The sequence below is a fragment of the Brenneria roseae subsp. americana genome, from assembly GCF_003115815.1.
GTDB lineage: Bacteria > Pseudomonadota > Gammaproteobacteria > Enterobacterales > Enterobacteriaceae > Brenneria > Brenneria roseae.
In genome coordinates, this window is sequence record NZ_QDKJ01000002.1 from 57672 (window position 1) to 173014 (window position 115343).

Annotated in this window: 103 protein-coding genes, 2 tRNA genes and 1 pseudogene (2 of these 106 cut by a window edge); 62 read left to right on the forward strand and 44 right to left on the reverse strand. The window is 52.1% G+C overall.

All coding sequences use genetic code 11. The annotated features are described in order from the left end of the window. Positions 1 to 604, forward strand: partial view of an ornithine decarboxylase gene (locus B4923_RS02210; protein ID WP_109052738.1) — the final stretch only. 1553 nt of this gene lie to the left of the window's left edge; only the last 604 of its 2157 coding nucleotides appear in the window; its start codon lies beyond the left edge, outside the window; its stop codon occupies positions 602 to 604. Positions 605 to 733: 129 nt separating this feature from the next. Here B4923_RS02210 and B4923_RS02215 read toward each other — a convergent pair whose 3' ends face one another. Further along, on the reverse strand, positions 734 to 1366 hold the full coding sequence (locus B4923_RS02215; protein ID WP_109052739.1) for a TetR/AcrR family transcriptional regulator: 633 nt from the start codon (positions 1364 to 1366) through the stop codon (positions 734 to 736). Between the two features lie 277 nt (positions 1367 to 1643). Between B4923_RS02215 and B4923_RS02220 the strand changes: the two genes are divergently transcribed. Both B4923_RS02220 and B4923_RS02225 read left to right on the forward strand, forming a co-directional pair. Continuing rightward, positions 1644 to 2855 carry a Tm-1-like ATP-binding domain-containing protein gene (locus tag B4923_RS02220; RefSeq protein ID WP_109052740.1) on the forward strand — a complete coding sequence of 404 codons (1212 nt, stop codon included), beginning with the start codon at positions 1644 to 1646 and terminating at the stop codon, positions 2853 to 2855. A 9-nt stretch (positions 2856 to 2864) separates the two neighbouring features. After that, a complete protein-coding gene (locus B4923_RS02225) occupies positions 2865 to 3698 on the forward strand; it encodes a phosphoenolpyruvate hydrolase family protein (RefSeq protein WP_109052741.1) in 834 nt (277 codons plus the stop codon). An 81-nt stretch (positions 3699 to 3779) separates the two neighbouring features. On the opposite strand, the gene mltC is transcribed toward B4923_RS02225, so the two are convergent. The 3 genes from mltC to mutY are packed head-to-tail and all read right to left on the reverse strand — an operon-like array spanning position 3780 to position 6282. Further along, the gene (mltC, locus tag B4923_RS02230; RefSeq protein WP_109053048.1) at positions 3780 to 4853 is read right to left on the reverse strand and encodes a membrane-bound lytic murein transglycosylase MltC; all 1074 of its coding nucleotides are present in this window, start codon (positions 4851 to 4853) and stop codon (positions 3780 to 3782) included. A 53-nt stretch (positions 4854 to 4906) separates the two neighbouring features. Then, a complete protein-coding gene (locus B4923_RS02235) occupies positions 4907 to 5179 on the reverse strand; it encodes an oxidative damage protection protein (RefSeq protein WP_109052742.1) in 273 nt (90 codons plus the stop codon). After that, positions 5176 to 6282 carry an A/G-specific adenine glycosylase gene (gene mutY, locus B4923_RS02240; protein WP_109052743.1) on the reverse strand — a complete coding sequence of 369 codons (1107 nt, stop codon included), beginning with the start codon at positions 6280 to 6282 and terminating at the stop codon, positions 5176 to 5178. The genes B4923_RS02235 and mutY overlap by 4 nt, the downstream gene beginning before the upstream one ends. 164 nt (positions 6283 to 6446) lie before the next feature. Here mutY and trmB point away from each other — a divergent pair, with 164 nt between their 5' ends. The 3 genes from trmB (at position 6447) to B4923_RS02255 (ending at position 8427) form a co-directional block, all read left to right on the forward strand. Continuing rightward, entirely contained in the window at positions 6447 to 7166 is a 720-nt protein-coding gene (trmB, locus tag B4923_RS02245; protein WP_109052744.1) for a tRNA (guanosine(46)-N7)-methyltransferase TrmB, read from the forward strand. Position 7167: 1 nt separating this feature from the next. Beyond that, a complete protein-coding gene (locus B4923_RS02250; RefSeq protein WP_109052745.1) occupies positions 7168 to 7512 on the forward strand; it encodes a YggL family protein in 345 nt (114 codons plus the stop codon). A 201-nt stretch (positions 7513 to 7713) separates the two neighbouring features. After that, positions 7714 to 8427, forward strand: coding sequence for a YggN family protein (locus B4923_RS02255; protein ID WP_109052746.1), 714 nt, complete (start codon positions 7714 to 7716; stop codon positions 8425 to 8427). A gap of 51 nt (positions 8428 to 8478) precedes the next feature. Here B4923_RS02255 and B4923_RS02260 read toward each other — a convergent pair whose 3' ends face one another. Beyond that, entirely contained in the window at positions 8479 to 9720 is a 1242-nt protein-coding gene (locus B4923_RS02260) for a LysR family transcriptional regulator (protein ID WP_109052747.1), read from the reverse strand. 139 nt (positions 9721 to 9859) lie between these two features. Here B4923_RS02260 and galB point away from each other — a divergent pair, with 139 nt between their 5' ends. The 4 genes from galB (at position 9860) to B4923_RS02280 (ending at position 14002) form a co-directional block, all read left to right on the forward strand. Continuing rightward, positions 9860 to 10597 carry a 4-oxalmesaconate hydratase gene (gene galB, locus B4923_RS02265; protein WP_109052748.1) on the forward strand — a complete coding sequence of 246 codons (738 nt, stop codon included), beginning with the start codon at positions 9860 to 9862 and terminating at the stop codon, positions 10595 to 10597. Next, positions 10594 to 11307 carry a 4-carboxy-4-hydroxy-2-oxoadipate aldolase/oxaloacetate decarboxylase gene (locus B4923_RS02270; protein ID WP_109052749.1) on the forward strand — a complete coding sequence of 238 codons (714 nt, stop codon included), beginning with the start codon at positions 10594 to 10596 and terminating at the stop codon, positions 11305 to 11307. The genes galB and B4923_RS02270 overlap by 4 nt, the downstream gene beginning before the upstream one ends. A gap of 5 nt (positions 11308 to 11312) precedes the next feature. Further along, a complete protein-coding gene (locus tag B4923_RS02275) occupies positions 11313 to 12404 on the forward strand; it encodes a 4-oxalomesaconate tautomerase (RefSeq protein WP_109052750.1) in 1092 nt (363 codons plus the stop codon). A 170-nt stretch (positions 12405 to 12574) separates the two neighbouring features. Next, positions 12575 to 14002: an anion permease gene (locus tag B4923_RS02280; RefSeq protein ID WP_109052751.1), complete on the forward strand. Its 1428-nt coding sequence runs from the start codon at positions 12575 to 12577 to the stop codon at positions 14000 to 14002. Positions 14003 to 14148: 146 nt separating this feature from the next. Here the strand turns inward: B4923_RS02280 and B4923_RS02285 are convergent, their stop codons facing one another. After that, a complete protein-coding gene (locus B4923_RS02285; protein ID WP_109052752.1) occupies positions 14149 to 15189 on the reverse strand; it encodes an NADP(H)-dependent aldo-keto reductase in 1041 nt (346 codons plus the stop codon). Positions 15190 to 15286: 97 nt separating this feature from the next. Between B4923_RS02285 and B4923_RS20835 the strand changes: the two genes are divergently transcribed. After that, positions 15287 to 15454 (forward strand): hypothetical protein, encoded by a 168-nt coding sequence (locus B4923_RS20835; RefSeq protein WP_170115998.1) that lies wholly within the window; start codon positions 15287 to 15289, stop codon positions 15452 to 15454. Between the two features lie 3 nt (positions 15455 to 15457). On the opposite strand, the gene B4923_RS02290 is transcribed toward B4923_RS20835, so the two are convergent. The 3 genes from B4923_RS02290 to mutH form a co-directional block, all read right to left on the reverse strand. Continuing rightward, positions 15458 to 15676, reverse strand: a complete 219-nt coding sequence (locus B4923_RS02290; protein WP_109052753.1) for a YgdI/YgdR family lipoprotein — start codon at positions 15674 to 15676, stop codon at positions 15458 to 15460. A gap of 275 nt (positions 15677 to 15951) precedes the next feature. Further along, complete coding sequence (locus B4923_RS02295; RefSeq protein WP_109052754.1) at positions 15952 to 16668, reverse strand: TerC family protein; 717 nt, start codon at positions 16666 to 16668, stop codon at positions 15952 to 15954. 193 nt (positions 16669 to 16861) lie between these two features. Then, entirely contained in the window at positions 16862 to 17545 is a 684-nt protein-coding gene (gene mutH, locus B4923_RS02300; protein WP_109052755.1) for a DNA mismatch repair endonuclease MutH, read from the reverse strand. A 699-nt stretch (positions 17546 to 18244) separates the two neighbouring features. Between mutH and rppH the strand changes: the two genes are divergently transcribed. The 4 genes from rppH (at position 18245) to thyA (ending at position 22903) form a co-directional block, all read left to right on the forward strand. Then, positions 18245 to 18778 carry an RNA pyrophosphohydrolase gene (gene rppH, locus B4923_RS02305; protein ID WP_109052756.1) on the forward strand — a complete coding sequence of 178 codons (534 nt, stop codon included), beginning with the start codon at positions 18245 to 18247 and terminating at the stop codon, positions 18776 to 18778. Between the two features lie 12 nt (positions 18779 to 18790). Next, a complete protein-coding gene (ptsP, locus tag B4923_RS02310; protein WP_109052757.1) occupies positions 18791 to 21037 on the forward strand; it encodes a phosphoenolpyruvate--protein phosphotransferase in 2247 nt (748 codons plus the stop codon). 165 nt (positions 21038 to 21202) lie between these two features. Continuing rightward, positions 21203 to 22069 carry a prolipoprotein diacylglyceryl transferase gene (gene lgt / locus B4923_RS02315; protein ID WP_109052758.1) on the forward strand — a complete coding sequence of 289 codons (867 nt, stop codon included), beginning with the start codon at positions 21203 to 21205 and terminating at the stop codon, positions 22067 to 22069. Between the two features lie 39 nt (positions 22070 to 22108). Further along, the gene (gene thyA, locus B4923_RS02320) at positions 22109 to 22903 is read left to right on the forward strand and encodes a thymidylate synthase (protein WP_109052759.1); all 795 of its coding nucleotides are present in this window, start codon (positions 22109 to 22111) and stop codon (positions 22901 to 22903) included. A gap of 195 nt (positions 22904 to 23098) precedes the next feature. Here the strand turns inward: thyA and potE are convergent, their stop codons facing one another. From potE to B4923_RS21200, 4 genes are all read right to left on the reverse strand, one after another. After that, positions 23099 to 24415 carry a putrescine-ornithine antiporter gene (potE, locus tag B4923_RS02325; protein WP_109053049.1) on the reverse strand — a complete coding sequence of 439 codons (1317 nt, stop codon included), beginning with the start codon at positions 24413 to 24415 and terminating at the stop codon, positions 23099 to 23101. A 59-nt stretch (positions 24416 to 24474) separates the two neighbouring features. Next, positions 24475 to 26661: an ornithine decarboxylase SpeF gene (gene speF / locus B4923_RS02330; protein ID WP_109052760.1), complete on the reverse strand. Its 2187-nt coding sequence runs from the start codon at positions 26659 to 26661 to the stop codon at positions 24475 to 24477. A 301-nt stretch (positions 26662 to 26962) separates the two neighbouring features. Continuing rightward, complete coding sequence (gene speFL, locus B4923_RS02335) at positions 26963 to 27067, reverse strand: leader peptide SpeFL (protein ID WP_109052761.1); 105 nt, start codon at positions 27065 to 27067, stop codon at positions 26963 to 26965. A gap of 113 nt (positions 27068 to 27180) precedes the next feature. Then, positions 27181 to 27315, reverse strand: coding sequence for a hypothetical protein (locus B4923_RS21200; protein ID WP_281261829.1), 135 nt, complete (start codon positions 27313 to 27315; stop codon positions 27181 to 27183). A 544-nt stretch (positions 27316 to 27859) separates the two neighbouring features. On the opposite strand from B4923_RS21200, the gene B4923_RS02340 reads away from it, so the two are divergent. The 8 genes and pseudogenes from B4923_RS02340 (at position 27860) to recD (ending at position 41648) form a co-directional block, all read left to right on the forward strand. After that, positions 27860 to 28363: a prepilin peptidase-dependent protein gene (locus B4923_RS02340; RefSeq protein ID WP_109052762.1), complete on the forward strand. Its 504-nt coding sequence runs from the start codon at positions 27860 to 27862 to the stop codon at positions 28361 to 28363. Then, a complete protein-coding gene (locus tag B4923_RS02345) occupies positions 28357 to 28938 on the forward strand; it encodes a prepilin peptidase-dependent protein (protein WP_109052763.1) in 582 nt (193 codons plus the stop codon). The genes B4923_RS02340 and B4923_RS02345 overlap by 7 nt, the downstream gene beginning before the upstream one ends. Beyond that, on the forward strand, positions 28935 to 29390 hold the full coding sequence (locus B4923_RS02350) for a YgdB family protein (protein ID WP_245929479.1): 456 nt from the start codon (positions 28935 to 28937) through the stop codon (positions 29388 to 29390). Before B4923_RS02345 ends, B4923_RS02350 begins: the two co-directional genes overlap by 4 nt. 7 nt (positions 29391 to 29397) lie before the next feature. Continuing rightward, positions 29398 to 29820: a prepilin-type N-terminal cleavage/methylation domain-containing protein gene (locus tag B4923_RS02355; RefSeq protein WP_109052764.1), complete on the forward strand. Its 423-nt coding sequence runs from the start codon at positions 29398 to 29400 to the stop codon at positions 29818 to 29820. A 31-nt stretch (positions 29821 to 29851) separates the two neighbouring features. Then, a complete protein-coding gene (gene recC, locus B4923_RS02360) occupies positions 29852 to 33244 on the forward strand; it encodes an exodeoxyribonuclease V subunit gamma (protein ID WP_109052765.1) in 3393 nt (1130 codons plus the stop codon). Positions 33245 to 33280: 36 nt separating this feature from the next. After that, positions 33281 to 36229, forward strand: a pseudogene (gene ptrA, locus B4923_RS02365) (pitrilysin). Beyond that, the gene (recB, locus tag B4923_RS02370) at positions 36226 to 39774 is read left to right on the forward strand and encodes an exodeoxyribonuclease V subunit beta (protein ID WP_109052766.1); all 3549 of its coding nucleotides are present in this window, start codon (positions 36226 to 36228) and stop codon (positions 39772 to 39774) included. Before ptrA ends, recB begins: the two are co-directional and overlap by 4 nt. Before the next feature lie 5 nt (positions 39775 to 39779). Then, positions 39780 to 41648, forward strand: a complete 1869-nt coding sequence (gene recD / locus B4923_RS02375) for an exodeoxyribonuclease V subunit alpha (RefSeq protein ID WP_109053051.1) — start codon at positions 39780 to 39782, stop codon at positions 41646 to 41648. Positions 41649 to 41682: 34 nt separating this feature from the next. Here recD and B4923_RS02380 read toward each other — a convergent pair whose 3' ends face one another. Then, on the reverse strand, positions 41683 to 42708 hold the full coding sequence (locus B4923_RS02380) for a LacI family DNA-binding transcriptional regulator (protein WP_109052767.1): 1026 nt from the start codon (positions 42706 to 42708) through the stop codon (positions 41683 to 41685). A gap of 357 nt (positions 42709 to 43065) precedes the next feature. Here B4923_RS02380 and B4923_RS02385 point away from each other — a divergent pair, with 357 nt between their 5' ends. Continuing rightward, positions 43066 to 44262, forward strand: a complete 1197-nt coding sequence (locus B4923_RS02385; RefSeq protein ID WP_109052768.1) for an L-talarate/galactarate dehydratase — start codon at positions 43066 to 43068, stop codon at positions 44260 to 44262. A 99-nt stretch (positions 44263 to 44361) separates the two neighbouring features. Then, a complete protein-coding gene (locus tag B4923_RS02390) occupies positions 44362 to 45678 on the forward strand; it encodes an MFS transporter (protein ID WP_109052769.1) in 1317 nt (438 codons plus the stop codon). Positions 45679 to 45802: 124 nt separating this feature from the next. On the opposite strand, the gene argA is transcribed toward B4923_RS02390, so the two are convergent. After that, positions 45803 to 47131: an amino-acid N-acetyltransferase gene (gene argA / locus B4923_RS02395; protein ID WP_109052770.1), complete on the reverse strand. Its 1329-nt coding sequence runs from the start codon at positions 47129 to 47131 to the stop codon at positions 45803 to 45805. Between the two features lie 419 nt (positions 47132 to 47550). Here argA and amiC point away from each other — a divergent pair, with 419 nt between their 5' ends. Beyond that, positions 47551 to 48792, forward strand: a complete 1242-nt coding sequence (gene amiC / locus B4923_RS02400) for an N-acetylmuramoyl-L-alanine amidase AmiC (RefSeq protein WP_109052771.1) — start codon at positions 47551 to 47553, stop codon at positions 48790 to 48792. 147 nt (positions 48793 to 48939) lie between these two features. Here the strand turns inward: amiC and B4923_RS02405 are convergent. Both B4923_RS02405 and B4923_RS02410 read right to left on the reverse strand, forming a co-directional pair. Continuing rightward, positions 48940 to 49016: transfer RNA gene (locus tag B4923_RS02405), tRNA-Met, on the reverse strand. 47 nt (positions 49017 to 49063) lie between these two features. Beyond that, positions 49064 to 49140 (reverse strand) — tRNA-Met (locus tag B4923_RS02410). Between the two features lie 289 nt (positions 49141 to 49429). On the opposite strand from B4923_RS02410, the gene mltA reads away from it, so the two are divergent. Then, entirely contained in the window at positions 49430 to 50677 is a 1248-nt protein-coding gene (mltA, locus tag B4923_RS02415) for a murein transglycosylase A (RefSeq protein ID WP_109052772.1), read from the forward strand. Positions 50678 to 50790: 113 nt separating this feature from the next. Here the strand turns inward: mltA and B4923_RS02420 are convergent, their stop codons facing one another. From B4923_RS02420 to B4923_RS02455, 8 genes are all read right to left on the reverse strand, one after another. Then, positions 50791 to 51708, reverse strand: coding sequence for a 4-hydroxy-tetrahydrodipicolinate synthase family protein (locus B4923_RS02420; RefSeq protein ID WP_109052773.1), 918 nt, complete (start codon positions 51706 to 51708; stop codon positions 50791 to 50793). Between the two features lie 43 nt (positions 51709 to 51751). Continuing rightward, positions 51752 to 52438, reverse strand: a complete 687-nt coding sequence (locus B4923_RS02425) for a TetR/AcrR family transcriptional regulator (RefSeq protein WP_109052774.1) — start codon at positions 52436 to 52438, stop codon at positions 51752 to 51754. A gap of 71 nt (positions 52439 to 52509) precedes the next feature. After that, positions 52510 to 53730 (reverse strand): M20 aminoacylase family protein, encoded by a 1221-nt coding sequence (locus tag B4923_RS02430; protein ID WP_109052775.1) that lies wholly within the window; start codon positions 53728 to 53730, stop codon positions 52510 to 52512. 26 nt (positions 53731 to 53756) lie between these two features. Continuing rightward, positions 53757 to 54536 (reverse strand): SDR family oxidoreductase, encoded by a 780-nt coding sequence (locus B4923_RS02435; protein WP_109052776.1) that lies wholly within the window; start codon positions 54534 to 54536, stop codon positions 53757 to 53759. Positions 54537 to 54540: 4 nt separating this feature from the next. After that, a complete protein-coding gene (locus B4923_RS02440) occupies positions 54541 to 56277 on the reverse strand; it encodes an ABC transporter ATP-binding protein (RefSeq protein ID WP_109052777.1) in 1737 nt (578 codons plus the stop codon). Further along, positions 56274 to 57209 carry an ABC transporter permease gene (locus B4923_RS02445; RefSeq protein WP_109052778.1) on the reverse strand — a complete coding sequence of 312 codons (936 nt, stop codon included), beginning with the start codon at positions 57207 to 57209 and terminating at the stop codon, positions 56274 to 56276. The genes B4923_RS02440 and B4923_RS02445 overlap by 4 nt, the downstream gene beginning before the upstream one ends. A 1-nt stretch (position 57210) precedes the next feature. Beyond that, positions 57211 to 58197 carry an ABC transporter permease gene (locus B4923_RS02450; protein WP_109052779.1) on the reverse strand — a complete coding sequence of 329 codons (987 nt, stop codon included), beginning with the start codon at positions 58195 to 58197 and terminating at the stop codon, positions 57211 to 57213. Positions 58198 to 58246: 49 nt separating this feature from the next. Continuing rightward, entirely contained in the window at positions 58247 to 59833 is a 1587-nt protein-coding gene (locus B4923_RS02455) for an ABC transporter substrate-binding protein (RefSeq protein WP_109052780.1), read from the reverse strand. 454 nt (positions 59834 to 60287) lie between these two features. Here B4923_RS02455 and B4923_RS02465 point away from each other — a divergent pair, with 454 nt between their 5' ends. Beyond that, positions 60288 to 62546, forward strand: coding sequence for a molybdopterin-dependent oxidoreductase (locus B4923_RS02465; protein ID WP_109052782.1), 2259 nt, complete (start codon positions 60288 to 60290; stop codon positions 62544 to 62546). Between the two features lie 46 nt (positions 62547 to 62592). Then, entirely contained in the window at positions 62593 to 63411 is an 819-nt protein-coding gene (gene tcdA, locus B4923_RS02470) for a tRNA cyclic N6-threonylcarbamoyladenosine(37) synthase TcdA (RefSeq protein WP_109052783.1), read from the forward strand. 11 nt (positions 63412 to 63422) lie between these two features. Here tcdA and csdE read toward each other — a convergent pair whose 3' ends face one another. After that, positions 63423 to 63878: a cysteine desulfurase sulfur acceptor subunit CsdE gene (csdE, locus tag B4923_RS02475; protein WP_109053052.1), complete on the reverse strand. Its 456-nt coding sequence runs from the start codon at positions 63876 to 63878 to the stop codon at positions 63423 to 63425. A 13-nt stretch (positions 63879 to 63891) separates the two neighbouring features. Beyond that, the gene (gene csdA / locus B4923_RS02480) at positions 63892 to 65097 is read right to left on the reverse strand and encodes a cysteine desulfurase CsdA (protein ID WP_109053053.1); all 1206 of its coding nucleotides are present in this window, start codon (positions 65095 to 65097) and stop codon (positions 63892 to 63894) included. Positions 65098 to 65281: 184 nt separating this feature from the next. Here csdA and B4923_RS02485 point away from each other — a divergent pair, with 184 nt between their 5' ends. The 4 genes from B4923_RS02485 to rlmM all read left to right on the forward strand — a co-directional run bounded on the left by B4923_RS02485 (position 65282) and on the right by rlmM (position 68336). Further along, entirely contained in the window at positions 65282 to 65503 is a 222-nt protein-coding gene (locus B4923_RS02485; RefSeq protein WP_109052784.1) for a YgdI/YgdR family lipoprotein, read from the forward strand. A 368-nt stretch (positions 65504 to 65871) separates the two neighbouring features. Further along, positions 65872 to 66795, forward strand: a complete 924-nt coding sequence (locus B4923_RS02490) for a transcriptional regulator GcvA (RefSeq protein ID WP_109052785.1) — start codon at positions 65872 to 65874, stop codon at positions 66793 to 66795. Positions 66796 to 66847: 52 nt separating this feature from the next. After that, positions 66848 to 67243, forward strand: a complete 396-nt coding sequence (locus B4923_RS02495; protein WP_109052786.1) for a DUF423 domain-containing protein — start codon at positions 66848 to 66850, stop codon at positions 67241 to 67243. Then, a complete protein-coding gene (rlmM, locus tag B4923_RS02500) occupies positions 67236 to 68336 on the forward strand; it encodes a 23S rRNA (cytidine(2498)-2'-O)-methyltransferase RlmM (RefSeq protein ID WP_109052787.1) in 1101 nt (366 codons plus the stop codon). Before B4923_RS02495 ends, rlmM begins: the two co-directional genes overlap by 8 nt. Positions 68337 to 68451: 115 nt before the next feature. Here rlmM and xni read toward each other — a convergent pair whose 3' ends face one another. The 3 genes from xni to queF form a co-directional block, all read right to left on the reverse strand. Next, positions 68452 to 69216 carry a flap endonuclease Xni gene (gene xni, locus B4923_RS02505; RefSeq protein WP_109052788.1) on the reverse strand — a complete coding sequence of 255 codons (765 nt, stop codon included), beginning with the start codon at positions 69214 to 69216 and terminating at the stop codon, positions 68452 to 68454. 133 nt (positions 69217 to 69349) lie between these two features. After that, complete coding sequence (gene ppnN, locus B4923_RS02510) at positions 69350 to 70714, reverse strand: nucleotide 5'-monophosphate nucleosidase PpnN (protein ID WP_109053054.1); 1365 nt, start codon at positions 70712 to 70714, stop codon at positions 69350 to 69352. Positions 70715 to 70905: 191 nt separating this feature from the next. Next, positions 70906 to 71775 (reverse strand): NADPH-dependent 7-cyano-7-deazaguanine reductase QueF, encoded by an 870-nt coding sequence (queF, locus tag B4923_RS02515; RefSeq protein WP_109052789.1) that lies wholly within the window; start codon positions 71773 to 71775, stop codon positions 70906 to 70908. A 69-nt stretch (positions 71776 to 71844) separates the two neighbouring features. Between queF and syd the strand changes: the two genes are divergently transcribed. The 4 genes from syd to B4923_RS02535 all read left to right on the forward strand — a co-directional run bounded on the left by syd (position 71845) and on the right by B4923_RS02535 (position 74714). Beyond that, positions 71845 to 72393: a SecY-interacting protein gene (gene syd / locus B4923_RS02520; protein ID WP_109052790.1), complete on the forward strand. Its 549-nt coding sequence runs from the start codon at positions 71845 to 71847 to the stop codon at positions 72391 to 72393. Between the two features lie 681 nt (positions 72394 to 73074). Continuing rightward, positions 73075 to 73455 carry a YqcC family protein gene (locus tag B4923_RS02525; protein WP_109052791.1) on the forward strand — a complete coding sequence of 127 codons (381 nt, stop codon included), beginning with the start codon at positions 73075 to 73077 and terminating at the stop codon, positions 73453 to 73455. Then, the gene (gene truC, locus B4923_RS02530) at positions 73448 to 74245 is read left to right on the forward strand and encodes a tRNA pseudouridine(65) synthase TruC (RefSeq protein ID WP_109052792.1); all 798 of its coding nucleotides are present in this window, start codon (positions 73448 to 73450) and stop codon (positions 74243 to 74245) included. The genes B4923_RS02525 and truC overlap by 8 nt, the downstream gene beginning before the upstream one ends. 13 nt (positions 74246 to 74258) lie before the next feature. Further along, complete coding sequence (locus B4923_RS02535; protein WP_109052793.1) at positions 74259 to 74714, forward strand: flavodoxin; 456 nt, start codon at positions 74259 to 74261, stop codon at positions 74712 to 74714. 55 nt (positions 74715 to 74769) lie between these two features. On the opposite strand, the gene B4923_RS02540 is transcribed toward B4923_RS02535, so the two are convergent. The 4 genes from B4923_RS02540 to map form a co-directional block, all read right to left on the reverse strand. After that, the gene (locus B4923_RS02540; RefSeq protein WP_109052794.1) at positions 74770 to 75159 is read right to left on the reverse strand and encodes a DUF3461 family protein; all 390 of its coding nucleotides are present in this window, start codon (positions 75157 to 75159) and stop codon (positions 74770 to 74772) included. Between the two features lie 185 nt (positions 75160 to 75344). Next, positions 75345 to 76172: a 2,3,4,5-tetrahydropyridine-2,6-dicarboxylate N-succinyltransferase gene (dapD, locus tag B4923_RS02545; RefSeq protein ID WP_109052795.1), complete on the reverse strand. Its 828-nt coding sequence runs from the start codon at positions 76170 to 76172 to the stop codon at positions 75345 to 75347. A gap of 28 nt (positions 76173 to 76200) precedes the next feature. Then, the gene (gene glnD, locus B4923_RS02550; protein ID WP_109052796.1) at positions 76201 to 78885 is read right to left on the reverse strand and encodes a bifunctional uridylyltransferase/uridylyl-removing protein GlnD; all 2685 of its coding nucleotides are present in this window, start codon (positions 78883 to 78885) and stop codon (positions 76201 to 76203) included. Positions 78886 to 79241: 356 nt separating this feature from the next. Continuing rightward, a complete protein-coding gene (gene map / locus B4923_RS02555) occupies positions 79242 to 80036 on the reverse strand; it encodes a type I methionyl aminopeptidase (protein WP_109052797.1) in 795 nt (264 codons plus the stop codon). A gap of 350 nt (positions 80037 to 80386) precedes the next feature. Here map and rpsB point away from each other — a divergent pair, with 350 nt between their 5' ends. From rpsB to tilS, 19 genes are all read left to right on the forward strand, one after another. After that, positions 80387 to 81112 (forward strand): 30S ribosomal protein S2, encoded by a 726-nt coding sequence (gene rpsB / locus B4923_RS02560; RefSeq protein ID WP_109052798.1) that lies wholly within the window; start codon positions 80387 to 80389, stop codon positions 81110 to 81112. A gap of 114 nt (positions 81113 to 81226) precedes the next feature. Then, the gene (gene tsf, locus B4923_RS02565; RefSeq protein ID WP_109052799.1) at positions 81227 to 82084 is read left to right on the forward strand and encodes a translation elongation factor Ts; all 858 of its coding nucleotides are present in this window, start codon (positions 81227 to 81229) and stop codon (positions 82082 to 82084) included. Positions 82085 to 82228: 144 nt separating this feature from the next. Continuing rightward, complete coding sequence (gene pyrH / locus B4923_RS02570; RefSeq protein WP_109052800.1) at positions 82229 to 82960, forward strand: UMP kinase; 732 nt, start codon at positions 82229 to 82231, stop codon at positions 82958 to 82960. Positions 82961 to 83213: 253 nt separating this feature from the next. Next, positions 83214 to 83771, forward strand: a complete 558-nt coding sequence (frr, locus tag B4923_RS02575) for a ribosome recycling factor (protein ID WP_109052801.1) — start codon at positions 83214 to 83216, stop codon at positions 83769 to 83771. Between the two features lie 226 nt (positions 83772 to 83997). Next, complete coding sequence (ispC, locus tag B4923_RS02580) at positions 83998 to 85200, forward strand: 1-deoxy-D-xylulose-5-phosphate reductoisomerase (RefSeq protein WP_109052802.1); 1203 nt, start codon at positions 83998 to 84000, stop codon at positions 85198 to 85200. Between the two features lie 200 nt (positions 85201 to 85400). Beyond that, entirely contained in the window at positions 85401 to 86162 is a 762-nt protein-coding gene (gene ispU / locus B4923_RS02585) for a (2E,6E)-farnesyl-diphosphate-specific ditrans,polycis-undecaprenyl-diphosphate synthase (protein WP_109052803.1), read from the forward strand. 9 nt (positions 86163 to 86171) lie between these two features. Beyond that, a complete protein-coding gene (cdsA, locus tag B4923_RS02590; protein ID WP_109052804.1) occupies positions 86172 to 87029 on the forward strand; it encodes a phosphatidate cytidylyltransferase in 858 nt (285 codons plus the stop codon). Between the two features lie 16 nt (positions 87030 to 87045). After that, on the forward strand, positions 87046 to 88401 hold the full coding sequence (gene rseP, locus B4923_RS02595) for a sigma E protease regulator RseP (protein ID WP_109052805.1): 1356 nt from the start codon (positions 87046 to 87048) through the stop codon (positions 88399 to 88401). 35 nt (positions 88402 to 88436) lie between these two features. Continuing rightward, positions 88437 to 90866, forward strand: coding sequence for an outer membrane protein assembly factor BamA (gene bamA / locus B4923_RS02600; protein ID WP_109052806.1), 2430 nt, complete (start codon positions 88437 to 88439; stop codon positions 90864 to 90866). Positions 90867 to 90994: 128 nt separating this feature from the next. Beyond that, entirely contained in the window at positions 90995 to 91492 is a 498-nt protein-coding gene (gene skp, locus B4923_RS02605; protein ID WP_109052807.1) for a molecular chaperone Skp, read from the forward strand. 3 nt (positions 91493 to 91495) lie between these two features. Further along, the gene (gene lpxD / locus B4923_RS02610; protein ID WP_109052808.1) at positions 91496 to 92518 is read left to right on the forward strand and encodes a UDP-3-O-(3-hydroxymyristoyl)glucosamine N-acyltransferase; all 1023 of its coding nucleotides are present in this window, start codon (positions 91496 to 91498) and stop codon (positions 92516 to 92518) included. Positions 92519 to 92721: 203 nt separating this feature from the next. Further along, a complete protein-coding gene (fabZ, locus tag B4923_RS02615; protein WP_196238423.1) occupies positions 92722 to 93195 on the forward strand; it encodes a 3-hydroxyacyl-ACP dehydratase FabZ in 474 nt (157 codons plus the stop codon). A 4-nt stretch (positions 93196 to 93199) separates the two neighbouring features. Beyond that, positions 93200 to 93988 carry an acyl-ACP--UDP-N-acetylglucosamine O-acyltransferase gene (gene lpxA / locus B4923_RS02620; protein ID WP_109052810.1) on the forward strand — a complete coding sequence of 263 codons (789 nt, stop codon included), beginning with the start codon at positions 93200 to 93202 and terminating at the stop codon, positions 93986 to 93988. 3 nt (positions 93989 to 93991) lie between these two features. Then, the gene (gene lpxB, locus B4923_RS02625; protein WP_109052811.1) at positions 93992 to 95140 is read left to right on the forward strand and encodes a lipid-A-disaccharide synthase; all 1149 of its coding nucleotides are present in this window, start codon (positions 93992 to 93994) and stop codon (positions 95138 to 95140) included. Next, positions 95137 to 95733: a ribonuclease HII gene (gene rnhB, locus B4923_RS02630; RefSeq protein WP_109052812.1), complete on the forward strand. Its 597-nt coding sequence runs from the start codon at positions 95137 to 95139 to the stop codon at positions 95731 to 95733. The genes lpxB and rnhB overlap by 4 nt, the downstream gene beginning before the upstream one ends. A 79-nt stretch (positions 95734 to 95812) precedes the next feature. Beyond that, the gene (gene dnaE, locus B4923_RS02635) at positions 95813 to 99295 is read left to right on the forward strand and encodes a DNA polymerase III subunit alpha (RefSeq protein WP_109052813.1); all 3483 of its coding nucleotides are present in this window, start codon (positions 95813 to 95815) and stop codon (positions 99293 to 99295) included. 12 nt (positions 99296 to 99307) lie between these two features. Continuing rightward, positions 99308 to 100267: an acetyl-CoA carboxylase carboxyl transferase subunit alpha gene (gene accA, locus B4923_RS02640; RefSeq protein ID WP_109052814.1), complete on the forward strand. Its 960-nt coding sequence runs from the start codon at positions 99308 to 99310 to the stop codon at positions 100265 to 100267. A 160-nt stretch (positions 100268 to 100427) separates the two neighbouring features. Further along, positions 100428 to 100817 (forward strand): VOC family protein, encoded by a 390-nt coding sequence (locus tag B4923_RS02645; protein WP_109052815.1) that lies wholly within the window; start codon positions 100428 to 100430, stop codon positions 100815 to 100817. Between the two features lie 3 nt (positions 100818 to 100820). Beyond that, positions 100821 to 102134 (forward strand): tRNA lysidine(34) synthetase TilS, encoded by a 1314-nt coding sequence (gene tilS / locus B4923_RS02650; protein ID WP_109052816.1) that lies wholly within the window; start codon positions 100821 to 100823, stop codon positions 102132 to 102134. Between the two features lie 86 nt (positions 102135 to 102220). On the opposite strand, the gene rof is transcribed toward tilS, so the two are convergent. Continuing rightward, positions 102221 to 102481 (reverse strand): Rho-binding antiterminator, encoded by a 261-nt coding sequence (gene rof, locus B4923_RS02655; protein ID WP_109052817.1) that lies wholly within the window; start codon positions 102479 to 102481, stop codon positions 102221 to 102223. Continuing rightward, the gene (locus B4923_RS02660) at positions 102468 to 102668 is read right to left on the reverse strand and encodes a YaeP family protein (RefSeq protein ID WP_109052818.1); all 201 of its coding nucleotides are present in this window, start codon (positions 102666 to 102668) and stop codon (positions 102468 to 102470) included. The genes rof and B4923_RS02660 overlap by 14 nt, the downstream gene beginning before the upstream one ends. 239 nt (positions 102669 to 102907) lie before the next feature. Between B4923_RS02660 and B4923_RS02665 the strand changes: the two genes are divergently transcribed. Beyond that, complete coding sequence (locus B4923_RS02665; protein WP_109052819.1) at positions 102908 to 103456, forward strand: YaeQ family protein; 549 nt, start codon at positions 102908 to 102910, stop codon at positions 103454 to 103456. 146 nt (positions 103457 to 103602) lie between these two features. Continuing rightward, positions 103603 to 104295 (forward strand): envelope stress response activation lipoprotein NlpE, encoded by a 693-nt coding sequence (gene nlpE / locus B4923_RS02670; protein ID WP_109052820.1) that lies wholly within the window; start codon positions 103603 to 103605, stop codon positions 104293 to 104295. Between the two features lie 70 nt (positions 104296 to 104365). Here nlpE and mutS read toward each other — a convergent pair whose 3' ends face one another. Further along, positions 104366 to 106933: a DNA mismatch repair protein MutS gene (gene mutS, locus B4923_RS02675; protein ID WP_109052821.1), complete on the reverse strand. Its 2568-nt coding sequence runs from the start codon at positions 106931 to 106933 to the stop codon at positions 104366 to 104368. A 146-nt stretch (positions 106934 to 107079) separates the two neighbouring features. Here mutS and B4923_RS02680 point away from each other — a divergent pair, with 146 nt between their 5' ends. Further along, the gene (locus tag B4923_RS02680; RefSeq protein ID WP_146187246.1) at positions 107080 to 107490 is read left to right on the forward strand and encodes a hypothetical protein; all 411 of its coding nucleotides are present in this window, start codon (positions 107080 to 107082) and stop codon (positions 107488 to 107490) included. A 288-nt stretch (positions 107491 to 107778) separates the two neighbouring features. Further along, positions 107779 to 108573 carry a DUF4225 domain-containing protein gene (locus B4923_RS02685; RefSeq protein WP_109052823.1) on the forward strand — a complete coding sequence of 265 codons (795 nt, stop codon included), beginning with the start codon at positions 107779 to 107781 and terminating at the stop codon, positions 108571 to 108573. Positions 108574 to 108588: 15 nt separating this feature from the next. Here the strand turns inward: B4923_RS02685 and B4923_RS02690 are convergent, their stop codons facing one another. The 3 genes from B4923_RS02690 to grxB form a co-directional block, all read right to left on the reverse strand. Continuing rightward, the gene (locus B4923_RS02690) at positions 108589 to 108996 is read right to left on the reverse strand and encodes a hypothetical protein (RefSeq protein ID WP_245929480.1); all 408 of its coding nucleotides are present in this window, start codon (positions 108994 to 108996) and stop codon (positions 108589 to 108591) included. A 21-nt stretch (positions 108997 to 109017) separates the two neighbouring features. Further along, positions 109018 to 109497, reverse strand: coding sequence for an Hcp family type VI secretion system effector (locus tag B4923_RS02695; protein ID WP_109052824.1), 480 nt, complete (start codon positions 109495 to 109497; stop codon positions 109018 to 109020). A 632-nt stretch (positions 109498 to 110129) separates the two neighbouring features. Next, positions 110130 to 110765: a glutaredoxin 2 gene (grxB, locus tag B4923_RS02700; protein WP_109052825.1), complete on the reverse strand. Its 636-nt coding sequence runs from the start codon at positions 110763 to 110765 to the stop codon at positions 110130 to 110132. Positions 110766 to 111067: 302 nt separating this feature from the next. On the opposite strand from grxB, the gene B4923_RS02710 reads away from it, so the two are divergent. Beyond that, a complete protein-coding gene (locus tag B4923_RS02710) occupies positions 111068 to 111409 on the forward strand; it encodes a zinc ribbon domain-containing protein YjdM (protein ID WP_109052827.1) in 342 nt (113 codons plus the stop codon). Between the two features lie 124 nt (positions 111410 to 111533). Then, complete coding sequence (gene mltB, locus B4923_RS02715) at positions 111534 to 112616, forward strand: lytic murein transglycosylase B (RefSeq protein WP_109052828.1); 1083 nt, start codon at positions 111534 to 111536, stop codon at positions 112614 to 112616. On the opposite strand, the gene B4923_RS02720 is transcribed toward mltB, so the two are convergent. The 4 genes in view from B4923_RS02720 to B4923_RS02735 are tightly spaced (at most 17 nt apart) and all read right to left on the reverse strand, a layout consistent with a single transcriptional unit that may run on beyond the window. After that, positions 112610 to 113317, reverse strand: a complete 708-nt coding sequence (locus B4923_RS02720) for a GGDEF domain-containing protein (RefSeq protein ID WP_109052829.1) — start codon at positions 113315 to 113317, stop codon at positions 112610 to 112612. The genes mltB and B4923_RS02720 overlap by 7 nt on opposite strands. A 7-nt stretch (positions 113318 to 113324) precedes the next feature. Continuing rightward, on the reverse strand, positions 113325 to 113768 hold the full coding sequence (locus B4923_RS02725) for a DUF1987 domain-containing protein (RefSeq protein WP_211313914.1): 444 nt from the start codon (positions 113766 to 113768) through the stop codon (positions 113325 to 113327). A 1-nt stretch (position 113769) separates the two neighbouring features. Beyond that, positions 113770 to 114321, reverse strand: a complete 552-nt coding sequence (locus B4923_RS02730) for a SiaB family protein kinase (protein WP_245929481.1) — start codon at positions 114319 to 114321, stop codon at positions 113770 to 113772. A 17-nt stretch (positions 114322 to 114338) separates the two neighbouring features. Further along, positions 114339 to 115343 carry the 3' portion of a SpoIIE family protein phosphatase gene (locus tag B4923_RS02735; protein WP_109052830.1) on the reverse strand. Its footprint extends 237 nt past the window's final position, so only the last 1005 of its 1242 coding nucleotides appear in the window; its start codon lies beyond the right edge, outside the window; the stop codon is at positions 114339 to 114341.

Below are 115343 nucleotides of genomic sequence, written 5' to 3' on the forward strand. Positions count from 1 at the left end.
GGCAAATTATTTGCGTGAGTACGGCATTATCCCTGAGAAATGCGATCTTAACTCGATCCTGTTCCTGCTGACGCCTGCGGAAGACAGCCTGAAAATGCAGCGTCTGGTGGAGGCTCTGGTTTATTTTGAGGCAATGATTGCCCGTGACGCGCCGCTGAGCGAGGTGTTGCCGAGTCTGTATCAAAAGTATGAACAGCGTTATCGCGGCTATACGCTGCGTCAACTCTGTCAGGAAATGCATGACTTTTATGCCAGCCACCAGGTGAAAGATCTGCAAAAAGCGATGTTCCGTAAGGCATCACTGCCGCAGGTGGCCATGTTGCCGCAGGATGCAAATAGCGCTTTTGTTCGTGGTGAGATTGAACTGGTGCCAATTGCGCAGGTTGAAGGCCGCATCGCGGCAGAAGGCGCGCTGCCTTATCCGCCGGGCGTGCTGTGCGTAGTGCCGGGGGAAATCTGGGGCGGGGCGGTTCAGCGCTATTTCCTGGCGTTGGAAGCGGGGATTAACCTGCTGCCGGGATTTTCCCCCGAATTACAGGGCGTTTACAGCGTAGCCGAAGAAGATGGCACTAAACGTCTGTATGGCTATGTGATCGAGCAGTAAAAGCCCGGGCTTACAGGGAGGTACTTGCAGCGTTATCGCCGCTCATCGCGTTTGTCATCAACCTCGCCTCGGGTTAACGAGGCGTTTATCTTTTCGCACCGTTGGGCGCTCTTGTTTTCGAGAGGATTTTTATTTTTCCTGCGTTGACGGCTGCAATTCCGCATCCTCTTCTGCCTGTCGCAAAATCGCTTTGGCAACCCACTGCGTAACATCCTGAATGCCGTTTTCGTCCAGATCCCAAATATCTTTCAAAACCAGAAAAACCTCGGAACCATAAATGAGCGACAGTGCATGAATCACGCGCTGTTGTGCTTCGGCGGAGATTTTACCTGTTAACGGTTCCACCGCTATTTTGAGCAGGCGTTTACGGTTACCGCGTTCCAATTTTTCAGTGGTGACGCGATTGGAACGACGGTTGGCCCACTGCTGAAGTGAGAGTTGCAATGCGGCGCGCAACGCGCCTTCGTGTTGCAGCATCCGCGGATAGGCAAAGTGCAATAATTCTTCAACCCGTTGCCTGGCATCAGGCTGAGTGGGATGCCACGACAGCACCGGACCCAGACTTTCGCCAACGACGGCGGAAACCAGTGCGCTTTGCGTGGGGAAATACCGATATGCCGTGGCGCGTGAAAGTTGAGCCGCATTGGCAACGTCGGTGATCGAGGGAAAAATTCCCTGATCGAACATGTTAATCGCCGTATCGACGAGCAGTCGGCGGGTTCTTGCTCGTGTAGATGTTAGTTTGTTATCCCTTTCAGTCACATAGACCTCATTTTATTTGCGGGCCGGACGGGAGAGCGCCATTGTCCAAACTATAACAAGATGAGTGATTCTTGCACCACGTCAAGCTTTTTTCTAACAGAAACAATAAGGGAAGAAGATTAAATGAGACTTGGGTCTCATTTGGGGATTTAACGGTTGTTTTTTTGATACTGTAGTCTCAATATGATTTAAAAATAATCTATCTATTTTTGCTTTTAAATAATTAATAACAATATCAGTAGCTAATAATTCCCATTACTGGTGAGAGGAATACCCTATGGAAAAGGTAGTTGGTAGCGTTTACATTGCAACAACATCAGATACTAAAGGGAAAGAACAGAATTATGTCCGCGATCTGATCGCAGCGACAGGTCTGAAAACGGTCACGGTAGACTTATCGACAACATCACCGTCGGCTGCCTCTCCGGCGGATATTAGCGCCTCAACGGTTGCCGCTTACCATCCACAAGGCGCAGAAGCGGTATTTTGCGGCGATAGGGGGCGGGCGATTAACGCAATGGCCGTTGCCTTTGAGCGTTTCATTCTGTCACGTCGCGATATCGCCGGATTGATTGGGCTGGGCGGCTCGGGCGGTACGGCGCTGATTACGCCGGCGATGCAGGTTTTGCCCATTGGTTTACCAAAGCTGATGGTATCGACGATGGCATCTGGCGACATTTCCGGTTATATCGGCGCCAGTGATATCAGCATGATGTATTCCGTGACCGATGTTGCTGGCCTGAACCGCATTTCCCGCCAGGTGTTGGGTAATGCCGCGCACCAGATTGCCGGAGCCGTGAAATTTCATATTCAGGAAAGCCACGACGATAAGCCGGCCATCGGTCTGACCATGTTTGGCGTCACTACCCCCTGTATTCAGGCGACCAGTAAAGCGCTGGAAGAGGAATTTGACTGTCTGGTGTTCCATGCAACCGGTAGCGGCGGCAAGGCGATGGAGAAGCTGGTGGACAGCCATCTGCTGGCCGGAGTGCTCGATCTGACCACGACGGAAGTATGCGACCTGCTGTTTGACGGCGTACTGGCCTGTGGGCCGGAGCGCTTTGATGCCATTGCCAAAACGCAGGTGCCTTATGTGGCGTCCTGTGGCGCGCTGGATATGGTGAATTTCGGTGCGCCGGCCAGCGTACCGGAGAAATACGCCAACCGGCTGTTTTATAACCATAACGCTCAGGTCACGCTGATGCGCACCACGGTGGCAGAGAATATAGCTATGGCGCAATGGATCGGGGAGAAACTCAATCGCTGTGAAGGCGAAGTGCGATTCTTGATCCCGGAAGGCGGTTTTTCCGCCCTGGATGCGCCGGGTCAGGCTTTCTGGCATCCCGAAGCGCGCGATGCCTTTATCAAGACGCTGGAAGATACTGTTCAGCAAACAGAAAAACGGCGGATCGTGCGTCTGCCATTCCATATTAACGATCCTTTATTCGCCAACGCCGCCGTTGAGGCGTTCCGCGCAATACTTAACTAAAAGGGGAACATGATGTCTGCGATAAGTCGTCAGCAGTTGTTAGCAAAATTCAGAGAGATGATTGCTCGCCGGGAACCTATTATTGGCGGTGGCGCGGGAACCGGGCTTTCCGCAAAGTGCGAGGAGGCGGGTGGGATTGATTTGATCGTGATTTACAATTCCGGTCGTTACCGCATGGCGGGGCGCGGTTCACTGGCCGGTCTGCTGGCATACGGTAACGCCAATGAAATCGTGGTGGATATGGCGAAAGAGGTGCTGCCGGTGGTGCGTCATACGCCCGTTTTGGCGGGCGTGAATGGCACTGACCCGTTCTGCCAGTTCGATAAATTTCTGGATGATCTGAAGGCGTTGGGTTTTTCCGGCGTGCAGAACTTTCCGACCGTCGGCCTGATTGATGGTAACTTCCGCGCCAATCTGGAAGAGACGGGGATGGGATATGGGCTGGAAGTCGAAATGATCCGCCTGGCGCATGAGAAGGACATGCTGACCACGCCTTATGTGTTCAGCGCCGCCGATGCGGTTGCGATGACGGAAGCGGGAGCGGACATTATTGTGCCGCATATGGGGTTAACCACCGGCGGTAATATCGGTGCGGAAACCGCGCTTACGCTGTCGGACTGTGTCCCGCTGATTAACCAGTGGGCTGAAGCGGCCAAAGCCGTGCGTAAAGACGTGATTGTGCTGTGTCATGGCGGGCCGATTTCAACGCCTGAAGATGCGCAGTACATCATGGACAACTGCCCGCAGTGTGATGGGTTCTATGGCGCAAGCTCAATGGAACGGCTGCCGACAGAAGTGGCGTTAACGGCCACGACGCAACAATTCAAAAATATTAAACGTTAATTTTCCGACACCATTTGGCGTCAACACCAGGTATTGAGCTAAGCCTCTGGAGATATGACTCCAGAGGCTTTTTTAGCGGCTTTAGCGGCGGTAATTTTTCTGCGCGGTATTCACCTTGTACAGATAGCGTCGGGATTCGGCTGACGGATGTTTGGTCGTCAGCGTATCGTATACCTCGCCCGGCGACATTTTGTTGATAACACTGACCGCCCGATTTCTATCGCTGGAGAATACCCGCAGTACGCTGCCTGCGCCGCCGTTGTAGGCGGTGATCACGGCGTAACGCCGCGAGGTTGGATTCTCGATGCCAACCAGATAGCTGTTTTTCAGAATCGACAGATAGGCAGTACCTGCATCGATATTATTTTCCGGATCGAACAGATAGCTGCGGCTCGGCTGACCCCATTTCCCTTTCATTTTGAAGACATCGCGGCCTGCGCTGTGCTGGACCACCTGCATCAAACCGAGTGCGTCAGAGCGGCTTACCGCATAAGGGTTGAAGCTGGATTCTGTCTGCATGATGGCCAGAATCAACGACTCTTCAATGCCATAGCGATCGGCAGCTTTACGCACCAGCGGCAGATATTTGTGCGCACGTTTATCCAGATGGTTGGGAACCAGTTGAATCGTGACGGACCAGATAATATGCAGCCCGGAGTTCCGTTTCTGCAAACGGTTCTGGAGCAGATAATCCGCAAAACTGGCGGCTCGGCCTTCCCAGCGGATCGGCTGACCCGTGTTATCCAACACCTGACCGTACAGCATCGGCTCCCGGCTGATCTGAATATCATTGGCGTCCGAGTAAAGATCGGTATTGGTGGCGTCGTCACCCATCAGCAGGGTAGTAATAATCGCCTGACGCAGGCTGGCGACGGAATCGGTTGCCGAAATGGTTTCAATGGTGATGGTACCGGCATCGAAGTTAATGTGGCTACGAGTCTGGTATTGGTCGGTATATTTTACGTAATCTTTCGGCCCGGCGATCAGGACTTCGTTCATGCCCCAGATATTCTCAATGTTATGGGCGAATTGCCCCATCAGAATATCAAAGGCGTTGGTATCCTTGATAAATGCTTCATTGTCAGCGCTACCTTTGTTTCCTGAGCAGGAAACCAGTAACGGTGCGATAACCAGCAGAGCTAAAATTTTCTTCATATAAAAAGCCGTGTCGGAATAAAGACGTAACAGGGTCCGCAGACCCTGCGGTATCAATGACTCGGAGGCGTATAGCCTTCGATATTCACGTCCTTACCTTCAAACAGGAATTTGATCATTTCCTGTTCCAGCAGCTTACGATCGGCGACATTCATCATGCTGAGTTTCTTTTCGTTAATCAGCATGGTTTGCTTGGTTTGCCATTGCGCCCAGGCCTCTTTGGAGATCTCGTTATAGATGCGTTTCCCCAGATCGCCCGGATATAGCTGAAAATCCTGCCCTTCGGCATCGCGTTGTAAAAAAGTGCAAAAAATCGTTCTGCTCATGCTTCTTCCTCATCAATTGCGCAGGAATGTAATTGTGCTGACTGCGGTTGGGTCAACTCCCGTAGCAGGCGTTCAACCGGGGTAGCCAATCCGACCGAAGGCGGTTGCGCTAAGTTATACCAGAGACCTGCGCCTTCATCCATGCAGACCCCTTTGGGCGAGATATCCATTGTTGAGACGTCCAGCCAGAGTGGTACGACATCCAGATGGAAATGGCTGAATGTATGGCGGAATGCGACGAGCTGCCGCAACCCGTCAGCGTTCAGACCGCGTTGTTGCAGCCAGAGTTCCAATTCACTGCGTTCGCTGAACTGCGGGAAGCAAAATAGTCCGCCCCATAGCCCGACGGCAGGGCGTTGTTGCAGCCATACTTTTGATCCCTGTTGCAGCAGCAGAAACCAGCCGGTTTTCTCCGGCAGCGTTTGTTTGGGCTTTTTGCCGGGATACTGCGCCCAGCTATGGTTGGCGTAAGCGATACAGCCGGTATTGAGCGGGCACAGCTCGCATTTGGGGCGGCTGCGGGTGCACACCATGGCGCCCAAATCCATCATGGCCTGATTGAACTGGCTGACGCCTTCGGCGGGTGTGACGTCTTCGCTTAACGCCCACAGCCGCTTTTCGACATCTTTTTTACCCGGCCAGCCGTCAACGGCGTAGCAGCGCGCCAGTACGCGTTTTACATTGCCGTCCAGAATCGGGTAGTGCTGTCCCAGCGACAGCGACAGGATGGCGCCGGCGGTAGAACGGCCTACGCCGGGTAAATCGGCCACTTCATCAAACGTGGTGGGGAACTTGCCGCCGTGTCGGGAAGCGACGATCTGCGCCGCTTTATGCAGGTTACGAGCGCGAGCGTAATAGCCTAACCCGGTCCACAGGTGCAGTACTTCGTCCAGCGGCGCATTCGCCAGGGCGTTCACATCAGGGAAGCGGGCCATAAAACGCTGAAAATAGGGAATGACTGTGGTGACCTGCGTTTGTTGCAACATCACTTCTGACAGCCATACTTTGTAAGGTGTTTTCTCTAGCTGCCATGGCAGGGTTTTGCGGCCATAACGCTGATACCAGTTCAGCACCTGGTGCGCGAACTGTTGCGCTTGCATCATAAAATGGAATCACTATCCGGCAGGTAAAAGTCTGACAGCGATTCCAGCACAGAGTCATTGTGCTGTAAACCGGAACTTTCCGAGGCAGCAGACTTGCTAAACCACGGTATCCTTGCATAATGCGCGTTTCCTTAATGAAATCGGACAGACAGTAAGCACTCTTTATGATTAACAACGTCATCTCACCGGAATTTGATGAAAACGGACGCCTACTGCGTCGCATACGCAGTTTTGTTCGTCGTCAGGGACGTCTGACCAACGGGCAGCAGCTGGCGCTGGATAACTATTGGCCGGTGATGGGCGTAGAATATCAGACGGAGCCGCTGGTATTCGCCTCGCTGTTTGACCGTGCGGCGCCGGTGGTGCTGGAAATTGGTTTTGGCATGGGCGCGTCGTTGGTGACCATGGCGGCGCAACATCCGGAACAGGATTTTCTGGGCATTGAAGTGCATCTGCCGGGCGTGGGCGCCTGCCTCTCTTCCGCGCATGATGCCGATGTCGGTAACCTGCGCGTCATGTGTCATGACGCGGTGGAAGTGTTGGAAAACATGATCCCCGATGGTTCGCTGTCGATGGTACAGCTTTTCTTCCCCGATCCGTGGCATAAAGCCCGGCACAACAAACGCCGTATTGTGCAGGTGCCCTTTGTGGAATTGGTACAGCGCAAGCTGAGGATCGGCGGCGTCTTTCATATGGCGACAGACTGGGAACCTTATGCGCAACATATGCTCGAAGTGGTGAGCGCTGTCGCAGGCTATCGCAACCTTTCTGATAATAATGACTACGTTGAGCGGCCGGCATCACGTCCGCTGACGAAATTTGAAGCTCGCGGCCAGCGTTTAGGGCATGGTGTTTGGGATCTGATGTTTGAGAGGATGATATAAAATGGCACAAGCTCGTAGCCGTCGTTTACGTAAAAAACTACACATTGATGAGTTTCAGGAATTAGGTTTTTCAGTCAGTTGGCGTTTCCCGGCAGGGACCAGCGTCGAAGATATCGATCGGATAGTGGACAAGTTTGTCGATGACGTCATTGAACCGAACGGTCTGGCGTTTGAAGGCAGCGGCTATCTGCAATGGGAAGGATTGATCTGCTTGCAGAAAATTGGTCATTGCACCGATGAACACCGTCAGTTGGTCAGCCGCTGGCTGGAAGAGCAGAAACTGACGGATGTTAAAGTCAGCGATGTGTTCGACATCTGGTGGGATCTGCCAGAAAACCTGCTGTAGCCGCAGTTAAGTAAACAGGCTGAACCTGATTTCAGGGACGCGGATAAAGGGATGGGATTAGCAAGCTGGCTGTTCCATCCCGTTATTCCGTGCTTTCACTGAGGGGAATTGGCGTATTGGCCTCGTCTTCAGCCGCCTTCTTATTTAACAGAGGGCGTGCGTCATATCCCGCAGTTGCCGTTGTTTTCTTCAGGAGAAAATATGTTGCGTAAAATGACTCTCGGTTTGCTGCTGTTACTGTCCTGGCAAGCTCAGGCGGAGTACCAGTGTAGCGTTAACCCGCAGGACGATATCATCATCAGCCCTCAGCATGTGCAGGTTGTTGGCGCCAGTGGGAATTTACAGATTTCACCGCAGGGAGACATTATACGTAACGGCACGCCGTTGACGCTGGACGCCACGCAGCGCCAGCAGTCGAAAGCCTATCAGGCCGATCTGCGCCAGCAAATTCCCTGGATCGATCAGGGTGCTCAGCAGCATCTGGAAAAAGCGCGTGTCGCGCTGGATAAAATCATTGTGCAGGAACTGGGCAGCGACAGTAATGTGCGTAACCGACTGACTACGCTGGATAAGCAGCTCAAGCAGCAGATGAATCGCATTATTGAACACCGTAGCGATGGATTGACCTTCCACCATCAGGCGATCAAACAGGTTGAGCAGGATGGCAAGCAACTTGTACAGCAGAGCATGGGTGGTGTTTTGCAGGACAGTCTGAACGAGATGGGGGTGAAACAGATGTCCAGCGGCGGTAACCCGTTGCAGGCGATGATGGGGAATCTCGGCGGCTTGCAGAAAGCGATTCAGACCGAGTGGAATAATCAGGAAATGGAATTTCAACGTTTCGGCCGTGACGTGTGCGATCGGGTAACCTCGCTGGAAAATCAGCGTAAAGGCCTGCTGCAAACGCTGAACTAATTTTGATGAGTTTCATTTCCGCATTCCGATGACGGCGTATCCGCCGTCTATTCACTTCATCGTCTTCCTGTTCCCGTGTATCTCTTCACGTATGCAGCGGAGCAGCGCATCGGCGGCGGGGGAGTGCAGAACGCCCTGGCGAAACGTCAGGCCGATTTTCCGGCGGGTATCCGCGAGACTAATAAGCAGCGGCGTGAGTATCCCCTCTGAAACTTCGTAATCCAACTGGTGTGAGGAAACCGCCGCCACCATGTCTGAGCCCAGTAGCAGCGCGCGTACCACCGCTGGATCGCCGCTTTCCACCACTGGCTGCGGAGGCGCGATGCCCATACAATGAAACGCGTGTTCCAGAAGGTAGCGCGACGGCGCGTGGCCGCGCGGCAGAACCCACTGGATGCCGCGCAGATCCGATTTTTTCAGCGCTCGACCGGCCAGTGGATGATGGGGACGCGCCAGCAGAATCAACTCCTCTTCAAACAATACCTCATTATGGATTTCTGGCACGGTTTCTTCCTTGCGTAATGCGCCAATGATGAAATCGATATCGCCAGCGCGCAGTTCGGCGATCAGCGAGTCGAACATACTCTCGTAGGTGACCACTTTGATACCTGGATGGCGGGAAACCAGTCTGATTATCGCCTGGGGCAGCAGGCGTGCTCGGCTCAGCGGCAGGGCGCCGACATGGACAGCGCCAATCAGCGCGCCCTGACGGGCGGCGATATCCTCCGGAATATGTCGGAGTTCATTTAGCGCACGGCTGATCCCAGGCGCTATCTCACGACCCGCGGGGGTCGGCATCATTCCTTTCGGCGTACGCTGGAACAGCGCGATCCCAGCGCCTTTCTCCAGTACTTTTAACGCCGCGCTCACGGCCGGTTGGGTGATATCAAGTTCTTTAGCCACGCTCTGGGTGTGATGAAGACGGTAAAGAGCAAGAAAAATTTGCAACCGGCGTACGTTGAATAGCCAGATAGGTTCGGCTTCTTCGCGTCGTTCGCTGTCGCGTTGTTTCAGTTTGCTGAGTAGTCTCGGGATCCCTTTTAGTTCGGCAATGGCGCGTTGAGCGCGTGGGAGTATGCTTTTTCCTATATCTGTCAATAACATGCCACCGGTATGACGTTCGAACAACGGTGTGGCTAAAGTGTGCTCAAGATCACGGATTGAACGAGTAATGGCGGATTGCGTCCGAAATAAATTGTGCGACGCTCTGGACGCCGAGCCCTGTTCAACAATCATGCAAAAAGATCTTATTTGCATGATTTTTATCATATTATTTTTATTTTTCTTTTTCATTTCTCACCCAATTCTCATTGGTTATTTTTTGACAACATAAATAAAATTCATAGCTGATGCAATGAAACGCACTACTTCCCGCCGATTACGCCATGCCAGAATGCCAGGCAGTCAACAACAGCAAAAACAGGATACAAACATGGCAAATATCCGGCAAAAAAGCGCCCTGGTGGTTAGCGCCCACTCGGCAGATTTCGTCTGGCGCGCTGGTGGCGCTATCGCACTGCATGTCGAACAGGGTTATCAGGTGCATGTTGTCTGCCTCTCCTACGGTGAACGCGGTGAGTCCGCCAAATTGTGGCGCAAAGGCAATATGACTGAAACCATCGTCAAAGAAAAACGCCGTGAAGAAGCGGAAGCCGCGGCGAGTCTTCTCGGTGCCAGCATTGAATTTTTTGATATGGGCGATTACCCGTTGCGCGCGGACCAAGAGACGTTATTCCGTCTGGCGGATGTATTTCGTCAGGTACAGCCTCACTTCGTGCTCACGCATTCGCTGGCCGATCCCTACAACTACGACCACCCGCTGGCCGCCAGCCTGACGCAAGAGGCGCGCATCATCGCCCAGGCGGAAGGGTATCGTCCCGGTGAAAGCATTATTGGCGCGCCGCCGGTCTACTGCTTTGAGCCGCATCAGCCGGAGCAGTGCGGCTGGAAGCCTGACGTGCTGCTGGATATCACGCCGGTGTGGGAGAAAAAATATGCCGCCATCCAATGCATGGCGGGGCAGGAGCACCTGTGGGAATACTACACGCGTGTCGCGCTACAGCGAGGGGTACAGGCGAAACGTAATGTCGGCATCGCCAGTTCCCGCGTGATCACCCATGGCGAGGGCTATCAAAGTATCTTCCCTCGTGTAACGGAGAACCTGTCATGAGCATCGTCGGTATGAAAGGGGTTGTGGTGCGGCACATCGAACGCGTGGAACCTGCTCTGCTGCCGCGCTTTGCCGAATACGGCGTGGCGACAGTGCATGAGGCGCAGCAACGTCAGGGACTTCTGGACGAGCGTATCCGGCCGATTCAGCAAGGTCGCAGTATTGCCGGTAATGCGGTGACGGTGCTGGTGACGCCCGGTGACAACTGGATGTTTCATGTGGCAGTTGAGCAATGTCAGACAGGGGATGTGCTGCTGGTGGCGCCGACCTCTGAATGTCACGACGGTTTTTTCGGTGATCTATTGGCCACCTCGTTGCAGGCGCGCGGCGTAGTGGCGCTGGTGGGAGACATCGGCATCCGCGACAGCCAGACGCTGCGTGAGATGGGGTTCCCGGTCTGGTCGCGTACGGTCTGGTCGCAGGGTACCGTGAAAGAGACGATCGGTTCAGTCAATGTTCCGCTGATCTGCGCCGGCCAGTTGGTGACGCCGGGCGATATCGTGGTCGCGGACGACGACGGCGTGGCGATCGTGCCGCGGAGGCGGGCCGCCGCGGTCGCTGATGCGGCACAGAAGCGTGTGGACCTTGAAATAGGTAAGCGTCAGCGTCTGGCGGAGGGCGAGCTGGGGCTGGATATCTACCAAATGCGGGCGCAACTGGCGGCAAAAGGGTTGCGCTATGTCGATTCTATTGACGATCTGAAGTCATAACCATCATGAAACAGACATATATTCCTTGCGTACTGATGCGCGGCGGAACCTCAAAAGCCGCTTGCTTTCTGGCTGCCGATCTACCCGCTGAACCGGCATTGCGGGATCTCGTCCTGCTGGCGGTCATGGGATCGCCCGATCCCCGACAAATCGACGGACTTGGCGGCGCGGAACCGCTAACCAGTAAAGTCGCGATCATCAAGCCTTCCGGGCGTGACGACGCGGATGTTGACTACCTCTTTGCCCAGGTCGGCGTAGATAAGGCGTTGGTGGATTACGGCCAGAACTGCGGCAATATTCTGGCCGCTGTCGGCCCGTTCGCCATTGAAAAGGGACTGGTGGCGGTTTCGGGCGCGCAGACCCTCGTCCGTATCTATATGGAAAATACCGGCCAGATCGCCGAAGCGGTCGTGCAGACGCCGGAAGGCGGCGTGGAATATGAAGGCAACGTGCGTATTGATGGCGTACCCGGCTGCGGCGCTGAACTGGTGCTCAATTTTCGCGATATCGCGGGTTCCAGCTGCGGCGCGTTACTGCCCACCGGCCGGGTGCTGGACCGTATTAACGGTATTGATGTGACCTGTATCGACAACGGTATGCCGGTGGTGGTATTGCGCGCCGCCGACCTCCAGCGTACTGGCTACGAAAGCCGTGAACAGTTGGATCAGGACTCAACGTTGAAGGAGCAACTGGAAGCTATTCGTTTGCGGGCCGGTGAAATGATGTGCCTGGGCGACGTCAGCCAGCGGACAGTGCCCAAAATGACGCTGATTGCCCCTCCCAGAGAAGGAGGAGCCATTGCCACCCGTACTTTCATTCCCCACCGCTGCCATGCCTCGATTGGCGTGCTTGGCGCGGTAAGCGTGGCGACAGCCTGCCTGCTCCCCGGTAGCGTTGCGGAAGGCGTAGCCGTCGTGGGTGACGCGCGGCGGCAGCATATTTCCGTAGAACATCCCAGCGGAGAATTCAGCGTTTTGCTGAGCCGTAATCCGGCAGATGAAGTCGATAGCAGCGGATTGATACGTACCGCGCGTCTGCTGTTCGACGGCCATGTCGCTGTTCCAGGTTCGATTTGGGCAGGAAAAACGCTGCGCTGAGAATGTCCAGAAATTGATGAATGCGGATCGTTACCTTAGGCAGCGCACGTAACCATCCGTAATGGGAAAACGTTCGGTTTAAACCAACGGGGGACAACAATACTGAACTGACATTTACCGATTACTGGCAGGTTCTGATATCCCTATATATTAAAAAGAGAATCTACAACATGAAAAATAGAATCTGGAAGTTGTGTATCCTGGCGGGTATACCGCTTGCGATATGGTTTATCCCGCCGCCAACCGGACTGACTGTGGACTCATGGCGTCTGTTTGGGTTCTATCTGGCGGCTATTTTCGGCCTTATTTTAAAACCGTTGCCGGAAGCCGTGGTTTTGCTGGGCGCCGTAGGCTTTGCGGGTCTTTTCCTTAATAACACCAGTCAAATTCTCGTCGGGTATGCGACATCAACCGTATGGCTGGTGTTTGCCGCGTTCGGTATAAGCGTCGCTTTTGTCAGAACAGGGTTGGGGCGGCGCATTGCTTTTATTATGATCAGGGTTTTTGGCGGCACGACGCTTCGGCTTGGATATATTACGGCATTTTTAGAATTCATCATTTCTCCTGTCACGCCGTCCAACACGGCGCGGAGCGGAGGGATAGTGTTCCCGATTATTCTTTCGGTGGTGAAAGCCCTGGGCTCGGAACCCGGTGAAACATCCAAGAAAGCGGGTTCCTATTTGATGTCTAACATTTACTTTGTCATGAAGGTCAGCAGCTTCATCTTCATTACGGCGATGGCTCCGAATCTTCTTACCGCGGATTTCGCCGATAAAATTTTGGGCGTACATCTCGACTGGGGCATTTGGGCATTGGGCATGATCGTCCCTGGTCTATTGCTGCTGCTAATTGTCCCCGCCGTCGGTTATTACATGGACAAGCCCGAACTGACGATAATTGATAACAAAAAGATTGCGGAAGAGGGGCTGGCGGAACTCGGTCCTATGACGAGGAATGAAAAAGGCTTAGTGGTGATATTTATCTTCGCTTTGCTTGGCTGGGCGCTGCCTTCCCTCCTGGGACAGGTATTCGGCATAACGCTCAGAATCGATGCCACCGCTGTTGCCATGGTCGCTACGGTCATGTGTTTACTGTGCGGTATCATCAAATGGGATGACCTTCTCAACAACAAGGGCGCCTGGAATACATTGCTTTGGTTCGGCGGAATCATCGGCCTGGCGACTGCTCTGAATAAGGCAAAACTGTTCGACTGGTTGGCTGAAACCATACAAAACAATGTCGACTTCGGCAATAACCCCTATATCACGTTATCTATCATTGGGTTTATCAGTATCATCGTGCGTTATTTTTTTGCTTCGGCCAGTTCGTATGCGGTCGCGATGCTTCCGGTGTTGCTTACCGTGGGTAAAGTGGCTGGTGCCGACCCGATGGCGCTCGCGCTCGTATTGGCAGCCACCAACTCTTACGGCGGTGCCTTGACGCACTATGGCGGCGGCGCGGCTCCCATTATCTTTGGTGCCGGCTATAGCGATGTAAAAACGTGGTGGAGTTCTGGCGCCGTGGTCGCGTTTGTCTGCTTTGTCGTGACGATGACGGTCGGTTACGGGTGGTGGCAGCTATTAGGCCTGGTGAAATAATGGCAATGCCAGGGGCGTAAGAAATCGGGCCAGGGAGCCGGTCGCATTTGACCTGCTCCCGTTGATTGGTCTGTTATGCGCGGTTTCCGGATACAGTCACGATGGCCCAAGGCTTCCCGTTCAATGTAGCCGGGATCCTCGGCTATCTATGGCGCCGGGAAGGTAAAACGGCGGTGAATCGCTTCCAACTCGCTGAGAATCTCGCTATCCAACGTCAGTTCCTGACTCGCCAGATTGATCCTGAGCTGCTCTACCGAGGTTGCTCCCAACAAGGTCGTTGCCACAAACGGTTGCTGGCGGACGAAAGCCAGCGCCATTTGCGCCGGATCCAGGCCGTGCTTCTGCGCCAGCGCGACGTACTCGGCGGTAGCCTGCTGAGCATGGGGCGACGTGTAGCGGGTAAAGCGGCTGAACAGCGTATTACGGGCACCTGCTGGTTTGGCGCCATTAAGGTATTTCCCCGTCAGCGTACCAAAAGCCAACGATGAATATGCCAACAACTCTACGCCTTCATGCTGACTGATTTCCGCCAGCCCGACTTCAAAGCTGCGGTTGAGCAGGCTGTACGGATTTTGAATCGACGCAATGCGCGGCAGGTCATGTTTCTCGGCCAGATGCAGATAGCGCATCACGCCCCAGGGCGTTTCGTTGGACACGCCGATATAACGAATCTTACCGGCCCTGACTTGCTCATTCAGGGCTTCCAGCGTTTCCAGCAGGGTAACTGCCGGTTTATCCTCAGTATACTGATACCCCAGTTTGCCAAAACAGTTGGTTTGGCGTTGCGGCCAGTGCAACTGATACAAATCAACATAATCAGTGTTCAGGCGCTTAAGGCTGGCGTCCAATGCGTCACGAATGTTTTTACGATCCAGCGCCTGCTGTGGGCGAATGGCGCTATCATTGCCGCGCACGGGACCGGCGACCTTGCTTGCCAGAATGAGTTTCTCACGCCCGCCGCGGGATTTCAGCCACGAACCGATATAGCTTTCGGTCAGCCCCTGGGTTTCTGGCCGTGGCGGAACCGGGTACATCTCTGCTGTGTCAATCAGGTTAACACCTGCGGCAATGGCGTGATCCAACTGTGCATGCGCTTCAGCTTCACTGTTCTGTTCGCCAAAGGTCATCGTGCCAAGGCCCAGCACACTTACTTCTAAAGAACTATGGGGAATACGGTGATATTGCATTGCCAGCTTCCTTGTATGTCTGAAAATAGCAGATGTATCGCTATACCCGTCATCTTTTCAATTGCGGAGACGATGGCTTTCTCTCCGGCTGGTGACTATGCCATTTCGGCGTTGGGAGGGGAGAGGGGTTGCCGTTTTCCTGCAACGTGAAATCTTTTGGGATGACACACCTGAATTTGACTATAACGAAGCCGCGCGATGTGGGGAAGCCTCTTTACTCTCTGACGGTGTGGTAATGGTGTCGGGCGGGGAGAGAAATATCTGACAATCAGCGTTCGATAATCTGAGAAATGTTATCGCTGTTAATCTGTTTTTCGTTTCCATGTTCATCAATGTAACTGAGCATTCCCGTCTCTTTATCCAGAACCGGCTTATTTTGTGTCAGCAGCATCTGGCCCTCTTTTGTTGCCATGACATACCGGCTGGAGCAGCCGCAAAGAGTGAATAATACCGCCAGAGCCACTGCCATTTTTACCCGTACTTTCATCGTTATCTTTACCTGTTTCACCTGTCTTCCGACAGCAAAAAAATTGAAGGTTATTGAACAAGTCTAACAAATAGTCCGTGGGGATTAAGTAGGAATAATGGAAAAAACTAATGAGAAAACGGTTAATTTTGGTTAAAACGAACGACGGAATATGTCAGAACGAAGATGGAAAGAACAAGACGCGGTGCGAGGCGTTGTAAAATGTGCCTCATCACCGCATTTTCTTCATTATGCCCTGTCGCAGCCGGCTTGAGGGGAAAACACGCTGCGGGCGATTAGTCGGCCTCTTTGGCTTTTTTGCCGCGCAACAGGTTCAGGGCTTCGACAGACATTGAGAAGAACATCGCAAAGTAAATGTAGCCTTTCGGTACATGAATATCGAAGCTTTCCAGAATCAGCGTGAAGCCTACCAGGATCAGGAATGACAGCGCCAGCATTTTGACGGACGGATGACGTTCGACAAACTCTCCGATGGTGCGGGCGGAAAACATCATCACGCCAACCGCGATAACCACGGCGGCCATCATAATAAACAGGTGATCGGAAAGCCCTACCGCCGTGATCACGGAATCCAGGCTGAAAATAATATCCAGCAGCATGATTTGCACGATCGCGCCAAAGAAAGAGTGTACCTGTGATGCGTGTTCCTCTGAGCTCCCTTCCACGGTTTCATGGATTTCTTTGCTCGATTTCCAGATCAGGAACAGGCCGCCGAAAAACAGGATCAGATCACGGGTAGAAATATCATTACCCAGCACGGTAAATAAAGGATTGGTCAGGCGGATCACCCAGGCAATCGAAGCCAGCAGTCCCAGACGCATGAGCATGGCGCCCATGAGGCCGATCCGGCGGGCTTTATTTTGCTGAGCTTTAGGAAGTTTGGAGACAACCAACGACAGGAAAATAATGTTGTCGATGCCAAGAACGATTTCCAGAATAGTTAGCGTTCCCAGCGCCAACCAGGCATTCGGATCAACAATCCAATCAAACATTGTATCAATACACCTTAAACGAAACGTAAACGATATTATACGCCGCTACATGAGTGAACGGGCAAGTGAAAGTGTGGTTGGCGGTACTCTTCATCTTTTTTCAGACATACAGAGGTGCGGGTTTCCCGGTTTATTTCCCCATAAACGCAGGATCGTTTTCCGATGTCACGCAGTGACGGGCAGGGATAGCCCGTCATAAAAAATGGCGCGCCAGCAGCGGCGTGGTAAACGTTTTCTTCAGATAGAACCCACGGGGTAGCGTCATGATGGGTTGCCCGAATTCACCGATTGCTTCCGTCAGGACGCGACTGTTGGCGGCCTTGGGACGCAACTGTAGCACTTCCCCATGACGCGCCGTGATGCTTTCAACTTTTCCGAGCACAATCAAGTCCATTAATTCTTCCCAGTCGCGGCGCAGTTGCTCTTCCTCTTCTTCGCTTGGGCTCCAGATGAGCGGCGTACCAATTCGTCGTTCACCTAACGGAATCGGCCGTGAACCTTCAACCGGAATCCACAGCACACGCGCCAGCTTGTGCCGAACGTGGCTGCTTTCCCAGGTGACGCCGCTATTGCCGGTCAGCGGCGCGACGCAGACAAATGTGGTTTCCAGCGGCCGCCCCTGTTCATCAACAGGAATGGTTTTCAGCTCAATACCGATATCGGGGAAATCCTGCTCGGGTTTACTGCCCGCGGTGGCTCCCAGAAAACGTTCCAGCAGAATGCCAATCCAGCCTTTATCACGCTTCAGGTTTGCCGGCAGCGGCAGTTGCGCAATGCCGGCCAGCTCAGCCAGATTGTAGCCCGCAAGCGATTGGGCTCGCTGTAGTAATTCCTGTTCATTATGTGGTGGCGCAGTAAGAACCGACGGTGAATTCATGGCATGTCTAACCTGATATTTTCCGCTCAAAAAAAACGCAGCGGGTGAAAAACATTAACGCACAGTCTGCGAGACGGCTGAAGAATTCAATAATAGCATGATTCATAGTGCTTTTTTTTAGTGTGAAAACGAGAGGAGGATCCGGTTTTTTCAAACTGTGCACTTGTAGAAACCAACAATGAACAGGATCTTACACTAGGTTATCCACAGATTTCTTGGATAACCTGCATAAAGATGGATTACTGGTTTGATTTACAGCCTTGACGTCGGCGCTTTTTGCTGTTTTTGCTTATTTATTGTCTGATGCCGCCATTGCCTCTGTGGATAAAATCGACATAGAACGATCTTTCGCCAGCACGGCGTTGATCATCATTCGATCAGGATCCTTTGCGGTGATTTTGCTGTGAAAAATAGGCTTAATTTTATGAAAAAAAAGCAGTATTTTTTAAGTCTGTCAGCAATTTTTTATCTGCAAAAAATAAGTTTTACTCACTTTTTCATGGGTTCTGCACAAAGATGTCCACAGAAATAGTGAATAAACCGGCATTCCTTGACCTCATCTGTTTATAACTTTGATTCGATCTGTGGGTTATCTTCATTTTATTAGAGTGATAACTGCGCTAAGCAGTGGTTTACCGTCTGCCGGGAGTGTGAAACAATCAGGTTATCTTTGCATTTAAAGTTTATCGAGGTAGTCCGGTGATCGATGATGATGGCTACCGCCCGAATGTTGGTATCGTAATTTGTAATCGGCAGGGACAGGTTTTGTGGGCCCGTCGCTACGGTCAACACTCCTGGCAGTTTCCTCAAGGGGGAATAAACCCCGGAGAAAGCGCGGAGCAGGCGATGTACCGTGAGCTGTTTGAGGAAGTGGGTCTGAAGAAAAAAGATGTCCGCGTCCTGGCATCTACCCGCAACTGGTTACGTTATAAGTTACCGAAACGTTTGGTGCGTTGGGATACTAAACCGGTCTGTATCGGCCAAAAACAAAAATGGTTTCTGCTACAGTTGATGTGTAATGAGTCTGATATCAATATGCAAAGCAGTGGCACGCCTGAGTTTGATGGCTGGCGTTGGGTCAGTTACTGGTATCCGGTTCGTCAGGTTGTGTCTTTCAAACGCGATGTTTACCGTCGCGTAATGAAAGAATTTATCAGCCCGGTGATACAACTCCAGGAGAATACGGCGGCACGGACGGCACCACCGTCTGGCTCCCGACGAAAAAGAGGGTAATTCACGCACATTATGCTCACGCGTTTGCGAGAAATTGTCGAAAAAGTAGCCTCAATGGCTCGCCTTAATGATGCGCTGGAAATCCTGGTCAATGAAACCTGTCAGGCAATGGACACGGAGGTCTGTTCGATTTATCTGGCTGACCACGATCGCCAATGCTATTACCTGATGGCAACGCGCGGGTTAAAGAAACCGCGCGGCCACGCGGTCACGTTAGAGTTTGGGCAAGGCGTGGTTGGTCTGGTCGGTCAGCGTGCCGAACCGATTAATCTGGCTGATGCCCGTACTCATCCCAGTTTCAAATTTATTCCCGCCGTAAAAGAGCAACATTTCCGCTCTTTTCTGGGCGTCCCCATTATCCATCGTCGTCAACTGCTGGGCGTGTTGGTCGTCCAGCAGCGTGAACATCGCCAGTTTGACAAGAATGAAGAGTCATTCATGGTCACGCTGGCAACGCAGATGGCGGCCATCCTCTCTTTATCTCAGATTAAGACGCTGTTTGGTCAATACCGTCAGACGCGAATTAACGCGCTGGTAGCCGCGCCCGGTGTGGCGATCGCGCCGGGCTGGCAGGACTGTAGTCAGCCTTCTCTGGATCAGGTTTTCCCCGCGTCAAGCCTGGACCGCGAACGTGAACGTTCCCGACTGACGCAGGCGTTGGAAGACGCTACGGCGGAGTTTCGGCGTTTCAGCAAACGTTTCAGCGCCAGCGCCCAAAAAGAAAGCGCTGCGATTTTCGATTTGTACTCCCACCTGCTGAATGATGCGCGCCTGAAGCGCGAACTGTTTCAGGAAGTGGACGCCGGTAACGCGGCGGAATGGGCGGTCAAACTGGTGATTGAACGTTTTGCGGCCCAGTTTTCCAATTTGCAGGATACCTATCTGCGTGAGCGGGCCGGGGATTTGCGAGCGCTGGGCCAACGATTGTTGTTCCATCTTGATGACAATGCGCAAAGCATCGGGCAGTGGCCCGAGCGTTTCATTCTTGCCGCGGATGAACTGACGGCCACCTTACTGGCGGAGCTCCCTCCGGAACGTCTGGCTGGCGTTGTGGTATACGACGGCGCCGCCAATTCCCATGCCGCGATTCTGGTGCGGGCAATGGGGATCCCTACGTTGGTTGGCGCGGATATTCAGCCTGAACTGCTCCATCAGCGTCTGCTGATTATTGACGGCTATCGTGGCGAGCTGCTGGTGGATCCTGAACCTGTGTTGGTGCAGGAATATCAGCGTCTGCTGATTGAAGAGAATGAACTGACCCGTCTGGCGGAAGGCGATATGGAACGTCCCGCCGTTCTGAAAAGCGGCGAGCGCATTCAGGTCATGTTGAACGCGGGGTTGAGTGCGGAGCATGAGAAACGGTTTATCAATCAGGTCGACGGCGTCGGTCTGTACCGCACCGAAATCCCCTTTATGCTCCAGAGCGGTTTTCCGTCTGAAGATGAACAGATGGCGCAATATCAAAGCATGCTGCAACTCTATCCGTCACGCCAGGTCATGTTGCGTACGCTGGATATTGGCGCGGATAAACCGTTGCCTTATTTGCCCATCAGCGAAGAGAACCCTTGTCTGGGCTGGCGCGGTATTCGTATTACGCTCGATCAGCCGGAAATCTTTCTGATTCAGGTTCGTGCCATGCTGCGGGCGAACGCGCATCTTGGCAACCTGAATATCCTGCTGCCGATGATCAGTAGCCTGGATGAGGTTGATGAGGCCCGGCGCCTTATCGATCAAGCGGCGGGTGAAGTGGAGGAAATGCTGGGGTTTCCACAGCCTAAGCCACGCATCGGTATCATGGTGGAAGTCCCCTCCATGATTTTCCTGTTGCAGCATCTGGCTTCCCGTATCGATTTTGTGTCGGTGGGCACCAACGATCTCACTCAGTACCTGCTGGCCGTCGATCGCAACAACGCCCATGTCGCTTCCCTGTACAACAGCTTGCATCCGGCTATGCTTCGGGCGCTGAACCTCATCGCGATTGAATGTCAGCGTCACAACATTGCGCTTTCCGTATGTGGCGAGATGGCGGGGGAAGCATTGGGCGCATTGCTGCTGACCGGGCTCGGGTATCGCACGTTGAGTATGAATGGTCGTAGCGTTGCCCGCATTAAGTACCTGCTGCGCCAGATCGCGCTGCCCGATGCGCAGTCTCTGGTACAGCAACTGCTGAATGCGCGCACCGCCAGCGAAGTCAGACAATGGGCATCGATCTTCATCGAAGAACGCGGACTGGGCGGATTGGTCCGTGGCGGACGCTGATTCAAGGGAAGGTTTTACAGATCTTTTCCCAGCCGGATAACCACCGGATCCGCTGCGCTATGCTATGATTCGCAGCCGCGGTTTGCAGGAAAGGATGATATTCCTGTCTTGGCTATAAATGCTCCCCGTCTGCGGGGGATAATACAACAAAATATGTGGTGAACGATGACGACGAGCTATCTGGCGTTTCCTCAGTTTGATCCAGTGATTTTTTCAATTGGCCCGGTGGCGCTGCACTGGTATGGACTGATGTATTTGGTTGGTTTTGTGTTCGCCATGTGGCTGGCTGGTCGTCGGGCTAACCAACCGGGCAGCGGCTGGAAGAAGGATGAAGTCGAAAACCTGCTGTATATGGGCTTCCTCGGTGTCTTTGTCGGCGGACGTCTGGGCTATGTCCTGTTCTATGCCTTTCCATCGTTTCTGGAAAACCCGCTCTATTTGTTCAAAGTCTGGGATGGCGGCATGTCGTTCCACGGTGGTCTGGTGGGCGTGATTTGCGTTATGCTGTGGTTTGCCCGTAAAACCAAACGGCATTTTTTTCAGGTATCTGATTTTATTGCACCTTTGATTCCATTCGGTTTGGGCGCGGGGCGTCTTGGAAACTTTATCAACGGTGAACTGTGGGGGCGTGTCACAACCAATACGCCATGGGCCATGTTGTTTCCCGGCTCACGCAGTGAAGATCTGGAACTGGCGGTCAGCAATCCCCAATGGCAGGCTATTTTCAATCAATACGGTATGCTGCCGAGACATCCATCCCAGCTGTACCAAATGCTGCTTGAAGGGGTACTGCTGTTTATCATATTGAATTTGTTTATTCGTAAATCCCGCCCGATGGGCAGCGTTTCGGGGCTTTTCCTGATTGGCTACGGTCTGTTTCGGATTATTGCCGAATTTTTCCGCCAGCCGGATGCGCAGCTGGGCCTGTTCGGCGGTTTCTTCAGTATGGGGCAGATTCTTTCACTGCCGATGGTGATCGTGGGCATCCTGATGATGGTGTGGGCGTATCGCCGCGAACCAGTACAGCAGTAATTGTCAGCCGTCATTCTCTAATATTTGTGGTGAGGTAGTATGAAACAGTATCTGGATCTGATGAAGAAAGTGCTTGATGAAGGAACGCCCAAAGCGGACCGCACCGGCACCGGCACCCGCTCTATTTTCGGTCATCAGATGCGTTTCAATTTGCAGGAAGGTTTTCCGCTGGTCACAACCAAGCGCTGTCATCTGCGATCCATTATTCATGAGCTACTCTGGTTTCTGAATGGCGATACCAATGTTGCCTATCTGCATGAGAACAAAGTCAGTATTTGGGACGAATGGGCAGATGAAAACGGCGATCTCGGGCCGGTTTACGGGAAACAGTGGCGCGCCTGGGGAGCGGCCGACGGACGTCAGATCGATCAGTTGAAAAAGGTACTGACGCAGTTGAAACAGGATCCTGACTCGCGCCGCATTATTGTTTCAGCCTGGAACGTCGGGGAACTGGACAAAATGGCGCTGGCGCCGTGCCATGCCTTTTTCCAGTTCTATGTCGCCGATGGGAAATTATCCTGCCAGCTATATCAGCGCTCATGCGATGTGTTCCTGGGGCTGCCGTTCAATATCGCCAGTTATGCGCTGCTGGTGCATATGGTGGCGCAACAGTGCGATCTGGCCGTGGGTGATTTTGTCTGGACCGGCGGCGATACGCACCTCTATAACAACCATATGGAGCAGACTCACCTGCAATTGAGCCGTGAGCCGCGCCCGTTGCCGAAACTGGTGATTAAACGCCGTCCCGATACGCTGTTTGATTACCGTTTTGAAGATTTTGAGATCGAAGACTACGATCCGCACCCGGCAATTAAAGCGCCGGTGGCGATTTGATCGCTATCGCGTAGCAATGGAGGTTGATGACAGATTTGTCTTCCTCCGTTATCCCCGCGCAGGCGTGACAGATTAGGGCTCGACGTCGCGAATAGCGGCGTTGTCAGCCGTCAGAATGGCCGCTTTTGCGGCCATTCTTGTTCCTGATGATGTTATCCCTTCGCACCTTTCATTGTTTCGCCGGGATATGCTTACTCAGCTATTGTGGCGAGGTATTTCAAACCGCGGCGATACCAGACCATATAGCGTCCAGCCCAGGAATGTCACAATCGCGCCATACATCATTGCTTCCTCGCCGGACGAATACAGCGCATAGAAGCTATATATTGCCCCGGCAAATGCGATTGCGTTTGTCGTGCGAGCCTTCCCGGAGGCCACGTTTGCCTGTTTCTGGATAATACAGACCGCCGCCATGGAGAGAATATAAGGAATGATATTAGTGACGACCGCCAGATTAACCAATACGTTGAATTGTTTGTTCAGTGAAGGGCTAATCGTCAGCAGAGACAGCAGCGACTGGATAATAACAATCGCCAACATACCCCGTACCGGCGCATCAAACTTATTGAGTTTAGAGAACAGTTTTGGGAAATAACCGCTGTCGGAAGAGGATTTGAACACCTGCGCAATAGTAAACTGCCATCCCAGCAGTGAACCGCAACAGGACATGACCATCAGCGCCATAATGATTTTACCGACTGTCGGCGTAAACATCTGTGCGAAGGCAAGACCGAAAGGTGCGGTGGAGTTGGCCAGATCCATATTCGGTACTATACCGGCGATCACGTTGGTAGAGAGAATATAAATGATGGCGGCGCCCAGGGTTCCCCCGAGAACGGCGATAGGTACGTTCTTTTCTGGATTATCCACGGCTTCCGAATTGGCGCACGCCGATTCCATTCCCAGAAATGCCCATAAAGTCATCGCAATAGACGAGCCAACCGCTTCAAACGTCGGGACATTATGCGGGTTCCAGGAGGACACATACAATTCGGGACTGAACCAGAACCAGCCAATCACGGATAGACCGGCGACAGGAATGATAACCCCCCATACGGTGATGCCGCTAATCTGCCCGGTAATGCGTGCGCCGGCGAAGTTGGGGAGGGTACATATCCATAACACGCCAATTGTCGCCAGACCGATGCTGAGAGGGCTCAGGCTGATTCCGAAGAATTCGGTGCCGTATCCCACTGCCGAAATAGCAATCGCCACGTTGGCAATGAGCAGCGACACCCCATAGGTATAGTTCGCCATAAAATTACCGGACTTACCGAAAGTATACTCGGCATAACCGCCCATACCACCGCTCTTGCGGCTGAACATCCCGCATTTGGCAAACGCATAGGCCAGCGCCATTGAGCCGACGGCAGTAACCAGCCAGGACACGATAGAAATCGTTCCCACTTCGGCTAACTTGGTTGGCAACATGATAATCCCTGACCCCATCATGTTGACGGCGGTTAGAATAGTGAGCTGTAGCACGCTCATTTTATTTCTGGATTTACTCATCATCTGTTCCTTAACAAACAGGTCAGCGGAGCGAATGATCTCCGCTGAGATCATTCCGATCAGCCATTTTTGCTGACAGGTTCGTTTTTAATCACATAGCCGTAAGCGCGCTTGCGTCCGTCCTCGTCCTGGATATAAACCCCTTGCAATTCAGGGGCGAAGCCCGGCAGGCGGTTGATCCCTTCTTCCAGTGCCAGGAAGTAGTGCTGCACCGGGCCATTCCATCTTTCTCCCGGTACCACGCATAGCACGCCCGGTGGGTAAGGGAGTGCGCCTTCCGCGGCGATCCGGCCTTCGATATCGGCCAGCGCGACCAGTTCGACATTACCGCGCACAAATTCGATATTGGCTTGCTGCGGATTCATAACGGAATGCGGGAGATAGGCCTTACGGAACATCTCTTTTTGCAACGTTTTGACGTCGTTTCTAACGTACAGATCGTGCATTTCCTGGCAGAGTTGGCGAAGTGTGTAACCGCGGTAACGTTCCTCGTGATGACGATAAATGCTGGGGAGCACTTCGGAGAGCGGCGCATCTTCTTCCAGCAGGCGTTCGAATTGAGCGATCAGTGCGACCAGGTGGCGCATCTTTGCCATATCCTCTGCTGGCGTCATCAGGAATAAGATGGAGTTGAGATCGCATTTTTCCGGCACGATCCCGTTTTCACGCAGGTAATTGGCCAGAATGGTCGCAGGTACGCCAAATGCTTCATATTCCCCGGTTTTGACATCAATGCCCGGCGTCGTTAGCATCAGTTTGCATGGATCGACAAAGTACTGATTTTCTGCATAATTTTCAAATGAATGCCAACGTTCATTCGGCACGAAATCGAAGAAACGAAGATCGTTGGCCATTTCTTCCGTCGAGTATTCTTCCCATTTCTGACCATCGATCGTGGTCGGGATGAAGGGACGGATGTAATGGCAGAGTTTCAACAGCAACTTACGCGTTTCAATCCCGTTTTTGACGCACTCCATCCACATTTTTTTCCCGCTTTCACCCTCGTGCATTCTGGCGTTGACATCCAGTGCCGCAAATAAGGGATAGAAGGGGCTGGTGGAAGCATGCATCATAAAGGCGTTGTTCATGCGTTTATGATTGACGTATCGAGCCTGTCCCTTGATATGGCTGTCTTTTTTATGAATCTGGGACGTTTGAGAGAAGCCAGCCATTTGCTTATGTACGGACTGTGTGACCAGAATACCCGGATCGTTTTCGTTCAGTTCCAGCAATAGCGGAGAGCAGGCGTTCATCATGGGAATGAACTGCTCATAGCCTACCCAGGCGGAGTCGAACAAGATGTAGTCACACAGGTGGCCGATTTTATCGACAACCTGGCGGGCGTTATAAATCGTGCCGTCGTAGGTGCCCAGTTGGATCACGGCGAGCCTGAAGGGGCGTTGCTCCGATTTCCGTTCTGGCGCCACTTCTGCAATCAGCTCGCGCAGGTATTTATCTTCAAAACAATGAGCGTCGATTCCCCCGATGAAACCAAACGGGTTGCGGGCTGTTTCCAGGTAAACCGGCGTCGCGCCTGCCTGAATCAGAGCTCCATGGTGGTTGGATTTATGATTATTACGGTCGAACAGCACCAAATCGCCGGGACTTAATAGCGCGTTTAATACCACTTTATTTGAAGAGGAGGTCCCATTGAGAACGAAATACGTTTTATCGGCGTTGAAAACCTTGGCTGCGTGCTGTTGCGCCAGACAAGGCGCACCTTCATGAATGAGGAGATCGCCCATTGCCACATCCGCGTTACACAGGTCGGAACGGAAAAGCGTTTCGCCAAAGTAATCAAAGAACTGCTGGCCAGTAGGGTGGCGGCGGAAGAATTGCCCGCCCTGATGTCCCGGACAGTCAAATGCGGTATACCCCTGTTCTACGTAATCGACCAGTCGTCCAAAGAAGGGGGGGAGCAACTCGCTTTCATATTTATCTGCCACCGATGTTAGCTGCCTACCGTAGTAATCCGCATTGCCGTCATTCAATTCGAAAACGCCGCTGACGCGCAGCAGATAGCTTGCCGGTATGTTTTCACCCTGGATTACAGCGATAAAAACAGGTAAATCGAATGCGGTCTGCTCTATCTTATCCAGCATCCCTGATGCCGCATCCTGTAAAGAAAGTACTGCGGCACAGACATCAATAAATGATGTGTTTTTAATATCAACTGTTTCACGCTCGGTATTGAAACTATGGATAACATCTGAACTAACGGCTACTTTTAAATTAAGCTTAGCCATAATATCCTCTTTTTTTAAATACAGTCATGCCTATGCATGGAATAAATTTGCATATAAAGGTGTTGCCTGTTTTTTTCGCGCAGGAATGGGCGGTAAAGGAAATAAATAACCTTTACGGATTTTCTGGCGAAAATACGAGTATCTCTCTTCGAAAAATAAAATATTTCGAATAATAAATGGTCTGATTAATGTGATAAAATATGAGCTACCCTAGACGAAGTTATCGTCAGGCAGATTTTTACACATGTATTAAAGAAAACATGACCATCCTGAAAAGGGATACTCAGTTTTTGAGGTAGGTTTATCTGGCGTTGAAAAGATGAAAGTCAAAACAGCTGCGGTGGGACAATTGCATGATGTGCGTCGTGCGCCTGATGTGGGCAGATTTTCTGTTGTTGTTCTCCACTTTTTCCTCCTTATAACTATTCATTGAGTCTTATGACTCGGTGTCAGTATATTGCATAAAATATAAGTTTTTGTGATTCACTTCAAAAAAACTCTTCATTTTTAAATAATTATTCATTTTGTATTCACTTTTAATTGCATAAATAATGCATATTTTTTTCTTATGGGTGCTGAAAGCCAGAGGTGATATGCAACAGTTTTTGCCATTGGCATCACGCCCTGGCCTTTATTTTCCTGATAAATGCTCATTTTTTTACCATGAAAGTAAATAAACTGTTAATAGTTGTGTTTTTTATGTGGAATTAAACAATGACTAGCTATGCAATTAAAATAAAGCTATACGCATTATATTTCGACTTTGGGAAGTGTGTTATTTATGGCTGTGAATAGATTGAACGTTGAGGATCGCTATGTCTGAATGAAATGGACTTTTGTGATAAGTGGTGCTTCAAGGTTTCATTACCCTGTAGCGTCAGGCGCTTTTATTCTATCATTTACTTAAGATAGATTTTCCTTTGTGGGAAAGCGCGATTGCAAGTATGAATGGTATATACGATCTATTTAATAACCTGATGAAAGACACATTTTCTGACTATTCTTTCCCGCTAACATATTCATATTTCCGATAAAAGAATATTTAGAGGTATGGATGCCCATGCAATGCTTCCCTGTATTTCCTGATGCTTCGCAAGTTTTTCCTGCTGTTGCATCGTTGCAATAAATCATTGCGTATCGGTATGCATAAAGATGCTAATGCGCTGTATTTAATGGCAAAAGTACCTAGTCTGTCGTCATGAATATACGAAATCGGCAACAGCGGGGGTTTACCTTGCTTGAGATATTAGTCGTCTTAACCATTGTCGCGCTGTTGGCTGGCGGCAGTATGCACGCCTGGATCGGCTATCAACAGGCGCTGCGTCTGGAGCAGAGCGCACAGCAACTACTGGATTTTTTTAACCGGGTTCAGGCCAATGCCTATTGGCATAATAAAACCCGCACGCTACGGCTGATACAGCAGGGAGAACGCTGGTGTATGGTCAGTGATGCTGAACCGCAGGAGGAAAATACGGCCTGCCGTGAAGCGAACCTTCTGCAATATGTCCGCACTACCAAAGAGATTTCGGTATCGAGGGCGACCAGCAATAGTTTTGCTTTTTATGGTTTGCGCAGTACTGCGCAGGCCGGTCACATGACGCTGATGAATCCGGCGGGAAAGTTACGCCTGATCATATCCGTTCGCGGACGTATGCGTCTGTGCAGTGAAGAACAGCCGGTTCTGGCGATCCCGCTATGTTGAGACCTGTGCATATGGGTTTCACGTTGCCCGAAATTCTGTTGGCGCTAAGCCTGAGTAGCCTGATTATGCTATCCGCGGCACAGTGGTATCCCATTTTGCGCAGCCAGAGCCAAAACAGTGCGCAATATTTCCGTCTGGAACAGTTATTCAGTCAGGCTGCTTCCGGTATTGAAAAAGATATTCGCCGTGCTGGTTTTTGCGCCGGAGCGTGTCAGGGAACGTCGATAACCTTGGGACACTATCCGGGAGAAATGGCCAATAGCTGCCTCAATGTCTCTTACGATCTGAATCGCAATGGAGCCTGGGACGGAGGAGAGCAGCAGGAAGAAGAATCGTTTGGTTACCGCCTGCGTGCCGGGGCGCTGGAGATTCAAAGCGGAGCGCACAACTGTTATGGCGATCGTTGGGAGAAACTCTTTGATCCGCAGGAAGTGATTTTGACGTACTTTCATGTACGGCCATTGGGGGGAACGACGGGAGCCCGGTTGTACGAATTGCAACTGACAGGGTTCTGGATAAAACGTCCTGCCATTCAGCGCACGATCACGCGGTTGATTCTGGGACGGAACCAATGAAAAGAAAAGAACAGTACGGCAGCAGCACACTGGTCATGGTGATGTTGATTTCCGTTATCGGGCTGCTGCTCATGTCTGGCCTGCAACGTCAGCTTGATGCGGCCATACAGATGGGAAATGATGAGCGCCATTACCTGCGGGCGTTTAATCAGGCATTATCTTCTCTGAATTGGGGTATGCATTTAGACTGGCCCCCGCTACAGGATGACTGGACGTGTCAGACGCTGGCAGCCGATGCGCTGAACGTATGCCTGAAAAAGGCTTCTGATGAAGGGCTGGGGTTATTGCGCGGGGAAGGTTTGCTGCCGTCTCAGCATCGGCCGCTTTTTCTGTACCAGCGGGTGGCTTTCTCTGGTCTGGCATCAGACCGTATTACGCTTCAGATCGTTTCCCGTGGCTGGCTGGATTTTTGTCCGGATAAACAGGCGGGGCGCTGCATTGAGCCGGAATAAAACCGCGATGACCGGAAATCTATACCCGCAGAGGGGGTTCAGTCTGCCGGAAACGCTGGTCGCGGCATTATTATTAACGGTGTCGCTGCTGGGGTTACTGCAATATCACCAGATATTGCAACAGTCATTTCTGCATCAATGGCAGCAGCGGCAGGCATGGCGGCTGCTTGTGCAGCAGTTGGAAGCGTATGAGGCGGGAGTGAAGTACACTATAGGATTCAATGATAACGCGGGCTCTAACGACAAGATTAGTGACAAAACGGCGCTTGATCGCGCGACCGGGTCTGGACAAGAGTGGCGGTTCAGTTTGTCGGAGCAAATGATGACGGCTGAATGCAGGAAAGTGACGGCAGCTATCGTTACGCCGGGAAATTATCAGGCACAGCTCACCCGCTGGTTTTGTCTGGCGGCGCAATCCGTCAGTGGATAATTTGTCACACAGTGGCATGACAGGAGCCAGCATGTTTACGGTTTATCATTCCAACCAGTTGGATATTTTGAAAAGGCTGATGGTCGAGCTGATGAGGCGTCAGCCGCTTCAGGATCCTTTTCAGCAGGAAGTCATTCTGGTGCAAAGTCCCGGAATGGCTCAGTGGTTGCAGATTGAACTGGCCGGACATTTTGGGATTGCCGCCAATATCCATTTTCCACTGCCCGGCGTTTTTTTGTGGGAAATGTGCCGTCACGTTTTACCCGATATACCGAAAGAGAGCGCTTTCAGCAAAGAGGCGATGACCTGGAAGCTGATGCACTTGCTGCCCGAACAGCTGGAGCAACCTGATTTTGCCCCTTTGCGTCACTACCTGCAGGATGATGACGATCAGCGCAAGCGATACCAGCTTGCCGGACGTATTGCCGATCTCTTCGATCAATATCTGATATATCGCCCGCAGTGGATCGCTCAATGGCAAGCGGGTAACCAGGTTGATGGCCTTGGCGGCAACCAGCTCTGGCAGGCGGCTTTGTGGCGCGCATTGGTTGATTATACCCGGGAACTGCAACAGCCTGACTGGCACCATGCGATCTTGTACCAGCGCTTCATTCAAACGCTGGAACAGGCGAAAACCTGCCCATCCGGGCTGCCGCCTCGGGTGTTTATCTGCGGTATTTCCGCTTTGCCGCCGATCTATTTGCAGGCGCTGCATGCGCTGGTCCGTCATATTGATGTGCATCTGCTGTTTACCAATCCCTGCCGCAACTACTGGAGTGACATTCAGGATTATAAATTTCTGGCCAGGCTGAAAAATAGCTATCGCCGGTTACATCGCTGGGACGGCGCTCAGCCTGAAAGCAACCGTCCCTTATTTCGCGATCCGCAACAGGCCGATGGATTGTTTAATGCCGAAGGGGAACAGCGTCTCAATAATCCGTTATTGGCGTCCTGGGGGAAATTAGGCCGCGATCAATTGTATCTGCTGGCTGAACTCGATGCGGTACAGGAGGTGGATGCGTTTGTGGATCTGGACGCCGATAACCTGCTGCAAACCCTGCAACGCGATATTCTGGAACTGGAAGATCATGCCGTGGTGGCCGTCAGTAAGGAATCGTTGGCAACCAGCGTGAAGAAGCGTCCGCTGGAGCATCACGATCGTTCTGTTGATATCCATGCCTGCCACAGCCCACAGCGTGAAGTTGAAGTGCTGCACGATCGGCTTTTGGCCATGATGGCCGACGATCCGGCGCTGACGCCGCGCGATATCATTGTCATGGTGGCGGATATCGACGGCTATACGCCGTTTATTCAGGCCGTATTTGGTAATGCCCCGACAGAACGCTATTTGCCTTTCGCGATCTCCGATCGGCGCGCACAACATGCTCACCCGGCACTACAGGCGGTGATCAGCCTGCTGGATTTACCCAACAGCCGTTTTACTGCCGAGCAGGTTCTGGCTTTGCTGGAAGTCCCCGCGTTGGCGGCGCGGTTCGGCATTCAGGAAGAAGGGCTGCGCCGCTTGCGGTTATGGGTCGTGGAGTCGGGTATTCGCTGGGGATTGGACGACGATAACGTCCGGGAACTGATGCTCCCGCCAACCGGGCAGCACACCTGGCGTTTCGGGTTGACGAGAATGCTGTTGGGCTACGCTATGGACAGTCAGGCTGGAGACTGGCAAGGCGTGTTGCCTTACGATGAATCAAGCGGTCTGGTCGCAGAGCTTGCCGGGCAACTGGCCGAATTGCTGATGCAGCTTAACGTATGGCGTCAGCGCCTGCGCCAACCCCGAACGTTAGTGGAATGGTTGCCCTTGTGCCGCCAACTGCTGGAAACCTTTTTTGACGCGGATAGTGACACGGAAGCCGCGTTGGCACTGATCGAGAAACAGTGGCAGCAGGTGCTTGGCATGGGAACGGCATCCCGTTATCCACAGTCTGTGCCGGTTTCGCTGTTGCGCGACGAACTCTCTCGCCGGCTTGATCAGGAGCGGCTCAGCCAGCGTTTTCTGGCTGGTTCAATCAATTTCTGTACGCTGATGCCGATGCGTTCAATTCCCTTCAAGGTGGTTTGTCTGCTGGGCATGAATGACGGTGTTTACCCGCGAACCTTGCCGCCCCTTGGATTCGATCTGATGGGGAAAAGTATCAAACGTGGCGATCGCAGCCGCCGCGATGACGATCGCTATCTGTTTCTGGAGGCGATGCTATCCGCGCAGAACAAGCTGTATATCAGCTATATCGGCCGTTCCATACAGGATAACACCCGTCGCTATCCTTCCGTGTTGGTCAGTGAACTGATGGAATACATCGCGCAAAGTCACTATCTGTCGGGGGACGAAGCGCTCGATATTGATAGCAGTGCGGAGCGGGTTATGCGTCATCTGTGTCGCGAACATAGCCGGATGCCGTTTGATGCAAAAAACTTTCTGGCGGCGCCGATGCCGCAGAGCTTCGCCGCGGAATGGCTGGCGGCGGCCAACCGGCAGGGGCAACCACAGCCTGACTTTGACTGTCAGCTACCGCAGGAACGCTATACCGACATCAGTCTGGACGATTTAAAACGTTTTTATCGGCATCCGGTTCGGGCTTTCTTTCAGCTCCGGCTGGGCGTGGGGTTCATGCTGCAAAACGATGAACTTCTTGATGAAGAGCCATTTACCGTCGACAACCTGAGTCGCTATCAGTTAAATACTGAACTGCTTAACACGCTGATTGTTGAAGAAGATCCTGAACGGTTATACCGGCGCGTCCGTGCCGCGGGCGGACTGCCCTTTGGCGCATTTGGCGAACTCTACTGGCAGGCTCAGCAAGAGGAAATGGCGGAACTGGCTGCGCGCATACGCGAGGACATGACGCCGGGTGTGGCGGATAGCCTGGAAATCGATATCCGAATTGATGACATGCATATTCGTGGCTGGTTAGCCCAGGTGCGGCAAGATGGTTTATTGCGCTGGCGTCCCGGAAAACTCTCCATGACAGACGGCATGATGTTGTGGCTGGAGCATCTGGTTTACTGCCTCTCGGGCGGGAAGGGGGAAAGCCGGATGTATGGACGTGAAAAAACGGCATGGCGGTTTGCCCCCATGTCAGAGAAGCAGGCTCTTGAGTTTCTGCAACAGATGCTGGATGGCTATCAACAGGGTATGAATAAGCCACTCCTGCTGCTCAACAAATCGGGCAGCGCGTGGTTAACGCAGTGTTATGACCGTGAAAGTGATAGTATTCAATGGGATGATGAAACGCAGGGTAAGGCTCGCGCCAAACTGCTATTAGCCTGGCAAGGCAATATGGGATTTCCAGGTGAGGGCGAAGACGACTATCTGCAACGAATTGTGCGTGAATTGGATGAAAGACGAATGAATGAGGTCATTGAGGCGGCGCAAACCTGGTTGCTGCCGCCGATTCGTTCTAATCTGGCTTGATTGATGTTGAATACGTGAAGGCTATTGGAGAATTGCATGCGTAAACAGTTTGTCTGGATTACCGGATTGTTTTTTTTATTCACTTTCTGGCTTCCACTGAGTTGGGCTGATACGGGTTGGCAGCCCCTTGCTCAGACTATCCGTAAAAGTGAAAAGGATCCGCGTCAGTACCAGGCGATAAAACTGGATAATGGGATGACGGTACTGTTGGTTTCAGATCCGCAGGCCACGAAATCCCTGGCTTCATTGGCCTTGCCGGTAGGATCGCTTGAAGATCCGAACAGTCAACTGGGGTTGGCGCATTACCTGGAACATATGGTTTTGATGGGTTCCAAACGTTATCCCGAGCCTGAAGCGTTGTCAGAGTTTCTGAAAAAACACGCCGGCAGTCACAATGCCAGCACCGCGTCTTATCGCACGGCATTTTATCTGGAAGTGGAAAACGATGCGCTGCAACCCGCGGTGGATCGTCTGGCCGATGCCATTGCCGAACCGCTGCTTGATCCGGTGAATGCCGACCGTGAACGTAATGCGGTCAACGCCGAAATGACCATGGCGCGCTCCCGCGATGGTCACCGCATGGCGCAGGTCGGCGCAGAGACGTTGAACCCCGAGCACCCCAGCGCGCGCTTTTCCGGAGGCAATCTTGAAACGCTCAGCGATAAGCCCGGCAGTAAATTGCATGATGAACTGGTGAAGTTTTACCAGCGCTATTACTCCGCCAATCTGATGAAAGGCGTGATTTATAGCAATCAGCCTCTGCCTGCATTGGCAAAACTGGCTTCGGAGACCTTTGGCCGCATTGCCAATCATCAAGCCAGCGTACCCGCGATTACGGTTCCGGTTGTGACCGAAAAACAGCGCGGTTTGATGATTCACTATGTCCCGGCACAGCCGAGAAAACAGCTGCGCATTGAATTCAGGGTCGATAACAACAGCCAGGCATTCCGCAGTAAAACCGATACCTATATCAGCTATCTGCTTGGTAACCGCAGTCAGAATACGCTGTCCGACTGGCTACAGAAGGAAGGGTTGGTTGAATCGATTGGCGCGGGCGCCGATCCGATGATCGATCGCAACGGCGGGGTCTTTGCCATTTCAGCGTCGTTGACGGATAAAGGGCTGGCGCGGCGTGATGAAGTCATCGCCGCAATATTCAGTTACTTGCAGCAGATTCGCCGCGAGGGTATCCAACAGCGCTATTTTGACGAAATCGCCCATGTTCTGGATCTGGATTTCCGCTATCCGTCCATCAGCCGTGATATGGATTATATCGAGTGGTTGGTTGATACCATGCTACGGGTGCCGGTCGAACATACGCTGGATGCCATGTATCTTGCCGACCAGTATGATCCCAGGGCGATTGCGGAACGCCTGGATGTCATGACGCCGCAGAATGCGCGTATCTGGATGATTAGCCCGAACGAGCCGCATAACAAGGTGGCCTACTTTGTTGAAGCGCCTTATGAAGTCAATAAAATTCCGGCAGAAACGTTTGCCAAATGGAAAACGCTGGGACAGAAGATTTCATTGTCGCTGCCCGCGGCCAACCCTTATATTCCCAATGATTTTTCTCTGATCAAAGGCGATAGCCGTCTGACTCATCCGAAAACTCTGCTGGAGGAACCGGGGCTGCGTGTGCTGTATATGCCAAGTCGTTATTTCGCGGATGAGCCTAAAGCCGAAATTACCTTGCTGCTGCGCAATCATGAAGCCCGCAGTACCGCGCGTAATCAGGTGTTGTTTGCGCTGAATGATTACCTCGCCGGTCTTGCGCTGGACGAATTGAGCTATCAGGCATCGATTGGCGGGATTAGCTTTTCAACCAAAAGCAATGATGGCCTGGTGATTAACGCTGACGGCTACACTCAGCACCTGCCGCAGCTCTTTCTGGCGCTGGCCGAGGGCTATTCCTCGTTTACCTCGACAGAAGAACAGCTGGAGCAGGCCAAATCCTGGTATCAGCAACAGTTGGATTCGGCAGAAAAGGCAAAAGCGTTTGAACAGGCCATACAGCCAATCCAGTCGCTGTCTCAACTGCCGTACAGTGAACGCGAGGAACGTCGTCATTTGCTGAAAGACATCAACTTGCAGGAACTGGCTAATTATCGGAAGGATTTACTGCAAAAAGCGACGCCGGAAATGCTGGTGGTAGGTAATCTGCAACCTGAAAAGGTCACCGAACTGGCGAAAACGCTGAAAACCCGCCTGAACTGCGGCGGCGAAACGCTTTGGCGTAGTGATGAGATCAGGATCGCTCAACCGCAGAAGGCCAATATGCAGCGTACGGGCAGCAGCACCGACTCTGCGTTGGCGGCGGTTTACATTCCTGCCGGTTATACCGAAACGCAAAGTATGGCGTACAGTTCAGTGCTGGGGCAGATTATTCAGCCCTGGTTCTACAGTCAACTGAGAACGGAAGAACAGCTTGGCTAGGCGGTATTTGCTTTCCCGATATCCATCGGGCGGCAATGGGGGATCGGTTTCCTGCTGCAAAGCAACAGTAAACAGCCGGCCTATTTGTACCAACGTTATCAGGATTTTTATCAGAAAGCGGAAAAGCGCCTGCGAGGGATGAGCGAGGAAGAGTTTGCGCAATATAAACAGGGCGTCATCAATGAGTTGAGCCAGCGCCCGCAAACGCTGAGCGAAGAAATCAGCCGTTTGCGCAATGACTTGGACCGGGAGAACTTTGCGTTTGATACCCGTGAGAAGTTGATTGCTGAAGTTAAACCGCTGACGGTGGGGCAACTGGCGGATTTTTTCCAGCAGGCGTTAAAACCGGAAGGGTTGGCCGTGCTGTCGCAAATTTCCGGCAGCCATCATGACAAGTCGGATTATGCCGCGCCGCAGGGATGGAAGACCTATCCGAATGCGTCTTCATTACAGAAAACGTTGCCCGTTGATAGTTCGCCGGCAATGAATAAAGCACGCGTTTCCCCGTCTGAAACCGCAACCTCTGTCAACAAGGCAATGGCAAAATGAAACAGGCCGCGCCGCAATCATTAAACGTCATGACGTTGCCGCTCCTGGGAGAGCGGCTGATTGAGGCATCGGCAGGTACAGGGAAAACCTACACGCTGGCGGCGCTGTATCTGCGTTTGCTGCTGGGGTTGGGAAAGCAGTCTGCCTACCCGCGTCCGCTACTGGTTGAGGAAATTCTGGTCGTTACGTTTACAGAGGCGGCCACAGAGGAGCTCCGCGAACGTATTCGGGAAAAAATCCACGTATTGCGTATTGCCTGCATCCGTGGGGAAAGCAAGGAGCCGCTGCTGTCGGAACTGTTGGCTGAAATCCCGGATCGTCAGGATGCGGCAGAGATGCTGTTGTCTGCTGAACGGCAGATGGATGAAGCGGCGATTCACACTATTCATGGTTTTTGTCAGCGGATACTGAGTACCAATGCATTTGAGTCCGGCGTCCTGTTTGAACAGGTGCTGATAGAGGATGAGCATCCGTTACGTCGTCAGGCCTGCGCCGATTTCTGGCGTCGCTACTGTTATCCGCTGCCAATGGATATCGCACGCGTCGTCGGTATGGAGTGGAGCGGGCCGGAGAGCCTGCTCGCCGACCTGATGCCTTACCTGCAAGGTGAAAGTCCGGTTTTTCACCACCCTCCTGATGGGGATGAAACGCTGATTAGCCGGCATCAGAAAATTATTGCCGTCATTGATGCTGTTAAACAGCAGTGGCTGGTTTCAGCGGCGGAACTGGAAGGGGTGATCAACGCATCCGGTGTGGATAAACGCAGTTACAGCAGCAAAAACCTGCCTAACTGGTTGCAGAAAGTCACACAATGGGCAGAGCAGCAGACGCAGGATTATCAACTGCCAAAAGATCTGGAACGGTTTAGCCAGCAGATCCTGACGGAGAAAACCAGAAAGGGCGAAGCGCCTGAACACGCGGTGTTTGAGGCTGTCGAGCGTTTACTGGAGGAATCGCTTTCTTTGCGCGATGTTGTCATCGTGCGCGCGCTGAGCGAAATTCGTCAGTCTGTGCGTGAGGAAAAACGACAGCGCGCGGAATTGGGGTTTGATGATCTTCTCAGTCGATTGGATGAGGCGTTGCAACAGCCGGGCGGCGAACAGTTAGCCAGTTCCGTGCGGCAACGTTATCCCGTTGCGATGATCGATGAGTTTCAGGATACCGATCCTCAGCAATACCGTATTTTTCGCTCGCTGTATGGTGGACAACCGCAGTGTGGTCTGCTGTTGATTGGCGATCCCAAACAGGCGATATACGCATTCCGCGGCGCGGATATTTTTACTTATATGCGCGCTCGATCTGAGGTGAGCGCGCACTACACGCTGGGAACCAACTGGCGCTCATCGCACCCGATGGTGCGGGGCGTGAACCGTTTATTTCAGCGTCTTGAATGCCCGTTTATTTTTGAAGACATTCCTTTTCTGGCGGTTGAACCCGCTGGGCCTAAACGCGATCTGGCTTTTGAGGTTGCCGGCGTGCCTCAACCCGCGCTGCAATTTTGGCTGACGGGTGAGGAGACCATTGGCGTCGGGGATTATCAACAGTTAATGGCCCGGCAATGTGCGCTACAGATTCGGGACTGGCTGGCGGCCAGCCAACGCCGGCAGGCCTGGCTGAGTACCGGTAAAGAGCGGCGTCTGGTTCAGGCGTCCGACATGAGCGTTCTGGTGCGCAGCCGCCATGAGGCCGCATTGGTGCGAGAGGCGTTGGGCCGGCTTGCTATTCCATCGGTCTATTTGTCCAATCGCGACAGCGTTTTCACAACGCCGGAGGCCCGCGATATTCTGTGGATCTTGCAGGCGGTGCTGGCCCCGGAACAAGAGAGAACATTACGCAGTGCGATGGCGACCTCGTTGATGGGGTTGGATGCCCTGGCGCTGAATGCCCTGAGCCATAGTGAAGAAGACTGGGATGCCCGGGTCGAAGAGTTTGCCAACTACCGCACGCTTTGGCGACAGCGTGGCGTATTGCCAATGCTGCGCGCGCTGATGAGTCGGCATCAACTGGCTGAAAACCTGCTGGCCAGCGATGACGGTGAACGGCGGTTGACCGATGTGCTGCATATTGGTGAATTATTGCAGGATGCTTCATCGGCGCTGGATAGCGAACATGCGTTGGTGCGCTGGCTTTCGCAGCAGATTATTCAGCCTAATCCACAGGCGGAGAATCAGCAGTTGCGTCTGGAAAGCGATCGTCATTTGGTGCAGATCGTGACGATCCATAAATCGAAAGGGCTGGAGTATCCGCTGGTCTGGCTGCCTTTTATCAGTAATTTCCGGGTTCAGGATCAGGGCATTTATCATGACAGAAGCAGCTACCAGGCTTTGCTCGATCTGCATAACAGCGAAGCGAGTCAGGCGCTGGCGGAAGAAGAGCGGCTGGCTGAGGATTTGCGCCTGCTTTATGTGGCGCTGACGCGTTCGATCTATCACTGTAGCGTTGGTGTTGCGCCGCTGCAACGTTCACGCAGGAAAAGCGAAAGCAGTGATATGCACCAGAGTGCGCTGGGCTATTTGCTCCAGAGAGGCAAAGAGGCCGACGCGGCAACGCTGGTGGCCGAGCTTAAAGCACTGGCCGGGGACGGCGTGGCCGTAACCCTTGTACAGCCTGGCGATGAACAACCATGGCGACCCGATGAACCCGCTCAGGTGACGTTGCAGGCCCGCCGCAATGAGCGGGTATGGCGCAATGGTTGGCGAGTGACCAGCTATTCCGGTTTGCAGCAGCACGGTTCCTCTGTCGCGCAGGATTTAATCCCTCGTCTGGATATTGAGGCGATGGGAGAACGGCAGGAAGAGCAGGAAACGTGGTTTACTCCGCATACGTTTCCACGAGGCGCGAGCCCGGGCACGTTTTTACATGGTCTGTTCGAGACACTGGATTTTACCCAGCCAGTGGACGACGCATGGCTGGCCGAGCAACTGTTATTGCAAGGTCTGGATACCGCCTGGCATCCGGTGTTGCGATCGTGGATGGCGGTGATTTTGACCACGCCGCTCAACGATGACGGTATTACGCTATCGGCGCTGGACGCACGGCATAAACGCGCGGAGTTGCAGTTTTATTTGCCTATTGAGGCGCCGATGCAGGCTGCGCAGCTTGATGAGTTGGCGAAACGGGATGACCCGCTGTCTGCTCAGTGCCCTCCGCTATCATTTCAGCAAGTGCAAGGTATGTTGAAAGGATTTATCGATCTGGTGTTCTGCTGGAAAGGGCGCTATTACCTGCTGGACTACAAATCCAATTGGCTGGGCGCCGATGCCAGTGCCTACACGCAGCCCGCGATGGCGCAGGCGATGGCCGAACATCGTTATGATTTGCAGTATCAGCTTTATAGTCTGGCGTTACACCGCTATTTGCGTCATCGCGTTGCGGATTATGACTATGAACGGCACTTTGGCGGTGTGTTTTATCTGTTTTTACGTGGGATCGACGAACGCTATCCCGGCAACGGTGTGTTTTATTGTCGGCCACAGGCTGCTTTTGTTTCCGGACTGGACCGGTTGTTTCAGGGGAACCAGGCAGAAGAGGCCGATACGCCATGACTACCATGATTGACTTACTTGAAATGGCATTGCAGCGTCGGCTGCTGCGACCGCTGGATAGGCAATTCGCCAGAATGCTGGCTGATGGCGAACATCCTCATTTATTGTTGGCGGCGGCCTGTCTGAGTGCTCAGTCTGGCGCGGGTAACGTGTGTTTGCCATTGGAGAGACTTCAGCCGCCATGGTTATTCGATGGCCGCGACCATGAACTGGCTCAGCGGATCGGGGCATTGCTTGGACAGCCGGACGTTGCAGCCTGGCAGCGGCATTTATTCGCATCGGCAGCGGTCAGCGATGGCAGCCGGCCGACGCCGCTGGTGTTGCAACAGAACAGGCTGTATCTACAGCGAAGCTGGCAAAGTGAAGGTCGCGTAGCCGCATTCATTGCCGATGGGCATCAGGCGTTGCCCAATGATGAGCCGCAGATTCGTACCGTGCTGGATCGCTTATTTCCTGTGGTAGACGGTGAGGTTAACTGGCAGAAAATTGCTGCTGCGGTGGCGTTGACCCGGCGAATCGCCATTATTTCCGGCGGCCCGGGAACGGGAAAAACCACGACGGTTGCCAAATTACTGGCCGCGCTGATTCAGCTGAACGGCGACGGGGACGCGTTACGAATTCAGTTAGCGGCGCCGACGGGTAAGGCGGCGGCCCGTTTGACCGAATCCCTGGGGACGGCATTGAACAACCTTTCGTTGGGTAATGCGCGCCGTGACGCTTTTCCACAGGAAGCGGCAACGCTGCACCGTTTACTGGGGGCGGTGCCGGATAGTCAGCGTCTGCGTCACCATCAGGGCAATCCGTTACATCTGGATGTGTTGGTCGTGGATGAAGCCTCCATGGTTGACCTGACAATGATGGCTAACCTGATCGCCGCTCTGCCTGAACAAGCCAGACTTATCCTGCTGGGCGATCGCGACCAGCTTGCTTCTGTAGAGGCGGGCGCGGTGCTGGGCGATATCTGCCGTTTTGCCGAGGCTGGATATAGCCGCGCCAGGGCGCAGCAGCTACAGCGTTTGACGGGCTGCCGATTGGATGAGATGAGCACGGAAAGTCAGGTTACCGTTGGAGACAGTATCTGCCTGTTGCGCAGAAGTTATCGTTTCGACCAGCACTCAGGGATCGGACAGTTGGCGCTGGCGGTGAATAACGGCGATGAACCGCGCGTGCGGGCCGTATTGAATGGCGCTTTCGCGGATATTACCTGTTGTCCGTTGTCAGAAACGGAGGATTACCCGCGTATTCTGGAACAGAGCGTTGAGGGATATCGTGACTATTTACAGCGTATGGCGGCCGGTGAGAGTCCTGAGGCGGTACTGCTGGCGTTTCAGCGTTACCGTCAACTGTGCGCGTTGCGTGAAGGGCCGTTCGGCGTCGCGGGGCTGAATCCGCGTATTGAACAGGCGTTGCATAAAGCCGGGCTTATCAGTCGAAATCGCAATCCGCTCAACCGTTGGTATATTGGTCGTCCGGTGATGATCGAACGAAATGACGCGGTGCTGGGGTTGTTTAATGGCGATATCGGTATCGCGCTGATGAGTGAAAAAGGTGAATTGCGAGTCTATTTCCAACTGCCTGACGGCAAGCTCAAAGCCGTCGCGCCCAGCCGTTTGCCGCCTCATGAGACCGCCTATGCGATGACGGTGCACAAATCACAGGGATCGGAATTTGAGCATACGGCGCTGGTGCTGCCAAACCACTATTTGCCGGTGTTAACGCGCGAACTGGTCTATACCGCGATTACCCGCGCACGTAAGCGTTTGTCGCTGTTTGCGGATATGAATATCCTGTGTCGGGCAGTAAAAACACCAACCCAACGGCATAGTGGGCTGGTGGAAAGAATAATCATGATGTCTTCTGACAAGACAGTATAAATGCCGGTGTAATATTATGTTTTATAACAAAATGTTATGATGATTCCCGCTCAATCAGTGAGAACCCAATATCGACGATTGGGTCGGAGATCGGTTTGCCTTCAATTTTGTCCGCCAGCATCGTGGCGGCGTCTTTGCCGATTTTCCAGCGATCAATCCTGACCGTAGTGATCGACGGGGTGTTATGCGCCGCAAAATTCAGGTCGCCAAACCCGATAACCGCCAGTTTGTCCGGTACGCTCAAACCTCTTGTTTCTGCTTCCATGATGGCTCCCTGAGCGAGAGTATCAGAACTGCAAATGATGACATCGAACCGGTTGTTATCCTCTGCAAACAGCGTACTCAATCCCTGACGGCCCAGCGCCAGCGTTGCCGGTAGCGGCACCGTAATTTCATGAACATGGCAATCTGGTTTCTTTTGTATAATCTCACAGATCCCTTTTTTTCTTTGTCCCGCTCTTCGGTCCTCAGTCCAAAGCAGACCAAATTGTGAATAGCCCTTATTTAAGAGGTACTGGCCAATCGTATTGCCAATTTTTTCATGGGAAAACCCGACCAGCATATCAAGCGGCGTTGGCGTTAAATCCCAGATTTCAACGACGGGAAGATTGGCGTTCAGAATAATTCTCTTAAGCGCAGGGGAATGATGAATCCCTGTAAGAACAATGCCATCCGGGCGACGCGAGAGAATAGTCGTAACGATATCGGCTTCGGACTCATGCGTATAGCCGGCAACACACAGCAGCATATGATAACCGCGGGTAGCCAGTTCGTCGCTGATAGCCTGAACCGTATCAACAAACATATTGTTATTGATTTGAGGGATGATGACGGCGATAAGTTTGCTGCGTTTTGAGGCTAACCCTCCCGCCAACATGTTAGGAATGTAACCTGTCGCGCGGATGGCCTCCATAACGCGGGACAGGGTCCCTGCACGAACAATTTTGGGATTGTTCAATGCCCTGCTGACGGTCATCGGTGAAAGCCCCGCCGCTCTGGCCACATCTTCCAGTGTGGGGGGACGTGTCGGGTTATTGATTGCGTGTTTATCACTCTTCACTCGATGTTCCCCAATGTATTCCTGACTTCCTGCCTATCAGATTATCGTTGAAGTGGGTCATTTTCCAGCCAAGATTTATGAATAAGGATAATGTGTGCCGGATAGCGCCTCCCCCGATCGGGGTGCGTATTCCCTGCGCATGACTTTTTCCTGATTTTGTGCGTCTGCATAAAATGATTGCGCTATCATTGTGATTTTTCATCATGAATATCATCTGTTTATTAATGGTTATTTTGTCGTTTTAGTCTCTTTTTTGGTTAAATTGTGATCTGTTTTGCATTCGTATGTTCTTTTTCTGTTCGTTTCTGATATTTTGTTTAATTATGTTAGCGCAATCATTCATGAAGGAGAAAGAACATGACACTTAGCGCTAATTCAGATGCCGTGAGCTACGCGAAAGCGAGTAACGCCAAAACTGCCGCCGATACCGGGGATAGAATCGAGTGGGTAAAAATTTCGTTGGCCTTTCTGCCACTGGCGACGCCGGTCAGTGATGCCAAAGTTCTGACCGGACGACAAAAACCGCTTACCGAAGTCGCTATTATTTTTGCTGAAATCCATAGTCGGGATGGGTTTGAAGGCGTCGGCTTCAGCTATTCGAAACGAGCGGGCGGACCGGGGATTTACGCCCACGCCAAAGAAATTGCAGATAACCTGATCGGCGAGGATCCCAACGATATAGACAAGATTTATACCAAGCTGCTGTGGGCTGGCGCGTCTGTTGGCCGCAGCGGCATGGCGGTACAGGCTATTTCTCCCATCGACATCGCATTGTGGGATATGAAAGCCAAACGCGCCGGGTTGCCGCTGGCGAAGCTGTTGGGCTCTCACCGTGATTCCGTGCAGTGCTATAACACCTCCGGCGGGTTCCTGCATACGCCGCTGGAACAGGTTTTAAAAAATGTAGTCATTTCGCGAGAAAGCGGCATCGGCGGGATCAAGCTGAAAGTGGGGCAACCCAATACGGCGGAAGATATTCGCCGTCTTACCGCCGTGCGCGAAGCGTTGGGAGATGATTTCCCGTTGATGGTGGACGCGAACCAGCAATGGGATCGTGAAACAGCCATTCGTATGGGGCGGAAAATGGAAGCGTTTAATCTCATTTGGATTGAGGAACCGCTCGATGCTTACGATGTTGAGGGTCACGCTGCGTTGTCTGCTGCCCTTGACACGCCGATTGCCACCGGCGAGATGCTGACCAGTTTCCGCGAACACGAACAATTGATCCTCGGTAATGCCAGCGATTTTGTTCAGCCCGATGCGCCACGCGTCGGCGGGATTTCTCCCTTCCTGAAAATCATGGATCTGGCGGCGAAGCATGGACGCAAACTGGCGCCTCATTTCGCGATGGAGGTGCATTTGCATCTGGCTGCGGCGTATCCGATTGAGCCCTGGCTGGAACATTTCGAATGGTTGAACCCACTCTTTAATGAGCAGCTTGAGTTACGTGATGGCCGCATGTGGGTTTCCGATCGTCTGGGGCTTGGTTTTACCCTGAGTGAACAAGCAAGAAAATGGACGGCGTTGACCTGCGAGTTTGGTAAACAACCCTGATATGTCACGTGACTGATATTTTCTTTATCAGTCACGATAATTAACTGTACCTCTACTTATCTAATTAAATGCAACCCTCGTTGACAGGAGTTGTCTGCCATGAATACATTAAAAAAACGCACCAATGTTCGATATACGATATTAATTTTCCTTTTTTTAGCAACGGTTTTTAATTATGCAGATCGTGCGACACTTTCGGTTGTCGCACCTTTCATGAGTAAAGAATTAGGCTTCGATCCAGAGGCAATGGGATTTGCTTTTTCTGCCTTTGGTATCTCCTACGTCATTATGCAAATTCCCGGAGGATTATTACTCGATAGATTTGGTTCACGACTGGTATATGGCTTTGCTTTGATTGCCTGGTCTATTGTCACGATGTTTCAGGGGACGATTTATCTGTTTACCTCCCCTCTCGTTGCGCTGGTTGTTCTGCGATTGTTAATGGGCGCGATAGAGGCTCCTGCGTTTCCGGCCAACAGCCGTCTTAGCGTTCAGTGGTTCCCGGATAAGGAACGAGGGTTCGTGACCTCGGTTTATCAGGCGGCCCAATATATTTCTCTGGGGATTGTTACGCCATTAATGACGGTGATTTTACATAATTTAAGCTGGCATTATGTGTTTTATTATATCGGCGCAATCGGTGTTGTTCTGGGAATATTCTGGTTTATCTATGTTCAGGAGCCGTTTAAACATAAAAAAATTAATCAAGAGGAGCTTGACTATATCCATTCTGGTGGCGGGGAACCGACTCTCGGCGTTAATAAAAAGAAAGAGAAAATTACTTTTTCACAAATTAAACTTGTCTGCGTTAACCGAATGATGATTGGTGTTTATATCGGTCAGTTTTGCGTTACGTCTATCACCTGGTTCTTTCTCACCTGGTTTCCAACTTATTTATATCAGGCGAAAGGGATGTCAATATTGAAAGTCGGTTTGGTCGCTGCCATTCCCGCTATTGCCGGATTCATCGGGGGATTAATCGGCGGAATATTTTCTGATTATCTGTTACGACGCGGCTATAGCCTGACAATATCGCGCAAGCTTCCGATTATCTGCGGCATGTTGCTGTCGTGCACCATTATTACCGCTAACTACACCAGTTCAGAAGTGGTCGTTATTGGCGCGATGAGTCTGGCGTTTTTTGCCAAAGGATTTGGCAATCTGGGATGGTGTGTATTAAGCGACACTTCCCCGAAAGAAGTATTGGGCATCGCGGGCGGCGTTTTTAACATGTGCGGTAATATGGCCAGTATCATTACGCCTCTGGTTATTGGCTTTATTTTATCCTCCACTCAATCGTTCGATTACGCCATTTTATACGTGGGTTCGATGGGGGGAATCGGCCTTATTGCTTACTTGTTTATTGTCGGACCGTTGGAGCGAATCAAAATAACTACCGTGCCGGCGGCGCAATAACTTCAGGTGATTGGTGTCCCTGTGACACATGCTGTTCCGTGGATTTGAACTCCTCCGGAACAGCAATTTTTTACCGCGGCTGATGCGCGGCCATCACGTATTGTCGCCAGGTGGCCGGTAAGTCTCAGGTCAGATCCAGCACCAGAATTTTTGACCGACGCTGGTAGTTGTACAGGGCCTGCTTTTTCTTCGGCAGCATTTCCACTTCGGCGAGTAAAAACCCGCGTTCCTGGAACCAGTGAATGCTGTGGGTCGTCAGAACAAACAGTTTGCTCAGCCCTTGCAGGCGCGCCTGAGATGCAATCCGCTGCAACAGCATGTCACCGCGTGAAGAACTGCGATAGTCAGGATGCACCGCGACGCAGGCCATTTCGCCGATGCTCTCTTCCGGGAAAGGATAGAGCGCCGCGCAGGCGATGGTCAGGTTATCGCGCACCACCACGGTAAACTTGTCGATTTCCATTTCCAGCTGTTCACGCGAGCGTCTGACCAGAATACCCTGTTGTTCCAGCGGACGAATCAATTCCAGAATCCCGCCAATATCGTTAATCGTTGCCCGCCGCACCTGCTCGGCGCTTTCCATCACGATTTGCGTACCAATACCGTCACGGGAGAACAGTTCTTGCAGTAAAGCGCCGTCATCCTGATAGCTAATCAGGTGGCTGCGACGCACGCCGCTACGGCAGGCTTTAACCGCGCCGCGCAAAAATCTGACCGTACCGGAGTGGTAATCGCCGTCCGCTTCCAGCGCTTCAATCCGCCGCTGGGCATCATCCGGAAACAGTTCGGAAATAATATTGCCTTCTTCGTTGATTACGCCCTGGGAAGAGCAGAAACCAATCATTTTTTCGGCTTTGAGCTTGATCGCCAACTGAGTGGCGACTTCTTCAGAGGTCAGGTTGAAGCTTTCACCCGTAACGGAAACCGCGACCGGCCCCAGCAGGACAATCGCGCCGCTATTTAACTGGCGGTGCAATGCCTCTTCATCAATTCGGCGGATGCGTCCACTGTGGCAGTAGTCCACGCCATCATCAACGCCAAGAGGCTGGGCAATGATGAAATTGCCGCTGACGACATTGATGTGCGCGCCCTGTAGCGGCGTATTATTCAAACTCATGGACAACCTTGCGGTGATGTCCAATTGCAGCATCCCTGCGGCCTGCTTAACCAGTTCCAGCGTGACGCTGTCTGTTATGCGGGTATTTTTGTGATAGCGAGGTTCGTAGTGATGGGTTGTCAGATTGGCATCGATCTGCGGACGGGCGCCATAAACCACGACCAGCTTGATTCCCAGACTATGCAATAGCCCGATATCATTGACGATGTTGGCGAAGTTTTCATGCTCGATGGCTTCTCCACCCAGCATGATGACAAACGTTTTGCCGCGATGGGCATTGATATAAGGAACTGAATGGCGAAAGCCTTGAACCAGTTCTGTACTACGTTCCTTCACTGTGAGCCCTCTTTTGAATTTTTATTCGTAATTTTTGTATTTTTATTCTTTATGAGGCAAAAGGCAAGGGGCAAGTAACGGGGCTGGAGCCTGTGCGATAAATTCAGCATTCATCTCGTTTATTCCTTCATTCTCTCTGCCGTGAGGACTGAGGAATCGGATTTTTCAACGTATTCAAACCGATACCTTATTCACGGTTTGCTCATGCGGTAACTGACTATATTTTCGTCGGTTCAGTTAAGGCTATAACCAGAAAGTGTCAGGGGAAGCGCACGCTTTCGGTTTGAAGGAGATAAAGATATAAAGCATAAACATGATTTTTGCATGACAGCGCAGGGGAGATTCGTTAAAGTTTTTGACAATTTTCTTATTTCTGTTTTCAGTTTTTGCCAATGGCACCGTAATCAGACCGGAGTTGCATGTCTCATTCGAATCACAATCTGACTCGGCGGCGCTTGTTACAAAGCGCGGCAGCAACCTGGCTGTTAAGTGTGAGCGGCGTCGGGCTGGCAGCGACAGCGCAGGTTATTGCTGTGCGCGTCTGGCCTTCCTCTTCTTATACCCGTGTCACGCTGGAATCGAATCTTGCGCTGAAATACAAACAGTTCACTCTCAGCAATCCGGACCGCATTGTCGTGGATATTGAGAATATCCATCTGAATAGCGTGTTGAAGAATATCTCCGGTCAGTTCCAGCAAAACGATCCGCTGATTAAAGAAGCCCGTATTGGTCAGTTTGATAAAAATACGGTGCGGCTGGTGCTGGAATTAAAGCAAGGCGCCAGCACCAAACTGTTTACGCTGAATCCGGTGGCGGAATTCAAGCATCGCCTGGTTGTCGATCTTTATCCGGATGTCGGCAAGTATGACAACGAAGACGATCCGCTCTTGGCGCTGCTGGAAGACTATAACAAAGGTGAACTGGAACGTACGTTGCCCGCAGAAGCGCCGAAAGCGGGGAGGGCGGGGCGCGATCGCCCGTTGGTCATCATGCTGGATCCCGGTCATGGCGGCGAGGACCCCGGAGCGATTGGTAAAAACAAGACGCGCGAGAAAGATATCGTTTTGCAGATCGCCCGGCGTCTGCGTACTTTGATCGATCGTGAATCCAATATGAAAGCGTATATGACCCGTAATGAGGATGTGTTTATTCCATTACGGGTGCGGGTGGCGAAAGCGCGCAAGCAGCGGGCCGATCTGTTTATCTCTATTCACGCGGACGCGTTTACCAATCGTGCGGCCAGAGGTTCATCGGTATTCGCGCTTTCCAAGAAAGGGGCAACCAGCACTGCCGCCAGCTTTCTGGCGCAGACGCAGAATGAATCGGATTTGATTGGCGGGGTCAGCATGAGCGGCGATCGCTATCTCGACCATACCATGTTTGATCTGGTGCAGACGGTCACGATTAGCGATAGCCTGAAATTCGGTAAAGAAATTCTGACGCGGCTGAGTAAGGTGAACCGTTTGCATAAAAACAGTGTCGATCAGGCTGGCTTTGCAGTATTAAAAGCGCCGGATATTCCTTCCGTTCTGGTGGAAACCGCATTTATCAGCAATCTTGAAGAAGAACGAAAGTTACGAACCAGCCATTTTCAGCAACAGATTGCGGAGTCTATTCTGGCCGGGATCAAAGCCTATTTTGCCAGTCAGTCGGCACGATAAGCGAAAGCGCGGGAGTATCCGGTTATCCGTCAGGAATCGATGGGGATTGGAGCAAAGCGTAGTAATGCGATAAAGGGGATGGATATGGGAAGGGTGTTCCAGAAAGCAAAAAACACCCGTCAGGGTGTTTATTCTCTGATAATCAATTGGTTGCGGGGGCCGGATTTGAACCGACGACCTTCGGGTTATGAGCCCGACGAGCTACCAGGCTGCTCCACCCCGCGTCCGTCTTGATATCTTATTTTCTCTGATGGCAACACACATCAGTAATTGGTTGCGGGGGCCGGATTTGAACCGACGACCTTCGGGTTATGAGCCCGACGAGCTACCAGGCTGCTCCACCCCGCGTCCGTGGAAGCGCACTATACTCTGCATGAACTTCGATGCAACCTATTTCTGTAAAAAACACGGGATCGCCTGTTCAGGTGATGAATTTACCGCCTGATAGTCTGTTTTTTAAACGCCATGTGCTGGACTTTATGCGGTGTTCTCTCTGACAGCGACTGTTCGGGCCGTTGTTTATGCAACGTTATAAACCGCTTTCGCGATTTTTTGGAGAGGTGCGTTTCTTTATCTATAGGCGTTTGTTATCGTTCGGCAGTGGGTCTACATGATGTCAAAAGAGAGCGCAACGAAGATGAAAGGATGTTGGGGAAAATATGTGCTGACTGGCTTGGTGATTGCCATTCTGGCGGGGTGTCAGTCCAGACCGACCGATCGGGGACAGCAGTATAAAGACGGACACCTTAATCAGCCGCTGGAACTGGTGAATGAGCCTAATGCAAAGGGGAAACCTGTCAATGCGCGCGACTTTGTCACGCAGGTTTCGGAAATCAGGGCGGCTTCTCCGAGTCTCTATACCCGCAACACCAACACCTTTCAGGCGATCGAAAACTGGATGATGTCTGGCGCCGATACGCGCGAACTGAGCAAATTCGGTTTGAGCGCCTGGCAAATGGAAGGGGTGGATAACTTCGGCAACGTTCAATTCACTGGCTATTACACGCCCGTACTGCAAGCTCGCTATACCCGCCAGGGAGAATTCCGCTATCCGCTCTACGCCATGCCGTCACGCGGTAAGACGAATCGTCGCCTGCCGGATCGCGCTTCTATTTATTCTGGCGCATTAGATGACCGTCTGATTTTGGCCTGGAGCAATTCGCTGGTGGATAATTTCATGATGGAAGTGCAAGGCAGCGCCTACATTGATTTTGGTGACGGTCGCCCGCTAACGTTCTTTGGTTATGCCGGTAAAAACGGCCATGCCTACCGCAGTATCGGCAAGGTGCTGATCGATCGTGGCGAAGTTGCCCGTGAAGATATGTCCATGCAGGCTATTCGCCAATGGGCGGAACAGCATAGCGAATATGAAGTTCGTGAACTGCTGGAGCAAAATCCGTCTTTTGTGTTCTTTAAACCAATGATGTCTGCGCCAGTCAAAGGCGCCAGTGCCGTCCCGCTGGTGGCGAAAGCCTCCGTTGCCTCTGACCGTTCGCTCATTCCGGCGGGGACGGCCCTGCTGGCTGAAGTGCCGCTTTTGGATAATGAAGGAAAGTTTACGGGTAAGTATGAAATGCGTCTGATGATTGCGCTGGATGTCGGAGGGGCGATTAAAGGCCAGCACTTCGATATCTATCAGGGCATTGGTCATGAAGCCGGGCATGCCGCTGGCTTCTATAACCACTATGGTCGGGTATGGGTACTGAAAAAAACGCCGGAAGCGTTTTCAACGCCGTTTACGACGGCCCGCAAGGATGACGGACAGGAATTGCCTGTCATAAAAAATAACCAGAGCGGCGGGACATTGTTCCATTCGGCGCAAAATAGCCCTGCGGTGAATGTCAGCAATTCAGGATCGTTATTGGTCAGTAATCCGCAAAATTGATTATGTTCTTTTACTGCGTCTCAAAGGAAATTAGGCAGCGTTTCTCTTTGCGACGTGAATCTGAGCCGTCTGAATACCAGGCGGCTTTTTCATGGGTTCAAATAAAACGGGAATTAGCTTTTAAAACCGTATTTGCTGCTCAAGCCTAATTCGTTAACGAGGCGAACGCCGGTCTGCAAGGCTTCACCCTGTAAATCCCGCAGCGGCCGGCGCAGGCTGCCGGAGGGTAAACCAACGGCCTTCATCAGGGATTTCACCGCGACGGGGTTGATCGCTGAGTAGGTGTAGTGCAACAGGGGCAGCAAATGCTGGTAGGCTTTGCGGAAGCGCTCGGCATCATCGCCGTTTTTCCACGGACGAGAAATCTCCGCCAGCTCTGCCGGGGCAATATTACCCGTCATATTCGCGGTCCCGTGACCGCCTAATGACATGGTCGGTATCACCAAGCCCAGATTGGGTGAATCGCAGCACATTACTGAAACGTCCGGATTACCCGCCAGCACCTGCGCGACCTGTCCGACGCGGGTGGTGGACTCTTTATGAATAACATAGTTGGGATGCTTGAAAATACGCAGCAGGGAAGTCCAGTGCAGATCGGTTTTCACCCGTGGCGGGTTGTTATAAATCCCCAACGGTAAGTCGGTGGCGTCGGCGATTTCCAGAAAATAGTTTTCGATGTCGCTTTCGCTGGCGCAAATGTAAGCGGGCGCGGCGATAATGGCGCCGTCTGCGCCGTTATCCCTGGCAAAGCGGACATAGTCAATGGTGGTATCGGTGTTATTGCCGGTGCAACCATAAAACAGCTTCATTTTATTGGTGTTGTACTGTGCGGTACGACGGATGATCTCTTTTCTCTCCTCTGCGGAAAGCATGGAGACTTCCCCGGTGGACCCCATGATCAAAACGGCGGTCGTACCGTTGTCTTCCTGAAATTTTAATAACGCTTCAAATGCGCCGAAATCGACGCTGCCATCTTCATTGAATGGGGTAATAAGGGCAACAAACGACCCTTCAATTTTTTCTCTGCTCATGTTTCGTTCCTGTCGGTTTAGTCATGCTACGGGTAAATAAAAATCAGGACTGAAGCGGTCTGGCGATAAAACCAGCCTCAACAAAACGTAATAAGTGCGCCAGAACGCGATCGTCATCGCTGTTGTCGCACAGCCCTTTGGATAACAGCGCCAGACGGCCGGAACGCGGGTCGGCATCGGTCAGAACGTGCATGGCGGCGCCGCGGGTAAATTCATAACGCCAGATAATGTCTGCCCGGGATAATTCAGGCAGTGCGCGGGAAAAGGCATCGATAAAGCGGTGCGCCACCTGATCAAATTGGGCGGAAAGCAGGGCGGTCACCCCCAGACCCGGCGTGGCGCGCAGATGTTGCAGCAGGCGCACCACAATGCGTCCGCCGTCGGGGGTACGAGCCGTTTTGACCAACGGGCGCAATAGCGCATCCAGCAACGCGGCGACGGGAGGGGTATCGCCGTGATAGGTCTGCTCAACCTTATCCAGCAGGCGCGTTCTTTCTTCATTCAGTGGCCCCAGAACCGCGTCCAGAACGGCGCTCAGCAGCCCATCTTTGGAGCCGAAGTAATAATTCACCGATGCCAGATTGACGTTGGTTGCTTCGGTGATTTCGCGAATAGTGGTCAGTTCACTGCCTTTGCAGGCAAAAAGCGTAATCGCTTCACGCAGGATGCGTTGTTTGATGTCTGCTTCTTTTTCTTTGGTTTGCGCTGTGGTTTTCAGTAAGGCCACCATAATTCATCCTTTTTGTGTTACGCATGACGACGAAAGAAAAACCGCCGTGTTTTGATATCGCTGCGTGGTGATTAAACCGGCCGCATTTCCTGATAGACCAGCGTCGCCCAATAGCGGACCCCTAATGGGATCAACGCGTCATTAAAATCGTAATGCGGGGTGTGCAGATGGCGCACGTCCTCGTCATTTTCGCCGCTATTCCCCAACATCATGAAAGCGCCGGGGCGCTGTTCCAGCATGTAGGAAAAATCCTCGGCGCCTAACAGCGGCGTCATTGCCGTTTCAACCTGCTCAATGCCCACCACCTGCACGGCAGCGTTAATCGCCTGTTGGGTGACATGGACATCGTTAATCAACGGCGGATATTGATGTTCATAGGTCACTTCCGCCGAGGCGCTGAAGCCCTGAGCGGCATGTTGAGCCAGTTCACGCAGACGCGTTTCCAGCAACTGACGAATAGCGGGTGAGTAACTTCGCCCGGTTCCTTTCACGATGACCCGATCGGGAATAACGTTAGGCGCATTGATGCTTCCCGCCTGAATATGACCGATGCTGAGCACTGCCGCTTCCATCGCGGGAACGTTGCGGCTGATGATGGTTTGCAGACCAAGCATAAATTGCGCGGCGGGCAGAGTGGGATCGACCGATAAGTGGGCGCCTGAGCCACCATGTCCGCCAGTCCCGTGAAAAATGACCTGCCAGGTGTCGCTGGCGCACAGCATCGGGCCGCTGCGAATGGAGAATTTGCCCGCGGTAATGCCGGGTTTATTGTGCAAACCAAACAGCCGGTTGCAGGGGAAACGCGTCAGCAGGCCGTCGTTCAGCATGGCAGGTCCGCCGCCTAACCCTTCTTCCGCTGGCTGGAAAATAAAATGTACCGCACCGGTAAAATCCGGGTGCTGTGACAGATAGCGCGCAGCACCGAGTAACATCGTGGTGTGACCGTCGTGGCCGCAGGCATGCATTTTCCCGGCGTGCGTCGAAGCGTAAGGCAGATCGGTTTTCTCGCTGATGTACAACGCATCCATATCTGCCCGCAGGCCAATGCGGTCTTCTCCGGGATAACGGCCGTGCAGCGTGGCGACGACGCCAGTTCCCCCGATACCGGTTGTGACGGAAAGCCCCCACGCCGTCAGTTTTTCGGCCACCAACCGGGCGGTGGCGAACTCTTCAAAGCCAATCTCCGGGTGTTGATGAATGTGATGACGAATGGCAATCAGTTCCGGTAAAAAGTCCTGAATGGCCGATTCCATTGCCTGTTGATCAACAGGAGGGAAAATTGACGCGGTCATCATGCGTTTCCTGTATTCGATATCATTTAAAACGTACCGGGATAGCTGCCGCCATCAATCAGCAGGTTTTGGCCGGTAATATAACCGGCCTGCGCGGCGCACAGAAAAGCACAGGCGGCGCCGAACTCTTCCGGCCGACCGTAGCGTTTTGCCGTATTGGCGGCGGCCCGTTCACGCTGAATAGCGGTGAAATTCCGCCCCGTTTGTTCAGACAGCGACTGAATGTGTTGCCATTGTCCTTCGGTGTCAAAAATTCCCGGCAGAATGTTATTAATGGTCACGTTGTGCTCAACGACCGTCCGGGATAGCCCGGCCACAAACCCGGTCAGTCCGGATCGCGCGCTGTTGGACAGGCCCAGTTCAAGCTGGGGGATTTTCACGCTGCGCGAGGTAATATTGACGATGCGGCCAAATTTGCGTGCGCTCATGCCATCGACCACCAGACGAATCATTTCGATCGGGCCGAGCATCATGCTGTCGAGGGCGGCGATCCAATGTTCGCGCTGCCATTCGCGGAAGTCTCCCGGCGTCGGGCCGCTGGCGTTGTTAATCAAAATGTCGGGTTGCGGACAGGCCGCCAGTGCGGCGGCACGTCCGGCTGCCGTGGTGATATCGGCGACGACAGCCGCCGGACGATTGCCGGTTTGCCGGTAAATATCCTGTTGCGCGTTTTGTAATACCGCTTCGGTGCGCGCCAGCAGCGTGACATCGACGCCTTCTCGCGCCAGCTGCAAGGCCGCGGCTTTACCCAGCCCCCGGTTGGCTCCCCAGACCAGCGCTTTTTTCCCCTGAATACCCAGATTCATACGGTTAAACCCCCTGAATAATTTGCTGATTTACGGGCGTGACGGCGCTGGCGGTCGTCTGCCGTTGACGCAGCAGCGTTTCTCGTTGGCCACCGGGCACGGCATCAATCAGCTTACGGGTATAAGGGTGCTGCGGCTGATGCCAGATGCTGTGGTGATCGCCGCTTTCCACGCAGCGTCCGTTTTGCATGACCATGACCCGATCGGCGATATAGCGCACCACGGCGAGATCGTGGGAGATGAACAGCAGCGACAGCCCCATTTCATTTTTCAACTCGACCAGCAGGTTAAGGATTTGCGCCTGAATGGAGACATCGAGTGCGGAAACCGGCTCATCGCAAATCACCAGTGAAGGACGCACCACCAGCGAACGGGCGATACCGATACGCTGGCGTTGTCCGCCGGAGAATTCGTGGGGGTAGCGATTCAGGCTGCTTTGCGGCAGCCCGACGCGATCAATGATGCTGCGGATCGACTGCTGCCGCTGCGCGCGATTGCCAATGCCGTGCACAATTAACGGCGTCTCAAGAATGTGCTGAATGCTGTGGCGTGGATTCAGCGAGGCGTACGGGTCCTGAAAGATCATCTGCACCCGCTGACGCAGCGCCTTCAGCCGTGACTCTCTGAGTGAGGTTATGTCCTGTCCGTCAAAAATGATCTGCCCTTGAGTGGGCGACAACAGACGCAGAATGGTTTTTGACAGAGTGGATTTTCCGCAGCCGGATTCGCCAACCAGCCCCAGAGTTTCTCCCGGCAGTATATCCAGTGAGACGTCGTTAACGGCGGTGACCTTGCCCTGTGTCGTCTGATATTCGGTGTGAATATTTTTTAACGACAGCAGCGGTCGCTGACCGGCTTCACTGTCGCGGTGGGTTAGCGGCGGCGGGGTGAGCAGTGTAAATCGTGATTCTTCAGCCGTATGGTCGTGATGAATTTCCGCCAGTCGGCTGGTGCGGTAATGTATATCCTGATCCATATGCAGGGAGGTTGCCAGCAGCCCGCGGGTATAATTGTGAGCCGGTGACCGGAACAGATGGGCGGTCGACGCCTCTTCCACTTTTTGCCCGGCATACATCACCGCGACGCGATCGGCCCACTGCGCCACCAGTCCAAGATCGTGGGTAATCAGCAGCAGGCTCATGGATAACTCATGCCGCAGGTTATCCAGCAGTTCCAGAATCTGGGCCTGAATGGTGACGTCCAGCGCCGTGGTCGGTTCATCGGCAATCAACAGGCGCGGCTGACAGGCAACCGCCATGGCGATCATTACCCGCTGGCGCTGACCGCCTGACAGATTGTGTGGGTAGTCATCAACGCGGCGTGCGGGTTCCGGGATTTTGACCAGATCCAGCAGTTCGATAGCTCTGGCTCGGGCCGCCGCTGGGGGCAGTTCTTCATGCAGCCTCAGCGTTTCGATAATCTGCTGCCCAATGGATAACACCGGGTTGAGCGACGTCATCGGCTCCTGGAAAATCATCGACAGCGCATTGCCACGCAGCTGGCGCATCTGACGATCCGGCAAGGTGAGCAGGTCTTTTCCGTCGAACAGGATACGTCCGCTGATTTCCCCCGGCTCAGCGACCAGCCGCATCATCGAGAGCGCCGTAGCGGATTTTCCGCAGCCGGATTCACCGACCAGCGCCAGCGTTTCGCCGGCATTGATGGTCAGATTCAGCCCGCGAACTGCCTGATGGCCGGGAAAGGTGACGCGCAAATCCTGAATATCCAATAGTGGGTTCATGCGCTTCTCCCCCGTAAGCGTGGATTCAGGGCATCGTTCAGGGCGTCGCCCACCAGATTCAGCGACAGTACGGTCAATACCAGTGCGGTGCCGGGGAGCGCGGTCAGAAACCAGGCGGTACGCAGCGATTCCCGACCTGCGCCGATCATACTGCCCCAGCTCACGCGGTTCGGATCGCCAAAGCCCAGAAACGACAAAGCGGACTCAATTAGAATGGCCGATGCCACCATGACCGAGGTGGTGACGATAATGGACGGTAAGGCGTTGGGCAGCATTTCCTGAAAAATGATGCGCACACTGGAAAACCCCTGACTGCGCGCGGCCAGTACAAAGTCGCTTTCGCGCAGCGAACGGAATTCGGCGCGCACCAGACGGGCGATCGTTGGCCACGAGGCAATCCCGATCGCCAGCGAAATCAGCGAGACGGAAGGCGAGCCGATGGCGACCAGCACCACGACCAGCAGGAAGGTGGGAAAGGTCTGGAACAGTTCGGTAATGTGAACCAATATGTCGTCCACCCGGCCGCCAAAATAGCCGGCCAGCGCGCCAACGACGGTGCCAATCAGCAGACTGACAACCACTGCCGAGAAACCAATCTGCAATGAAACCTGTGAGCCGTGGACAATACCGGCGGCGACATCACGCCCCAGAGAATCGGTGCCCAGTGGAAATTCGGGATTCTCACCCGGCCACAAAAAAGGTTGGGCGACCATATCCAACGGATCGCCGGGATACAAAAAAGGGGCGAGTGCCGCCATCAGAAAAACCGCGATGAGTAAAAATAAACCCGCCATCCCCGCCGGATTGCGGATAAATGCGCGCACTTCCGGCGGCAGGCGAAATGGCGTTTTCAACGGGTGGATCGCAACCGGACCGACGCCATCAGGCGCCGCCTTCTTATGGGTGAGATTATCGCGAGCAAGGTTATTCATATCATCGAGCCTTAATTCGGGGATCGAGCCAGGATTGCAGTAAATCCACCAGCACGTTAGCCAGAATGACCAGAAACGCGGAGAGCAGCAGGACGCCGAGCAACACGTTGAAATCACGCGCCATGACCGCTTCCAGCGCCAGACGGCCCAGACCCGGCCAGCTAAAGACCGTTTCGACGACGGCGGCGCCGCCCAACAGATTGCCAAAGTGCATGCCGGCGACGGTGGTGATCGGTAACAGCGCGCAGCGCAGAATGTGCCTTACGGTGACCATCAACGGCGATAGTCCTTTGGCATGCGCGGTACGGACAAAATCCTGTTGGGCGATTTCCAGCATGGCCGCGCGGGTCAGCCGCGCATAAATCGCAATGAAAAAGCTGCTCAGCGCCAGCACCGGGAGAACCGCGTGCTGCACCATATCCTTGACATGTGCCCAGCCAGTCAGATTTGCGCCGATGGTGACATTCCCCCCGCTCGGCAGCCAGTCGAGGTGAACGGAAAACAGGATCAGCGTCATCAGGCCGATCCAGAATCCGGGGGTGGAGTAGAGCAGCAGCGCCAGTAAGGAAAGAAGGCGATCGGGCCATTTCCCCGCCCAGACGGCCATCACGGCGCCCAGTAGAATCCCGATAATAATGGCGACGACCTGCGACAGCAGCATCAGGAACAGCGTACCGGGCAGGCGGGACATAATCAGATCCATGACGGGGGCGTTGTAACGCGGTGAGAAGCCGAGGCTGAACTGCGCCAGATTGCTCAGATAAACATACAGCTGTTGCAAAATGGGTTGATCGAGACCGAACTGGGCGCGCAGGTGCGCCATGGTGGCTTCGGTTGCGCTGCCTGACTCGCCTGCCAGTACGTCAACCGCATCTCCCGGCACCAGTTGCAGCAGGAAAAACACCAGCACGATGATACCAACCGCCGTGGGCAGTGCATGGAGCAGGGTGCGTCGCAATGCGCGTCCGATTCGTTCTAATGTATTCATCGCATACCTTCATGGGGAAACCCCTGCCGAAACAGGGGATAACGCCGTATTACTGATCAAGCCACACGTCAGCCAGGCTGCCGTTGACGCCCTGGATATCGGTCAGGTGGTTATGCACGCGTTTGTTGTAAATCGTCAGGCGTTTAATCTGGAGCAGGTTCAGATCGGGGATGTCGCGTGCGATGATGCGTTGGAACTGTTTGTACCCTTCCACACGCTTCGCCGGATCGGTTTCCACCGAGGATTGCTCCAGCAGACGATCGACTTCCGGGTTGCTGTAATGCGATCCGTTGCCGAAGGGGACGCCGGGCTTAAAGGTTTTCGACCAGTACAGACGCTGTACGCCGACCGCGGGATCGAACAGGTTCGAAATCGAGCCGTTGTTGAAATCAAAGTCGCGATCGGTGTAAACGCGCTTAACGAAGGTGGCAAAGTCCTGAGAACGGATGGTCACATCAATGCCGACTTTGGCCAGTGAAGACTTAAGATATTCGGCCACGCGTTTAAAACCGTCGCCATACGGCATGTAGTCATGTGTCAGCTTGAAGCGGATACCGTTTGCCTGACGCGGGAAGCCGGCTTCATCCAGCAGCTTGTTGGCCGTAGCGATATTGAAGTCGTAAGGTGACGGCGTACTGTCGTGAAATTGCGCCAGTTCAGGGGTAATCGGCGTCGGTGAATTCACCGCATAGCCGTACCACACTACGTTTTTCAGCACATCGCGGTTAATACTGTGGGCAATGGCCTGACGGACTTTCAGGTTCTTCAGGTAAATATTATCCAGATTAAATTCGATACGGGTTTGTGTCGGGCCGTAACCATAACCACCGGTCTCGATCCCCAATTTGCTGTTTTTCTTGATTCGATCAATTTCACTTAATGGCACCGGCGATTCGCTGCCAAGATCAAGCGCGCCCGTTTCAAAGGCAATGGTGCGTGTCGCCGCGTCAGGGATGAATTTCACCACCAGTTTGTCAATATAGGGCTTGGGGCTGTCCCAATAATCAGGATTACGTTCATAAATAATATGGCTGCCGCGCACCCACTCTTTAAATACATAAGGGCCGGTTCCGATCGGCGCCGTATTATGCGGATTACTGCGAATATCTGTCCCTTCATATAAATGCTTAGGGATAATGGGGGCTTCATTGGCTGAAAATGCGCTCAGCAAATAAGGCGCAGGCTGTGACAATTCAATAATAGCGGTATAGGGATCGGGCGTTTTCACCGCGGCAACGCTGGCAAAAGTGCCTTGTCCGCGTGAGTTATATTGCTTGACGGTCAGAATGGAGAACGCCACATCCGCGGAGGTGAAATCCTGTCCGTCATGCCATTTCACGCCCTTACGCAGGTGGAAAGTATATTGTTTGCCGTCTTGACTGACCGACCAATCCGTCGCCAGCGCCGGCACCGGATTTAGATTGAAATCATAATTCAACAACCCTTCAATAACTTTTGAGTTGACCTTGAGGATAGGGCCTGCGGTACTGACCAGCGTGGTCAGTACCGGCGGTTCTGGTTCAACAAGAAAATTCAGAGTTCCGCCGCGCTTGGGAGCCGGTTCTTCAGCCTGACCTGCCAGACTGAAGAAAGAAGAAGCCAGAATCAGCGCTGACAATAATAGATTTTTTTTCATATTTCCCGTCCGTATACGGAGACGTTGTTCTCCGTTTTTATTTTTTTGAATGACAAAAAACGCGTTGGCCGAGGGATGGCAGGCCACAAAAAATTGCCGAAACAAACCGTTTCTCTTCAGAGAGGAAGAGAAGCAGGAAATAAATCAGGCAGGGTTAATTCAACATCGGGGCAGTAATGAAATCACGTCATTACCTTTGCTGTATGGCGTAACGATTTTCATGCTGGTTTCCTGGTTTTGAATAATAGTTTTGAATAATCACTGAATAATAAAAATGGATAAGCTTCTGTGTGCTTTTCTAGTTAAACCCTATCCTAACGATCGTTTTAAACGAACGTTTAAATATGGATAAGCAATCTCGGATTATGCATAAGTCATTCACTACTCAGATTATTGGGGAAGAGGCCGATTCGGGGTATTATCCACCCTGCTAACTATTTATTCTGAGGTTGTCATGTCGATTAAGCGTTATCCACACCTTGCTCATTGGGGCGCGTTTACCGCCGTTGTTGAGGATGGGAAATTGATTCGCTGCGAACCCTTTGCGGACGATCCTTCTCCTTCTGCAATGCTCGACTCTATTGTTCCACTGGTCTATTCCGAACGCCGCATTCGCCGTCCTGCGGTGCGTCGTTCATGGCTGCAACAGCGTGAGAACAGCGATCGTTCTCTGCGGGGTAAGGAAGATTTTGTTGAGGTTGACTGGGACGTGGCGCTGGATCTGGTTGCCGCAGAGAACCGCCGCGTTCGCGATCAATATGGCGCCGACGGGCTGTTTGCCGGCTCTTACGGCTGGTCTTCTGCCGGACGTTTCCATCATGCCCGGTCGCAGGTGCGCCGCTTTTATTTTTCCGGCGGCGGCGCGGTCGATCAGCAGGGCAACTACAGTTGGGGAGCGGCGCAGTTTTTCCTGCCCTATGTCATCGGTACGTTTCATCCCCTGACCGGTAAAGTGACGGAGTGGCGCAGCGTTGCCGAGCACTGTGAGATTTTCCTCGCCTTCGGCGGTTTGGCGCTGAAAAACGCCCAGGTTGCTTCCGGTGGCGCCGGGCATCATACGCTCAAACCCGCGCTGGAAAAGCTGGTGGAGAAAGGCATCCCGGTGATTAACGTCAGCCCGATGCGCGATGACTGCCCGGCGTTTGTTAACGCCGAATGGATCCCTATTCGCCCAAATACCGATGTGGCGCTGATGCTGGCGCTGGGGTATGAAATCCAGCGGCTGGGCGCGGACGATAAAGCATTTTTACAACGCTACTGCGTGGGCTATGAGCAATTGACGGATTACCTGCTCGGACGCGGGGATGACATTGCCAAAACCCCAGAGTGGGCCAGCGCCATCACCGGTATTCCGGCGGAGCGTATCCGGCGTCTGGCGCGTCAGCTTATCGGCGTGCGCAGCTTTATTACCTGTTCCTATTCCGTTCAACGCGCGCACCGTGGCGAGCAGCCTTACTGGATGATGATTGCGCTCTCCTCCATGCTCGGGCAGGTTGGTTTGCCGGGCGGCGGCTTCTCGTTCGGGCACGGCTCGATGAACAGCGTGGGCAATGAACGTATTGCAACGCCTGCGCCTGCGTCACCCTCCACGCCGAACGCCGGTCGGGCGATCCCCGTCGCGCGCATCGCCGATATGCTGCTCAATCCGGGCGAACCGTACACCTTTCAGGGGGAAACGCATACCTATCCTGATATTCATCTGATCCACTGGGCGGGAGGAAATCCCTTCCATCATCATCAGCAACTGAACCGGCTGGTGGAAGGCTGGCGCAAGCCGGACACGGTCATTGTTCAGGATATCGTCTGGACGCCAGCGGCGCAGATGGCGGATATCGTGCTGCCGGTGACCACTACGCTGGAGCGTAACGACATCGGTGGGTCGTCCCGCGATCGTTTTATTTTTGCCATGCATCAGGCGATTGCGCCTCAGCATCAGGCCCGTCATGACTTTGATATTTTTAGCGAGTTGGCGGAGCGGCTGGGCTATCAGGATGTGTTCACGCAGAACCGCAATGAGCGGGAATGGCTGGAAACGCTCTATGATGATTGCCGGGGAAGACAGAAAGAGACGGCGCAATCCTGGCCGTCATTTGATGAATTCTGGCTGCGGGGGCATGTCGAAATCCCGATGGATGAGAAGCCATTCGTGTTCTTTGAAGATTTCCGCCGCGATCCGCAGCAGCACGCATTGCAAACACCAAGCGGTAAGATAGAACTGTTCAGTTCGACCATTGCCGGATATGACTATCCGGATTTCGCTCCGCATCCTGAATGGCGTCCGCCGGTTGAATGGCTGGGCGCGTCGGAGACCAAAACATGGCCGCTGCACTTCATTTCTATCCAGCCTTCCGATCGACTGCACAGCCAACTGGCGGCAACGCCGCAGGTAGCGGCGAATAAAACCGCAGATAAGGAGACGCTCTATATGCACCCGCAGGATGCGGCGGCGCGTGAGATTACCGATCGTTCACTGGTGGAGGTCAGAAACGATCGCGGCCGTATTCTGGCGGGTGTGCAGATTACCGACGGTGTGACGCCGGGCGTGGTGATCATGTCCACCGGCGCCTGGTTTGAACCGGGATTTGGGCGTAAAGAATGGCACCCGGTCGAGCAATCGGGAAATGCGAACGTACTGACGCTGGATATTGGCACCTCTCCATTGACTCAGGGGCCGAACGCCATGAGCTGTCTGGTGGATGTGGTGCGGGTTTAGCGCTATCCTGTGACGTTTTTATTTTCCAAGTCAAAGGTTGGTTGTAATGAGTACGCAATTATCCGAAGCCTATTTACAGCGTTTCGGCGGCACCGCGCGGCTATATGGTCAGCAGGCGCTGGCGCTGTTTTCTCAGGCCCATGTCTGTGTGATTGGCATCGGCGGGGTGGGCTCATGGGCCGCGGAAGCGTTGGCCCGCACCGGGATCGGCGCGATCACGCTGATCGATATGGATGATGTGTGTGTCAGCAACACCAACCGGCAGATTCATGCGCTGCGCCAGCATACCGGGCAGGCAAAAACGGAAGTGATGGCGGAACGCATTCTGGCAATTAACCCGGAATGCAAGGTGACCTGCGTGGATGATTTCATCAGTGCCGGGAATGTGGCGGAATTACTCAACCGTAATTTTAGCTATGTGATTGATGCTATTGATAGCGTGCGTCCCAAAGCGGCGCTGTTGTCGTACTGTCGCCGCTATAAAATCCCGGTGGTCACTACCGGCGGCGCGGGCGGGCAAATTGATCCTACGCGCATTGAAGTGGCCGATCTGGCGAAAACGATTCAGGATCCGCTGGCGGCAAAACTGCGTGAACGGTTGAAGCACGACTTCAACGTGGTGAAAAACAGTAAAGGGAAGCTGGGGATTGATTGCGTATTCTCCAGCGAACCACTGGTCTACCCGCAGCCTGACGGATCGGTGTGTGCGTCTCGCAGCGCTGCTGAAGGCACGATGCGCATGGACTGCGCTTCTGGTTTTGGCGCCGCAACCATGGTGACGGCAACCTTTGGTTTTGTTGCCGTGTCTCATGTGTTGAAGAAGATGATGGCGAAAATGGTACGGGAATTGGCACAACGGAAGTAGCGTGGCGTATTTTACTTTCCCGCGGCAACCTGTTCGGTGATCGTCCTGATTCTGGCCGATAGCGCGGCCAGCCCACCAGACCGTGAGGCGCTGAGCTGAGCGCGTAGCCCCAGCCGATCGAACAGGGCCAGCGGATCTTCCTGTAATAAAATCTCAGCCGTTTTTCCTTCGACCGAGGTGAGTAAAACGGCCAGTAGCCCACGGACAATACGTCCGTCGCTGTCACCGTAAAAGTGCAGCGTGCCGTCTTCCTGACGTTGATAGCCTAGCCAGACACGATTCTCACAGCCTGACAGCGAAATGGCGTCGTTTTTCAGCGCTTCTGGCAGGGCAGGCAGTTCTTTAGCCAGTAAAATCAACTGCCGGTAACGTTCTTCCCAGGAGCGGCAGGCATCGAAACGTGCTTGTAAATCCGCTACGCGGATTTGGCGTCCGAAAGGATGAAGGGTGTTTGTCATGTCAGTCATGGCGCCGTGTCCGTTAATCTGCCAGAAGTTCAAGAGCATTGCCCATCGCCGTGATGAGCGATGCGACGTCCTGCTCGTTATTGTATGGCGCAAACGATGCCCGTAGCGTGCCGCTGATCCCCAGTGCGGCCATCAACGGTTGGGCGCAATGGTGACCGGCTCGCAACGCTATGCCGCTTTCCGCCAGCAACGTCACCAGATCGCTATGATGGACGCCGGCGAATTCAAACGACAACACGCTGGAATCGGAACGGCGGAAGCTGCGGAAACCGGGGTACTGCGCCAGTTGTGCTTCTGCCAGACGAGCCAGATTCCGGCTGTGTTGTTCCGCCGCTTGGCAATCCAACTGCGACAGCCAGTCCAGGGACGCGGAAAGCCCAAGTACGCCGGCGATGTGCGGCGTACCGGCTTCAAATCGATGAGGGATGTCCTGCGGCGTAAATCCGTCAAAGGAGACATGAGTCATCATCTTGCCGCCGCCGTGCCAGGGAGGCATCTGTTCCAGCAGCGCGGTTTTCCCATATAGCACGCCCAACCCCGTCGGCGCATACAGCTTGTGTCCTGAGAATGCATAAAAATCGATATCCAACGCCTGAACGTCAGGAGGGCGGTGCGCCATACCCTGCGCGCCATCGACCATGACCACCGCGCCGTACTGATGAGCCAACTGAACGGCTTTTGCCAGATCGGGCTGACCGCCAGTGACGTTGGACATTTGTCCCAGCGCCAGCAGCCGGGTTTTTGGCGTCAGTAAATCAGCAAGCTGATCGAGATCCGGTAACCAATCCGCGCCGATAGGCAACTTTTTCACCTGCGCCCCGGTCTGTTCCGCCACCATCAGCCAGGGGATCAAATTGGCGTGGTGTTCCGCTTCGCTGACAATGATTTCGTCACCCGGTCGCAGGCATGGACGGGCATAGCTTTGGGCAACCAGATTGATGGCTTCCGTGGTGCCTTTCGTCCAAACAATGGCGCGGGGATCTTCCGCATGAAGACGGGTTGCCACCTGTTCCCGCGTATGCTCGAAACGTTGCGTCAGCGCCCGTGCCGCCTGATGCTGGCTGCGGTGAACCGTACTGTTTTCCGCGCTGTAGAACCGCTGTACAGCGTCAATGACGATTTGGGGTTTCAGGGTCGTTGCTGCGCTGTCCAGATACACGGCGCTATCCCTGAGCGCGGGAAACTGCTGGCGAAACGTTGTGGCGTTAAACGGTGTCATGATCATCCTCTTTTGGGGTGTCAGATCCTGTCCCATTTTGCCGGGGGAAACAAGTTTAGGACTATACCTAGTGCCACTTTATGGAAAAACGAGGAAATTTTGCTACGCTTTAAAATGTTAATTTTCAGGATTTCCTGACGGATAAAGTTAACCAGAAGACATTTTAATTTACTTGGAGTTAACTATGAAGAATAAAATCTCTATTTTTGCCGCTATTATTATGGCTTTTTCTCTGGCAGCCTGTTCCAGTAATTACGTCATGCATACGAATGACGGACGCACCATCATTGCAGAGGGTAAACCTAAAGTAGATGATGAAACCGGTATGATCAGTTATACCGACGCCTATGGACTTCAACAGCAGATCAACCGTGATAATGTAAGGGAAATGACCAAGGCGGAGTGATCTGACTGACGCGATCATGGCGGTGTACAGATAAAATGTACGCATAAAAAAAGCACCGCATCTGCGGTGCTACATATAAAATCACTATGGACAGACAGGGTAAATGTACAGGAAGTGAAATAAGGTAGACTCGCTACCGCGTCTGAAAAGGCAGACAATAAATAGCAAACACAACATCACAACCACAAGCCAAAAGCACCTCAGGTCGCCCCTCCGCACTTTTCGTTCCGGCTCAGGAAGTTGCGCTAATATAGGTATTTGCTGGTACATCCTCAACGGACAATTTATAATGTCTCGGATTATAAAAACTAATAGATAAATGCACGTATCAAAAGTGTTGTTTATCGGTAAATAAAAGAATTTTATTCATGTCAAAACGTCTACCTCCGCTCAATTCTTTGCGCGTATTTGATGCCGCGGCCCGCCACCTGAGTTTCACGAAAGCGGCGGAAGAATTGTTCGTTACCCAGGCAGCGGTCAGCCATCAGATGAAGTCGCTTGAGGATTTTCTGGGGCTTAAATTGTTTCGCCGTCGCAATCGCTCTCTACTTCTGACAGAAGAAGGTCAGAGTTACTATCTTGATATTAAAGAAATTTTCTCTTCTCTTAATGAAGCGACCCGGAAATTGCAATCGCGGAGCGCTAAAGGCGCGTTGACGGTCAGCCTGCTTCCCAGCTTTGCTATTCATTGGCTGGTTCCCCGTTTGTCGAGTTTTAACTCTGAATATCCGGGCATTGATGTACGGATTCAGGCCGTTGATCGGGATGAAGACCGATTATCGGATGATGTGGACGTCGCCATTTTTTATGGCCGTGGTAACTGGCCGGGATTACGGGTGGAAAAATTGTATGCCGAATATCTCCTGCCGGTTTGTTCGCCCGTGTTGTTAACGGGCAATCATCCGTTAAAAACGCCGGACGATCTGGTCGCGCATACCCTGCTGCATGACGCGTCGCGTCGCGACTGGCTGGCTTATACGCGTCAGCTTGGCGTGCAGATTAATGTGCAGCAGGGGCCGATTTTCAGCCATAGTGCGATGGTGCTCCAGGCGGCGATCCACGGACAGGGTGTGGCGCTGGCGAATAACGTGATGGCGCAGACGGAAATTGAAGCCGGGCGATTGGTGTGTCCGTTCAACGATGTTTTGGTCAGTAAGAATGCTTTTTATCTGGTATGTCATGACAGTCAGGCAGAACTGGGTAAAATAGCCGCCTTTCGACACTGGATCCTGGCTCGGGCCGCCAGCGAGCAGGAAAAATTTCGTTTCCGCTATGATAACAGTACGCGCTGAGACGAAGAGCGTCGAGTCTCAGATTCACAGATAATTCTATTGGATAACAACGATGAATAGTCGTTTCATGCTGATTTTTTCTGCCGTCAGTGGTTTTGTTTTTGTTGCGTTGGGGGCATTTGGCAGCCATGTGTTAAGTAAAACATTAGGTCCGACCGAACTCGCCTGGCTACATACCGGGCTGGAGTATCAGGCATTTCATACGCTGGCCATTCTGGCGTTGTCGATCGCCATGTATCAACGCACCAATCTCTGGTTTTACTGGAGTAGCGTTTTTCTGGCCTTGGGGACGGTGTTGTTCAGCGGTAGTCTGTACTGTCTGGCGCTTTCTCACCTGAGGCTCTGGGTTTACATCACGCCGATTGGTGGATTCTGTTTTCTGGCTGGTTGGCTGTTAATGTTAGTTGGCGCATTGCGTCTGAAGAGAAAGGCTGAACGCCATGAATAAAGTTATTCTGTACTGCCGTCCGGGATTTGAAAAAGAGTGTGCGGCAGAAATAACGGAAAAAGCAACGCATCATAATGCTTATGGTTTTGCCAGAGTAAAAGAGAACAGCGGCTATGTGATTTTTGAATGCTATCAGCATGAAGATGCCGAACGGCTGATAAAGGAACTGCCGTTCCATGAGCTGATTTTCGCCCGTCAGATGTTTGTCAGCGGCGAGTTGCTGCGTGACCTGCCGCCGGAAGATCGCATTACGCCGATTGTCGGTATGTTAACCGGTGCGATTGAGCGTGCGGGCGAATTACGCGTCGAAGTGCCTGACACCAATGAAAGCAAAGAGCTGATGAAGTTCTGCCGCAAGTTTACCGTGCCTCTGCGTGCGGCGCTACGTGAGAACAAGATCCTGCTGGGGTATGAAAAAGCTGACCAACCCGTGGTGCATGTGCTGTTTATCGCTCCCGGCTGTTGCTATGTCGGTTACTCGCACAGTTTTAATAATTCTCCATTCTACATGGGGATCCCGCGCCTGAAGTTCCCGTCAGATGCCCCCAGCCGTTCGACGTTGAAACTGGAAGAGGCGTTCCACGTTTTCATCCCTGCGGATGAGTGGGATGAGCGGCTTGGCAGCGGCATGTATGCGGTTGATTTGGGCGCATGTCCCGGCGGCTGGACTTACCAACTCGTGAAACGCAGCATGATGGTTCACGCTGTGGATAATGGGCCGATGGCGCCCAGTTTGATGGATACCGGACAGGTGATGCATCATCAGGCCGACGGTTTCCGTTTTGAACCGCCGCGTAATAACGTTTACTGGCTGGTGTGTGACATGGTGGAAAAGCCGGCCAAGGTAACCAGCCTGATTGCCGACTGGCTGGTAAAAGGCTGGTGCCGCGAAGCGATATTCAACCTGAAACTACCGATGAAAAAGCGTTATGAAGAAGTGTCGCAGAATCTGGCTCTGCTAAATGAGCGTCTGGCTGAGAGCGGTATTAATGCGGAAGTGCATGCCAAACAACTGTACCACGATCGTGAAGAGGTAACGGTTCACGCGCGGCGTTTCTGGAGCGCGGTACCGGGTCGGCGCGACGAGCGCTAGAACTTGCTATCAGGGGCGACGGGCAGGGATTTTTGGCGGGCGCCCCGTCCTTCGCGATGTTTTCTGATACCTGTTTGTCGTGTGCCGTTCTTCACAGTGGCAGGAAAATTTAAGATTAGTGGTTGTTCTGTGGCAACCGTAACTGTTGCAAATTGCCATTCAGCGCCAGATCGGTGATGAGCGTCGATACACGGCGGCTGACAAACGCCATTTCCTTTTGTTGTTCAAGCTTGTTTCGCCATTTCTCCGGTACGTGCGCCAGATCCTGATAAAGCGCATCCAGACTGCCCGCCTGTTGCAGTAATTGCACGGCACTTTTGGGGCCGATACCGCTGACGCCCGGGATCTTGCTGCTGCTGATGCCTGCCAATCCCCAATAATCAGTAAGCTGTTGCGGCGATACGCCGAACTCCTGCTGAACGAAAGGTAGATCCAGCCAGCGCTTCTGAAAATAATCACGAATCTGGATCGTCGGCGCCAGTAGCTGGCAGTAGCCTTTATCCGTTGAAACGATCGTCGCCTGATGCCCGGAATTTGCTACTTTGGTCGCCAGCGTAGCGGCCAGGTCGTCCGCTTCATTGCCCGGTGAATGCCAACAGGAAACGCTCATCCCGGCAAAGGCGGCTTTGATCTGCGGTAGTTCCTGTCTGAGGTTCTCCGGCATTGGCGCTCGCCCGGCTTTGTAGTCAGGTAAAATCTGGTGTCGCCAACTGGTGTTGCGATCCTCATCATCAAACACGGCAACGGCGTGGGTCGGCTGGCTGTGCTGCAATAACTGATTCAGCGCATGTTGACAGGCGGGTACGCAGGGGGAACCCTGTACCGCATGAATTCGGCGTATCAAATTAAGTGCATCGACAATCAGCAGATGAACCGGCATAAATAGCTTCCTGATGGTGTTGTCGTACGGGGAAGCCCGGCTTCCCCGAATAGGGCTGATGAATCGGATTGATAAAACCAACCCGAGTCTTTTTCACCGCTTGGCCGTTCTGTCGTATTAAGACGTAAGGGTGCTATGCGCAAATCTCGTAGCAAGGAATATACGTGCTGCCGGGGAGCTTCATGCGTTGCTGCGCGACAAACCCCTGTAGCAGTCTATCCATGCTCTTCATGAGCTGCGTATCGCCATGGATCTTATACGGCCCTTGCTCCTCAATTGCCCGGATCCCCACTTCCTTGACGTTCCCGGCAACGATGCCTGAAAACGCCCGACGCAGCGCGGCCGCCAGCTCTTCCGGCGGCTGATTGATATGCAGATTCAGGTTAGCCATGTTTTCGTGCGTTGGCTCGAACGGCATCTGCAAACCCGGCGCAATCCGCAGTGACCAGTTAAAGCTGTAAGCATCTCCCGTGTGTCTGCGGCTTTCCTTGACCAACGGCATTGATTTCTTCATTTGACGAGCCACTTCTGCGGCGTCATTGATGACGATAGAGTAGTAGCGGCGCGCCTGACGTCCTAACGTGCCGACAATAAACTCGTCCAGTACGCGGAAATAATCGGCGCTCTCTTCTGGGCCGGTCAGGACAATCGGCAGCACTTGCTCGCTGTTTTCCGGATTCATCATAATGCCCAGCAGATAAAGGAACTCTTCTGCTGTTCCGACCCCGCCGGGGAAAATGACAATGCCGTGCCCGATGCGTACAAACGCTTCCAGCCGTTTTTCGATATCCGGCATGATAAGCAGTTCGTTCACCAGCGGATTCGGTGGTTCAGCCGCGATGATGGAAGGTTCCGTCATCCCGATAAAACGGCCGTCTTTATAGCGCTGCTGCGCATGCCCGACCGCAGCGCCCTTCATCGGCGCCTCCATCGCGCCGGGGCCGCAACCGGTACAGATATTCAGTTCACGCAGACCAAGCTGGCTGCCGACTTTACGGGCATACAGGTACTCGGTTTCGTTGATTGAATGTCCTCCCCAACACACCACCATATTCGGCTCTTCGCCGACATGCAGGGCTCTGGCATTACGTAAAATGGAAAAGACCAGATTGGTAATGTGCGTAGAATTTTCCAGATTCAGATTCTGATAGCGGCCCGCGCTGGCAATCTGTCCGTTAACAAACAAAATGTCGCGCAGAACGGCAAACAGGTTGGCCTGCAATGAACGAATAATGTACCCGTCAACAAAGGCCTCTTCAGGTGGATTGATCAATTCCAGTTTCACGCCGCGTTCGCGACGCAGCACGTTAATGTCGAAGCTTTCATAACGTGAAAGCAGTTCCTTACTGCTGTCCGTCTGGCTACCTGAGTTTAAGACGGCAAGAGAACAGTTACGAAACAAACGATAGAGATCGCTGCTGGCCGTGCTTTTCAGCATGTCCACTTCCAACTGCGACAACAAGTCCATAGACCCTAATGGGCTGATATGTGTAATCAATTTTGCTCCTTGATACGAAATATAATCCGCCATTCCGCTGATGGCGGAAAAGACTCATGCCGGTACAGAGGCTTTGGGAAAGTATGATCTCTGGCCTTCAGACTTTCCCATTGCTTCACCTTAACGTGGTGCCATCATTTTTTCCAATCATGGCTGTGTGCCAAAACATAATGTTGCGTAATGTTTCGCATTTATTGACGTGGTAGCCGCCCATCCGGTGCGATAAACGCAGTATTACTGCGCCACGGATTGATATCCAGCCCGCCCCGACGAGTATAACGGGCATAGACGCTGAGGGTTTCCGGCTGGTAATAACGCATCAGGTCGTTAAAAATGCGCTCCACGCATTGCTCGTGAAATTCATTGTGATGGCGGAACGACACGATGTAACGCAGCAGGGCTTCCCGGTTGATTCGTCTGCCACGGTAGTGGATTTGCACTGAACCCCAGTCGGGTTGGTGGGTAATAAGGCAGTTTGATTTCAACAGATGGCTGACCAGCGTTTCTTCGACTACCCGATCGTCTTCCATCGACGAGGCCTCATCCGATGCGCCGGGAATCAGGTAGTCCGCGCTAAATTCGTAGCTGTCGATACGGATATCCTGATCGTCGATGCATTCCCCTGCAAACCGGGCAATCGGCAAACCTTCCAGTTCGCTGAGCTTGAACAGTGTGACGCTGACCTGACCTTGTGCGCAGCGGCCAAGATCCGCTATCAAGGTCGTGCGAACCGCCTCCCAACTATCAAATTGGGTCTGATTAAAACTGTTGAGATAAAGTTTGAAGCTTTTAGACTCAATCAGGTTCAGGCTATCCGCCTCCAGACGCATTTCACCAACGGCCACCTGGGGTATGCCGTTTGGATTGAGCCAGGAAAGTTCGTAGAGTGTCCAGATATCGGCGCCATGGAACGGCAGACTATCCGGGAAAATGCCGAGCGGCTCGCGATTAAGACTGCGTGGCACCGGTTGTAATAGTCCGGCATCGTAACGATCGTGATAAGGTGTGGGTTTCCCCAGCGTCAGCCCGCTCAGGGCCTGATGCTTGTCATAGACGGACATGCTGTTACCTGATTAAAAAGATATCATGGCGCGTAGTGTAACCCGACTAACAGAACGATGAGAAAAATTATGGATTGTGACGTCTCCCAGGCATTGGCAGCATTTACCCAGCGTTATATTGAACTCTGGCAGCGGGAAACCGGCCATTCTCCCGCCAGCGACGCTTTATATGGCGTGCCTTCCACCTGCATTATCGAAACCCGGGAAGAGACGGTTTACTGGTTGCCGCAGCTGTTTTCGCCTGCCTCTGCGCTGGATGGCGTCGAGAGAGCATTGGATATCAGCCTGCATCCGGATATTCATGCTTTTTACACCACCCAATATGCGGGTGATATGACGGCACAATTCGATTCGCGTTCATGTACTCTGCTACAGGTCTGGAGTGAAGGCGATTTCATCCGCATGCAGGAAAATCTGATTGGGCACCTGCTGACTCAGAAGCGCCTGAAGTTATCGCCGACATTATTTTTGGCGACCACGGATTCCGAAATGACGATGGTGTCGCTGTGTAATGTTTCCGGGCAGGTTCTTCTGGAAGAGTTTGGTACAAAGCGGCATCAGATTCTGGCTCCCACTTTGGCCGGGTTTCTCTCGGGACTTTGTCCGCAGATAAGCTAATGATTAATCGTGTTTCACTTTCGGTCGCGTGAGAGATCTCTTACATTTACTGTGCGATATATCTCATCTTTCATCTGAAGGTTGAGTGTGATTTTTATTTTTTCATTATTAATTAGGCTATTATGTTTAAACTTTTTCTTTTTCCAGAAAGCTTTTTGATAAACATTGTCATTTACCTCTTGCCGAACCCTAACAATTAATACATCTTATTACTTAAGTTAGTAACCGGTTACAGTGGATTTGACGGTTATTATCAGTAATCGGTGGACCAGTTATGATGCGCTTGGTACACCTGTACTTTTCAGGATGAAACGCGTTTTCAGGATGAAATCAGGGACACCTCCAGGACGGAGACTGAGAGCCGACGAGGAGTGTCGGTGGGGCTGGAGCCTAAAGGGATTGAATCATGGATGATACAGGATGGCCAAGTCAGGAAGAAAGTCGGACGACTACACGGATAGTGGGTTAGGAAGACCGCCACGGAAAAGTTTTCACGGATGAGCAGGGATGCAAAAGTGTAGCGGGATAGCTATAAAACGAATCGGGGGTACTGGTAATCAGTACCCCCATTTTTTTGCTTATTTTTAGCGTAGGGTTCACCAAAGTGTGAATATTGGGCGAGACTGATATCAATGCTATGCTTTGCCGCCTATTGAACAGGCTTTAGTCGTGAGAAACCGCATGAGTATAGAGAGTCAGGTTCGTCAGTCTTTATTCGATCTTGAACGCGTTTTAAGAGATAGCCCTTTCTGGGAAGTGTCGCCACCGGACGCAGCGGCTTTTAACAGCGTTGAACCCTTCTGCATCGATACGATGTCTGCCGTTCAGTGGCTCCAGTGGGTGCTGTTGCCGCGTATGCATGCATTACTGGATAGCGGCGCACCGCTACCTGAAAAATTCTTACTGTTACCTTATTTCGAAGAAGCGCTGGATGGCGCCCCGGAAGATATCGAGCCTGTTTTGCTGTGTGTCGGTCAACTCGATACGCTGTTCATCAAGAATGAGCAAGGGCGTTTTGATCTTGATGAAGACGGCGCTTCTGATGAAAACAGCGATGCTTGAAATCATTTATCAGGATGATCATCTGGTTGCAGTCAACAAGCCTGCTGGTTGGCTGGTGCACCGCAGTTGGTTGGATCGTAAAGAAAAAGTCGTGGTGATGCAGACCCTGCGCGATCAGATTGGTCAGCATGTCTATACGGTTCATCGCCTGGACAGGCCGACATCAGGCGTACTGCTACTGGCGTTATCCCGCGACGTGGCGCGTTCATTGTCTCAACAGTTTGAACAACATCAGATGCAGAAAATCTATCACGCGGTGGTGCGGGGCTATGTATCAGATGACGGGGTGATTGATTACGCGCTGACGGAAGAACTGGATAAAATCGCGGATAAATTTTCCAGCCCCGATAAAGCGCCGCAGCCTGCCGTCAGTCATTATCGTTCTCTGGCTCAGGCGGAGATGTCCGTGGCAATAGGCCGCTATCCGACATCACGGTATAGCCTGCTGGAGTTGACGCCCCAAACCGGGCGTAAGCATCAGTTGCGTCGTCATATGTCGCATATTCGCCATCCCATTATCGGTGACAGCACACATGGCGATTTGCGACAGAATCGTGGGATGGAAGCGAATTTTGCCTGCGGCAGATTGATGTTGCATGCCAGCCAGTTGAATTTGCCCCATCCGGTGAGCGGGGCGTGGCTTACTTTGCGGGCCCGTTGGGATTCGCCATGGCAGGGTGTAATGTCGCAATTCGGTTGGCAAGGCATTCTCCCTGACTTTGAAAGGGTTGAGTTTCCTGACGCATCGGGTCAGGATAGCGGGCATTTCATCTCATCAGGCATTAAATAAAAGGGAGTCAAGCATGGCGCAGATTGGTATTTTTGTTGGTACGGTCTACGGGAATGCACTTCTGGTAGCTGAAGAAGCGGAGAATATCCTCAGAGAACGCGGACATGAGGTTAAGGTTTTTGAGGATGCCTCGCTGGAGGAATGGTTTGAGTATCGTGAGCGTTACGTGCTGGTGGTGACGTCGACGACGGGGCAGGGGCAACTGCCTGACTCGATTGCGCCTTTGTACGTGGCGCTGCGCGAGAAGGGGGGTTATCAGCCGGATTTGCGCTATGGATTGATTGCGCTGGGTGACAGTAGCTACGAGAACTTTTGCGGCGGCGGTCATCAGTTTGATGAGTTACTGCGGGAGATCGGCGCTAAACGTCTTGGTGATGTTTTGAACATTGATGCTATCGAACACCCGGAGCCGGAAGTGCTCTCCTGCCCGTGGGTTGAGCAGTGGGCTGAGTTGGTAGAGGCGCAGTAAGATGAGAAACGGGAGATTAAGCTCCCGTTTTCGTTGAAGAGATCGGTGGGGGTAATCAGCGATTTTTACTCAGTTTTTCCAAATCGGCTTCAATCTCGGCGATTTTGTTTGAAACAACGCTTTCCAGATGACGCAGATCGTCAAGGATTTTGCGTTTCAGATCCACTTCCACCTGTTCGTGCTGACAGATTTGATCAAGCTCATCAATGACATAACGTAAGTTTGGACTGATTTCGTTGATCTCTTTATAACCCTGCCCCGCGTTGTCGGCCATGATGGTTTTGCGCTGGCGCGGATATTTGAACTTCACGCTTTTGGCGAAAAACTCGCCCTTGTCTTTGCGGAAGTATATTTTCAGAATGTCGTTGCTGGCCTCCTGGCGCAGGCTATAGCGATCAATGTCGTCGGGATTGGTTATCCCCAGGCTTTTCAGATTGTCATACATAGCGCCACCTTTTTGATTTTAAAATAACGCGTTTATCATACTGATAAACGGTTCGTTCCATCTGTGACGGCCCGCCATAAAAATCGCCGGGAACGATTTTAAACGTCGCCGGCGACGGCCCGCAGGGTGACGGACAGGATGCCCGTCATAAAAAATGGCGGGTTAAATAACCCGCCAGATTCAGTTTAGTCGATAGAGCGTAATAACTCATTAATGCCCACTTTACCGCGGGTTTTCGCATCCACTTTTTTCACAATCACCGCACAGTACAGGCTATGGCTGCCATCTTTGGACGGCAGGTTTCCGGATACCACCACTGACCCGGCAGGTACGCGGCCGTAGTGAATTTCGCCTGTTTCGCGATCGTAAATTCGGGTGCTCTGACTGATGAAAACGCCCATCGAAATGACGGAACCTTCTTCAATGATAACGCCTTCAACCACTTCGGAACGGGCCCCGATAAAGCAGTTGTCTTCGATGATGGTCGGGTTGGCCTGTAACGGTTCCAGTACGCCGCCAATGCCGACGCCGCCCGACAGGTGGACATTTTTACCGATTTGGGCGCAGGAGCCGACGGTTACCCAGGTATCCACCATCGTACCTTCATCAACATAGGCGCCAATATTGACATAAGAAGGCATAAGAACGGTATTGCGGGCGATGAAGGCACCACGACGCACGCTGGCGGGAGGAGCAACGCGCACGCCTTCGCGCTGGAAACGTTCCTCATCATAATCCGCGAACTTCATCGGAACCTTGTCGTAATAGCGGGTTTCCGCGCCTTCAATAATTTGGTTATCGTTAATACGAAAAGAGAGCAGCACGGCCTTTTTAAGCCATTGATGTGTGACCCACTGGCCGTCAATTTTTTCCGCGACACGCAACGCACCGCTGTCCAGCAGGCTGATAGCCTGATTGACCGCTTCACGCGTTACGGTGTCTGCGCTTGCCGGTGTGATCTCGGCGCGGCGCTCGAAAGCAGTTTCGATAACGTTCTGTAGTTGTTGGTGCATCCTGTTTTCTCTTTCCTGATTGTGAAAATTAACTCAATGGTACTTTATCGTTTGGGTTTAGGGCCTCTGTCAACCGTTCTTGCAATTTAAGACGCAATTCCGGCTTGAGAGCCCGCCTGTCGCTGTCAGCGAGGATAAATAAATCTTCTACCCGCTCGCCAATGGTGGAGATCCGGGCGCCGTGCAATGAAAGATTCAGGTCGGCAAAAATTTCGCCGATACGGGCCAATAAACCGGGCTGGTCGAGTGCGCTGAGCTCCATATAGCTGCGCCGGTCTGTATGCGTGGGCAAAAAATTGACTTCGGTGGCAACGCTGAAGTGACGTAGCTTCGGCGAAGGGCGACGCATGCGCGGATGCTGATAATCACGCTGTGTCAGCGCCTGTTCCAACGCATGACGAATCATTTCGTGGCGATCCTGCGCCAGCGGGCTGCCGTCCGGCTCCAGCACGATAAAGGTATCCATCGCCATGCCGTCCCGGCTGGTAAAAATCTGGGCGTCGTGAACGCTTAAATTGCGCCGATCCAGCTCGCCCGCAACCGCTGCGAACAGATAAGGCCGATCCGGGCTCCAGATGAAGATCTCCGTGCCGCCCCGGCTTGCCTGATGACTGATAAGCACCATCGGTTTATTGGTATCGTGTTCCAGCAGATGACGGGCATGCCATGCCAGCTGGTTTGGCGAGTGACGAAGGAAATAATCGGCCCGGCAACGACCCCAGATATGATGCAGCGCTTCTTCATCAATGTTATCCATCCGTAACAGGGCCAGCGCCTGTAGACGATGGTGGCGTACGCGCTCGCGCAGATCCGGGGTATTTTGCATTCCCCGGCGCAGTTGTTTTTCCGTAGCGAAATAGAGTTCACGCAACAGGCTCTGTTTCCAACTGTTCCACAGCGTTTCATTGGTCGCACAGATATCCGCAACGGTCAGACTGACCAGATAGCGCAGACGCGTTTCACTCTGTACTTCGGTGGCAAATTGCTGAATAACCGTCGGATCCTGAATATCCCGACGCTGTGCGGTAACCGACATAAGTAAATGACGGCGCACCAGCCAGGAAACCAGCTGCGCTTCCCGTGAGTTCAATCCGTGCAGCGCGGCAAATTCGAGCGCATCTTGCGCGCCCAGTTCGGAGTGATCGCCGCCGCGGCCTTTGGCGATGTCGTGAAACAGGGCGGCGAGCAGCAGTAATTCTGGCTGCGGCAAACGAGGATAGAGTTCTACGCACAGCGGATGGAGCGCACGGGTTTCTTCATCGGAGAAACTTTCCAGCTTCATCAGTACCCGGATGGTATGTTCATCAACCGTGTAGGCATGGAACAAATCAAACTGCATCTGCCCGACGATATTTCCCCACTGCGGCATGTAGGCCCACAGTACGCTGTGACGGTGCATGGGCAGCAGCGCACGGCTCACGGCATGCGGATGGCGCAGCATGTTCATAAACAGATGCCGGGCTTCGGGAATGGTGCACAGCGGACTGGCAAGGTGGCGTCGGGCATGACGAAGCTGACGTAGCGTAGTCGAATAAATCCCCGTGATATCGCGGTTACGCACCATCAGGTAAAACATGCGCATGATGGCTTCCGGCTTACGGATAAATAGCGTCTCGTCACGCAGATCGATCAGACTGCCGCGCAGTTGAAATTCTTCATCGATCGCTCGCGGTTTTTCATTGGCTTCCAGCGCGAGAATGGCTTCATCAAACAATTGCAGCAGCATCTGATTCAACTCGCTAACGCGGCGAGTCATACGGAAGAAGTCCTTCATCATGCGCTCTACCGGCGCATTCCCTTCTCCCTGATATTGCAGCAACTGCGCGACGTTGAGCTGTCGGTCGAACAGCAGCCGGTTATCGTAGCGTGGCAGCATCAGGTGTAAGGCAAACCGAATACGCCATAGGAAGCTCTGGCATTCATTCAGCTCTTTGCGTTCCGCTTCGGTCAAAAAGCCAAAGCCCACCATTTCATCCAGCGAGGTCGCACCAAAATGACGGCGTGCCACCCACAATAGGGTATGAATATCGCGCAATCCCCCCGGGCTGCTTTTGATATCGGGTTCGAGATTGTAACTGGTGCTGTGATAGCGTTGATGACGTTCCTGCTGCTCGGCGATTTTCGCCGGAAAGAAGTCTGACGACGGCCAGAATTCTTCGCTGAATACCTGTTTCTGCAAATTGAGGAACAGCGCAACATCACCGCATATCATGCGCGATTCGATCAGGTTGGTCGCAACGGAAATGTCGGCTCGACCTTCCTGGAGGCACTCTTCCAGCGTTCTGACGCTGTGACCGACTTCGAGTTTAATATCCCACAGTAAGGTGATGAATTTGCCGACGAGCTGTGAATCTTGTTCGCTAAGTTTATTCTGACTCAGAAACAGCACGTCAATATCGGAAAGCGGATGTAGCTCGCCGCGACCATAGCCGCCAACCGCGACCAGTGCGGTCTGTGAAATTTTTTCAAAGCCATAAAAGAACCATAATCGTTGCAGCAGGCGATCGATGAAAAGCGTCCTGGCGTCAATCAGCGTTTCCGCACTGACGCCGGATTTGAATTCACAGCCTAACCAGCTTTGAAATTGTTCCAGTTGCCGTTTCAGCGTCTGGCAGTTCAGCATATCGTCGCTGTATGTCAGCGGCGAGGCTGGAGGTTGAGCAACCACGGTGGATTGCGCAGGATTATCTGGCGAAAGATTTTTTTGGATCATAATGCGCAGCCCATAACAAATCGCTGTGAGTGATGTTAAATGCCGCTTTCAATGCAATGGAGCGACATGGTCAAGACAGACTGCCATAAAAAATCGCCGGGAGCGATTTTAAACGTTGCTTGCAACGACCCGAAGGGGGGTGGGCAAGGATCGCCCACCATAAAAAATCGCCGGGAGCGAGTTTAAACGTTGCTTGCAACGACCCGAAGGGTGGCGGGCAAGGATCGCCCACCATAAAAAATCGCCGGGAGCGATTTTAAACGTCGCTTGCGACGGCCCGAAGGGGCGTGGCTGCTCGGAAATCAGCAGGCGGAAAGATGCGCCATAATAAAAAGCCGGCATTTGCCGGCTCGGTATTATTCCTGATGCGTGATGATATTGGGGATGGTGTCATCTTTGCGCAGCGTCATGATTTCGCAGCCGTTTTCGGTTACCACAATCGTATGCTCGTATTGTGCCGACAAGCTGCGATCTTTGGTTTTAACCGTCCAACCGTCTTTCATGGTCCGAATACGATAATCACCGGCGTTGACCATGGGTTCAATGGTAAACGCCATGCCGGGCTGCAAAACGACGCCGCCGTCATCCGCATCGTAGTGCAGTACCTGGGGCTCTTCGTGGAACCCGGCGCCAATCCCGTGGCCACAATATTCACGGACGACGGAGAAGCTGTTTGCTTCGACAAACTTCTGGATTTCCTTACCGAGAGAACGCAGGCGGATGCCGGGTTTCACCATTTTCAATGCCAGATACAGGCTCTCCTGGGTAATGCGGCAGAGGCGCTCGCCCAGAATCGTCGGTTTACCCGCAATGAACATCTTCGAGGTATCGCCATGAAAACCCTCTTTGATAACGGTTACGTCAATATTGACGATATCGCCGTTTTTCAGGATTTTTTCTTCGCTGGGGATGCCGTGGCAGACCACTTCATTAACGGAAATGCAGACCGATTTCGGGAAACCGTGATAGCCCAGACTAGCGGAAATCGCATGCTGTTTATTAACGATGTGGTCGTGGCAGATCCGGTCCAGCTCTGCCGTACTCACGCCCGGAACAACATGAGGTTCGATAATTTCCAGTACTTCAGCCGCCAGGCGTCCGGCGACGCGCATTTTCTCGATGTCTTCAGGAGTTTTGATTGATATTGCCATTAAATATTGTCCGCAAGGTGTCCTGCGCAAGCCACAGGAATTAAGGTCGGTGATAAAGTAATAACTTATGTTATCAGCCCGGCTATTAGCTTGCCAAATTATCATTCCGAGTGGCGGCGCGATGCGCAACAAAAGTTGGTGTCTCGGGGGGATTTATGGTATAAAGCGCGCCGATGATCCGGCTGGATATTTTTGTATGATATCTGACCGCATCGACTAAACTCACTTTGTGTATATAACACACACGTGTCGGCACGTTCGCCGGGGTGCTCCAAAGGTTTTCGACCTGCGGAGTCGGCGCAATGGGACACGTGGAGGCTTAACCCCATACTTAATTTATAGAGGTAATCATGGCAACTGTTTCCATGCGCGATATGCTCAAGGCTGGCGCACACTTTGGTCACCAGACCCGTTACTGGAACCCGAAAATGAAGCCGTTCATCTTCGGTGCCCGTAACAAAGTGCACATCATCAACCTTGAGAAAACTGTACCGATGTTCAACGATGCACTGGCTGAGCTGAGCAAAATTGCTTCTCGCAAGGGCAAAATTCTGTTCGTTGGTACTAAACGCGCAGCAAGTGAAGCGGTAAAAGACGCTGCCAACAGCTGCGACCAGTTCTTCGTGAACCATCGTTGGTTGGGCGGTATGCTGACTAACTGGAAAACGGTTCGTCAGTCAATCAAGCGTCTGAAAGATCTGGAGACTCAATCCCAGGATGGTACTTTCGACAAGCTGACCAAGAAAGAAGCGCTGATGCGCACTCGTGAACTGGACAAGCTGGAAAACAGCCTGGGCGGTATCAAAGACATGGGCGGCCTGCCAGACGCGCTGTTCGTTGTTGATGCCGATCATGAGCACATTGCAATCAAAGAAGCTAACAACCTGGGTATCCCGGTATTTTCTATCGTTGATACCAACTCCGATCCAGATGGCGTTGACTTCATTATCCCTGGTAACGATGACGCAATCCGTGCAGTTAGCCTGTACCTGAGCGCTGTTGCTACTGCCATCCGCGAAGGCCGTTCTCAAGATCTGGCTGAGCAGGCAGAAGAAGGCTTAGTAGAAGCTGAATAATAAGGCTGGCTCATTGGAGCCCTTATTAACCAGGTATTGACATATGTTGGTTAGAGGGGCCTGTCAAGGCCCCTTTTTTACTTATCTCCCCGCGAGATAACCGAGGAAAAGATAATGGCTGAAATTACCGCTGCCCTGGTAAAAGAACTGCGTGAGCGTACTGGCGCAGGCATGATGGAATGTAAGAAAGCGCTGGTTGAAGCGAATGGCGACATTGAACTGGCTATCGACAACATGCGTAAATCTGGCCAGGCGAAAGCTGCCAAGAAAGCAGGCCGCGTCGCTGCTGAAGGCGTTATCCTGACTAAGATTTCTGCAGACGGCAAATATGGCGTCATCGTTGAGCTGAACTGCGAAACCGACTTCGTTGCCAAAGATGCCGGCTTCAAAGCGTTCGGTGAAGAAGTTGCCGCTGCGGCTTTGAACGATCGCATTTCCGATGTTGACGTTCTGAAAGCGAAATTTGAAGAACAGCGTACTGCGCTGGTGGCTAAAATTGGTGAAAACATCAATATCCGCCGTATCGCTATCCTGGAAGGCGACGTGCTGGGTTCTTATCTGCACGGCGCGCGTATCGGCGTTATGGTGGCGGCCAAAGGTGCTGATGACGAACTGATCAAGCACATTGCTATGCACATCGCTGCCAGCAAACCTGAATATGTCAAAGCTGAAGATGTTCCTGCTGATGTAGTCGCTCGTGAGTACCAGATTCAGTTGGATATCGCGGTGCAATCTGGCAAGCCGCGTGAAATCGCAGAGAAAATGGTTGAAGGCCGTATGCGTAAATTCACCGGTGAGATCTCTCTGACCGGTCAGCATTTCGTTATGGACCCAAGCAAAACCGTTGGCGATCTGTTGAAAGAGCACAAAGCTGACGTAATCAGCTTCATCCGTTTTGAAGTGGGTGAAGGTATTGAGAAAGCTGAAGTTGATTTTGCTGCTGAAGTTGCAGCAATGAGTAAGCAGTCTTAATAGTAAAAAAAGGGGCCGCCAGTTGGCGGTTCCTTTTTATCCAGCCAAAATAATTTCAGTACATTTGATCGTTCACACTCTGGTGAAGGATGAAGTGTGACGGTAATAACTCCCAATACGACGACAGCCTGTAGGACAAACACCATGGCAACCAATGCAAAACCCGTATATCAACGAATCCTGCTTAAGCTAAGTGGCGAAGCTTTACAGGGAACAGAAGGTTTTGGTATCGATGCGAGCATTCTGGATCGCATGGCTCAGGAAGTAAAAGAACTGGTTGAGTTGAGCATCCAGGTCGGTGTGGTTATCGGCGGTGGCAACCTGTTTCGTGGTGCCGGTCTGGCGAAGGCGGGTATGAACCGTGTTGTGGGCGACCACATGGGAATGCTGGCAACCGTGATGAATGGTCTGGCGATGCGTGATGCATTGCATCGCGCCTATGTGAACGCTCGCCTGATGTCGGCTATTCCGCTGAACGGCGTATGTGACAATTACAGTTGGGCAGAGGCTATCAGCTTGTTACGCAATAACCGCGTGGTGATCTTCTCGGCCGGTACCGGCAATCCTTTCTTTACGACAGATTCGGCAGCCTGCCTGCGCGGCATTGAGATTGAAGCCGACGTCGTGCTGAAAGCGACAAAAGTAGATGGCGTCTATTCTGCCGATCCGGTACAAGACCCTTCTGCGACCCTGTATGAAACGCTGAGCTATCAGGAAGTGTTGGAGCGTGAGTTAAAAGTAATGGACTTGGCCGCTTTCACACTGGCTCGCGATCATAACCTGCCTATTCGAGTTTTCAACATGAACAAACCAGGCGCGTTGCGCCGGGTTGTCATGGGAGAGAAAGAAGGGACGTTGATCAGTAATAACGGATAACCTTAAAAATAAGGTAATATCCTGTTTTGTTGACAGAAGATAGTGTCTACCCGACATGACTTAAGCGGTCGTCAGATAGTCAGCGAACGAACCTGGGCGGTCCTCATCGGTTCGCCGGGGTAAGTGAAAAGCGCTGAGTACACCATCAGCTTTGAGTTTTAAGGGGAGACCGCCAGTTCTCGCTGGTATTAATTATTCACCGGGTCATGCGGCGCGTGGCCTGTCAGGCAACCAGTATTCAAGGGTTCACAACGTGATTAATGAAATTAGAAAAGATGCTGAAACGCGCATGGAAAAATGCGTAGAGGTTTTCAAAAACCAGATCAGCAAAATTCGTACTGGCCGCGCATCACCCAGTATTCTCGACGGCATTCAGGTTGAGTACTATGGCAGTGCTACGCCGCTGCGCCAGTTGGCTAACATCGTCGTGGAAGATTCTCGTACGCTGGCGATTACCGTATTTGATCGTTCACTCGGTCCGGCGGTTGAGAAAGCGATTATGACTTCCGATTTGGGATTGAACCCGTCTTCCGCTGGTACGGTCATTCGCGTTCCGCTGCCGCCGTTGACGGAAGAACGTCGTAAAGACCTGATCAAGGTTGTGCGCAGTGAAGCTGAGCAAGGGCGTGTTTCCGTGCGTAACGTGCGCCGTGATGCCAACGATAAACTGAAAGCCCAACTGAAAGACAAAGCGATCAGTGAAGATGAAGAACGTCGTGCTCAGGATGATATCCAGAAACTGACTGATGTTTTCATCAAGAAAGTGGATACCGCACTGGCAGAGAAAGAAGCGGAACTGATGGAGTTTTAATTCCATTAGCCTGATAAGCGTCGCAGGAAGGGCGGGAATGTATTCTTCCGTCTTTTCCGGCGGCGTTTTATTTTTATCAAATTCGTTGGTGCAGACCAGCCCCGTTGGGCGGTAAATCATTTTTTGCCGGGACATCTTTTCTCATAAATATTATGGGCTCGTCATGGCAATCTTCTCAGACTGGTGTACCTTCCTGTAATCAAATCCAGTTATTCAGAGCATTTCAATGAAGCAACTGACAATTCTTGGTTCTACTGGTTCTATCGGCGTCAGCTCGCTGGCGGTTATTCAGGCAAATCCAGACAAATTTGCAGTCAAAGCGCTGTCGGCCGGGCGTAACGTCGAGCTTATGCTGGAACAATGCCTGACGTTTCATCCGGCTTACGCCTCAATGGCGGATGAAGTGGCGGCCAAAAGGTTACGTGAACAATTGGCTCAATATGGATGCCGGACTGAAGTGTTATCCGGAGAGCAGGCGGCATGTGAGCTGGCGGCTCTGGATGATGTTGATCAGGTCATGGCGGCGATTGTTGGCGCGGCGGGGTTGTTGCCAACGCTGGCGGCCATTCGGGCGGGCAAACAGGTTTTGTTGGCGAATAAAGAGTCTCTGGTTACCTGTGGACGCTTGTTTATGGATGCGGTAGCCCAGGGCAATGCAAAGATCCTGCCGATAGACAGCGAACATAATGCGATTTTTCAGAGTTTACCTGAGCAAATTCAGCGTCAATTAGGCTATTCTTCATTAGCACAACACGGTGTTGAGCGCATTATCCTGACGGGATCGGGTGGGCCATTTCGCGAAACGGCGATATCGGCGTTGGCGGATGTGACGCCCGACCAGGCTTGTGCGCATCCGAACTGGTCAATGGGACGTAAAATTTCGGTTGATTCTGCCACCATGATGAACAAAGGGCTGGAATATATCGAAGCCCGCTGGCTGTTTAATGCCTCCGCGGAACAAATGGAAGTCATCATTCATCCCCAGTCCGTCATTCATTCAATGGTGCGTTATCGTGATGGCAGCGTACTGGCGCAGTTAGGTTCGCCAGATATGCGAACACCGATCGCACATGCGATGGCTTACCCCGAGCGAGTCACGTCAGGTGCCAGGGCTCTGGACTTCTGCCAGTTGGGAGCACTGACGTTTTCCGCACCGGACTATGCGCGCTATCCATGTATACAGCTGGCGATAGATGCCTGCAATCATGGTCAGGCGGCGACCACCGCGCTGAATGCTGCTAATGAAATTGCTGTCGCCGCATTTTTACAGGCGCAGATTCGCTTTACGGATATTGCCGCCATTAATCAGCATGTGATGGATCAACTTACATTGCCCGAGCCGGCGAGTGTTGATGAGGTTCTTGCTATCGATTTCTGGGCAAGGCAAGCCGCGACGCAAGTGCTGATGCAGTGCGGACAGAGTCGATAACGTATTCAGAAGGCACAATTTGTTCATGTGCGGTTGAGGTGGTATAGTCTGCGCCACTCAATGGTCGGCTATGTGACATGCTTAGCGCCGGCGGTAGTATAAAGTTAAGCTGTGATCGTTCACGGCTTTTTTTGCGCTAACGGGGTCTGGTGTTACGGAAGGACTGTTGTATTTCTTACTTGAGGAAATAAGTACGCGTTATGCCGTCCGATAATCAAAAAAATGCTGATAATCTGTCGTTTGCCAAACCACGGCACGTCGCCATTATCATGGATGGGAATGGCCGCTGGGCGAAAAACCGGGGAAAACTGCGGATCTTTGGTCATCAGGCTGGCGTAAAATCTGTGCGTCGGGCGGTGAGTTTTGCCGTTAGTCATGAACTTGATGCATTAACGCTTTATGCGTTCAGCAGTGAAAACTGGAATCGCCCTGCCCAGGAAGTTACGGCGTTGATGGAGCTTTTTGTCCGGGCGCTGGATAGTGAAGTGAAAAGCCTGCACAAACACAATGTTCGCCTGCGGATCATTGGCGATATCAGTCGTTTTAGTCTGCGTTTGCAAGAGCGGATTCATCGTTCGGAAACGCTTACAAAAAATAATCAGGGCCTGACACTGAATATTGCTGCGAATTATGGCGGTCGTTGGGATATCATTCAGGGAGTAAGGCGGCTTGCAGAGCAGGTACAGGAAGGGACATTACGTCCTGACAGCATTGATGAAGATTCACTATGCCAATATATTTGCCTGAATGAGCTGGCTCCGGTTGATTTGGTGATCAGAACCGGTGGAGAACATCGCATAAGTAACTTTTTGCTGTGGCAAATTGCTTACGCCGAGCTTTACTTTACCGATGTCCTTTGGCCTGATTTCGATGAACAAGTCTTTGAAGGTGCGCTGAATGCATTTGCACAACGCGAGCGTCGCTTCGGGGGAACAACACCTATCGATGCTGATGCATCCTAGGGGGAACTTTTGCTGAAGTATCGCCTGATTACTGCTCTAATTTTAATTCCGATTGTTATCGCGGCATTGTTTTTGTTGCCCCCGCTGGGATTTACGCTGGTTACGCTGGCCGTCTGCATGTTGGCGGCCTGGGAATGGGGACAACTGTCAGGGTTTGTCACCTATGGACAACGGCTCTGGTTGGCCATTTTATGTGGTTTTTTACTGGCGCTGATGCTGTTGACCCTTCCGGCATATCATTATTCGGTTCATATCCTGCAAATCAGCGCCGCGCTCTGGAGCGCTTTAGTCTGGTGGGGTGTTGCGCTGTTTCTGGTTTTGTCTTATCCCGCTTCCGCATCGCTGTGGCGACATTCTCGCGTTCTGCGGCTGGTGTTCGGGATCGTGACGATAGTTCCTTTTTTCTGGGGGATGGTCGCACTTCGCCAATATAATTATGATGTGAATCCTTTTACCGGCGCATGGTGGTTGTTGTACGTTATGTTGCTGGTGTGGGGGGCAGACAGCGGCGCCTATATGTTTGGCAAACTGTTTGGCAAACGCAAGCTGGCGCCAAAGGTTTCTCCGGGAAAAACCTGGGAAGGTCTTGTCGGCGGGTTGGTCACATCAGCCGTGATTTCCTTGTTGTTTAGCCACTATGCTCCCTTGACCGTGGCGCCGTCGACGTTGTTGATTTGTTCTATTGTGGCGGCCCTGGCTTCGGTGCTGGGTGATTTGACCGAAAGTATGTTCAAGCGTGAAGCCGGTATTAAAGACAGCAGTCATTTGATCCCCGGACACGGTGGCGTGCTGGATCGTATTGATAGCCTGACAGCAGCCGTACCGGTATTTTCCTGTCTGATGCTGTTGATATTTAAAGCTGTTTAGGATGAAACGGTAGAGTATGATGAATTTCCTTTGGAGTCTGGCCGCTTTTATCATCGCACTGGGTGTGTTGATCACCGTGCATGAATTTGGCCACTTCTGGGTAGCTCGTCGGTGCGGCGTTAAAGTTGAGCGTTTTTCCGTTGGTTTTGGCCGGGCCTTGTGGCGTCGCCGGGATCGGCTTGGCACGGAATATGTCATCGCGCTAATCCCGCTTGGCGGCTATGTCAAAATGCTTGATGAGAGAGTCGATACCGTCGCGCCAGAGCTTCGCCACCAATCATTTAATAGTAAAACTGTCTGGCAGCGTGCGGCTATCGTCAGCGCGGGCCCCGTTGCCAATTTCCTTTTTGCCATCGTCGCGTATTGGCTGGTATTTATTATCGGTGTACCCGGTGTGCGGCCCGTGGTTGGTGAAATATTACCCAACTCCATCGCCTCTCAGGCGGAAATGTCAGCAGGAATTGAACTAAAGTCGGTTGATGGTATCGAAACGCCTGATTGGGATACGGCTCGTCTGGCATTGATCGGTAAGATTGGTAGCCGCGAAGTCGTCATTGACGCTGCGCCTTTAGGTTCCAGCCAGACCGTACGGAAAACGCTGGATTTGCGTGATTGGCAGTTTGAGCCTGACAAGCAGGATCCGGTCATGTCTCTGGGGATGGTTCCCCGCGGACCGCAGATTGAGGCAGTATTGACTCAGATTCAGTCAGGATCGGCAGCAGAAAAAGCGGGTTTGCAAGTTGGGGACAGGATAGTTAAAGTCGGCGGGCAGGTGTTGACGCACTGGCGTGATTTTGTCACTGCCGTGCGTGACAATCCGGAGCAAAGTATTGCGTTGGATGTCGAACGGGGAGGCGAAACGCTGCCTCTGACGTTGACTCCCGACAGTAAACCTGTTGGCAATGGTAAGGTTGAAGGGCTTGCGGGTGTGTTACCTAAAGTGGCCCCGCTGCCTGAAGAATACAAAACGGTACGTCAGTACGGGCCGTTTAGTGCCATCTATCAGGCGACGGATAAAACCTGGCAACTGATGAAATTGACCGTCAGTATGTTGGGTAAACTGATAACGGGTGATGTTAAGCTGAATAACCTGAGCGGTCCGATTTCGATTGCTCAGGGGGCGGGAATGTCAGCAGATTATGGATTGATTTATTATCTGATGTTTTTAGCGTTAATCAGCGTCAATCTGGGGATCATCAATCTGTTCCCTCTGCCGGTATTGGATGGTGGACACCTGCTCTTCCTTGCAGTTGAAAAACTGAAGGGCAGGCCGGTTTCTGAGCGTGTGCAGGACTTTCGTTACCGCCTCGGCACTGTGTTGCTGCTGCTGTTAATGGGGCTCGCACTTTTCAATGATTTCTCTCGCCTCTAAGCGTGAGATTAGGTTAGGAAAAACGCATAACAACGATGGCGATGAAAAAGTTGCTCATAGCGTCGCTGCTGTTCAGCAGCGCCACCGTATACGGTGCAGACGGGTTCGTAGTGAAGGACATTCATTTCGAGGGCCTGCAACGGGTTGCCGTCGGTGCGGCATTACTCAGTATGCCTGTCCGCGTTGGTGATACCATCAGTGATGATGATATCGGTAATACCATCCGTGCTTTGTTCGCTACCGGAAATTTTGAAGATGTTCGCGTCCTGCGCGATGGCGAAACGCTGATTGTGCAGGTGAAAGAGCGTCCGACAATCGCCAGCGTCACTTTCTCCGGCAACAAGTCGGTGAAAGACGACATGCTGAAGGAGAATCTGGAAGCCTCTGGCGTGCGTGTCGGCGAAGCGCTGGATCGTACCGCGCTTTCCAGCATCGAGAAAGGACTGGAAGATTTCTACTACAGCGTGGGTAAATACAGCGCGTCGGTGAAAGCCGTTGTCACGCCGTTGCCCCGTAATCGTGTTGATCTGAAGCTGGTGTTCACGGAAGGCGTGTCCGCCAAGATTCAGCAAATCAATATTGTCGGTAATAAAGCCTTCAGCTCCGATGAACTGATTTCTCATTTCCAACTGCGCGATGAAGTGCCGTGGTGGAACGTGGTCGGCGATCGCAAATACCAGAAACAGAAACTGTCCGGCGATTTGGAAACGCTGCGTAGCTTCTATCTGGATCGCGGCTATGCCCGCTTCAACATCGATTCGACGCAGGTCAGTCTGACGCCTGATAAAAAAGGCATATACATTACCATCAACATGACGGAAGGCGATCAATACAAGCTTTCTGGTGTCGCCGTTAAGGGTAATCTGGCCGGTCATTCTGCTGAAATTGAAGGGCTGACTAAAATCGAGCCCGGTGAATTGTATAACGGCACCAAAGTTACCCGTATGGAAGAGGACATCAAAAAGCTTCTGGGCCGCTATGGGTATGCCTATCCGCGTGTTGTCACCCAGCCGGAAATCAATGACGCCGATAAAAGCGTGAAGCTGAACATCAACGTTGATGCCGGTAATCGCTTCTATGTCCGTCGAGTCCGTTTCGAAGGTAACGATACTTCCAAAGACTCCGTCCTGCGGCGTGAAATGCGTCAGATGGAAGGCGGCTGGTTAGGTAACGATCTGGTTGAACAGGGTAAAGAGCGTCTTAATCGTCTGGGATACTTTGAAACCGTTGATGTAGAAACTCAGCGTGTGCCCGGTACTGCCGATCAGGTTGATGTGACTTATAAAGTCAAAGAGCGTAACACGGGGACATTTAACTTCGGCGTTGGTTTTGGTACTGAAAGCGGCGTCAGCTTCCAGGCGGGTGTCCAGCAGGATAACTGGTTGGGAACCGGTAACTCGGTGGGTATCAGCGGGACGAAAAACGATTACCAGACCTATGTTGAACTGTCACTGACCGATCCGTATTTTACCGTCGATGGCGTTAGCCTCGGCGGCCGTATCTTCTATAACAAGTTTGAAGCGTATGATGCGGATCTGTCCGATTATACCAACGTCAGCTATGGCGTCGGCAGTACTTTAGGTTTCCCGATCAACGAAAATAACTCGCTGCGCCTCGGTCTGGATTATGTTCATAATGACCTGTCTGACATGAAGCCGCAGGTCGCCATGTGGCGTTATCTGGATTCTGTCGGCGTTAATCCGGACGTGGTGGGCGAGAACAATAAGTCCAGCGCGGATTTTAAAGCGAACGACTTCTTCCTGAATACCGGATGGGCATATAACAATCTGGATCGCGGCTACTTCCCGACCAAAGGTACGCGGGCTTCCGCCAACGCCAAGGTCGCCATTCCGGGTTCAGACAACGAATACTATAAATTGACGTTTGATTCAGCGACCTATTATCCGCTGACCGACAGCGGTAAGTGGGTCGTTATGGGAAGAGGCCGCGCGGGTTATGCGGATGGCCTGGGTGGAAAAGAAGTGCCATTCTATGACAACTTCTACGCCGGTGGCTCCAGTACGGTACGTGGCTTCCAATCGAATACCATCGGTCCCAAGGCTGCTTATTACCTGTGTAACGGCAGCGAGTCGTCTTATGCCAACTGCCCGATAGATTCAAGCAATCTGGACGATGCGGTCGGCGGTAACGCCATGGCGGTTCTGAGTGCCGAGCTGATCGTACCGACACCGTTTATCAGTGACAAGTATGCCAGCTCAGTACGTACGTCGTTGTTTGTCGATGGTGGTACAGTCTGGGATACCAACTGGAAAAATACGGACGCCACATTGGCCGCAGGCGTTCCTGATTATAGTAAACCGAACAATTTCCGTATTTCCAGCGGGATCGCTTTGCAATGGATGTCTCCGCTTGGGCCATTGGTGTTCTCCTATGCCCAGCCGGTTAAAAAGTACGATGGAGACAAGTCGGAACAGTTCCAGTTTAATATTGGCAAAACCTGGTAATGTGACGTCGGCAGGTCGTATGCAAGACAAATCGCATGGTGGGCATAGCCAGGAATCCTGATAATGCTATGACGCTATGCACATTGAATGTGTTAAGACACAATTTAGGTTAGGTTGAGGAGTTTATAGTGAAAAAGTGGTTGTGTGCCGCAGGCCTCGGTTTAGCATTGGCTGCATCTGCAAGCGTTCAGGCTGCCGACAAGATCGCGGTTGTTAACGTATCCAGCATTTTCCAGCAGTTGCCGCAGCGTGAAACGGTGGCTAAACAGCTTGAAAATGAATTCAAAGGCCGTGCTTCCGAATTGCAATCAATGGAAAATGATTTGCAGTCTAAAATGCAGAAGCTTCAGCGTGACGGTTCTACCATGAAGGCGAGCGATCGCAGCAAAATGGAAAAAGACGTCATGGCTCAGCGCGAGCAGTTCTCTACCAAAGCGCAGGCTTTCGATCAGGACAACCGCCGCCGCCAGATGGAAGAGCGCAATAAAATCCTGAGCCGTATTCAGGACGCGGTAAAAGCGGTTGCCAGCAAAGAAGGTTATGATGTTGTGATTGACGCTAACGCGGTTGCGTATGCCGCCAATGCAAAAGACATTACTGCCGATGTGCTGAAACAGGTTAAATAAACCATGTATTCAATTCGACTGGGTGATTTAGCCCAACAGTTGGATGCACAATTACACGGTGATGGCGATCTCGTCATCACCGGTGTCGCTTCTATGCATTCGGCAAAGGCAGGACAGATTACGTTTCTGTCTGACAGTCGTTATCGTGAGCAATTGACAGGGGCTCAGGCCTCCGCCGTCGTGCTGACGGAAGCGGATTTACCATACTGTCAGGTTGCTGCGCTGGTAGTGAAAAACCCCTATCTGACCTATGCGCGTATGGCGCAATTGATGGATACCACACCACAACCGGCGGCGGATATTGCCCCCAGCGCGGTGATTGCGCCAGATGCCGCATTAGGCAAGCAGGTCGCGATTGGCGCGAATGCGGTGATTGAGTCCGGTGCGCAGTTGGGAGACGGCGTGATCATCGGTCCGGGTTGTTTTATCGGTAAAAATGCCCGCATTGGCGCCGGTACCCGGCTTTGGGCGAATGTGACGATTTATCATAACGTTGAACTGGGTGAGCAGTGCCTGATTCAGTCTGGTGCGGTGATTGGTTCCGACGGTTTTGGCTATGCGAACGATCGCGGCAACTGGATCAAAATCCCGCAACTGGGAACCGTCAGAATTGGCGATCGGGTTGAAATCGGCGCAAGCACGACGATCGACCGCGGCGCATTGGATGACACCGTCATCGGTAATGGTGTAATTATTGATAATCAGTGTCAGATTGCGCACAACGTTGTGATTGGCGACAATACCGCGGTGGCGGGTGGCGTCATTATGGCGGGCAGTCTGAAAATTGGCCGTTATTGCATGATCGGTGGCGCCAGCGTGATTAATGGTCACATGGAGATCTGCGATAAAGTCACTGTGACAGGAATGGGTATGGTCATGAGACCAATCACTGAACCTGGGGTATACTCTTCAGGTATTCCGTTACAGCCTAATAAAGTTTGGCGTAAGACCGCAGCGTTGGTGATGAATATTGATGATATAAGCAAACGGTTAAAAGCCGTTGAACGAAAAGTCGATCATGATTAGCCGCTGGCGTTTTGTTTCATAGGGTGTAAACATACTGGATGAGAAACGTATAGTCTGGATGTAAACGAAACGCCCGGGTGCACGCGAGCGGTCTTTCATCAGATAATGTTCGCGTACCAGCGTACGAATCCTTATTTGCGGCCTGCCTGAAGATCCCCCCTTTTAGGGTCTGAGCAGGCCGTGTTGTTGATGGCATCAGTTTTATGGACAGGAAGAGTATTTTGACTACTGACACTCATACTCTGCATATTGAAGAGATCTTAGAATTATTACCGCACCGTTTCCCGTTTTTGCTGGTCGATCGTGTATTGGATTTTGAAGAAGGGAAATTTTTACGGGCGGTAAAAAACGTTTCTTTCAATGAACCCTTCTTTCAGGGACATTTCCCAGGGAAACCCATTTTTCCTGGCGTGTTGATTTTGGAAGCCATGGCTCAGGCAACCGGTATTCTGGCGTTTAAAAGCGTTGGTAAACTGGAGCCTGGCGAGCTGTATTATTTCGCGGCTGTGGACGAGGCGCGCTTTAAGCGTCCGGTACAGCCAGGGGATCAAATGATCCTGGAGGTTGAATTTATTAAAGAGCGTCGCGGAGTTGCACGCTTTAAAGGTGTCGCCAAAGTTGATGGTGAAGTGGCCTGTGAAGCGTCAATGATGTGTGCTCGTCGTCGGGAGGCCTGATAACGTGATTGATCAAACCGCCTTTATTCACCCCAGTTCCATTGTTGAAGACGGTGCCATTATTGGCGCCGGCGCTCATATTGGCCCATTCTGCTATATCGGTTCTCAGGTTGAGATCGGTGCGGGTACGGTGCTGAAGTCGCATGTTGTGGTTAATGGCATTACCAAGATTGGCCGCGATAACGAAATCTATCAATTTGCCTCAATTGGCGAGGTGAATCAGGATCTGAAATACGCAGGAGAACCGACTCGCGTTGAGATCGGCGATCGTAACCGTATTCGTGAAAGCGTCACGATCCACCGTGGTACCGAGCAGGGAGGTGGGTTGACTAAAGTCGGCAGCGATAATCTGTTGATGATCAACACGCACATCGCGCACGACTGTGTTATTGGCAATCGTTGTATTCTGGCTAATAACGCGACGCTGGGCGGACACGTCTCCGTTGATGATTTTGCCATCATCGGTGGCATGACGGCGGTGCATCAGTTCTGTATTATCGGCGCGCATGTCATGGTTGGCGGTTGCTCTGGCGTAGCGCAGGACGTTCCGCCTTATGTGATTGCGCAAGGTAATCATGCCACGCCGTTTGGTCTGAATATCGAAGGACTGAAGCGTCGCGGTTTTGAGAAAGAAACTCAGCATGCCATTCGCGCTGCCTACAAACTGATTTACCGCAGCGGAAAAACGCTGGATGAGGTAAAACCGGAGATCGAAGCGCTGGCGGCGGAACATCCCGCGGTGCAGGCGTTTATCGATTTCTTCGCGCGTTCAACCCGCGGTATCATCCGTTAATCTATGTCAGAACGTCCTGTCGTTATCGGATTGGTCGCCGGAGAAACGTCCGGCGATATTCTTGGCGCGGGGTTGATTCGCGCGCTGAAAGCTCAGGTGCCCGACGTTCGTTTTGTCGGCGTCGCCGGGCCTCGTATGCAGGCTGAAGGTTGCGAAGCCTGGTACGAAATGGAAGAACTGGCCGTGATGGGCATCGTTGAGGTGCTTGAGCGATTGCCGCGTTTGCTCAAAATTCGCCGGGATTTGACCCAGCGTTTCACCGAACTCAAGCCTGATGTTTTCGTCGGGATTGACGCGCCCGATTTTAATATTACGCTGGAAGGTAATCTGAAACAGCGTGGTATCAGTACGATTCATTATGTCAGCCCGTCTGTCTGGGCCTGGCGTCAAAAACGCGTTTTCAAAATAGGTAAAGCGACCAATCTGGTGCTGGCGTTTCTTCCTTTTGAAAAAGCGTTTTACGATCGTTTCAACGTTCCCTGCCGTTTTATCGGTCATACCATGGCGGATGCGATGCCTTTGCATCCCGACAAAACGGCGGCGCGAGCGACATTGGGCATCGGGCCGGATGCCCTGTGTCTGGCGTTGCTGCCGGGCAGCCGCGGTGCGGAAGTCGAAATGCTGAGCGCGGATTTTCTTCATACGGCAGCCCTGCTGAGACAGCGATTTCCCGCGCTGGAAATTGTGGTGCCGCTGGTTAACGGAAAACGTCGTGAGCAGTTTGAGCGGATAAAAAATGCGGTTGCGCCTGATTTACCGGTGCATATGCTGGATGGTCAGGCCCGTGAAGCGATGATCGCCAGCGATGCCGCACTACTGGCATCAGGAACGGCAGCGCTGGAGTGTATGCTGGCAAAATGTCCGATGGTGGTGGGGTATCGTATGAAACCTTTCACATTCTGGCTGGCGCAGAAACTGGTGAAAACACCGTGGGTGTCCTTACCAAATCTGCTGGCTGGGCGAGAACTGGTGACGGAACTGCTACAGACCGATTGCACACCGGATAAGCTGGCCGAGGCGCTGCTCCCATGGCTGACGGATGCGGATAAGACCGCGGAACTGCAAACCACATTTTTAGCGTTGCACCAGCAAATTCGTTGCAACGCGGACGAGCAGGCGGCTCAGGCCGTACTGGAATTAGTGAAATCATGAATGAGATGTTTATCTACCCGCAGGCGCACTGCATTGCGGGTGTTGATGAAGTAGGGCGCGGGCCGTTGGTTGGCGCGGTGGTTACCGCCGCGGTTATCCTCGATCCTTCCCGGCCGATTATCGGTTTGGCTGATTCAAAGCAGCTGAGCGAAAAACGTCGGCGGGCGCTTTATGATGAAATCAAAGAGAAAGCACTGTCCTGGAGCCTGGGACGGGCCGAGCCTGAAGAAATCGATCGTTTGAATATTTTGCACGCCACCATGTTGGCTATGCAGCGTGCCGTTGCCGGACTGGCAATCACACCTGATTTTGTGCTGATCGATGGTAATCGTTGTCCTGCGCTCGCCATGCCTGCCCAGGCAGTGGTAAAAGGGGATAGCCGTGTTGCGGAAATCAGTGCCGCGTCGATTATGGCGAAGGTCACACGCGATCGTGAGATGGTGGAACTGGATAAACGTTTTCCGGCTTACGGTTTTGCACAACATAAAGGGTATCCAACCGCGTTTCATCTAGAGAAACTGGCGGCTTTGGGCGCAACCGAATTCCACCGTCGGAGTTTCGCGCCAGTAAAACGGGCGTTAGGATTGGCGTAGAACGCCATCATCATTCACTCTCGGCGCGGCAATATGTCTATTGTCGCGCTGACTAATCGATAAATTCTGGGATCTGGAGATGGCCGAACCACGTTTTGTTCACCTGCGTGTTCACAGTGACTATTCCATGATCGATGGGCTGGCCAAGATCGGGCCGCTGGTAAAAAAAGCCGCGGCGCTGGGGATGCCAGCGCTGGCGATTACCGATTTTACCAACCTGTGCGGACTGGTGAAGTTCTATGGCGGTGCGCATGGCGCGGGTATCAAGCCTATTATCGGCGCCGATGTGTTAGTCGCCAGTGAGGAACTGGGCGATGAACTGGCCCAGCTCACGATACTGGCGATGGACAACGAGGGATACCAGAATTTAACCCTGCTGATTTCACGCGCTTATCAGCGTGGCTATGGCGCTGCTGGCCCAACGATCGATCGCGATTGGCTTATTGAATATCGGCATGGGCTGATTCTGTTGTCAGGCGGACGCCATGGCGATGTCGGCAAGTTCGTGTTGCGTGGGAATCGGGTGCAGGCCGAGCAGTGTGTGGCGTTTTATCAGCAGCACTTTCCTGACTGTTATTATCTGGAATTAATCCGCACCGGTCGTCCGGACGAAGAAAGCTATCTGCATTCAGCTGTAGAACTGGCGACAAAACACGGTATTCCGGTGGTTGCCACTAACGATGTGCGTTTTATCAGTGAAGATGATTTCGATGCGCACGAAATCCGGGTTGCCATCCACGACGGTTATACCCTCGACGATCCCAAACGTCCCCGCAATTACAGTGCGCAGCAATACATGCGCACTGAAGATGAAATGTGCGAACTGTTTGCCGATGTGCCTGAAGCACTGATTAACAGCGTCGAAATCGCCAAGCGCTGTAATGTGACTATCCGCCTGGGTGAATACTTCCTGCCACAGTTCCCCACCGGGGATATGAGTACGGCAGACTATCTGGTCAAACGTGCAAAAGAAGGGCTGGAAGAGCGTCTCGAATTTCTATTTCCCGATCTGGAAACGCGGACGCAAAGACGCCCTGAATATGATGAACGTCTGGATATCGAACTCAAGGTTATCAACCAGATGGGATTCCCCGGTTACTTCCTGATCGTAATGGAATTTATCCAGTGGTCCAAGGATAACAATGTTCCCGTGGGGCCGGGACGCGGTTCTGGTGCGGGATCGCTGGTGGCCTATGCGTTGAAGATTACCGATCTGGATCCGCTGGAATTCGACCTGCTGTTTGAACGCTTCCTTAACCCCGAACGCGTATCCATGCCCGACTTTGACGTCGATTTCTGCATGGAAAAACGCGATCTGGTGATTGACCACGTTGCGGAAATGTATGGCCGCGACGCGGTTTCACAGATTATTACGTTTGGTACGATGGCGGCGAAAGCGGTCATCCGCGATGTAGGCCGCGTGCTGGGGCATCCCTACGGTTTTGTCGATCGTATTTCCAAACTGGTGCCGCCCGATCCGGGGATGACGCTGGAAAAAGCCTTTGCCGCCGAACCTCAACTGCCTGAAATTTATGAGGCGGATGAAGAGGTCCGGGCCCTTATCGATATGGCGCGCAAGCTGGAAGGCGTGACGCGTAATGCCGGAAAACATGCCGGTGGGGTGGTGATATCTCCCACTAAAATCACTGATTTCGCGCCGTTGTACTGCGATGCCGAAGGTAACCATCCGGTTACCCAGTTTGATAAAAGCGATGTTGAATACGCCGGGCTGGTGAAATTCGACTTCCTCGGTCTGCGAACGCTGACCATCATCGACTGGGCGTTGGAAATGATCAATGCGCGACGGGCGAAACAAGGGCTTGAACCGATAGATATCGCCGCGATCCCGCTGAATGATAAAAAGAGCTTCGACATGCTGCAACGCTCGGAAACGACGGCGGTATTCCAGCTTGAATCGCGCGGCATGAAAGATTTGATCAAACGTCTGAAGCCCGACTGCTTTGAAGATATGATCGCGTTGGTGGCCTTGTTTCGCCCTGGTCCATTGCAGTCCGGCATGGTGGATAACTTTATTGACCGTAAGCACGGTCGCGAGGCGATTTCCTATCCTGATATCGAATGGCAGCATGAATCTCTCAAGCCGGTGCTGGAACCGACCTATGGTATTATTCTGTATCAGGAACAGGTGATGCAGATCGCCCAGGTCCTGGCGGGATATACGCTGGGCGGGGCCGATATGCTGCGCCGGGCGATGGGTAAAAAGAATCCGGTCGAAATGGCCAAACAGCGCGGCGGTTTTGAAGACGGCGCCAAATCGCGCGGCGTAGACGGTGAACTGGCGGTTAAAATCTTCGATCTGGTAGAAAAATTCGCCGGCTATGGGTTTAACAAGTCGCACTCGGCGGCTTATGCGCTGGTTTCCTATCAGACGCTATGGCTGAAAGCGCATTATCCCGCGGAATTCATGGCGGCGGTGATGACCGCCGATATGGATAACACCGATAAAGTGGTGGGACTGGTTGACGAATGCTGGCGGATGGGATTAAAGATCCTGCCGCCGGATATTAATAGCGGGCTTTACCATTTCCATGTTAACGATGACGGTGAAATCGTTTACGGCATCGGGGCGATTAAAGGCGTGGGTGAAGGCCCGATTGAAGCCATTATCGAGGCGCGTAATCAGGACGGTTATTTCAAAGAACTGTTTGATCTTTGCGCCCGGACGGATATCAAAAAGCTGAACCGTCGGGTACTGGAAAAGCTGATCATGTCCGGGGCATTTGATCGTCTTGGGCCGCACCGTGCCGCGCTGATGAATTCATTGGGCGACGCGCTGAAGGCGGCCGATCAGCATGCCAAAGCGGAAGCGATCGGTCAGGTCGATATGTTTGGCGTACTGGCGGACGCGCCTGAACAGGTTGAACAATCCTACAGTACGGTTCCGCCCTGGCCGGAGCAGGTGGTGCTGGATGGTGAAAGGGAGACGCTGGGGCTCTATCTGACCGGCCATCCGATCACCCAGTATCTTAAGGAAATCGAACGTTATGCCGGTGGCTTGCGTTTGAAAGATATGCACCCGACGGATCGGGGGAAAATGACCACTGCCGTCGGGCTGGTGTTGGCTGCCCGGGTAATGGTGACCAAGCGGGGAAACCGCATTGGTGTCTGTACGCTGGATGATCGTTCCGGTCGCCTTGAAATTATGCTGTTTACCGATGCATTGGAAAAATATCAGCATTTGTTGGAAAAAGACCGTATCCTGATCGCCAGTGGACAGGTCAGCTTTGATGACTTCAGCGGCGGGCTTAAAATGACCGTCCGCGAGTTAATGGATATCAGCGAAGCGCGGGAAAAATATGCACGCGGGCTTGCTATCTCGCTGACTGACAGGCAAATTGATGACCAGCTATTAAACCGTCTCCGCCAATCGTTGGAACCCCATCGGTCGGGGACGATCCCAGTGCATCTCTACTACCAGCGAGAAGATGCGCGTGCCCGGTTACGTTTCGGTGTTGCATGGCGAATAACGCCGACGGATACGTTACTGAATGAGCTGCGCACATTAGTGGGGAATGAGCAGGTGGAACTGGAATTTGACTAATATAGGAATACTATGAGTCTGAATTTTCTTGATTTTGAGCAGCCGATTGCAGAGTTGGAAGCGAAAATTGACTCGCTGACCGCAGTCAGCCGTCAAGACGAAAAATTAGATATTAATCTGGACGAAGAAGTTCAGCGTCTGCGCGAGAAGAGCGTTGAACTGACGCGTAAGATTTTCTCCGATCTGGGGGCCTGGCAGGTCGCTCAGTTGGCGCGTCATCCACAGCGTCCGTATACGCTTGATTACGTTAAGCATATCTTTACCGACTTTGATGAATTAGCGGGCGATCGCGCCTATGCTGATGATAAAGCGATTGTCGGTGGGATTGCGCGTCTGGATGGTCGTCCGGTGATGATTATTGGTCATCAGAAAGGGCGTGAAACCAAAGAAAAAATCCGGCGTAATTTTGGTATGCCGGCGCCGGAAGGTTACCGCAAGGCGCTGCGACTGATGGAAATGGCTGAACGCTTCAGGATGCCGATTATCACCTTTATCGATACACCGGGCGCTTATCCCGGCGTCGGCGCGGAAGAGCGCGGTCAGTCCGAGGCGATTGCGCGTAACCTGCGTGAAATGTCGACGCTGCGTGTGCCGATTGTCTGTACCGTTATTGGCGAAGGCGGTTCCGGCGGCGCGCTGGCAATCGGCGTTGGCGATAAAGTCAACATGCTACAGTACAGCACCTATTCTGTTATTTCCCCGGAAGGTTGTGCCTCTATCCTGTGGAAAAGTGCGGACAAAGCGCCACTGGCTGCTGAAGCGATGGGCATTACCGCACCGCGGCTGAAAGAGCTGAAACTGATTGATAGCGTTATCCCTGAGCCGTTGGGATCGGCGCATCGTAACGTTGCCGCGATGTCGGAGTCGTTGAAAGCACAATTGCTGGCCGATCTGCTCGATTTGGACAGCCTGAGTGAAGAAGAACTGCTCAATCGTCGTTATCAGCGTCTGATGAATTACGGCTACTGCTGATTTTATTCATTATTCTGTAATCTAAAAGTCTGCGATCAGCAATGAGAGCGGACTTTTTGCTATTATGAGCACGATGCGGGCGCGTGAGGTGTTATCCGTCTTTAGAAAATTATCTGTCGATTACCATCCAATTCACCATACATAGTACAAGCAGGTACTCATGCTAAAAATCCAGGATATTCATCATATTGCGATTATTGCCGCCGACTATGAACGCAGTAAGGCATTTTATTGCGATGTGTTGGGTTTTTCGCTGCAAAACGAGGTGTATCGTGCCGGGCGAGATTCATGGAAAGGTGATTTGGCATTGAACGGCCGTTACGTTATTGAACTGTTTTCTTTTCCCTCCCCGCCGGCGCGGGTCAGTCAGCCTGAGGCATGCGGCCTGCGGCATCTGGCTTTTGCCGTTGAGAACGTTGAATTGGCTATGGCTTCATTGACCGATGCTGGGGTGAGCTGCGAACCGGTGCGCATCGATCCTGAAACGCAACGACGGTTTATTTTTTTCCGCGATCCCGATGGATTGCCTTTAGAACTGTATGAGGTTTAAACCGTGACGATCGCGGAAACCTTGCTTGATTCCGTGGCTGAATGTACTGCGGGCCATCGACGTATACTGATGGCGTACAGCGGCGGGTTGGATTCCAGCGTGTTATTGCATCTCCTGGTCACATTACGTCTGCGTGATGACCGGGTTATCCGTGCCGCTTATGTGCATCATGGTCTGAATCCGCTGGCGGATAGCTGGGCGGAACACTGTCGGCGCTGCTGCCAGCAGTGGCAGGTGCCTTTTGCTTCGCTGCCCGTGACGGTGGATGCGCAAAACGGCGGAATTGAAGCGGCGGCAAGGGATGCGCGCTATCAGGCTTTGAGTGCGCATTTGCAGGATGACGAGGTCTTGCTGACGGCACAGCACCTTGATGACCAGAGTGAAACTTTTTTGCTGGCGCTCAAGCGCGGCAGCGGACCTGCCGGGCTTTCCTCCATGGCAGCTTGCGCGGAGCTTGATGGCCATCCGTTATTACGACCGCTGTTAGCCTTCTCGCGGCAACAGTTGGAGCAGTACGCGGCGCAGCATCAGCTGAGCTGGATTGAAGACAACAGCAATCAGGATGCACGCTTTGACCGGAATTTTTTGCGTCATCGGGTGCTGCCGCTGCTAACCCAGCGTTGGCCGCACTTTTCTTCGGCCGTGGCGCGCAGTGCGCAACTGTGCGCTGAGCAGGAACAACTGCTGGATGAACTGCTGGCTGAGTCGCTGCACGCCTTGTGTCAGCCTGATGGGGCGCTGAGTATTGCAGGATTGCGCCCATTGAGTCCGGTGCGTCGTTTTGCGTTGCTGCGCCGTTGGCTGGCAGGGAGCGGCGTACCGATGCCGGCACGCGATCAACTACACCGGTTATGGCATGAAGTAGCGATCAGCCGTCAGGATGCAGAACCTGTGTTGCAGCTTGGTCAATGGCAAATCCGGCGTTTTCGTCAGTATCTCTATGTTCTGCCGCTGATGTCGTCACTAAAAAACTGTGTCTTGCCGTGGCAACCACAATCGGGACCGCTGGCATTGCCTGATGGGCTGGGATCGCTGGCATTGGCCGAGCACGGAACCGCTATCCGCCCGCCGCGTGTGGAGGAGCCTGTCAGCATTCGTTTTACCGCCAGCGGCATGCTCCACATTGTTGGCCGATCGCATGGGCGTCAGATCAAGAAGCTGTGGCAGGAGATGGGCGTGCCGCCGTGGTGGCGCGACAGGACGCCGTGGGTGTTTTATGGCGAACAACCTATCGCCGCACTTGGACAATTTGTGACGCGGGAAGGGCAGGCTGAAGAAAATGGTCCCTGCTGGCATATTGACTGGCGTAAAACCTGAGTGGTGATCCCTTAAGGTTGAAATGAAAACGGACAACCAGGGGCGTGTACACAGGTTGTCCGTTTTGAAGAAAAGCTTGCGGGGCGTCAAGATTCGCTGACGACGACTTTTCCTATTTCCGGATGGCTGAAGCTGACAATATGATCGAGTCGCAGTTCACGCGTTGAACCCGCCTCTTCGATCACCAGGTATTCCACATGTTTACGTGAGATCATATCACTGGCCTTGCCGGTAACGATCTCACCACTACGCAGTTCCAGCGTCAGCGTTAAGTTTTGCTGACAGGTCGCTTCCAGGTTGTCGTAATCATCACAGTTGATGGGTTGATATTCGTTACTCATTGACATAATCGCTCACCAATAAGTTAGCGGCGGCATAGGCCGCCTGTTCCCTGACAGAGGATGGCAATGCCGTATTCGCGGCGATTTCATCCAGGGTTTTCAATACACAACCCAGCGCGTCGGGTATATAGCCCAGATCGCCGCTGGCGATCTCTGCGTATAAGCGGCGTACTAATTCACAGTATTGTTGCACTATATCCTCCCTTGAAAGCTTAACCCGGTAGACATTCATGCATCATCACTTTGACTGCACCTGATGTTGTAAGCCTACGAAGATAAACTCTATTTATCCAGACGACTATAGCATAGGCTCCATCAGGATATCAGTATTCCTCAGATACCTAATCTATCAGTTACGTGGCGGATATCACCTTTACTGTGAGGATAGTACGAACTCAAGTACACTGTCAGCGGATAAATACGAGGTAACAGATGGCATTAAAAGCAACGGTTTACAAAGCAACGGTGAATATCGCGGACATGGATCGTCATTTTTTCCATGACGCCAGCCTGACGATTGCCCAACACCCTTCAGAAACAGAGCAGCGCATGATGTTGCGTTTGCTGGCGTGGATCTGTCATGCGGATGAAAATCTACGCTTCACCAAAGGGTTAAGTGCTGACGATGAGCCGGAAATCTGGTTGCGCAATGACACCATGGAGTTGGAGTTATGGATTGAACTGGGGCTACCGGATGAAAGGCGACTGAAAAAAGCCTGTAACCAGTCGCGTGCGGTCGTTCTGTATGCCTATAGCGACCGTGCCGGACAGGTATGGTGGCAAAATATCGCAGATAAAATCGCCGGATATAAAAACCTGACCGTTCGTTTTCTTGACGATCGCCAACTGATTCAACTGACTGAGATGGCTCAGCGCAACATGACGCTACAGGCGACGTTGCAGGAAGGAACGATCTGGTTGTCGGATGATAAGAATAGTCTGGAAATCACTTTTGCCGACTGGCAAATTGCCCGGAAATAACAGAGATGAGCAAAAGTTAGGGCAAAATAGCAGGGATAAAGCATAAAAATGGTGTTCTTTATATCTTTTATACCGTTCGGTTTTTTGCATAAAAGCGATTCGGTGTATTTGTTTGAGCACCTGACAAACGCAGCAGGATGATAACGATGAAAAAAATGGCTCTCGGTATGCTGTTTCTGGCTGGTATTTCTGTCCTGATAGGATGCCATACGCGCTCACAAATGCAGGAAGAACCACTTAAGCCCATGGCACAAAGCTACCGTGGCACGCTCCCCTGTGCCGATTGTGAAGGTATTGATACTTCACTGTTTTTGGAGAAGGACGGTACGTTTATTCTGCGTGAGCATTACCAAACCACACGCGAAGGCGCCAATACCTTTGCTGAGTACGGGCAATGGCGAAGAACGGCGGATATGCTGGTGTTAACCAACAGTCATGGTGAAAAACGCTACTTTCGCCCGACGAATGATGGTCTTGAAATGCTCGACCAGCAAGGCGTCGTGATTCAATCGTCTTTGCCTTATCAGTTGAAAGTCAGCGAACAACCGCTACCGGATACTCCCATGCTGATGAAAGGTATGTATCGTTATATGGCGGATGCCGCGACCTTTGCTGATTGCGCGACCGGTAAAACCTTTGTGGTGCAGAATAATATCCAACTGGAAAGGCGCTACCTAACAACGGTAACCGAAGCAGGCAACCCCGTATTTACGACGTTTACCGCGCATTTTGCGATCGTCCCGTCGATGGAAAAAGGACGGATGACCAAAGCCCTGATCCCCGGCAAGGATAACGTGAGAATGAATGCGCAAGGGCGCTGCGATACGCGGGTGGAGTAGTAGTAGTTGGCAAAATAGAGGCGCTGATGGGGTCAGCGCCTCTATTGATATGACGGTGAAATTTTCCGGCTTACAGCATTTTCTTCAACTGATACAGCCAGTCCAGCGCCTGACGTGGCGTTAACGCGTCTGGATCGATGGATTCTAACGCTTCCAGCGCTGGCGACGGTTCTTCTTCATGCCCCAGCAGCGCCAGCTGTGCGCCATCGATGTGGCTGGCTGAGGCGTTGTTGGATAGCGTTTCCAGCTCTTTGAGCTTTTGGCGTGCTCGCTTGATGACATCTTTCGGCACGCCCGCCAACGCCGCTACCGCCAGTCCATAACTTTTGCTGGCGGCGCCATCCTGAACGCTGTGCATAAATGCGATAGTGTCGCCATGCTCCCGTGCGTCCAGATGCACATTGACGACGCCTTCCATTTTTTCAGGAAGATTGGTCAGTTCGAAATAGTGGGTCGCGAATAGCGTCATGGCTTTGATGCGGTTAGCCAGATTTTCAGCACAGGCCCAGGCTAAGGATAAACCATCATAGGTTGATGTTCCGCGACCGATTTCGTCCATCAGTACCAGACTATTTTCCGTGGCGTTATGCAGGATATTAGCGGTTTCCGTCATTTCCACCATGAAGGTTGAACGACCGGAGGCCAGATCGTCAGCGGCGCCCACGCGGGTGAAAATGCGATCCACCGGGCCAATAACGGCCTGATCGGCAGGAACGAAGCAGCCAATGTGCGCCATCAGAACGATCAGCGCCGCCTGACGCATATAGGTGCTTTTTCCGCCCATATTCGGACCGGTAACGATCAGCATGCGGCGCTGCGGAGAAAGAGACAGCGGATTCGAGATAAAGGGTTCACTGAGAACCTGTTCCACCACCGGGTGACGCCCGCCAACAATCTTGATGCCGGATTTGTCGCTGAGCGTCGGACAGACATAGTTCAGCGTATCCGCGCGCTCCGCCAGATTGGTCAGCACATCCAATTCGGCGAGGGCCGCCGCACTTTGCTGAAGTTCGGCCAGATGGGGCAGCAGCAGGTCGAACAGCTCGTCATAGAGGGCTTTTTCCAATGCCAGCGCTTTGCCTTTGGAGGTCAGCACCTTGTCTTCATATTCTTTCAGTTCGGGAATGATGTAACGTTCGGCATTTTTCAGCGTTTGGCGGCGCACATAATGTATCGGCACCAGATGACTTTGGCCGCGGCTGACCTGAATATAATAGCCGTGTACGCCATTAAAACCGACCTTGAGCGTATCCAGCCCCAGTTTCTCACGTTCGCGGATTTCCAGCTTGTCCAGATAATCACTGGCGCCGTCAGCCAGCGCCCGCCATTCATCCAGCTCGGCATTGTAACCCGGAGCAATCACGCCACCGTCGCGAACCAGTACCGGCGGGGACTCGATGACGGCCCGTTCCAGTAGCTCCTGTAGTTCGTCGAATTGCCCAATCTGGCTCACCAACTGACGGATAGCGTCCGTTTCCAACGGCGCCAATTGGGCGCGAATATCGGGAAATTGCTGGAAAGCATGACGCATGCGCGCCAGGTCGCGCGGACGGGCGGTGCGAAGCGCCAGACGCGCCAGAATACGTTCCAGATCGCCGACCTGACGCAGAGAAGGTTGCAATTCAGGTGCAATGTTTTGCAGTGCGCTGATGGCCTGCTGACGCTGCGTTAATGCGGCAATATCCCGGCTGGGCATATGGATCCAGCGTTTCAACATCCTGCTGCCCATGGGCGTGACGGTACAGTCGAGCACGGCGGCCAGCGTATTTTCCGTTCCGCCGGACAGATTCTGCGTCAGTTCCAGATTGCGCCGTGTGGCGGCATCCATGATGATGCCATCCTGCTGACGTTCCATAGTGATGCTGCGGATATGCGGCAGGGAGGTACGCTGGGTATCTTTGGCATATTGCAGCAGACAGCCCGCCGCCCGCAGCGCCAGCTTCGCCTGTTCAACGCCAAATCCGATGAGATCGCGCGTGCCAAATTGCAGATTGAGCTGCTGACGGGCGGTATCCAGTTCGAATTCCCACAGCGGACGGCGGCGCAGACCATGACGATGTTCAATCAAATGCATGGACTCAAATGATTCGGGATAGAGCAGTTCGGCTGGATTGGTGCGTTGCAGCTCGGCAGCCATGGTTTCCTGATCGGCAGGTTCGGTGATCTGGAAACGGCCGGAACTGATATCCAGCGTGGCATAGCCAAATCCGCGGCTATCCTGCCAGATAGCGGCCAACAGGTTGTCTTGTTTTTCCTGTAGCAATGCTTCGTCACTGATGGTGCCGGGGGTTACGATGCGTACGACCTTGCGCTCTACCGGTCCTTTGCTGGTGGCCGGATCGCCGATCTGTTCGCAAATGGCGACGGACTCGCCCAGTTGCACCAGCTTGGCAAGATAGTTTTCAACGGCGTGATGCGGTACGCCGGCCATGGGGATTGGCTCACCGGCAGAAGCGCCGCGCTTGGTCAGCGAGATATCCAAAAGCTGCGATGCCCGTTTGGCATCGTCATAGAACAGCTCGTAGAAGTCGCCCATGCGGTAGAACAGCAGGATTTCCGGGTGTTGTGATTTCAGCTTGAAGTACTGCTGCATCATGGGCGTGTGGGCGGTGATGTCCTTGTCAATAGACTCATTCATATTGATTTTACTCGGTTTTTAGTCTTTCAATCGGATCAGGTGGCCGCTTGTAAAATAGTTAAAAACCTACCTGAACCCATAAATTTGTATACTGGATAAGATGTGATAACCATCCTGTCTGGCTGATATACATTTGGACGACTTAGATGAACATGACACTCAATCAGTCTATTATAATCAATAAGTTATCTGTTGATGTGAAACCAGCCTTCGATCCCGAAGGGCGTATCATCGATGTTCCAAATCCTGAACGAAAACCCTATCTTATCACCGATAATCACCGTGATTCACCCGTAGGTTTTGGTGCAAAAATCAGTACCACTAAAAAAAACCGATATCATCCAGCGACAGGTAGAGCCCGGGCAACGGACGGCAACCGGGATAAAGCACCACAGGACGTTATCAGAGCCACGATTGGAAATGTATCGGATTTTGTCAATATCGATCAGACACGCGAAACGGCTCGCAACTTTGCCCAGACGATGGAACAAACGAAGCGAAGTCCGAATGCGATCAGAAAAGAAATCAATGTGGCTGAACTGACCATCAGTTTTTAGTGGGTTAGTCAATGGTCGTTATTAAGCGATGTGTATGATTCATAATGGTTGCAATAATAAATAATTATCACGGTAATTATTTGGGTTGAGTTAATGCCGATGAGAGAAAAAATCAAAAATGTAGACCATCGATATACAAAAAAATCAGTAATGAAAATTTTCACCTATAACTATCAGTCAATTAATTGCTAAAGTGTGCTATAGGAATATTGATTTTTTTAGATATATCGTTTTTACTCTCAGTAGAGAGTCAATTTTAGCTTTTGACATATCAAGGATGCAACAAGTATGGATATTTATTTAAATAGAAATAATGTAAATAATCAATATTTTTTGGCTATGGCTCAGGCGGCAGCATTCGACTTAATGAAAACTGCCAGAATTGTATCCTCCCGTCATATTAAGGATCTCTTTCTTAAGGCAAAATTTGAGGATGAAATTCGGCGATTTTCTAACGGAAATCTGGATGCCGTTAGAAATGCCAGTAGTCCATCAGAATGTCAGATTGCTATTAGTAATATCAGGGAAGAATGTGCCAATATTGAAAAGCAGGGGACGATGCTTTCTCTTGAAAAAGCCAAGGTATTTATTACCGTTAATATGGAGAAAAGAGAGAAAGAGATTGGTTATACAATAAATGCAATCGGTGTTATTGTGGGAGGTGCTCAAATTGTTTCTGGATTTGGTGTTATTGCTAGCACCGCAACTTACATAGGTAAATTTATTGGTGCCAATATTGTGTTAAACGGTGTAAGCTCATCCATGGAGAGTTTTTTACATCTTATAGGACGTGATAATAGCGTCGGATTTATGAAATCTGGTTATATGCATACAGCCGAATTTCTAGGGTTTGATAAAAAATCAGGTCTGTTGGCTTATCATTCAGTAGATCTTGTTAGTTCATTTTATGGCATTGTTAAACTAACACTGAAACCTGATGCCTGGAGGTTGTTCAAATATATCCCCAGCGACTATTATAGAAAAATAAATACGATGAGCCGAGCATCGCTTATGTTAAAGATGGTCGGTGCTGGAAACAAGATACGGATAATGTCTGATATACATAAAGATGACTCTCTTTAATATATTTGGGTTGGGCTAGCCCATTTTTTCTTTGTTTTTTAGATAGAAATATGATTTATATGCTAAATTCATTGGTCCAAGATAATATACAAAAAAAAGGGGAAATACTGTAAAAAACAAATGAATTAATATTACAACAACATCATCTGAAATATTAAATATAACGTTAATGAAAAATGCAGAAATAAGTATAATTGATATAAAACACCCATTGTAAAATGTCTTTTTTAAAGAGTGAGTTAACATCAATAATGTTTCTTCACTATCTCCGCTACGAGAAATTATTTTTCTCATGTTGGTAATGTCGTTTTGTGTGAACCCATTTTCTAATAGTTCTTTTTCCATATCCTGGTCATTCATGGTTTTTCTTTTCCCCTGATTTTCTTTTATCGCGTTTGATAGGGCGTAGAGATATTCTATCACTATCGCCCATTAATTATGCATTTAGTAACTTGAATCAGTCCATAAAAGAAAAGAACTGGTACGAGCCATAACATGTTCTAGCGTGATCGAGGCAAATTTGAATGAGACGCTTTCCTGTGGTTGAGTTTCATTGTGTGTCAATGAGTTAGGATAGAAAAATTGAATGTCATTGATAACCGCATCTTTTAGTAAGATCTTAAAATACAACTCATTGCCGCCTGATTGCGATGTTCTGTAAAACATTAACTCACACTCAAGCTTTTCATTATCATTTAATGCCTGAGCTAAAAGCGGGGTAGCTTTATCTATCGGTTTTCTGATTTCTACAGGACTGAGAGCAACGTTATCCTCCCGTGTTATTCTATTCATTAATTCATAGACAAAAATTTCGTCTTCATGAGCGGTCTGATATTTATTTCCGATAGAATCAATCGTTGAACAGCCAGCAGAGATAAGTCCTTGCTTTACACCCGTGAGCTTTAAGTAGATCAGATTTGCCATAATTTATCCTTAACGGTATCCATATATCCCCATAATTCCTTGTTCCCTATGAGGTAGGCCAATTTCTACATTTTTTGCTGATAGAGTCAATAGTCGTTATGTGCAAGGTTTACCATGGTAAAGTTTTTCAGATGTATATACTCGTCATACTTCAAGTTGCATGTGCGTTGGCTGCGCTCAGTCACCCGAATCACTTACCTGAGTAAGCTCATCGGGATTCCTTCCCTTGCCGCCTTCCTGCAACTCGAATTATTTAGAGTATAGTTATCGTGATCATTCTTTGTGCGTAATTAATAACTGTGGGATGAAAACGTTAGAGGATGTATCGGGCCATTAAGTTACGGAACACAATCATAAAGCGAATAGAGTCTGGATTGTCCAATCGGCATCGAACCCAGCAGCTGAGGAATGATTGTTAATCAATTGCACTATTTAAGTAACTGAAAAAAATTTACTACAGGGGATTTGAGTGAGGAGAAAAATCGGTTTACGCGATCGGATCACGACACGATAGAGTAAGCATGTTGGTTATCACTACTATCGCTTGTGCCTTTACGCTGTTCCCCTTTGCGCGAGGTTGCAGGTAAAGGCACGATTAGCACGAGTAGGTTACTGACGGTGTTTTGACACGATTACAGCGCTTTATCAGTCAGAAGATCGACCCTGGTCGCATTCGCCACGCGTTCGACATAACGGGAAACGTTAGGCCCCAGCTTAATGCCTTTCACGATGGTCAGCGAACGGAGAATCGGGAACAGAATGAAATCCGTGGTAGAGATGTCGGCGTGCTGCGCCAGCAGAGGTTCAAGCGCCGCGAGTTGTTGCTGAACGTCTGAGATCATTGCCGGGGTATCGGCAAGCAGGGCATCCAGATCGCCAAAGGCTTTCTCTTCGCGTTGCAGATAGGCCTGACGAGCTTCAGGCTGGGCCAGTTCCTTAAAGTCAGCTTTGGTGAAGCGAGGAACCGCCAGGTTAAAAATGGTTCCCGCGGCCGCTTTGCTCCATGCCTCGATCGCCGGGTCTACCGGTTTATCCGCCACAAGCGGCGCTTTGAGGCTGTCCACATAGTGAACGATGTCCATACTTTCTGGCATGTAGCTGCCATCGTCCTTTTGCAGAATAGGTACGACTTTGCGTCCGACCATGCGGGTAGGGGTTTCCACGTCGCCTTCCATGATAATGCACGGCTCGAAAGGAATGTCTTTCAGTCCAAAAATCATGCTGGCCCTGGCGCAAAATGGACAATGTTCGTAGATGAAAAGTTTCATTTCCCAATCCTTTAATGAGAGATCAATGACGGCCCGCGAATGTTATACCGGAGCCAGTCTGGCAATCTGTATCAGAGTAATCCACGGCGCGGGCTGTGGCAAAATGTCCGGGTAATATGGCCCCTGTTTTTTACGATAAGCGTCAATAAGGTACGTTGAAACAGCGCTTTGTCTTTTCATAAAAAATGTCACAAATCCTGCATCACTATCAAAAAACATCATAAAAAGGTAAAATAGCGACTATGTGGTAATTACCGTATGATTTTATTTATCTTTATTATTATTTTTTCAGGAGTTTAATGATGCAGCCGTTACCGAATTGCCCAAAATGCAGTTCCGAATATACCTGGCAGGATGGCGAAATGCTGAACTGCCCTGAATGTGGTCATGAGTGGGCGGCGGGCGGTGAAGAGGCCGCTCAGGAAGAAGGGCTGATCGTCAGAGACGCCAACGGTAATCTGCTGGCCGATGGCGATACCGTTACGGTGATTAAGGATCTGAAGGTAAAGGGCAGTTCTTCATCGCTGAAGATAGGGACTCGCGTAAAAGGCATTCGTCTGGTGGAAGGCGACCACAACATTGATTGTAAGATTGATGGTTTTGGTGCGATGAAACTGAAATCCGAGTTTGTGAAGAAAAACTGATGAGCCGCGCCCCTGTCATTCATTAGAACAGGGCGTATCAATGAGTGCATATTCTGGTTTTTTCATGTCAGGCAATGTTTTACCATAGCCGCTACTCTTCTTTACCTGGTTATACGGATATCTGATGCGTCATTTGGTGACTCTTCTTCCACTGTTTGCTGTGCTCTGTGCCTGTAGTAGTAAGCCAACGCCTTCAGTGGAAGCGCCTCAGGGCACCGCTGCTGTCAAAGGTGGTTTTTTGCTTGAGCCTGCGCATGTGGGCCATTTGCAGGACGGTGATTTTGCCTTTAATCCGACAACGGCAGCCTTTGTTGACAAGATGGTAAGAGAGCATGGTTTCGACCGCCAGCAATTGCACGATGTGTTGGCGCAGACAAAACGGCTCGACTGGGTGATTCGTCTGATGGATCGGCAGGCGCCGAGTTCCGGCGTTCCGTCAGGACCGAACGGCGCGTGGCTCCGTTACCGCAATCAGTTTATTACCCCGGATAACGTGCGGAATGGCGTGGCGTTCTGGGATCAATATCAGGATGCGCTGCAACGTGCCTGGGAAGTTTACGGCGTACCCCCGGAGATTATTGTCGGCATTATCGGCGTAGAAACCCGTTGGGGCAGAGTGATGGGCAAGACCCGCATCATTGACGCCCTCGCGACGTTGGCCTTTTCCTATCCGCGTCGTGCCGCGTATTTTTCCGGCGAACTGGAAACCTTCCTGTTGATGGCCCGCACTGAAGATAATGATCCGCTCAGCCTGCGCGGTTCCTATGCCGGAGCGATGGGATATGGCCAGTTTATGCCATCATCGTTCAAAAACTATGCGGTGGATTTCGATGGTAATGGCCATATCAATCTGTGGGATCCGGTCGATGCCATCGGCAGCGTCGCCAATTACTTCAAAGCGCACGGCTGGGTTAGCGGAGCGGCTGTCGCGGTACCGGCGACAGGACAGGCGCCGTCGCTGGACAACGGTTTCAATACGCGTTATTCCCTCGCAACGTTGCAAGCTGCCGGATTAAGGCCGCAAAGCACGCTGGGCGGTTACGAAGAAGCCAGCTTACTGCGTCTCGATATCGGTAGCGGATACCAATACTGGTATGGGTTGCCGAATTTCTATGTTATTACCCGTTACAACCACAGTACCCATTACGCCATGGCGGTATGGCAATTGGGTGAAACGGTTGCCCGCTATCGCGCGGGGATTCAATGATGTTCAACCCGGTTTCGGCCCTGATTTTTTGCCCGGTACAAGGCGATATCCGCCGCGCCATAAAGAGTGTCAAAATCGGTTTTGGCCGGCGCCCAGCTAACGCCGAAGCTGGCGGTGACCAACTGCTGGGGTAGGGCATTCAACGGCATTTTATTGAGGCTGTGGTGAATGTTTTCGGCGGTTATCACGGCCTGCTTCAGCGTAAAGCCATCCAGCAAAATGGTGAACTCTTCCCCGCCGACTCTGCCGATGCTACCGGTGTCCGCCAGTACGCTTTGTACCCGCGACATTAACTCACGGATGACGCTATCCCCGGTGGGATGGCCGTAGACGTCATTGATCCGTTTGAAGTTATCGATGTCCAGTACAATAAGCGCGGCCTGATTATGTTCCAGCGTTTGGTTGATACACTCAATGATGGCGCCGCGATTGTAGACGTTGGTCAGCGGATCGTGAGTGGCTTTGTACTCCAGTTCGATTGCCAGTTTATGCAACTGCTGATTCAGGCGGTTCAATTCTTTTTCTGCACGGTCGCTGCGGGAAATCAAACGGTGGGATTCTCTGACCAATCGCTGATAGTGCTCGGTGAGCGCCAGCAACGTATCCCGGTAAACCTCTGCCGGCATATCCTGCTGGTTGGCGACGCGACGGGCCGCGAGCAAAATGTCATATTCGGGTGTAAATAACTCAAAAGTGCTCATGGTGTATTTACTCCAAAATTTGGCCGTAGAAGGTGAGCGCCGGAAAATCGATATGCAGCTCTTCGCCGAATTCCTCGGCGATATCATCGTCCTTGTCGTAGTACCAATACAAGAGCACCGGGATCCCCTGTTCAGCCGCCTGATTTAACGTATTGAACAGGCTGAACAGCATCTTGGTGCTGGAGCTGTTGAAATAAATCAGCGATACGTGAACCTCGATGGCGGCGGGAGGATGGCGGGGAGGGGAGGCGCCTTCCTCATCGGTATCGGTGAGCCACTGATTGAGATAATTTTCGATTTGCGCAATCAGGGGGCGATAAAACGCGGCTGCATTTTCAGGATAGGATTCACCCGAAAGAGAAAGTCGATGGGTGTCAAAGTCGAAATCTACGGCCGGAGTACAGGGCGTTCCTGCGATATGGAGATTATCCATGTTGTTTGTGTGTGTCATTTCAAATAATCGCCTTCAGATAAAACGTAGACAGTCCCGTTGATGAATCCGCCTGAAAAGTAAACTGAAGCGGTTCGCTGGCATCACGTGCGACAGTCAGTAATCCCATATCGGCGCCTTTGCTCCATGGCGGCGTTTTATCGCGCAGTGAGGCCTTGTAAGCGTGCTTGATTTCATCGATTGTCATATAGCGCAAGGGTTCAAGGCGTATCCGCAGCTTTTCGATATCATCCGGGTGAACTTGATTTGCCGAGAGTAAGAAATATTTTCCGTTTTCAAAACCAATGCAGACAGAACCATGGCGGACTTCATTCGGTTGATTAACGATGGCTAAATCGGCAGCGGAATAGCGGGTAATATTCTGTACCATTTCAATAAAAGCGGAAAACAGTTTCCTGCGGATGCCGGCGGGAACCTGTTTTTTTTCAAGCTGTAACCGCACCGTTTCAGCCAATGAACTGATAATGTTCTGTGAGAAGTACCCGACGTAATACAGGGTGATGTCGCGCTGATGTGTGGCGTCGAATAATTCGGTGTACTTAATCTCTGACATGATCTTGCTCCACCTGATTAAGCCAATGTCGAAAAGTATCGAAAGCCCCAAAAAGTCAGATCGTCCCTTCTTATCTGATGACCCTGATATGTTCGATGTTCTTGTAATAGTTGGCTTGCAAGTTCACGCATAGGCCGTTCCTGATGATGCAGCAAGAACGCCTGCAAATGGCGTTTGCCGAACATAATGCGTCGTTCGCCACCGATTTGATCCGTCAGCCCGTCGGTGGAGGTAAATACGAGGTCGCCATCGTTTAGCGTCAGTTGGTGGTTCGGCCACTGATAATGGTAGGGGGTATTGGTATAGCCGACCCCCATCCGGTCGGTCTCGAGTACGCTTACCTGTCGGGTTTGCCGGGCCACTCTAAAAGCGGCCATGCGGGCGTTGGCCCAGGAAAGCGTATTTTCAGCGGTATTGCAAAACATCACAATCGCATCGCAGCCGTCGTTGGAGGAGGACTGATGTTCTTCATCACGCTGCCCAAGAGTGTCTTTGATATGCTGATTAATCCCCTGAAGCAACAGCGCCGGTATTTCCGGGCCATACTGAGTCAGAGACTGTTCCAGTGCCGAGGAAAAAATCAGCGTCATAAAGGCGCCGGGAACGCCGTGTCCGGTACAATCCGCGACAACAGCCAGCCAACCGCCCTGGTAGGTTTTGAAGTAATAGCAGTCGCCTCCGACGCAGTCGCGCGGTTCCCATGTCAGACACCATTCCGCCAGCGAGCGGGACATGGCTTGCCGCGACGTCGCCAACATCGCTTCCTGAATCACGCGGGCATACTCAATGCTTTGCATAATCTGTTGATGCTGCTGCACATGCATGGCGGAAACCGCTTTGATCAGATCGATCCCTAAACCGATACCAATGTAGCGGCCGTTTTTAGTAATGATAAAACCATCGGTCAGTGACTTGTCGCCGGTAATGACCGTTTGATCCGCGACGGTACTCAACGATGCCGAAGCATCGATAATCAACGGATTCTTATCCATAAAAGCAATGCAGCTCTTTTTATCATAGAG

Bases quoted from the DNA above. Each gene is read 5' to 3' on its own strand.
- B4923_RS02220 (WP_109052740.1), top strand. From the start codon at position 1,644: ATGGAAAAGGTAGTTGGTAGCGTTTACATTGCAACAACATCAGATACT.
- B4923_RS02225 (WP_109052741.1), top strand. From the start codon at position 2,865: ATGATGTCTGCGATAAGTCGTCAGCAGTTGTTAGCAAAATTCAGAGAG.
- mltC (WP_109053048.1), bottom strand. From the start codon at position 4,853: ATGAAGAAAATTTTAGCTCTGCTGGTTATCGCACCGTTACTGGTTTCC.
- B4923_RS02235 (WP_109052742.1), bottom strand. From the start codon at position 5,179: ATGAGCAGAACGATTTTTTGCACTTTTTTACAACGCGATGCCGAAGGG.
- mutY (WP_109052743.1), bottom strand. From the start codon at position 6,282: ATGATGCAAGCGCAACAGTTCGCGCACCAGGTGCTGAACTGGTATCAG.
- trmB (WP_109052744.1), top strand. From the start codon at position 6,447: ATGATTAACAACGTCATCTCACCGGAATTTGATGAAAACGGACGCCTA.
- B4923_RS02250 (WP_109052745.1), top strand. From the start codon at position 7,168: ATGGCACAAGCTCGTAGCCGTCGTTTACGTAAAAAACTACACATTGAT.
- B4923_RS02255 (WP_109052746.1), top strand. From the start codon at position 7,714: ATGTTGCGTAAAATGACTCTCGGTTTGCTGCTGTTACTGTCCTGGCAA.
- B4923_RS02260 (WP_109052747.1), bottom strand. From the start codon at position 9,720: ATGAAAAAGAAAAATAAAAATAATATGATAAAAATCATGCAAATAAGA.
- galB (WP_109052748.1), top strand. From the start codon at position 9,860: ATGGCAAATATCCGGCAAAAAAGCGCCCTGGTGGTTAGCGCCCACTCG.
- B4923_RS02270 (WP_109052749.1), top strand. From the start codon at position 10,594: ATGAGCATCGTCGGTATGAAAGGGGTTGTGGTGCGGCACATCGAACGC.
- B4923_RS02275 (WP_109052750.1), top strand. From the start codon at position 11,313: ATGAAACAGACATATATTCCTTGCGTACTGATGCGCGGCGGAACCTCA.
- B4923_RS02280 (WP_109052751.1), top strand. From the start codon at position 12,575: ATGAAAAATAGAATCTGGAAGTTGTGTATCCTGGCGGGTATACCGCTT.
- B4923_RS02285 (WP_109052752.1), bottom strand. From the start codon at position 15,189: ATGCAATATCACCGTATTCCCCATAGTTCTTTAGAAGTAAGTGTGCTG.
- B4923_RS20835 (WP_170115998.1), top strand. From the start codon at position 15,287: ATGCCATTTCGGCGTTGGGAGGGGAGAGGGGTTGCCGTTTTCCTGCAA.
- B4923_RS02290 (WP_109052753.1), bottom strand. From the start codon at position 15,676: ATGAAAGTACGGGTAAAAATGGCAGTGGCTCTGGCGGTATTATTCACT.
- B4923_RS02295 (WP_109052754.1), bottom strand. From the start codon at position 16,668: ATGTTTGATTGGATTGTTGATCCGAATGCCTGGTTGGCGCTGGGAACG.
- mutH (WP_109052755.1), bottom strand. From the start codon at position 17,545: ATGAATTCACCGTCGGTTCTTACTGCGCCACCACATAATGAACAGGAA.
- ptsP (WP_109052757.1), top strand. From the start codon at position 18,791: ATGCTCACGCGTTTGCGAGAAATTGTCGAAAAAGTAGCCTCAATGGCT.
- lgt (WP_109052758.1), top strand. From the start codon at position 21,203: ATGACGACGAGCTATCTGGCGTTTCCTCAGTTTGATCCAGTGATTTTT.
- thyA (WP_109052759.1), top strand. From the start codon at position 22,109: ATGAAACAGTATCTGGATCTGATGAAGAAAGTGCTTGATGAAGGAACG.
- potE (WP_109053049.1), bottom strand. From the start codon at position 24,415: ATGAGTAAATCCAGAAATAAAATGAGCGTGCTACAGCTCACTATTCTA.
- speF (WP_109052760.1), bottom strand. From the start codon at position 26,661: ATGGCTAAGCTTAATTTAAAAGTAGCCGTTAGTTCAGATGTTATCCAT.
- B4923_RS21200 (WP_281261829.1), bottom strand. From the start codon at position 27,315: ATGAGCATTTATCAGGAAAATAAAGGCCAGGGCGTGATGCCAATGGCA.
- B4923_RS02340 (WP_109052762.1), top strand. From the start codon at position 27,860: ATGAATATACGAAATCGGCAACAGCGGGGGTTTACCTTGCTTGAGATA.
- B4923_RS02345 (WP_109052763.1), top strand. From the start codon at position 28,357: ATGTTGAGACCTGTGCATATGGGTTTCACGTTGCCCGAAATTCTGTTG.
- B4923_RS02350 (WP_245929479.1), top strand. From the start codon at position 28,935: ATGAAAAGAAAAGAACAGTACGGCAGCAGCACACTGGTCATGGTGATG.
- B4923_RS02355 (WP_109052764.1), top strand. From the start codon at position 29,398: ATGACCGGAAATCTATACCCGCAGAGGGGGTTCAGTCTGCCGGAAACG.
- recC (WP_109052765.1), top strand. From the start codon at position 29,852: ATGTTTACGGTTTATCATTCCAACCAGTTGGATATTTTGAAAAGGCTG.
- recB (WP_109052766.1), top strand. From the start codon at position 36,226: ATGAAACAGGCCGCGCCGCAATCATTAAACGTCATGACGTTGCCGCTC.
- recD (WP_109053051.1), top strand. From the start codon at position 39,780: ATGATTGACTTACTTGAAATGGCATTGCAGCGTCGGCTGCTGCGACCG.
- B4923_RS02385 (WP_109052768.1), top strand. From the start codon at position 43,066: ATGACACTTAGCGCTAATTCAGATGCCGTGAGCTACGCGAAAGCGAGT.
- B4923_RS02390 (WP_109052769.1), top strand. From the start codon at position 44,362: ATGAATACATTAAAAAAACGCACCAATGTTCGATATACGATATTAATT.
- amiC (WP_109052771.1), top strand. From the start codon at position 47,551: ATGTCTCATTCGAATCACAATCTGACTCGGCGGCGCTTGTTACAAAGC.
- mltA (WP_109052772.1), top strand. From the start codon at position 49,430: ATGAAAGGATGTTGGGGAAAATATGTGCTGACTGGCTTGGTGATTGCC.
- B4923_RS02420 (WP_109052773.1), bottom strand. From the start codon at position 51,708: ATGAGCAGAGAAAAAATTGAAGGGTCGTTTGTTGCCCTTATTACCCCA.
- B4923_RS02425 (WP_109052774.1), bottom strand. From the start codon at position 52,438: ATGGTGGCCTTACTGAAAACCACAGCGCAAACCAAAGAAAAAGAAGCA.
- B4923_RS02430 (WP_109052775.1), bottom strand. From the start codon at position 53,730: ATGACCGCGTCAATTTTCCCTCCTGTTGATCAACAGGCAATGGAATCG.
- B4923_RS02435 (WP_109052776.1), bottom strand. From the start codon at position 54,536: ATGAATCTGGGTATTCAGGGGAAAAAAGCGCTGGTCTGGGGAGCCAAC.
- B4923_RS02440 (WP_109052777.1), bottom strand. From the start codon at position 56,277: ATGAACCCACTATTGGATATTCAGGATTTGCGCGTCACCTTTCCCGGC.
- B4923_RS02445 (WP_109052778.1), bottom strand. From the start codon at position 57,209: ATGAATAACCTTGCTCGCGATAATCTCACCCATAAGAAGGCGGCGCCT.
- B4923_RS02450 (WP_109052779.1), bottom strand. From the start codon at position 58,197: ATGAATACATTAGAACGAATCGGACGCGCATTGCGACGCACCCTGCTC.
- B4923_RS02455 (WP_109052780.1), bottom strand. From the start codon at position 59,833: ATGAAAAAAAATCTATTATTGTCAGCGCTGATTCTGGCTTCTTCTTTC.
- B4923_RS02465 (WP_109052782.1), top strand. From the start codon at position 60,288: ATGTCGATTAAGCGTTATCCACACCTTGCTCATTGGGGCGCGTTTACC.
- tcdA (WP_109052783.1), top strand. From the start codon at position 62,593: ATGAGTACGCAATTATCCGAAGCCTATTTACAGCGTTTCGGCGGCACC.
- csdE (WP_109053052.1), bottom strand. From the start codon at position 63,878: ATGACTGACATGACAAACACCCTTCATCCTTTCGGACGCCAAATCCGC.
- csdA (WP_109053053.1), bottom strand. From the start codon at position 65,097: ATGACACCGTTTAACGCCACAACGTTTCGCCAGCAGTTTCCCGCGCTC.
- B4923_RS02485 (WP_109052784.1), top strand. From the start codon at position 65,282: ATGAAGAATAAAATCTCTATTTTTGCCGCTATTATTATGGCTTTTTCT.
- B4923_RS02490 (WP_109052785.1), top strand. From the start codon at position 65,872: ATGTCAAAACGTCTACCTCCGCTCAATTCTTTGCGCGTATTTGATGCC.
- B4923_RS02495 (WP_109052786.1), top strand. From the start codon at position 66,848: ATGAATAGTCGTTTCATGCTGATTTTTTCTGCCGTCAGTGGTTTTGTT.
- rlmM (WP_109052787.1), top strand. From the start codon at position 67,236: ATGAATAAAGTTATTCTGTACTGCCGTCCGGGATTTGAAAAAGAGTGT.
- xni (WP_109052788.1), bottom strand. From the start codon at position 69,216: ATGCCGGTTCATCTGCTGATTGTCGATGCACTTAATTTGATACGCCGA.
- queF (WP_109052789.1), bottom strand. From the start codon at position 71,775: ATGTCCGTCTATGACAAGCATCAGGCCCTGAGCGGGCTGACGCTGGGG.
- syd (WP_109052790.1), top strand. From the start codon at position 71,845: ATGGATTGTGACGTCTCCCAGGCATTGGCAGCATTTACCCAGCGTTAT.
- B4923_RS02525 (WP_109052791.1), top strand. From the start codon at position 73,075: ATGAGTATAGAGAGTCAGGTTCGTCAGTCTTTATTCGATCTTGAACGC.
- truC (WP_109052792.1), top strand. From the start codon at position 73,448: ATGCTTGAAATCATTTATCAGGATGATCATCTGGTTGCAGTCAACAAG.
- B4923_RS02535 (WP_109052793.1), top strand. From the start codon at position 74,259: ATGGCGCAGATTGGTATTTTTGTTGGTACGGTCTACGGGAATGCACTT.
- B4923_RS02540 (WP_109052794.1), bottom strand. From the start codon at position 75,159: ATGTATGACAATCTGAAAAGCCTGGGGATAACCAATCCCGACGACATT.
- dapD (WP_109052795.1), bottom strand. From the start codon at position 76,172: ATGCACCAACAACTACAGAACGTTATCGAAACTGCTTTCGAGCGCCGC.
- glnD (WP_109052796.1), bottom strand. From the start codon at position 78,885: ATGATCCAAAAAAATCTTTCGCCAGATAATCCTGCGCAATCCACCGTG.
- map (WP_109052797.1), bottom strand. From the start codon at position 80,036: ATGGCAATATCAATCAAAACTCCTGAAGACATCGAGAAAATGCGCGTC.
- rpsB (WP_109052798.1), top strand. From the start codon at position 80,387: ATGGCAACTGTTTCCATGCGCGATATGCTCAAGGCTGGCGCACACTTT.
- tsf (WP_109052799.1), top strand. From the start codon at position 81,227: ATGGCTGAAATTACCGCTGCCCTGGTAAAAGAACTGCGTGAGCGTACT.
- pyrH (WP_109052800.1), top strand. From the start codon at position 82,229: ATGGCAACCAATGCAAAACCCGTATATCAACGAATCCTGCTTAAGCTA.
- ispC (WP_109052802.1), top strand. From the start codon at position 83,998: ATGAAGCAACTGACAATTCTTGGTTCTACTGGTTCTATCGGCGTCAGC.
- ispU (WP_109052803.1), top strand. From the start codon at position 85,401: ATGCCGTCCGATAATCAAAAAAATGCTGATAATCTGTCGTTTGCCAAA.
- rseP (WP_109052805.1), top strand. From the start codon at position 87,046: ATGATGAATTTCCTTTGGAGTCTGGCCGCTTTTATCATCGCACTGGGT.
- bamA (WP_109052806.1), top strand. From the start codon at position 88,437: ATGGCGATGAAAAAGTTGCTCATAGCGTCGCTGCTGTTCAGCAGCGCC.
- lpxD (WP_109052808.1), top strand. From the start codon at position 91,496: ATGTATTCAATTCGACTGGGTGATTTAGCCCAACAGTTGGATGCACAA.
- fabZ (WP_196238423.1), top strand. From the start codon at position 92,722: ATGGACAGGAAGAGTATTTTGACTACTGACACTCATACTCTGCATATT.
- lpxB (WP_109052811.1), top strand. From the start codon at position 93,992: ATGTCAGAACGTCCTGTCGTTATCGGATTGGTCGCCGGAGAAACGTCC.
- rnhB (WP_109052812.1), top strand. From the start codon at position 95,137: ATGAATGAGATGTTTATCTACCCGCAGGCGCACTGCATTGCGGGTGTT.
- dnaE (WP_109052813.1), top strand. From the start codon at position 95,813: ATGGCCGAACCACGTTTTGTTCACCTGCGTGTTCACAGTGACTATTCC.
- accA (WP_109052814.1), top strand. From the start codon at position 99,308: ATGAGTCTGAATTTTCTTGATTTTGAGCAGCCGATTGCAGAGTTGGAA.
- B4923_RS02645 (WP_109052815.1), top strand. From the start codon at position 100,428: ATGCTAAAAATCCAGGATATTCATCATATTGCGATTATTGCCGCCGAC.
- rof (WP_109052817.1), bottom strand. From the start codon at position 102,481: ATGTCAATGAGTAACGAATATCAACCCATCAACTGTGATGATTACGAC.
- B4923_RS02665 (WP_109052819.1), top strand. From the start codon at position 102,908: ATGGCATTAAAAGCAACGGTTTACAAAGCAACGGTGAATATCGCGGAC.
- nlpE (WP_109052820.1), top strand. From the start codon at position 103,603: ATGAAAAAAATGGCTCTCGGTATGCTGTTTCTGGCTGGTATTTCTGTC.
- mutS (WP_109052821.1), bottom strand. From the start codon at position 106,933: ATGAATGAGTCTATTGACAAGGACATCACCGCCCACACGCCCATGATG.
- B4923_RS02680 (WP_146187246.1), top strand. From the start codon at position 107,080: ATGAACATGACACTCAATCAGTCTATTATAATCAATAAGTTATCTGTT.
- B4923_RS02685 (WP_109052823.1), top strand. From the start codon at position 107,779: ATGGATATTTATTTAAATAGAAATAATGTAAATAATCAATATTTTTTG.
- B4923_RS02695 (WP_109052824.1), bottom strand. From the start codon at position 109,497: ATGGCAAATCTGATCTACTTAAAGCTCACGGGTGTAAAGCAAGGACTT.
- grxB (WP_109052825.1), bottom strand. From the start codon at position 110,765: ATGAAACTTTTCATCTACGAACATTGTCCATTTTGCGCCAGGGCCAGC.
- B4923_RS02710 (WP_109052827.1), top strand. From the start codon at position 111,068: ATGCAGCCGTTACCGAATTGCCCAAAATGCAGTTCCGAATATACCTGG.
- mltB (WP_109052828.1), top strand. From the start codon at position 111,534: ATGCGTCATTTGGTGACTCTTCTTCCACTGTTTGCTGTGCTCTGTGCC.
- B4923_RS02720 (WP_109052829.1), bottom strand. From the start codon at position 113,317: ATGAGCACTTTTGAGTTATTTACACCCGAATATGACATTTTGCTCGCG.
- B4923_RS02725 (WP_211313914.1), bottom strand. From the start codon at position 113,768: ATGACACACACAAACAACATGGATAATCTCCATATCGCAGGAACGCCC.
- B4923_RS02730 (WP_245929481.1), bottom strand. From the start codon at position 114,321: ATGTCAGAGATTAAGTACACCGAATTATTCGACGCCACACATCAGCGC.